Below are 112947 nucleotides of genomic sequence, written 5' to 3' on the forward strand. Positions count from 1 at the left end.
GAGGGCGCGGGCGACTGTCAAGCAGGAGGACCTCGGACCACGATGAAGATCGTCGTACTCGTCAAGCAGGTGCCGGACTCCGGCGCGGAGCGCAACCTGCGCAGTGACGACAACACCGTCGACCGCGCGTCGGCGAACAATGTGATCAACGAGATGGACGAGTACGCCATCGAGGAGGCATTGCGCCTCCAGGAGGCGCACGGCGGCGAGGTCGTCGTCCTGACCGTCGGCCCCGACCGCGCCACGGAGTCGATCCGCAAGGCGCTGTCGATGGGGCCCGACTCGGCCGTGCACGTCGTGGACGACGCGCTGCACGGCTCGTGCGCCGTCGCCACCTCGAAGGTGCTGGCCGCCGCCATCGCCCAGCAGGCCGCCGACCTGGTCATCTGCGGCGCCGAGTCGACCGACGGCCGCGTGCAGGTGCTGCCGCACATGATCGCCGAGCGGCTCGGGATCGCGGCGCTGACCGGGGCGCGCAAGCTGACGGTGGACGGGTCCAGCCTGACCGTCGAGCGGCAGACCGACGAGGGGTACGAGGTCGTCAGCGCCGCCACGCCGGCGCTGGTGAGCGTCTGGGACACGATCAACGACCCGCGGTACCCCTCGTTCAAGGGGATCATGGCCGCGAAGAAGAAGCCGCTGCAGACCCTGTCGCTCAGCGACCTGGGCGTCGCGGCGGGCGAGGTCGGGTTCGAGGGTGCGACCAGCGCGGTCGTCGAGCACAGCAAGCGCCCGCCCCGCCAGGCCGGCAACAAGGTCGAAGCCGGTGACGATGGCGGCGTGAAGCTCGTCGAGTACCTGGCCTCCGAGAAGTTCGTGTAAGGGGAGTCGCAACCATGGCTGAAGTACTGGTCGTCGTCGAGGCCTCCCCGAGCGGGGTCAAGAAGGTCACCCTCGAGATGCTCACGTTGGCCCGGTCGCTCGGGCTCGGCGACGTCGCCGCCGTCGTGCTCGGTGGCGAGGGCGCCGCCGCGGGCGTCGTGGACAAGCTGGGCGAGTACGGCGCCGCGAAGGTGTACGCGGCGGAGAGCGCCGAGCTGACCGAGTACCTGGTGGCACCCAAGGCCACCGTGCTCGCGAACCTGATCACGCAGGTGTCGCCGGCCGCCGTGCTCCTGCCGTCCTCGCAGGAGGGCAAGGAGATCGCCGGCCGGGTCGCCGTCAAGCTGGACAACGGACTGCTCACCGACGTCGTCGCCGTGGAGGCCGACGGCACCGCGACCCAGGTCGTGTTCGCGGGCTCGACGATCGTCAAGTCCAAGGTCACCAAGGGCCTGCCGATCGTGACGGTACGGCCGAACTCCCTGACCCCGGCCCCGTCCCCGGTCACCCCGGTGGTCGAGCCGGTCGCGGTCTCGGTCGAGAAGCGCGACCTGCTGGCCAAGATCGTCGAGCGCAAGGTCGAGGCCAAGGGCGCCCGCCCGGAGCTGGCCGAGGCCTCGGTCGTCGTCTCCGGTGGCCGCGGCGTCGGCAGCGCCGACAACTTCAAGCTGGTCGAGGAGCTGGCCGACCTGCTCGGCGGCGCGGTGGGCGCGTCCCGCGCGGCCGTCGACTCCGGCTTCTACCCGCACCAGTTCCAGGTCGGCCAGACCGGCAAGACGGTGTCCCCGCAGCTGTACGTCGCTCTGGGCATCTCCGGCGCCATCCAGCACCGGGCCGGCATGCAGACCTCGAAGACGATCGTGGCGGTCAACAAGGATGCCGAGGCCCCGATCTTCGAGCTGGCCGACTTCGGCGTGGTGGGCGACCTGTTCAAGGTCGTCCCGCAGGCCGCTGAGGAGATCCGCAAGCGCAAGTAGCAGGTGCACCGCAAGTGAGCGCCCCCGGCCGCCGGGGGCGCTCGCTGCGTTGGTCAGGGCAACCCCCGCGGATGCACCCTCGGAGGATTTCAGACTGCGCGCACCGGTGGGGTGGTAAGGAGCGCCCGGCCGTTAGGCTGGGGCCGATGTCGTACCTCGACCATGCCGCCACCACGCCGATGCTCCCGGAGGCGCTCGACGCCTACGTCGCCACGGCGCGCGAAGTCGGCAACGCCTCGTCGCTGCACGCCCCCGGCCGCCACGCCCGCCGTCACGTGGAGGAGTCCCGGGAGCGTATCGCCGCCGCCCTCGCAGCCCGGCCGTCCGAGGTGATTTTCACCGGTGGAGGCACAGAAAGCGACAATCTCGCCGTCAAGGGTATCTATTGGGCGCGCCGCGCCGCCGACGCCACCCGCAACCGGGTGGTGGCCAGCGCCGTCGAGCACCATGCCGTGCTCGACGCCGTCGCCTGGCTGGAGCGGCACGAGCACGCCGAGGTCACCTGGCTGCCGGTCGACCCGGCCGGCCGGGTCCGGCCCGAGGTGCTGGCCGAGGCGCTGAGCGGCGGTGACGTCGCGATGGCCACCGTCATGTGGGCCAACAACGAGGTCGGCACCGTCCAGCCGGTGGCCGCGCTGGCCGCGCTCGCGGTCGGGGCCGGGGTCCCGTTCCACACCGACGCCGTGCAGGCCGTGGGTCAGGTGCCGGTCGACTTCGCGGCGAGCGGCGCGGCGGCGCTGACCGTGAGCGGCCACAAGCTGGGCGGCCCGATCGGGGTCGGCGCGCTGCTGCTCGGCCGTGAGGTCGAGTGCACGCCGCTGGCGCACGGCGGCGGCCAGGAGCGCGACGTGCGGTCGGGGACGCTCGACGTGCCGGGGATCGTGGCGTTCGCGGTCGCGGTGGAGCTCGCGGTGAAGACCCAGCGGGAGACCGCCGAGCGCATCGGTCGGCTCCGCGACGACCTCGTCGAGCGGGTGCGGCAGGCGGTGCCCGACGCGATCCTCAACGGCGACGTCGACAGAGGCCGGCTCCCCGGCAACGCCCACTTCTCGTTCCCCGGCGCCGAGGGTGACGCCCTCCTGCTGCTGCTCGACGCCCAGGAGATCGCCTGCTCGACCGGCTCGGCCTGCTCGGCCGGGGTGGCGCAGCCGTCGCACGTGCTGCTCGCGATGGGGGCCGACGACGCCCGGGCCCGCTCCTCGCTGCGGTTCACCCTCGGGCACACCTCGCAGGTCGAGGACGTCGATGCGCTGATCGCCGCGCTGCCGGGTGCGGTCGAGCGGGCCCGCCGCGCAACGGCCAAGTCACGGTGACCGCTCGACGCGACACGCCGTCCTCCGTCGGGCCGAATCCCTCCGGGTGAAAATCCGACCGAAGCCGATGAATATCGCCAGGTGACGCGCGGAAGCAATTTGGTTACGGCGAATTTTGTGGTGATTTTCGGCCGCCCGAACACGACGTCGCTTCTATGTTTGCGCGGTGTCTGTCGAAACCCCTGCCGCTGACGATGCCACCGAGGTCATCCCTGCCGGCGACCTCGCCGCGCCCGTTTTCGTGGATGCCACCGGCCGCCGTGGACGGTGGATCCGAATGGCGTTCGGAATTGCCGGTGCAGGGACACTGGTCTATGCCGGACTGGTCGTCGCGAGTCTTTCCGGCGGCCCGCTGACACCGCAGCAGCTGTTGCCGTTCCCGGAGCTCGTGAACAACATTCCGGTCCTCGCGCCGACCCCGGAGCCCGCCGAGCCGGTCGCCACGACCACGCCGGTCGCCAACCACCCCGGCGCCGCCGCCAAGCGCCTGCCCGGCGCCGCCAAGCCGGGCGCCACCGTCACGAGCGCGGCGCCGCGACCCGGCGTGCCGAGCGCCGGCCCGACGACGACCACCGCGCCGCCCGTCGTCGAGGCGACCACGTCCGCGCCGCCCGGCCCGGTGCCGACGACGACGCAGCCGCCCCGGCCGAGCCCGGGGCCGACCGCGGGGCCGACGACGGGGCCGCCGCCGCAGCCGAGCCCGACCGGGACCGAGGGCACCGCCCTGCCGGCCGAGTCGCCGGGCGCCTCGCAGTCGGCGATCGTGCCGGTCGGTCAGCGCCCGTCGGCGAGCGGAGACGTGAGTCCGGCGTGACCCGCGGCAAACCCCGGATCACCCGGATCGTCGTCGGGGCGGTCCTGCTCAGCATGCTCGTCGGTGTGCTGCTGGTGGAGGCGTACGTCAACGCCGAGTTCCATCCCGACCACACCGGCGGACCGGGAGCGCACGCCTCGGTGCCCCGCGAGGTCACCGAGGGCGGCGCCATCATCGACACGCGGGGTGGCACGGTCCACACGTACCGCATGCCCCCCAAGACCATCGCGCTCACCTTCGACGACGGCCCGGACCCGATGTGGACCCCGCGCATCGCCGCGGTCCTGCGCAGACACGGCGTCAACGCCACCTTCTTCGTGGTCGGCACGCAGGTCACCCGCCACACCGGCATCGTCGCCGACCTGGCGGCGGAGGGTAACGAGATCGGCATCCACAGCTTCACCCACCCGCGGCTCGAGGAGTTGCCGGCGTGGCAGCGCGACCTGGAGTACTCCCAGACCCAGCTCGCCGTCGTCCGCGCCACGGGCAAGAAGTCCGCGCTGCTGCGGCTGCCGTACTCGTCGAGTGCCAACGCCATCGACGACGCCAACTGGCCGCTCATCAACGAGGCCGGCCGGCTCGGGTACCTGTCGATCATGACCGACACCGACAGCCGTGACTGGAGCCGGCCCGGCGTCGACGCCATCGTGCGCGGCGCGACGCCCGAGGGCGACGCCGGCTCGATCGTCCTCCTGCACGACGCGGGCGGCGACCGGGCGCAGACCGTGGCCGCGCTCGACAGGTTCATCCCGCTGATGCGCTCGCGCGGGTACACCTTCACCACCGTCTCGGACGCTCTCGTCAAGGTCTTCGACGGCCGGCCGGTCAGCGCCGAGACGCCGGCCACGCCCGACGACCAGCGCCGCGCGCTCGCGCTGGTCACCGCCGTCTCGGTGGCCGACTGGGTGCTCGACACCCTCGGCGTGCTGTTCCTGGTCGTGGGCCTGCTGACGATCGCCCGCACGATCGCCCTGTTCCTGCTGGCCGGCCGCCACGCGCGGCGCCGACGGGCCAGGAACTGGGCCTGGGGGCCGCCGGTCCACCTGCCCGTCTCGGTCGTCGTGCCCGCCTACAACGAGAAGGAGGGCATCGAGGCGGCCGTGCGCTCGCTGGCCGGCGGCGACCACCCCGGCGGCATCGAGGTCGTGGTCGTGGACGACGGCTCGACCGACGACACGGCCGCGCTCGTCGAGGCGATGCGGCTGCCGAACGTGCGGGTCGTGCGCATCCCCAACGGCGGCAAGCCCAACGCCCTCAACGTCGGCGTGGCGCTCGCCAAGCACGACATCATCGTGATGGTCGACGGCGACACGGTCTTCGAGCCCGACTCGGTGCGGCACCTGGTGCAGCCGTTCGCCGATCCCTCCGTCGGCGCCGTGGCCGGCAACGTGAAGGTCGGCAACCGGAACTCGATCGTCGCCCGATGGCAGCACATCGAGTACGTGATCGGCTTCAACCTCGATCGCCGGCTCTACGACATCCTGCGCTGCATGCCGACCATTCCCGGGGCGATCGGCGCGTTCCGCCGGGAGGCGTTGCAGGACATCGGCGGCATCAGCCACGACACGCTGGCCGAGGACACCGACGCCACGATGGCCCTGTGCCGCTCCGGCTGGCGGGTGGTCTACGAGGAGCGGGCGAGGGCGTGGACGGAGGCGCCGAGCACCCTGCGGCAGTTGTGGCTCCAGCGGTACCGCTGGAGCTACGGCACCATGCAGGCGATGTGGAAGCACCGGCGTTCCCTCGTCGACGGGGGGCCGTCGGGGCGCTTCGGCCGGGTCGGGCTGCCGTTCATCGCGTTCTTCGGCATCGCGCTCCCGCTGCTCGCGCCGCTCATCGACGTGCTGCTCGTCTACGGGCTGTTCTTCTCCGGCTGGATGGTCACCGCCGGCCTGTGGCTGGCGATGCTCGCCATGCAGTTCCTCACGGCCGTGGTCGCGTTCCGGCTGGACAAGGAGAAGCTGCGGCCGTTGTGGGTGCTTCCGCTGCAGCAGTTCGTGTACCGGCAGTTGATGTACCTCGTGCTCATCCAGTCGCTCGGGACGGCACTCACCGGCGCCCGGCTGCGCTGGCACAAGCTGCACCGGGCCGGCTCGGCGGGCGCGTCGGCGAACCTGCCGCCGCCGCCTCCACCGCCGCCTGTGCCCCGGGGTGTGGCGAAGGTGGGTCGCGAATGATGACCAAGCGGCGCGGGCTCGGGATCGTGATCTTCGCCGTCGTGTCGCTGGCCATGGGCGGCCTGGCGGCGAACTCGCCCGACGCGGAGGCGCCGTCGGTCCGCTCCGCCCCGGCCCGCGGCCAGGCGCCCGCCCCGGCCGCCTCGGAGCCGCCGGCGACCACGACGAAACGCTCGGTGCGGGTGACCGCCGGCCCGCGGATCCGCGGCGACCTGTCCGACCCGCAGAAGAAGGACATCGCCATGCGGCTCGTGTCCAGCGCGGAGAATTCGACGCTGGACTGGACCCTGCAGTACGGGTACATCGAGGACATCGGCGACGGGCGTGGGTACACCGGCGGGATCGTGGGGTTCTGCAGCGGTACCGGAGACATGAAGGCCGTCGTCGAACGCTATTCGGCCGCGGTACCGCGCAATCGGCTGGCTGCCTACCTGCCCGCGCTCCGTCGGGTCAACGGCAGCGACTCCCACGACGGCCTCGACCCCGGCTTCGTCGGGGCGTGGCAGGCGGCCGCCGCCGACCCGGCGTTCCGGACGGCTCAGGACGCCGAGCGGGACCGGATGTACTTCGGGCCGGCCCTCTCGCAGGCCAAGCAGGACGGGCTGCGCCCGCTCGGCCAGTTCGTCTACTACGACGCGATCGTCATGCACGGCGCCAACGCCCTGGTCAAGCTGCGCCGCACCGCCGCCGCGACGGCCCCGCCACCGGCTCGGGGCGGTGACGAGGCGGCCTACCTGGAGGCGTTCCTCGACGCCCGCCTCGCGGTCATGGCGGCGGAGGAGGCGCACGAGGACGCCAGCCGGGTCGAGGACGCCCAGCGGGTGTTCCTCCGCGAGCGCAACTTCGACCTCGACCCGCCCCTGCGCTGGAAGGTCTACGGCGACGCGTACGAGATCGAAGCCTGAGTAGGCTTGTGCTGTGAGAGTGCTAGCGGCGATGTCCGGCGGGGTCGACTCGGCGGTCGCGGCGGCCCGGGCGGTGGAAGCCGGGCACGACGTGACCGGCGTGCACCTCGCACTGGCGCGCAACCCTCAGACATACCGTACGGGCGCCCGCGGCTGCTGCACGCTGGAGGACGCCCGGGACGCGCGCCGGGCCGCGGACGTGATCGGGATCCCGTTCTACGTCTGGGACATGGCGGAGCAGTTCCACGAGGACGTCGTGGACGACTTCGTGGCGGAGTACGCGGCCGGTCGCACGCCGAATCCGTGCCTGCGGTGCAACGAGAAGATCAAGTTCGCCGCGGTGCTGGATCGGGCGGTGGCGCTGGGTTTCGACGCCGTGGTGACGGGGCATCATGCCCGGCTCGGTGCCGACGGGCTGCTGCGGCGGAGTGTGGATCTGGCCAAGGACCAGTCGTATGTGCTGGCTGTGCTCTCTGCCTCGCAGCTCTCCCGGGCCGTCTTCCCGCTGGGCCCGTCGACGAAGGCTGATGTCCGGGCCGAGGCCGCTTCGCGCGGGCTGGCCGTCGCCGACAAGCCGGACAGTCATGATATTTGCTTCATTTCGGACGGAGACACCCGTGGCTTCCTGGCTTCCCGGCTGGGATCGACGCCCGGCGACATCGTCGACGCCGTGAGTGGTTCCGTCATCGGGCAGCACGAGGGGGCCTACGCCTACACCGTCGGGCAGCGCCGGGGGCTGGACCTGCGGGTGTCGGCGCCGGACCGGAGCCCGCGGTACGTGCTGTCGATCACGCCGGTGACGAACACCGTCACCGTCGGGCCGGCCGACATGCTCGACGTGTCCACTGTGGTCGGTGAGCGTCCGGTGTGGATGATCCCCGCCACGACCGTCTCGTGCGAGGTCCAGCTGCGGGCGCACGGCGAGACGATCCCGGCGTCGGTGGAGGTCGCCGACGGGCGGCTGCTCGCCACGCTGGCGCGGCCGGCCCGCGGGATCGCCACCGGGCAGGCGGTCGTGTGCTACGAGCCGTCGGCCGACGGCGACATCGTGCTCGGTTCGGCGACGATCGCGGAGACCTCGTGAGCTTCCCCTGGCCGGCCGGGTCCGCCACCGGCATCGGGTCCATGCCCGGCACCGACATCGCCGAGGCGCAGCGGATCGTCCTCGGCGAGCTGCCCGACCTGCCCCACCTGCCGGAGCTGCCCGAGCGCGGCCCGGGCGCGGACATGATCGGGCGCGGCGGGGCGTTCCTGGTCGAGCTGCCGATCGAGCTGTATGCGGCGCGCTGGCGCGTGGCGGCCCGGCCCGGCCACGACCTGCGGGTCGCCCTCGACTACCTCGACCGCGACCTGGACACGATGACGGAGCTGGCGGGGGAGTACTCCGGCACGTTCAAGGTGCAGGTCCCCGGGCCGTGGACGCTGGCCGCGTCGATCAACCTGCCGATCGGTGGCGCCGTCCTGCGCGACCCCGGCGCCACCCGCGACCTGGCGGCGTCGCTGGCCGAGGGTGTGCGGCTGCACATCGCGTCGGTGCGGGCGCGGCTGCCGCACGCGTCGATCCTGCTGCAGGTCGACGAGCCGTCGCTGCCGGCCGTGCTGGCCGGGCGGGTGCCCACCGAGAGCGGGTTCCGGACGCTCCGCTCGGTCGACGTCAACGTCGCGCGGTCGGCGCTGACCTCGGTGGTGGAGGCGGCCGGGGTCCCGGTGGTCGTGCACTGTTGCGCGCCTTCGGTGCCGCTGTCGCTGCTGTCCTCGGCCGGCGTCGCCGGCGTGGCGCTGGACCTGTCGTTGGTCGGCGACCTGGACGCCGTGGGCGAGTTCCTCGATCTCGGGCTGGGCCTGTTCGCGGGCGTGTCGGGCCCGTCCTCGGCGGCCATGGCCTCCACCGTGCGGGATCTTTGGCGCAAGCTGGGCTTTCCGGCCACCTCGCTGGCGTCCCAGGTGGTGATCACGCCGCCGTGCGGGATGGCCCGTCCCGCGCAGCTGAAGGCGCTGCGAGACGCCGGTCGCAGGCTGTCGGAGGAGTGAGTTTTTTGTCGTACCCGGGCGGTAGGTTGCTGGCATGAGCGAACTCGAGGCCGAGCCGACCCCCGAAGCACGTCAGCGGCACACAGAGCTGGCCCGGGAGCTGGACGAGCATCAGTATCGCTACTACATCCTCCAGTCGCCGAGCGTCGACGACTCGATCTACGACCGGCTCATGCGCGAGCTGGAGGCCATCGAGGCCGAGTTCCCGGCGCTGGTGACGCCCGACTCGCCGAGCCAGCGCGTCGGCGGCACGTTCTCGACCGACTTCGCCGCCGTCACGCACGCCGAGCGGATGCTCAGCCTGGACAACGCGCTCGACGACGACGAGCTCAACGCCTGGGTCGAGCGGGTCGAGCGCGACGCCGGCTCCCAGCCGCGCTACCTGTGTGAGCTGAAGATCGACGGGCTGGCGGTCAACCTCACCTATCGCGACGGCCGGCTGATCCGGGCCGCGACCCGCGGCGACGGGCGCACCGGCGAGGACATCACGCTCAACGCGCGCACCATCCGCGACATCCCGGAGCGGCTCAAGGGCGACGACGTGCCCGCCCTGCTGGAGGTCCGCGGCGAGGTGTTCTTCACGCTCGCCGGCTTCGAGGAGGTCAACGCGGCCCAGGTCGCGGCCGGCGAGCGGCCGTTCGCCAACCCGCGCAACGCGGCCAGTGGCAGCCTCCGCCAGAAGGACCCGCGCATCACCGCGTCGCGGCCGATGCGGATGCTGGTGCACGGGTTCGGCGCCCGGGAGGGGTTCAACCCGGCCAGCCAGTCCGAGGCCTATGAGCTGATGCACGCCTGGGGGCTGCCCACCTCGGAGCGCTGGAAGGTCTTCGGGGACCTCAAGGGCGTCCGGTCCTACATCGAGGAGTATGGCGAGAAGCGCCACAAGATCGAGCACGAGATCGACGGCGTGGTCGTGAAGATCGACCAGATGTCGATCCAGCGCCGCCTCGGCTCGACCAGCAAGGCGCCGCGGTGGGCGATCGCGTTCAAGTATCCGCCCGAGGAGGCCATGACGAAGCTCCTCGACATCGAGGTCAACGTCGGCCGGACCGGGCGCGTGACCCCGTTCGCGGTGATGAAGCCGGTGTTCGTCGGCGGCGTGACCGTGGCCCAGGCGACGCTGCACAACGCCCAGGAGGTCGTCCGCAAGGGCGTCCTCATCGGCGACACGGTCGTCATCCGCCGGGCCGGCGAGGTGATCCCCGAGGTGCTCGGCCCGGTCGCCGACCGCCGCGACGGCACCGAGCGCGCGTTCGTGATGCCCACCCACTGCCCGTCCTGCAAGACGCCGCTCGCTCCGGAGAAGGAGAGCGACGTCGACATCCGCTGCCCCAACGCGCGCTACTGCCCGGGCCAGCTGCGCGAGCGCCTGTTCGGCCTGGCCCACCGCAACGCCCTCGACATCGAGGCCCTCGGCTGGAAGTCCGCCGCCGCCCTCCTCGACGGCGTGATCGTCAACGAGAGCGAGCTGTTCGACGTCACCGCCGACCGCCTGCGCGAGTCCCCGTTCTTCGTCAACCAGGACGGCTCCCTGAGCAGCAACGCCCAGCAGCTCCTGCTCAACCTGGAGGAGGTCAAGCAGCGCCCGCTGGCCCGCGTCCTGATCGCCCTGTCGATCCGCCACGTCGGCCCGACGGCGGCCGTCGCCCTGGCCAACTCCCTGGGCTCCATGGACGCCATCGCCAACGCCACCACCGAGGAGCTGGTCTCGGTCGAGGGCGTGGGCCCGACCATCGCCAAGGCCGTCCACGACTGGTTCACGGTCGACTGGCACCGCGAGTGGGTCGACCGCTGGGCCGCCGCGGGCGTCCGGATGGTCGAGGAGCGCACGGAGACCGGCCCGCGCCTCCTCGACGGCATCACGGTCGTGGTGACGGGCTCCCTGGAGAAGTATTCCCGCGACCAGGCCACCGAGGCCGTCACCTCCCGCGGCGGCAAGGTGACCGGCTCGGTCTCCAAGAAGACCCACTTCGTCGTGGTGGGCGAGTCCCCGGGCTCGAAGGCCGACAAGGCCGCCAGCCTCAAGGTCCCGATCCTCGACGAGCCGGCCTTCGACCTCCTGCTGACCGAGGGCCCGGACGCCGCCCGCGCGGCCGCCCAGATCGCCGCGGACGAGTAGCCGGCCGCAACACCGGCCCGGCGCCACGTCCAAGGCACACGTCCAGCGCCCACGTCCAGGGCGCACGACGGAGCCCGCAGCACCGACCCCGCCGCTGCCCGGGCTCCTGGCTGCCGCCCGGGCTCCTGGCTGCCGCGCGTCAGGGCTGTGGGCGCGACGAGCAGGACGGATCGAGCACGCGTTCCCGGGCTCTTGTCGCACCCGGGAGTCGCTGCTGCCGGACGGAGCCCGTGCATGATCGCGGACGTTTGTGGTTCGTTTTCGACACAGGAACGTCCGCGATCATGCGAGCGGCGCCCTCCGGGACGCGCTGATCAACGTCCTCGGTCGCGGTGGTGGCTGAGGGCGCCGCGCTCGGCCGGGCCATGATCCGGAAGCGGTTGGTGCAGCCCGGGTGGCCGAAGGTCTGCGCACCTCCATCGATCTTGGAATTCGCCCGGAGAGTGACCCCGGCCGATGTGAGGCCGTGACGCTGTGTTCGGAAACGGTTACTGCGCAACGACATTCAAGCCGATCTGTCCACTGTGGGATCGCCCGGTCGGTTGATTCATGGGCGGCTTGTGCATCGATTCCGCATCCTTCCGGCGCATTGTCCCGTGGGGGGTGCAGGCTCGCAGAGCGTGCCAGAGAGCCGGTCGGGGCAGATGGGGGGAAACGCGACGATGGAGCAGAGCGCGCTGCGGAACACCGCGCCTCCGCGGCACGCACGGCGGTTCTTTGCGTACGTTGCCTGCGTCGTGGTCGTCGCGCTCGGGATGCTCGTGGGCAGCCTGTTGGCCGGGGTGCCGGACCGGCTGCCCGCCGCGTTCTGGCTGTTCGCCGTGCTCGCGCTCGCGGCCGACACGCCCTGGTTCGCGCAGGGTGGGCGTGAGGACTCGGTTCCGGCGTTTCCCTCAATTTGTTTCACGTTCGCGATCCTGCTGCAGTTCGGGTTCGCGCCCGCGGTGCTGGTCCAGCTCGGGGCCGTGGTCGTCGCCGCGGTCTGGCTGCGGCACACCGTCTGGCGGGCCGCGTTCAACGGCGCGCAGTACCTGCTGTCGTTCGCCGCCGCCACCGCCGTGCTGCACGCGACCCTCATGCCCGCGGTGGGCTCCGACGTCGACGCGCTGTTCGCCCTGCGGTCCGCGGTGCCGTGGATCGTGGTCGCGGCGGTGGCGTGGTTCCTGGTCAACAACCTGCTCGTGTCCACCGCGATCTGGCTGCGGTTCGGGGGCGGCTGGAGCGGCGGGTTCCGCCGGGCCGTCGTGACCGACGCGCTGTCGACCGGGGCGCTGTTGCTGTCCGCGCCCGGACTGGTCGCCGCCGCGCACGTCGACATCCTGCTCGTGCCGCTCGCGCTGGTGCCGCTGTTCGCGGTACGGCGGATGGCCCGGCTGGCGCTGCAGCGGGCGCAGGCCGCCCGGCGGGACCCCCTCACCGGGCTCGCCAACCGGGAGGCGCTGGAGCGCGCGGTCGCGGCCGGGCTGCGGGAGCACGCCGAGCGGGCCGAGGGCGGTGCGGCCGACCGGCGCCTCGCCCTGCTGCTGCTCGATCTCGACGGGTTCAAGCAGGTCAACGACTCGCTCGGGCACCGGGTCGGGGACCGGCTGCTGGAGGAGGTCGCGCGGCGCCTCAGCGCAAGAGCCGGGGACAACCTCGTCGGGCGGCTCGGCGGCGACGAGTTCGCCATCGTGGTACCACATCTTCGGGACATCGCCGAGGCACGGGCGCGAGCGGCGCAGATCATGCCGGCCCTGGCCGAGCCGGTGCTGCTCGACGGGCTGCCGATCGACGTCGGCGGCTCGGTGGGCGTGGCCGTCTACCCCGAGCACGGCGGCAGCTTCGAGGAGCTGATGCAGCACGCGGACGTGGCGATGTACGACGCGAAGGCGCGCGGGGACAACCTCGCCGTGTACGCGCCCGAGTCGGACCACAACTCCCCGGCGCGGCTCAGCCTGCTCGCCGACCTCCGGCGGGCGCTGGAGTCGCCCGAGGACTCCGGGATCGAGCTGTACTACCAGCCGCAGGTCGAGCTGGCGACCGGCGCCGTCGTCGGGCTGGAGGCGCTGCTGCGCTGGCGGCACCCGCAGCGCGGGCCGGTCGACCCGGAGGAGCTCATCAAGGTCGCCGAGCACAGCGCCGTGATGCGGCTGCTGACCCTGCGGATCGTCGACGAGGCCATCGGACAGCTCGCCGCCTGGGGCCCGGCCGCCGGCGACATGCGCGTGGCCATCAACGTCAGCGTGCGCGACCTGCACACGGGTGAGATCGCCGAGCGGATCGAGGCGCGGCTGCGGGAGTTCGCCGTGGACCCCGCGCGGCTGGAGCTGGAGATCACCGAGAGTGCGCTCATGGCCGACCCGCGCCGGGTGCTGGCCACGCTGGCCCGCCTGGAGCGCCTGGGCGTGGCGATCGCGCTGGACGACTTCGGTACGGGCTACTCCTCGATGCTGCACCTGCGGAGGCTCCCGCTGGCCGAGGTCAAGATCGACCGCTCGTTCGTGCTGGGCGTGGCGACCGACCCGGACGACGCGGCGATCGTGCGGTCGATGATCGACCTCGCCCGGGCCCTCGGGCTGCGGGTGGTGGCGGAGGGCGTCGAGGACGAGCCGACCTGGCGGATGCTCGTCGAATCCGGCTGCGACCTCGCCCAGGGCTGGTACTTCGCCCGCCCGATGCCGCCCGCCCAGTTGATCGACTGGCTCACGCGACGGAATCAATCCGTGGCCGTGCACAACACATAACCGCCACGAAATAGACTCGTCGGGTTGACGACCGCATGTCACGCTGCGTCAAGACGACGACCTAAGGAGTACCGCGCGATGGCCACGATTTCCCGCGAAGAGGTGGCGCATCTCGCGCGCCTCGCGCGGCTTGCCGTCACCGAAGACGAGCTCGACACCTTTGCCGGGCAGCTCGACGTGATCCTGCAGGCCGTCGCCCAGGTGGGCGAGATCGCGGCGGTCGACGTGCCGCCGACGTCCCACTCCGTCCCGCTGACCAACGTGTTCCGTGACGATGTCGTCCAGCCGAGCCTGCTGCGCGAGGACGCGCTGGCGATGGCGCCCGACACCGCCGAGGACCGCTTCCGCGTCCCGCGGATCCTGGACGAGGAGGCCTAGTCCGATGAGTGACGTCACCAAGCTGACCGCAGCGGAGCTGGGCCGCAAGCTCGCCGCGAAGGAGGTGTCGGCCGTCGAGGTCGCCACCGCCCACCTCGACCGGATCGCCGCCGTCGAGGGCAAGGTCCACGCGTTCCTGCACGTCGACCGCGACGGTGCGCTGGCCGCCGCGAAGGCCGTCGACGACCAGCGGGCCAAGGGCGCCGAGCTCGGGCCGCTCGCCGGCGTGCCGATCGGCGTCAAGGACGTGATCACCACCAAGGGCGTGCCGACCACGGCCGGCTCGAAGATCCTCGAGGGCTGGCGCCCGCCGTACGACGCGACGATCACCAGCCGCCTGCGCGAGGCCGGCCTGGTCATGCTCGGCAAGACCAACATGGACGAGTTCGCGATGGGCTCGTCGACCGAGTACTCGGCGTACGGGCCGACGTACAACCCGTGGGACACTACCCGCATCCCCGGCGGCTCCGGCGGTGGCTCGGCCGCGGCCGTCGCCGCCTACGAGGCGCCGCTCGCGATCGGCACCGACACCGGTGGCTCGATCCGCCAGCCGGCCGCCGTGACCGGCACCGTGGGCGCGAAGCCGACCTACGGCGGCACCTCGCGGTACGGGCTGATCGCCTTCTCCTCCTCGCTCGACACCCCGGGGCCGTGCGCGCGCACGGTCGAGGACGCGGCCCTGCTCCACGCCGTCATCGGCGGGCACGACCCGCGCGACTCGACGTCGATCCCGCAGCCGGTGCCCGACGTGGTCGGCGCCGCGCGGCTGGGCGCGACCGGCGACCTCAGCGGCGTGCGGCTCGGCCTGGTGCGGGAGTTCTCCGGGGAGGGCGCCGAGCCGGGCGTCGCCGCCGCCTACCGCGAGTCGGTCGACGCGCTGGTCAAGCTGGGCGCCGAGGTCGTCGAGGTGTCGTGCCCGAGCTTCAAGTTCGCGCTGCCGGCGTACTACCTGATCGCGCCGAGCGAGTGCTCGTCCAACCTCGCCCGCTTCGACGGCGTGCGGTATGGGCTGCGCACCGGCGACGACGGCCGGCGCTCGCTGGAGGAGGTCATGTCGCTGACCCGCGACGCGGGCTTCGGCCCCGAGGTCAAGCGGCGCATCATCCTCGGCACCTACGCGCTGTCGGCCGGCTACTACGACGCCTACTACGGCCAGGCCCAGAAGGTCCGCACCCTGATCACGCGGGACTTCCAGGCGGCCTTCGAGGCGGCGGACGTACTGGTGGCGCCGACCACGCCGTTCGTGGCGTTCCCGCTGGGGTCGCGCACGTCCGATCCGTACCAGATGTACCTGGCGGACCTCTTCACGATCCCGTCGAACCTGTACGGCGGCCCGGCGATCTCGGTGCCGGCCGGCCTGTCGGAGGGGCTGCCGGTGGGCCTGCAGATCATGGCCCCGACGATGGCCGACGACCGGATGTACCGGGTCGCGGCCGCGCTGGAGTCGGCGATCCCGCCGTTGACCCCGCCCGCGCTGTAGCGAGAACGTGGGCGGCCGTCGTTCGGCGGCCGCCCTGTTCGCTCAGCCGCGGCTGCCCTGCCGCCAGGAGAACGGGCCGGGCAGGTCGACGCGGTTCTTCTTGCTCCGCGAGTTCCACGACCAGGGGCCCAGCTTGAAGCTCCACGAGGAGAACCCGTCCTGCGTGAAGTGGAAAATGAAGGGGCCGAACTTCTTGCTCTTCCGAAACTGCACAGGCATTTGTCGCTCCTCTCCAGGTTGCCAAGTGATACCCAATGCCGTGCGTGGATACACCAAGGCTGAAAGCAGGCGAAGACAATGAGCACCGTGACGCAGCTGTCGTACGAGGAGGCGGTGGCCCGGTTCGAGCCGGTCATCGGCCTGGAGACCCACGTCGAGCTGGGCACCAACACCAAGATGTTCTGCGGCTGCCCGACCGCGTTCGGCGCCGAGCCCAACACCCAGGTCTGCCCGGTCTGCCTCGGCCTGCCCGGCGCGCTGCCGGTCGCCAACCGCGCCGCGATCGAGGCGACGATCCGCATCGGCCTCGCGCTCAACTGCTCGATCGCGCCGTGGGGCCGGTTCGCGCGCAAGAACTACTTCTACCCGGACATGCCGAAGAACTTCCAGATCAGCCAGTACGACGAGCCGCTGTGCGTCGAGGGGTATCTCGACGTCGACGTGGACGGCGAGCTCGTCCGCATCGGCATCGAGCGGGTGCACCTGGAGGAGGACACCGGCAAGTCGCTGCACGTCGGCGGCGCGACCGGCCGCATCCACGGCGCCACCGAGTCCCTGGTCGACTACAACCGCGCCGGCATCCCGCTCGTCGAGATCGTCACCAAGCCGGTCCCGGGCACGGGCTCCCGCGCCCCCGAGGTCGCCCGCGCCTACGTCACCGAGCTGCGTGACGTGATCCGCTCCCTCGGCGTCTCCGACGTGCGCATGGAGCAGGGCTCGCTGCGCTGCGACGTGAACACCTCCCTGAACCGCCCCGGCGCCGATTGGGGCACCCGCACGGAGACCAAGAACGTCAACTCGCTCCGCAGCGTCGAGCGCGCCGTCCGCTCCGAGGTCATCCGGCAGGCCGGGGTCCTGGAGGCCGGCGGCACGATCACCCAGGAGACCCGGCACTTCCACGAGGACACCGGCGAGACGACGTCGGGCCGCAGCAAGGAGACGGCGACCGACTACCGCTACTTCCCCGAGCCCGACCTGGTGCCGCTGGCGCCGTCCGCCGACTGGGTCGCCTCGCTGAAGGCGTCGCTGCCGGAGCTGCCGCGCGTCCGGCGGGCCCGCCAGCAGTCCGAGTGGGGCTTCTCCGACCTGGACATGCAGTCGGTGGTCAACGCGGGCGCCGTGGAGCTGATCTCGGCCACCGTCGCGGCCGGCGCCACCCCCGCCGCGGCCCGCAAGTGGTGGCTGGGCGAGCTGGCCCGCAAGGCCAACGAGACGGAGACCGAGCTGGAGTCGCTGGGCGTGACCCCGGCGGCGGTCGCCGAGCTGCAGAGCCTGGTCGACTCGGGCAAGATCAACGACAAGCTCGCCCGCCAGGTCCTGGAGGCCGTCATCGCCGGCGAGGGAGCCCCGACGGAGATCGTCGCGGCCCGTGGCCTGGAGGTCGTCTCGGACGAGGGTGCCCTGACGGCGGCCGTGGACGAGGCGATCGCGGCGAACCCGGACATTGCCGCGAAGGTCCGCGACGGCAAGGTGGCGGCGGCGGGCGCACTCGTCGGCGCCGTGATGAAGTCGACGGGCGGCAAGGCCGACGCGAAGACGGTCCGCGAGCTGATCATCGCCCGCCTGACCTCCTGAGGGCGCCGTCCCTCGTGCTCATGATCGATGGAGATTTCCGGTCGCTATGACCGCCGGAAGTCTCCATCGATCATGTGTGGCCCTGTCGCTCGGGTCGCCGGAGCATGATCGTGGGCACCGTTCGGCTGCCGGGACAGCCGGATGCTTCCCCTGATCATGGGAGCCCCCGCCCGAGGTCAGGAGGGGGACGGCGACAGGGACGGAGACGGGGACTGGGACGGGGAGAGGGACGGGGACGGGGTCGGGGACGCCTTGGTGTCCTCGGGGACGATCCGGCGCTGGAGTGCCACCTCGGTCAGGCCCGTGCCGCCGACCTGGATGTCGTCGTAGGCGGTCAGGTGGCGGTCCTTGTCGAAGTACAGGATGGACAGCGCGAGCGGCAGGGGCTTCTCGCTCTCCAGTCCGCGCAGGCCCGCGCCGCCCGTCGAGCCCTCGACCATCAGCAGGGTGCGCTCCCGCAGCGGTGGCTGGGGCGAGGCCGACACCGACGAGGAGGGGGACAGCGACGGGGACGAGGACGGGGACGGGGATTCGGAGGGCAGGACGATGGGCGCGGCGACCGGGCCGTAGGGGTCCAGGCGGGAGATCGAGCGCTGGTGCTTGTGCCCGGCCAGGACCAGCGGCACCTTGCCGGCCAGGGGTTGGGCCGCCACCGGGTCGTGGACGAGCGCCACGTCGACCTGCTGCCCGCTGGAGCGGATCTTGTCGGCCAGCAGCTCGCCCGACGTGAGGACCTGGCGGTGCTGCTCGTCGTTGGTGGCGTCGGTCGACTTGTCCGGCGTGAACCGCGGGTCGCCGATACCGGCGAAGGTCAGGCCCTTGACCGTCTTGATCGAGTCGTCGAGGACGGTCGCGTTGGGCTGCCGGCCGACGGCGGCCGCGGTGACGGTCGAGTCGTGGTTGCCGCGGATGTAGAGGTACGGGACCTTGAGGCGGCTGATCTCGTTGACGTAGGACGCCTCGGGCTCGCTGCCCCAGTCGTTGATGTCGCCCGTGTCGACGATCACGTCGACGGCGAACTGGTCGGCCACCGACCGGACCACGCCCCACGCCGCCGGGTTGAGGTGCATGTCGGAGATGTGCAGCACCTTCGTCGTGCTCGTGTTCGGCTCGTAGACCGGCAGGGCGGAGATCGTGCCGTAGAGCTTGCTGACGTTGAACACGAGCTTCTGCAGCTGGGCGCGGTACTCCTCGTAGCGGTCGGTGATCCGCCGCGCGTCACCGATGATGGCGGGCGCGTTGACGAGCAGGCCGCGGTAGGTCGGCTCCTGGATGGCGGCCGGCTTGAACGTGTACGCGGTCGCGACGCCGGTCGAGGCGAGCACCGCGATCACCAGGAAGCCGGCGATCGCCGTCTCCCGCCGGGCGCGGAACACCAGGCCGACCAGCAGCATCGCGCCGAGGATGCCGGAGCCGGCGGTCTGCATCGCCAGCCGCCGCACGCCGAGGTTGAGCTGGTCGACCGCGTCGTGGCTGACCTGCTCCAGGTTGCCGCCCCCGGCGGCGAAGGCGCGGGTGCGCGCCTCGTCGAGCGACTCCAGCCGGATGCGCAGGTGGGCCGGGCCGTCGTGGCTGTCCAGCTCGAGCGAGCCGAGCGGCGGGATCTCGACGGACGTGTCGCCGTACCACGACGGCACCAGCGACAGCTGCGCCCGGAACGGTCCGATGTCCTGGGTGGTCGTGCCGCCCAGGGTGACCCCGATGAGCATGCCGATCATGGCCACGACCAGGACCAGCACGCCGTGCAGGATCCGGCGGGTCCGGGCGAACCGGGGGCGGGGCGGATGATGCCGCCGCCCGGCGGCCATGACGATCGCCCGGCGGCGGACCCGGGTGGCGGCAACAGCGGCTCGCCGGCGGAACGGAGACGTCAACTCTTGCCGGCCTCACCGACGTTGCTGATCACGATGCGCAGGATCTTGTCGTCGTCGGGCTTCGGGGTGCCGCGACCGTCCTTGTTCGACGTCGAGACCCACACGCTGCCGTCGGGTGAGAGGGCGGCCGCGCGCAGCCGGCCGTGGGCACCCTTCAGCAGCGCCACCGGGGCGCCGAAGAGCCCACCCGCCTGGGTGACCTGCATGACGTACAACCGCTCGCCCTTCAGGCAGGAGGTCACCAGGTAGCCGTTTGTGAAGGCCAGGCCGGAGCACGACGCCTCGGAGGTCTTCCAGACCTGGATCGGGTTGACGTACTTTGGGTCCGTGCCCTTGCCCTCGACGGCCGGCCAGCCGTAGTTCTTGCCCGCCTCGATCACGTTGATCTCGTCCCATTCGCCGGCACCGAACTCCACGGCGTAGAGCCGCTTGCTGTCGTCCCAGGCGAAGCCTTGCACGTTGCGATGTCCGTAGCTGTACACCGCGGTTCCGAACGGGTTACCGGGTGCCGGCTTGCCGTCGGCCTGGATGCGCAGGATCTTGCCGCCGAGGCTGGCGAGGTCCTGGGCGTTCTCCGGCTTGGCCCCGTCGCCGGTGGAGACGTAGAGGAACCCGTCGGGGCCGAAGTGGATCTGGCCGCCGTTGTGGATCCCGGCCTTCGGGATGCCGGTCAGGATCGGCTGCGGCGGCTGGCCGAGCACGAGCTTGGCGACCCGGTTGTCGTCCTTGGCGGTGTAGTAGACGAACACCGTCTTGTCGGTCTCGTAGTTCGGCGAGACGGCGACGCCCAGGAGGCCGCCCTCGCCGCTCGGCACCGCCTCGTCGATCTTCTGCAGCTCGGCGACCTGCAGCCCGTCGGAGGTCTGCTCCTTGCCGACCTTGAGAAGGCGCTTGGTGTCACGCTCGGTGACAAGAGCGGAACCATCCGGCAGGAACGCGATGCCCCACGGCACCGACAGGCCCCTCGCCAGGACGGTCGTGGCGACCTCGGCTTGGCCGCCGCCCTCGTCGCTGTTCGAGGCGGAAACGGATGGGTATGGCGAGAGCTTGGGCGGCGTGCCCAGCTCGTCGGGCGGCGGCGGGCCGAACGAGCAGGCGGCCAGGGTCAGCACCGCCGCCGCCGTGCAGGCGGCCGGCAGGCTGCGGCCAAGGTGTCGGTGGGTCCGGGCGCTCACCCGCCCAAGACTAGCTTCAGTCACAACCTGACGAGCCGCCTGGCGTGCTGAGCGTTCCAGTCTTCATCATCAACCCATGAAGGTGTGGATTGCCCACGAGACCGGGCGGGATCTGCTCGGCCCGCTGCCCGCCGGCGCCGTCGTCGAGGTCATGCCGGCGCCGGGCGAGCTGCCGTCGGACCCGGCCGACGTGCTCTTCTGGGTCCCGCCGTTCCTGGCCAAGCCCGACGTGGTGGCCCTGGTCGAGCGGATGCCGGCGCTGCGGGTCGTCCAGCTCATGACGGCCGGCGCCGATGCCTGGGCCGGCCGGCTGCCCGAGCGGGTGACGCTGTGCGACGCGCGCGGCGTGCACGACTCGCCGACCGCGGAGTGGGTCGTCGCCGCGATCCTGTCCTATCTGCGATGCTTTCCGGAGTTCGCTCGCGCGCAGGAGCGCGGGCACTGGGCGTACCGCCAAACCTCCGAACTCGCTGGGAAACGCGTCCTCATCGTCGGCGCGGGCTCGATCGGGCGGGCGCTGGAGGCGCGGCTGGTGCCGTTCGACGTGTCGATCACGCGGGTGGCGCGGCGGGCGCGGGCCGGGGTGCACGGGGTCGACGAGTTGCCGGCGCTGCTGCCCGAGGCCGACGTCGTGGTGTTGCTGGTCCCGCTGACGGCGGAGACGACCGGGCTTGTCGACAAGGGGTTCCTGCAGTACCTCGGGGACGGCGCGCTGCTGGTCAACGCGGCCCGCGGGCCGGTCGTGGACACCGCCGCCGTCACCGAGGAGGCGGTGAGCGGCCGGATCGGCTTCGCCGCCGACGTCACCGACCCCGAGCCGCTGCCGGCCGACCACGCGCTGTGGCGGCTGCCGAACGTCCTGATCACGCCGCACGTCGCCGGCTCGGTGCCGGGCCTGCACCGGCGTGCCTACGGGCTGGCCGGCGAGCAGTTGCGGCGCCTCGCGGCCGGCGTCGCGCTGGACAACATCGTCAGCGACGGCTACTGAGCCGTCTCCAGTTCCTTGCCGCTCGCCGTGATCAGGCGGGGCAGGTCGGCGCCGCGGACGGCGTCGAGGGTCACCAGGTGGCCGTTGGCCAGCCGCGCCTGGACGGTGCCACCCTGGCTGACCAGCCCGTCGACGACGGCCCACGGGACGCGGCGGCTGCCCAGCAGCGCGCGCACCGTGAAGCCGTCCTCGTCGACGTCGGTGCCGGCCCGCCAGGCCCACACCGTGATCGCCAGCGGGACGAACAAAATCGGGAGGAACCAGACGCTCTCGGCGAGCAGTGGCACGGCGCCGATCACGGCGATGCCGGCGGCGACGGCGATGGCGGCGCTGCGCCGGAACTTGACCTTGGCCTTGGTGCTCACCCGGCCATCCTCCCACCTTTCGTGGAACAGCTTTTTGTCGGTGGGTCGGGGCATACTGGCGCCGTGGGAACGCTTGTGATGATCGGCACAGAGAAGGGCCTGTTTCTGGCCCGCAGTGATGACGACCGCAAGACGTGGCGGCTGTCCGCACCGCACCACGCCATGAATGCGATCTACGCCGTCGCGGCCACCCGCGAGCGGCTGTTCGCGAGCGTGACCAGCTCGCACTTCGGCCCGAGCGTTGTCACCAGCGACGACCTCGGCGCGACCTGGCAGGAGCCCGACGCCGCGCCCATCGCCTTCCCCGAGGACACCGGCGTCGCGCTGGAGCGGGTCTGGCAGCTGGTCCCCGGCCCGCGGCTGTGGGCCGGCGTGCAGCCCTCCGCGCTCTTCGTCTCCGACGACGGCGGCGCGAGCTTCGAGCTGGTCCGCGGCCTGTGGGACCACCCGCACCGGCCGGAGTGGGGCGCCGGCTTCGGCGGCCAGGCGATCCACACGATCCTGCCGCACCCGACCGACCCGCAGCAGGTCGTCGTGGCGATGTCGACGGGCGGGGTCTATCGGACCGGCGACGGCGGCGCCACCTGGACGCCGGCAAACCGGGGCATCAAGGCATATTTCTTCCCCGACCCGTGGCCGGAGTTCGGACAGTGCGTGCACAAGGTCGCCCGGCACCCCGACCGGCCCGATCAGCTGTTCGCGCAGAATCATCACGGTGTGTATCGCTCTGATGACGGTGGGGCCCGGTGGACGTCGATCGCCGAGGGCCTGCCGGCCGACTTCGGCTTCCCGATCGTCGTGCACCCACACCGGCCCGGCGTGGTCTACACGTTCCCGCTGACCGCGGACGGGATGCGGTTCCCGGCGGAGGAGCGGTGCCGGGTCTATCGCAGCGCCGACGCGGGCGCGACGTGGGAGCCGCTCGCCGACGGCCTGCCCGACGGTCCGTTCTATCCGGCGGTGCTGCGCGATGCGATGTGCACCGACGACGCCGACCCCGCGGGTGTGTATTTCGGCACGCGCTCCGGCGAGGTGTTCGCGAGCGCCGACGAGGGCGACACCTGGCGGCCCGTGGCGGCGCACCTGCCCGACGTGCTGAGTGTCCGCGCGGTGACCATCCCGTGATCCAGGTGCTCGTGCCCGGAGCACTGCGCGGGGAGAGCGGTGGGGCCGGGCGGCTCTCGCTCGACACGCCGGGCGGAGTTACGCTCGGTGCCGTGTTGGACGAGATCGCCGCCCGCTGGCCGCGCCTGGAGCGACGGCTGCGTGACGAGCGGGGCGAGCTGCGGCGATACGTCAATATTTACGTCGATGGCGAAGACTGCCGGCGGCTGAGCGGCCTGACCACGCCGGTGCCGGACGGTGCCGAGATCCAGGTGCTGCCGTCGGTGGCGGGAGGCTAGGACTTTGACGACCGCAGATTCCTGGGCCGCCGGAGTCAAGAGCAGCCGCCGCGTCGGGGTGCGCCCGACCGGCGCGCTGGCCGGCGCCCTGCTCGTCCTGGCGTCGCTCGCGTCGCTCGCCGTCGCCGGCTGGGGCGTCGAGGAGTTCAGCATCCTCTGGGGCGGGCTCGCCGTCGTGGCGCTCGCCGGCGTCGTCGTGCTGACCATGCGCGGCTTCCCGCTGTTCGCGATCCTGACCGTGGCCGCCGGCGCCGTCGTGTGGGGCGTCGCCACCCGCGCCTGGCTGCCCGACAGCTGGTTCGACGTCGTGGGCGTGCTGCGGTTCATCGGCATCAACCTGGCATTCGTCGTCCCGCTCGGCGGCACCTTCCTGTCCGCGCTCATGCTCGACGCCCGCCGCCTCGCCCGCGCCGCCATCGACGAGGCGGTCAGCGGCCGCCGCTGGTGGGGGGAGCCCGACGACCACCTGCCGCGCCTCAAGGAGCTGGAGGCGCTGCCGTCCGCCCGCTTCTTCGCGCTCGGCGAGGGCGGCTGCACCCACCTGGTGGTCGCCGGCCGCCGCGTGGCCCTGTTCCTGCCCACCGTCTGGCCCAACGGCGAGTTCTCGATGGACGCCTCCGGCCAGGTCCTGCGCGGCGGCCGCCTGTTCGTCCCGGGCTCCGAGGACATCGACGGTCTGGCCGCCGAGCTGCACACCTGGCGCCGCCAGCTGGGCAAGGTCGGCGCCGTCGTCCGCGGCTACCTGGTCATCGCCCCGTCCCGCGGCGAGGCGAGCGAGAAGCTGGTCATCTCGGTCGCCCCCGGCGAGCACCTGCAGCTCGTCCACTCCGGCGAGCTGGTCGAGGCCGTGGGCCGCTGGCTCTCCGCCGAGCCGTATCGGGTGGACATCCCGGTGATGGAGCGCCTCCTGGTCCTGGCCGCGGGCAACCAGCTCCCCGAGCCGTCCCCGCTGGCCCGCACGTTCGGCCGCGACGGCTCCACCGGCCAGCAGCCGCTGGTCGCCGTGGCCGACGCGGCGTTCGCCGCGGCCCTGGGCAAGGAGCCGGAGCCCCCGGGCACCCTCCGCGACCGCCTGCGCGCCCGCACGGCCCGCACGTCCGCGTCCGGTCCGGTGCCCTTCGACCCGGCCGCCCCGGCCACAGCTTCCGGCGACTTCGACGACGACGGCTCGGTCCGTGACCGCCTGGGCCTGAGCGACGGCTTCCGCTCGGAGTCCCGCTCGGCCGCCGCCCGCTCCGCCGATTCGAGCTCGCCGATCGAGTCCAGCTCGGAGACCTCCGCGGAGTCGTGGGAGGCCCGCTCGACCCGCGAGCTGGTGGGCTCCTGGGACTCCGACTCGGCGAGCCGGCTGGCCGCGTGGGCGGCCGACGACCCGCTGGCCCCCACGGACCCGGCGCCTCGCTCCCGCTTCTCGGACGACCCGCTGTTGTCCGGGGGCCCGGAGCCCGCCCACCGGTCCCGGTTCTCGGACGACTCGCCGTCGGGGGAGACGTCGCGCATCGGCCGCCGCCGCGCCCGCGACTCCTCGGACCCGACGCCCGACCTGCCGGCGACCCCGGAGAGCACGGACCGCTGGTCCCACCTCTCGCCGACCTCGGCGCCCCCGTCGTCGTCCCCACCCGCGGACCGCTGGGACGCCTCCCCGGGCGAGTATTCGGTGCCCGTCGTCCCCGACGAGCCCTCCCGCTGGTCGAGCGCGGTGGACGGCTTCCCGGTGACATACGAGACCGATGCCACATCACCGAGCTGGGAGCCCCGCTCCGAGTCCGCCGCGTCGAGCTGGGAGCCCCGCGCCGAGCCTTCCCCGCCTTCCTCGGTGAGTTGGGAGTCCGGCCTCGAATCGTCGCCGAGCTGGGAGCCGAGTGCGGGCAGCGCCTCGGGTTCGGAGTCCTCGACCGGCGCTCCGGCATCGAGCTGGGAGCCTTCGGTGAGCCGTTACGCTCGGCTTGATCCGGCGCCTCCGTCGGCTCCTGAGCCGTCGCGCCCGGACCCCTTGACCGAGGGCTCCACCTGGCGCCCACGGGCCGAGCCGACCTCGTCGACTGCCGGCTCGTCGACCGCCGGCCCGTCCACGGCTTCGAGTCAGACACCGCCCTGGCCCCTGCCGGACCCCGTCGGCGAGCCGTCCGGCTGGCGGTCGTCCTTCGATCCGACACCGGACGCCTCCCAGCCCGAGGACTTCTCGGATCGGGCGTCGGCGGACAGCCTGGCCGACTCGGTCACCCCGGCCGGTGGTTCGTTCCTGGACCGTTGGCGAAACCGCGACCGCACGTCCCAGGACCCGATCGACGCGTCCCGCCCGGCCTCGTCAGCCCCGGCCTCCTCGGCACCGGCCTCGTCAGCGCCCGTTTCCTCCGCGCCGGTTTCGTCCGCACCCGTCTCCCCCGCGCCGGTTTCGTCTGCGCCCGTTTCCTCAGCGCCCGTTTCCTCAGCGCCCGTATCGTCCGCGCCGGTGTCCTCTGTGCCGGTTTCTCCCGCTGGGCGGTCCGGTGGGCGGCCGGCGTTCACGGGGAGCCTGTTCGACGACACCGCGCCGGAGCTCGTGGCCAAGCCGCTCGAACTGCGGCGCTCCTGGGGCTCCGAACCCGATGCCCGCTCGACCCGACGGCGCGACGCCGGCCAGCCGCCGGTCGACCGTGGCCGGGGGCCGTTGTCGGGGCGCGGGCCGTATGACGAGCCGGCTCGTCCCGCCGAGCCCCCCCGTGCCGCCGAGCCGGCCCATCCCGCTGAGCCACCCCGGCCCGCTGAGCCACCCCGGCCCGCCGAGCCGTTCCGTCCCGCCGAGCCGTTCCGTCCCGCCGAGCCGTTCCGCCTGGCTGAGTCAGGCCGTCTCGCCGAGTCCGCCGAGTCGTTCCGTTCCGACGATCCGTTTGGTCGCTCCGAGTCGGGGCGGCGTGCTGAGTCGGTTCGGACCGGTGAGTCCCGCACCGGGGCGTTCTCCGCGGAGACGTCTGCCACGGACTCCGCCTTTGCCGGCGGCTCCGACCCTGGTCCGGGGGGCGGCGACGGGCCGGCCTGGTGGGAGAGCACGCCCGCCAAGAAGGCCGAGGAGCCTGCCCCGGAGAAGCGGTCGCGGTGGGGGCGGAAGAAGAGCGGGAACACCGAGGATCGCCCGGCGGCCGTCGACACCGGCCGTCCCGCGGCGGCCCAGGGGAGTGGCGGCGGTGACGACTGGGCGAGTGGGGCCACCACCGCCTGGGATCGGCGGGAAGCGCGGAACGCCGGCGACGAGTCCGGGTCGCGCTGGGGACGCGGCCGTGACACGGCGGCGCAGGAGGACAACCGGTCGAGCCTCGGGATCGGCCGCGATGCCGCGGCGCAGGAGGATGACCGGTCGGGCTTCGGGCGTGGCCGGGACGGCGCGGCGCGGGAGGATGACCGGTCGGGCTTCGGGCGTGGCCGGGACGGCGCGGCGCGGGAGGACGACCGGTCGGGCTTCGGGCGCGGGCGGGACACGGCGGCGCGGGAGGAGGAACGGTCGGGCTTCGGGTCTGGGCGGGATGCCTCCGGTGGGCGGCCGGCCTGGGCCACCGACCCCACGTCCGACTACGTGAGTGATCCCAGTGGGGAGTTCACCTCGGAGCGGGTGGCCGCGGCTCGGGCACAGCGGCAGGAGCGGGACGAGCGCGCCGACGGGGACCGGGCCGTCGTGCCTGAGCAGCGGCAGCGGCGGGCGGACTTCTCGCGGCTCGACGATGACGTCAAGCCGCTCGAGTTGAACCTTGACGAGGAGCCTCGGGGCACCGAGGGCCGCTCTCGGCGGTTCCTGCGGCGCAAGTAAGCGGCCCGCGCTCCGCGCAGGCCACGGCGCCGGGACGGAGCGAGGGCGGCCCCGAGAAGGCAGCTGTGCCCGGCAAGCGGGCTACCGCCGTCCGGGCACACGCCCAGCAGGTGGGCGCGCCTCAGCAGGTGGGCGCGCCTCCAGCAAACGGGCGCGGTCAGGAAACCGGGCAGCGGCCGGGCTGACACGGGCTAACAGCAGCATCCGAGCGTCGCTTGGAGCCGCGACCGCCGCCAGCCGCGACCGCCGCCAGCCGCGACCGCCGCCAGCCGCGACCGCCGCCAGCCGCGACCGCTGCCGGCCCCGACCGCTGCACGCCGCGACCGGTGCCAGGCGTGGGCTACTTCCAGCCGGGCATCGGGTAGCTCTTCAGGAGGTCGCGGACCTCGCCGGCGATGGTGTCCAGGGACTGCTCGTCGTCCTTGATGGCGGCGTCCACCGCGCGGGAGATCCACTCGGCCACCTGGGGCATCTCGGCCTCGGTCAGGCCGCGCGTGGTCAGGGCGGGGGTGCCCAGGCGGACGCCGCTCGGGTCGAAGGGCTTGCGGGTGTCGTACGGGACCGTGTTGTAGTTCGTTTCGATGCCCGCGCGGTCCAGCGCCCGCGCCGCCGGCTTGCCGCCGATGTTCTTGGTCGTCAGGTCCAGCAGGATCAGGTGGTTGTCGGTGCCGCCCGAGACCAGGTCGAAGCCGCGGTCGGTCAGGGCCGCCGCCAGGGCCTTGGCGTTGGCCACGATCTGGTGGGCGTACGCGCTGAAGGACGGGGTCGACGCCTCGGCCAACGCCACCGCGATGCCCGCCGTGGTGTGGTTGTGGGGGCCGCCCTGCAGGCCCGGGAAGACCGCCTTGTCCAGGGCCTTCGCGTGCTGCTCGTCGGACATGAGCATCGCGCCGCGAGGGCCGCGCAGCGTCTTGTGGGTCGTCGTCGAGATGATCTCCGCGTGGCCCACCGGGGAGGGGTGGGCGCCGCCGGCGATCAGGCCGGCGATGTGGGCGATGTCGGCCACCAGGACGGCGCCGACCTCGCGGGCGATCTCGGCGAAGCGCGGGAAGTCGATCGTGCGGGGGATGGCGGTACCGCCGGAGAAAATGATCTTCGGGCGTTCGCGCAGGGCGATGTCGCGGACCTCGTCGAAGTCGATGCGACCGTCCGACTGGCGGACCGTGTACCGCACGGGGCGGAACCAGGCGCCCGTGGCCGACACCGACCAGCCGTGGGTCAGGTGGCCGCCCATCGGCAGCGCCATGCCCATGACGGTGTCGCCCGGCTTGGCCAGCGCCATGTACACGGCGAGGTTGGCGGGTGAGCCCGAGTACGGCTGGACGTTGGCGTGGTCGACGCCGAACAGGGCGCGAGCGCGGGCGACCGCCAGCTCCTCGATCGGGTCGATGAAGCGCTGGCCCTCGTAGTACCGCTTGCCGGCGTAGCCCTCGGAGTACTTGTTCGTGAGGACGGTGCCGGTCGCCTCGAGGACGGCCTGGGAGACGTAGTTCTCCGAGGCGATCATCCGCAGGGTGTCGTGCTGCCGCCCGGCCTCACCCTCGATGAGGGCGGCCAGCTCGGGATCGGCCTGGGTGAGGGCATTGAGCGCGGGAACGTGCATGGGCCACCTCCTGGCATACGCCGATCGAGGCACCCAGGCGCGCGGTGCCAGCGATGCTAGGAAGCTCCCCGGTGGTCGGTTCCACCTTGAAATGCGCCAGTCGCAATACCGAGGACCATCTTAGTGACCTCCGGCGTGGACGCGCGAACCCTTCCGCGTCGGGGTGGTCACACCGGCGTCAGGAGCCGCCCGAACTGACCAGACGAAGGGTCCGGGACACGGTGCGGTCCCGGACCCACGATCGTCAAGACCCGTCACGGCACCTTGCGGTAGGCGCCATCGCTGGCCGAGGTGGCCATCGACGCGTACGCGCGCAGGGCCGCGGACACCGGGCGGTCGCGGTCGGCCGGGGTGTACGGCCGCTCGCGCTTGTCCTGCGCGACCCGGCGGGCCTGCAGCTCCTCGTCGGACACCCGCAGCTCGATCGAGCGGTTGGGGATGTCGATGTCGATGATGTCCCCCTCCTCGACGAGGGCGATCAGCCCGCCCCCGGCGGCCTCGGGCGAGATGTGGCCGATGGAGAGTCCAGAGGTACCGCCGGAGAAGCGCCCGTCGGTGATCAGCGCACACGCCCGGCCCAGGCCCCGGCCCTTGAGGAACGAGGTCGGGTACAGCATCTCCTGCATGCCGGGGCCGCCGCGCGGCCCCTCGTAGCGGATCACGACGACGTCGCCGGCGGTCACCACCTTGCCGAGGATGCCGTCGACGGCCGCGTCCTGCGACTCGAAGACGCGGGCCGGACCGCTGAACGTGAGGTTCTCGGCCGGCACGCCGGCGGTCTTGACCACGCAGCCGTCCGGCGCGATGTTGCCGAACAGGATCGCGAGGCCGCCGTCGGCCGTGTAGGCGTGATCGACCGAGCGGATGCAGCCCTCGGCGCCGTCGGTGTCGAGGGAGTTCCACCGGTTCGTCGTCGAGAACGGCTCGGTGGTGCGCACCCCGCCCGGAGCGGCGTGGAACAGCTCGATCGCGGCGTCCGAGGCATTGCCGCCCCGGATGTCCCATTCCGCCAGCCACGCGTCGAGCGTCGGGGTGTGGACGCTGGACACGTCGCGGTTGAGCAGGCCGCCCCGGTCGAGCTCGCCCATGATGGCGGGGATGCCGCCCGCCCGGTGGACGTCTTCCATGTGGTACTTCTGGGTGTTCGGCGCCACCTTGGCCAGACACGGCACGCGGCGCGAGATGCCGTCGATGTCCGCGACGGAGAAGTCCACCTCGGCCTCGCGGGCGGCGGCGAGCAGGTGCAGGACGGTGTTGGTCGAGCCGCCCATCGCGACGTCGAGCGCGACCGCGTTCTCGAACGCCGCGCGGGACGCGATCGCGCGGGGGAGCACCCCGGCGTCGTCCTGCTCGTAGTAGCGCTTGCAGAGGTCGACGATCAGGGTCCCGGCCCGCTCGAAGAGCGCGCGGCGCGCGGCGTGGGTGGCCAGCGCGGAGCCGTTGCCGGGCAGGGCGAGGCCGATGGCCTCGGTGAGGCAGTTCATCGAGTTGGCGGTGAACATGCCGGAGCAGGAGCCGCACGTCGGGCAGGCGGAGCGCTCGATCTGGCCGAGCTGCTCGTCCGTGACGGCTTCGTTGGCCGACGCGATCATGGCGTCGATGAGGTCGAGTTTCGCGTCCTTCTCGTGGACCACGCCCTCGATCGCGATCGTCTTGCCGGCCTCCATGGGGCCGCCGGAGACGAACACGGTGGGGATGTTGAGGCGGAGCGCGGCGAGCAGCATGCCGGGCGTGATCTTGTCGCAGTTGGAGATGCACACGAGGGCATCGGCGCAGTGGGCCTGCACCATGTACTCGACGGCGTCGGCGATGAGCTCGCGGCTGGGCAGCGAGTAGAGCATCCCGCCGTGGCCCATCGCGATGCCGTCGTCGACGGCGATGGTGTTGAACTCCTTGGCGACCCCACCCGCCTCGGCGACCGTCTCAGCGACGATCATCCCGAGATTGCGCAGGTGGACATGGCCCGGCACGAACTGCGTGAAACTGTTGGCGATGGCGACGATCGGCTTGCCGAAGTCGTCGTCGGTCATGCCGGTGGCGCGCCAGAGGGCGCGGGCACCGGCCATGTTGCGACCAGAAGTGGAGGTCCTAGACCGCAGCTCGGGCATACCTGTCAGCATGCCACGGTCCGGATCGTGGGATCGGTTGACTCAGGCCGTGAGATGGGGCAGCATGACGAGCATGTCGTCGAGGTCGCTCCGAGTACTTATCATCTAGCGCGCCGACGCCTGCCGTCAGCGCGCTAGCCCCTCGTGCATCGCACGTGGGGTTTTTTCATGTCCGGGGCCGATAACCAAGACACCTTCGAGCGAAAGTGCGAACTGCGATGACGAGACCCACGCCTGAAGTCCTCGCCCACCGAGCACATCCGACGCCACCGGCTTCCCCGTCCGGTGCCCAGACGCCCGCCACCGGGGCCGCCGAGAAGGCCGCCAAGCCGGTAGCCCGTCCGGCGGAGGAGCTGCTCACCGGCGCCCAGATCCTTGTGCGCTCGCTCGAACAGCTCGGCGCGGACGTGGTCTTCGGCATCCCGGGCGGTGCGATCCTTCCGGCGTACGACCCGCTGTTCGACTCGGAGGCCGTCCGCCACATCCTGGTCCGGCACGAGCAGGGCGCCGGCCACGCGGCGACCGGCTACGCGCAGGCGACCGGCAAGGTCGGCGTCTGCATGGCGACCTCCGGCCCGGGCGCGACCAACCTGGTCACCCCGATCGCCGACGCCTACATGGACTCGGTCGCCATGGTCGCGATCACCGGGCAGGTCGCCTCGGGTTCGATCGGGACGGACGCCTTCCAGGAGGCGGACATCGCCGGCATCACGCTGCCGATCACGAAGCACAACTACCTGGTGAAGTCGGGCGAGGAGCTGCCCCGCGTCCTGATGGAGGCCTTCCACCTGGCCTCCACCGGCCGGCCGGGCCCGGTCCTCGTCGACATCCCCAAGGACGTGCTGCAGAAGAAGGCGACGTTCAAGTGGCCGCCGACGATGGAGCTGCCGGGGTACCACCCGACGATGCACCCGCACGGGAAGCAGATCCGCGAGGCGGCGCGGTTGATCGTCAACGCCAAGCGGCCGGTTCTCTACGTCGGCGGCGGCGTCATCAAGGCCGGCGCCTCGGAGGTGCTGCGGAAGCTGGCCGAGCTGACCGGCGCCCCCGTGGTCACCACGCTGATGGCGCGCGGCGCGTTCCCCGACTCGCACCCGCAGCACCTGGGCATGCCGGGCATGCACGGCTCGGTCGGCGCCGTCTACGCGCTGCAGAAGTCGGACCTGCTCATCGCCCTGGGTGCGCGGTTCGACGACCGGGTCACCGGCGAGCTGTCCACGTTCGCGCCGAACGCGCAGGTCATCCACGCCGACATCGACCCGGCGGAGATCGGCAAGAACCGGACCGCCGACGTGCCGATCGTCGGCGACGCCAAGCATGTCATCGAGGAGCTGATCGCGGCCGTCTCGGCGGAGAACAACGCCGGGCACAAGCCGAGCCTGACCGACTGGTGGGCGACCCTCGACGACATCCGCCAGCGCTACCCGCTGGGCTACGAGGAGCCGGCCGACGGGACGCTCTCCCCGCAGTACGTGATCGAACGCATCGGCGCGATCGTCGGACCGGACGCGATCTACACCGCCGGCGTCGGGCAGCACCAGATGTGGGCCGCCCAGTTCGTGAAGTACGAGCACCCGGCCACCTGGCTGAACTCGGGCGGTCTCGGGACCATGGGCTACGCGGTCCCGGCCGCGATGGGCGCCAAGGTCGGCATGCCGGACACGGTCGTGTGGGCGATCGACGGCGACGGCTGCTTCCAGATGACCAATCAGGAGCTGGCCACCTGCGCGCTGGAGGGCATCCCGATCAAGGTCGCCGTCATCAACAACGGTAACCTGGGCATGGTCCGGCAGTGGCAGACGCTGTTCTACGACGAGCGGTACTCCAACACCGAGCTCGGCACCCACAAGCACCGGATCCCCGACTTCGTGAAGCTGGCCGACGCGCTCGGCTGCGTCGGCCTGCGCTGCGAGAACAAGCAGGACGTCGACGCCACGATCGAGGCCGCGATGCGGGTGACCGACCAGCCGGTCGTCATCGACTTCGTGGTCGGCAAGGATGCCATGGTGTGGCCGATGGTCGCCGCCGGCACGAGCAACGACGAGATCATGTTCGCGCGCGGCGTCGCGCCCACGTTCGACAAGGACGACGTCTGATGACCAAGCACACCCTTTCGGTTCTCGTGGAGAACAAGCCGGGCATACTGGCCCGGGTCGCCGGGTTGTTCGCCCGGCGTGGCTTCAACATCGACTCCCTGGCCGTCGGCGAGACCGAGCACCCCGAGGTCTCCCGGATGACGATCGTGGTCAACGCGGAAGACTCCCCGCTGGAGCAGGTCACCAAGCAGCTCAACAAGCTGGTGCAGGTCCTGAAGATCGTCGAGCTCGACACCAACGCGAGCGTGCAGCGCGAGCTGCTGCTGGTGAAGGTGCGCGCGGAGCGACCGGTGCGCTCGCAGGTCATGGAGACCGTGCAGCTGTTCCGCGCCCGCGTGGTCGACGTCTCCCCGGACGCGCTCACGATCGAGGCCACGGGAACGTCGGAAAAGCTGGACGCGCTGCTTCGTGACCTGGAGCCGTTCGGTATCAAGGAAATGGTCCAGTCCGGCGTCGTGGCCATCGGCCGCGGCTCCCGCTCCATCACGACCGGTCCGGCGCTGCGCGCCGCATCCTGAAGCGAAAACCATTGAAAGGACAAGCAATGCCCGCCGAGGTGTACTACGACGACGACGCCGACCTGTCGTTGATCCAGGGCCGTAAGGTCGCGGTGCTCGGCTACGGCAGCCAGGGCCACGCCCACGCGCTGTCGCTGCGCGACTCCGGCGTCGACGTCCGCGTCGGCCTGCCCGAGGGGTCGAAGAGCCGCGCGAAGGCCGAGGAGCAGGGGCTGCGCGTGCTGACGCCGGCCGAGGCCTCCGCCGAGGCGGACGTGATCATGATCCTGGCGCCGGACACCGCCCAGCGGTCGCTCTACGCCGAGTCGGTCGCCCCGCACCTGACCGCCGGCAAGGCGCTCTTCTTCGGCCACGGACTGAACATCCGGTACGGCTTCATCACCCCGCCGGCGGACGTCGACGTGGCGATGGTCGCGCCGAAGGGCCCGGGCCACCTGGTCCGCCGTCAGTTCGTCGACGGCAAGGGCGTGCCCTGCCTGGTCGCCGTCGAGCAGGACGCCAGCGGCAACGCGTTCGCCCTCGCGCTCGCCTACGCGGCGGGCATCGGCGGCACGCGCGCCGGCGCGATCAGGACCACGTTCAAGGAGGAGACCGAGACCGACCTGTTCGGCGAGCAGGCGGTGCTCTGCGGCGGCGCCTCGGCGCTGGTGCAGACCGGCTTCGAGGTGCTCACCGAGGCGGGCTACGCCCCCGAGGTCGCGTACTTCGAGTGCCTCCACGAGCTGAAGCTGATCGTCGACCTCATGTACGAGGGCGGCATCGCCCGCATGCGGTACAGCGTCTCCGACACCGCCGAGTACGGCGACTACACCCGCGGCCCGCGCGTCGTCGACGCCCGGACCAAGGAGGAGATGAAGCGCATCCTCGCCGAGATCCAGTCGGGCGAGTTCGCCCGCGAGTGGATCGCCGAGGACGACGCCGGCCGTCCGAACTTCACGAAGTACCGCGAGCAGGGTGCCAACCACCCGATCGAGGAGACCGGCAAGAAGCTGCGCTCGATGATGAGCTGGGTCGACCGGCCCATCACCGAGACGGCCTGAGTTTTCCGGCCGAGGCCCCCGCGGTGTCGCCGCGGGGGCCTTGACTCTCCAGCGGCTGGAGACTCCAAGCTCGTAGGCATGACAACGAACCTGACGCCGGACGAGCAGCGCGAGGTCTTCGGGGACTTCGACCCGGGCCAGTACGCCGACGAGGCCGAGCAGCGGTGGGGCCAGACCGAGGCCTACCAGGAGTCGGCGCGGCGGACCGCGCAGTACACGAAGCAGGACTGGGAGCGGATCAAGGCCGAGGCGGCGGCGAACACCGCAGGCTTCGCCGCCGCGTTCACGGGCGGCGTCCCGGCCGACAGCGAGCAGGCCCGCGCGTTGGCCGAGGAGCACCGGCAGCACATCGGCCGGTGGTTCTACGACTGCCCCTACGAGGTCCAGCGCGGCCTGGGTGACATGTACGTGGCGGACCCGCGGTTCACCGCCAACTACGACACCGACCACCCGGGTCTCGCGCAGTACATCCGGGACGCGATCCACGCCAACGCGGACCGCGCCTAGCAACTCCGACGGGCACGGCCCCGGACGTGGGGGGAGTCCACGTCCGGGGCCGTCGCCATGTGCGGATGGGGTGGTGTCGATGCCCGGAGACGCGGCCCGGATCGGGTGTGCGACCGCGGTACCCGTCCGAGTGCTGTGACGGCGGTCACGTCCGCGCGGGGGCGAGCCGGTTGGTCCGCCGGGCCTACGATCGCCCGAAGAGGCCGTCCGCCCGGCCCCGTCGCCGTTCTTCCCCCCGCGTGGCGTGCAGTGCCGCGCTCCACGCGCCGACGCCAGCCGCTCAGCAGAGAGTCGAGGACCGCGCATGACCCTCCCTCCTGACCGCCCGGTGGTGCTCATCGCCGAGGAGCTCGCCCCCGCCGCCCTGGAAGTGCTCGCCGACGACTACGAGGTCAGTCACATCGACGGCACCGACCGACCCGCGCTCCTGAAGGCCCTGGCCGACGCCAGCGCCGTGATCGTCCGCAGTGCCACCCAGATCGACGCCGAGGCGGTCGCCGCCGCGCCGCGGCTGAAGGTCGTCGCCCGCGCCGGCGTCGGCCTGGACAACGTCGACGTGCCGGCCGCCACCGCCCGTGGCGTCATGGTCGTCAATGCCCCGACGTCCAACATCGTCTCCGCCGCCGAGCAGGCCGTCGCGCTGCTGCTCGCCGTGGCCCGCAACACCGCCGCGGCCTCGTCCGCGCTCAAGGCCGGCGAGTGGAAGCGCTCGAAGTACACCGGCGTCGAACTCTCGGGGAAGACCGTCGGGGTCGTCGGGCTCGGCCGCATCGGCGTCCTGTTCGCCCAGCGCATGGCCGCGTTCGGGGTGCGGCTGGTCGCCTACGACCCCTACCTCCAGCCCGCGCGGGCCGCCTCGCTGGGCGTGCGCCTGCTCGGGCTCGACGAGCTGCTGCGCGAGAGCGACTTCATCTCGATCCACCTGCCGAAGACGCCGGAGACCGTCGGAATCATCGGCGCACGCGAGCTGACGCTGGTCAAGCCCGGCGTGCGGATCATCAACGCGGCCCGCGGCGGCCTGGTGGACGAGCAGGCGCTCGCGGACGCGCTGGCCGACGGCCGGGTGGCCGGGGCCGGCATCGACGTCTTCGCGAAGGAGCCGTGCGTCGCCTCGCCGCTGTTCGCGTTCGACAACGTGGTGGCGACCCCGCACCTGGGGGCCTCCACGGTCGAGGCGCAGGACAAGGCGGGGCTGGCCGTCGCGCGCAGCGTGAAACTGGCCCTCGACGGCGAGTTCGTCCCCGATGCCGTGAATGTCCAGGTCGGTGGCGTGGTGGCCGAAGAGGTACGTCCACTGCTCCCGCTGGCGGAGAAGCTGGGCCGGGTGTTCACCGCGGTCGCCGGCGGGATCGCCTCGTCGGTCACCGTGGAGGTGCACGGCGAGGTGGCCAACAACGATGTGTCGGTGCTCCGGCTGGCGGCCACAAAGGGCCTGTTCAGCAGCGTTGTCGCCGACCAGGTCACCTATGTGAACGCTCCGCATCTGGCCGCCGACCGGGGCGTCGAGGTGGCCCTCGCGCTGTTCACCGAGTCGACCGATCACACAAACCTGGTGACCGTGCGCGGAGCGCTGCCGGACGGCCGGGTAGCCTCGGTATCCGGCACCTACGTCGCCGGCCCGCGCGAGGCGCTGAAGCTGACCGAGATCGACGGCTTCAGCCTGGAGCTCGCGGCCGAAGGCGTGTTGTTGTTCTTCCGCTATGCGGACCGGCCCGGCGTGGTCGGGACGGTCGGGTCGATCCTCGGCAAGGCGGGCGTCAACATCGCGGCGATGCAGGTGGCCCGGCGCGAGGCCGGCGGGGAGGCGCTCATGACGCTGACCGTCGACAACGCGGTGGAGGCAGACCTGCTCAACGACGCGGCGGCGTCCATCGGCGCGACAGCGGCGAGCACGGTCGACCTTTCGGGCGAATAGTCGTTCCTCTCACGAGGGCGGGGAGCGTGGCGGCGCTCCCCGCCCTCTCATCTTTCGGGACAACCGTCCAATCCGTAGGACAAGCGCGTACCGTAAGCGGGTCCGAGGAAAGGGGCGAGTGGTGGCGAAGATCGCGGTCGTGGCCGGCGACGGTATCGGAACCGAGGTGGTGGCGCAGGCGCTGAAGGTGCTGCGCGTCGTGCTTCCGGGCGTCGAGACCAACGACTACGACCTCGGCGCGGCCCGCTACAACCGCACCGGCGAGGTGCTGCCCGACAGCGTCCGCGACGAGTTGCGCGGCCACGACGCCATCCTCCTGGGCGCGGTCGGCGACCCGAGCGTCCCGCCGGGTGTGCTGGAGCGCGGGCTGCTGCTGAAGCTGCGCTTCGACTTCGACCAGTACGTGAACCTGCGCCCGTCCCGGCTCTGGCCCGGCACGACCAGCCCGCTGGCCGGCCTGAAGCCCGGCGAGATCGACCTCGTCGTGGTCCGCGAGGGCACCGAGGGCCTCTACGTCGGCGCGGGCGGCAACCTGCACCCGGGCACCGCCGCCGAGGTCGCGACCGAGGAGAGCCTCAACACCCGGCACGGCGTCGAGCGGGTCATCCGCGACGCCTTCGCCCGCGCGCAGAAGCGCGAGCGGCGCAAGGTCACGCTGGTGCACAAGACCAACGTCCTGACCCACGCCGGCGGCCTGTGGGCCCGCACGTTCAACGCGGTGAAGGCCGAGTTCCCGGACATCGAGACCGAGTATCAGCACGTGGACGCGGCGGCGATGTTCCTGGTGACCAACCCGCAGCGCTACGACGTGGTCGTCACGGACAACCTCTTCGGCGACATCCTCACCGACATCGCCGCCGCGGTCACCGGCGGCATCGGGCTCGCCGCCAGCGGTTCGATCAACCCGGAGCGCGCCTTCCCGTCCATGTTCGAGCCGGTCCACGGCTCGGCGCCGGACATCGCCGGCAAGGGCGTGGCCGACCCGGCGGCCGCCGTGCTCTCCACGGCGCTGCTGCTCGACCACCTCGGCCACCCCGAGGCCGCCGCGCGAGTATCCGAGGCGGTCGGCGCCGAGGTCGCCGCGCGGACGCCCGGTTCCGCGCTGTCGACCGACGCGGTCGGTGACCGCCTGGCCGCCGCGGTGGCGTAACACGCTCGCCGTTGCGCGCGCTGGCTGCGATTGAACGTCCGTTCGGGTAAGTTGCAGGCACGGCGCGTGGGCTCTCGCGTGCCGACATCTGTTGGAGGTACGCATGAGCGGTGGTGAAACTCTCGACTTCGAGATCCGACCGAACCCGGCGCCGGTAGCCGCCGCGGAGCGATCCGCGCTGCTGGCCAACCCGGGCTTCGGACGGATCTTCACCGACCACATGGTCACCATCCGCTATGCGGACGGGAAGGGCTGGTATGACGCCCGCGTCGAGGCCCGCGCTCCGATCCCGATGGACCCGGCCACCGCGGTCCTGCACTACGCGCAGGAGATCTTCGAGGGGCTGAAGGCCTACCGGTCGGCGGACGGCGGCGTGACCATGTTCCGCCCCGACGCCAACGCCGCCCGCTTCCGCGCCTCGGCGCAGCGGATGGCCATGGCGCCGGTGCCGGAGCGGCTGTTCCTCGACGCGCTCGACGCGCTCATCCGCACCGACCGCGACTGGGTCCCCGACGACCCGGAGGGCAGCCTCTACCTGCGGCCGTTCCAGTACGCGAGCGAGGTCTTCCTCGGCGTCAAGCCGTCGTCGGAGTACCTCTTCGTGATCATCGCGTCGCCGGTCGGCAGCTACTTCAAGGGTGGCGTCCAGCCGGTCAACGTCTGGGTCTCCCGCGACTACAGCCGCGCCGCCAACGGCGGCACCGGCGCCGCGAAGTGCGGCGGCAACTACGCCGCCAGCCTGGTGGCGCAGGCGGAGGCGATCGAGCACGGCTGCGACCAGGTCGTGTTCCTGGACGCCTCCGAGCAGCGTTACGTCGAGGAACTCGGCGGCATGAACGTCTTCTACGTGTTCGACGACGGCTCGCTCACCACCCCGCCGCTCACCGGCACGATCCTGCCGGGCATCACGCGCGAGTCGGTGATCCGCCTGGCTCGCGACCGCGGCCTGACGGTGCGGGAGGAGCTCTACTCGTACGAGCAGTGGCAGGCCGACGCCCGCAGCGGCCGGCTCCGCGAGGCGTTCGCCTGCGGCACGGCGGCCGTGATCACTCCGATCGGCACGGTCCGCGACCGCGACGGCGAGTTCACGGTGGCCGACGGCAAGGCGGGCGAGGTGACGATGTCGCTGCGCGACACGCTGGTGGGCATTCAGCGCGGTGTGACCGCGGACCCGCACGGGTGGGTCCACCGGGTTCTGTAACGTTCGTCACGAAGAGGGCGCCCCCGGAGCGGAGGCGCCCTTTTCCGCGCCCGGTCCGCCGCGGGCGCTTCATGATCGTTGGCGAGATTCGGCTGTCATGGCGACCAGAAGTCGCCACCGATCATGGGTCCGCGGCCCCGAAACCACGCAGACGCGTGCCGCGGTCCAGCCCGCGGACCGGTGGGTGTCAGGCGGACCAGCGGCCCAGGTTCGACGAGCGGCCCAGGCCCGGGCGGGACGTTCGCGGCGACGGCCGGTCGTAGGCCAGCTGCAGCGCCTCCTCCGCGAGCTGCGCATCCGGGCACGGCCAGAACGCGCGGCACTCGCAGAAGTTGTCCGGGCGCGGGCGGTGGGCCTGGTGCAGCGCCCGGGCGACGCGCCACAGCAGCGGATCGGCGCAGCCCAGCGGCGGTTCGAGTGGCGGCTCGCCGGACTCGGCCGGAGTGTCGTCCATCATTGTGCCCCCAGGGGTCGGTGCCACCGCTCTGACCGACAACCGTATCCGGCCGCCGGACCACGACGCAGACACGCTGTGCGCAAGTTGCACGCAAGAGGTGGAGAGACCCCGGATATGCGTACGGGTGCCGGAGCCGCCACTCCGACACCCGTACAAAAGAGGAAAGCTCCTTAGTCGAGAGCCGCCTCTGTTTCGAGGGTTACCGCCACCGAGTGGATCACTGCGGCGACGCGCAACACCTCGTCGATCACTTCGCGGGACACCCCTGCACCACGAAGTGATCTTTCGTGCGATTCCAGGCACACCCCGCACCCGGTGATCGCGGATACTGCTACGGACCACAGCTCGGTGTCCACCATGGGGACGCCCGGCGTGGAGGTCACCTGGCGGCGCAGGCGCGCCGGCAGGTGCTGGTAGGCCTCGTCACCGATGAGGTGCTTGGCCCGGAAGTAGACGTTGTGGATCGCCATCCGCGACGCGACGGCCTTGGCGGCCTCGGCGGTCTCGGGCTTCACTTGCAGAGCGGCCCAGCGGATCGTCGGAGCGCTGCGGGTCGTCATCGCGCATGCGAGCGCGGCGCCCCACAGCTGCTGCTCGGTCAGGAGGTCGCCGTCGAGGACGGAGCGGAGGTTCAGCTCGAGGTCGCGCGCGTAGGGCGGCAGAGCCGGAACGGACATCGAACGAGCACCTCCTCACCAACCGTGATCGGAACCCCGCGAGCGGGACTGACAACAACCTTGCCCGGCCCTCGTTACAGCTACGTGACGAACAGGGTGAATCGTGAAGCAGATCACCTCCGATCTCAGAATCCGGAATCACCTGTCACGGGTGGCACGTGCGTGGCAAGCTACCCAACGTGACTCGGCTCATTATTGGCCCCTAGCGCGCCCAGCAACCATCCGCTGGACGCGCAGACCTCTCGCATTCGCGAGGGGTCTTTTTGTTGGCCCAGGTAAAGCCGACCCAAGACTTCCGCCAGGACGCCGGTCAGAGGAGACGACCATGCAGGTGTACGACACGACGCTGCGCGATGGGGCTCAGCGTGAGGCGATCAGCTACTCGGTGGTCGACAAGCTGGCCGTCGCCCGGCTGCTGGACGAGTTCGGCGTCGGGTTCATCGAGGGCGGGTGGCCGGGGGCCATGCCGAAGGACACCGAGTTCTTCCGCAGGGCGCGCACCGAGCTCGACCTCAAGCACGCCGTCTTCGTCGCGTTCGGCTCGACGCGCAAGGCCGGCGTCCGGGTGCAGGACGACCCGCAGGTCCGCGCCCTGCTGGAGGCCGAGACGCCCGCCGTGACCCTGGTCGCCAAGTCCGACCTGCGCCACGTCGAGCGGGCGCTGCGCACCACCGCCGAGGAGAACCTGGCGATGGTCCGCGACACGGTGGCGTACTTCGTGTCCGAGGGCCGCCGCGTCTTCCTCGACTGCGAGCACTTCTTCGACGGCTACCGCTTCGACCCCGACTACACCGCCGGCGTCGCTGCGGCCGCCCTCGAGGCCGGCGCCGAGGCCGCCGTGATGTGCGACACCAACGGCGGGATGCTGCCGTCGCTGATCACCCGCACGGTCGGCGAGGTCCGCGAGCGGCTCGCGGTGGCGCTCGGCGTCACGCCCGAGGAGGCCGTCGCCCGGCTCGGCATCCACTGCCAGAACGACACGTCCTGCGCCGTCGCCAACACCGTCGCCGCCGTCGAGGCCGGCGTGCCGCACTTCCAGTGCACCGCCAACGGCTACGGCGAGCGCCCGGGCAACGCCGACCTCTTCGCCGTGGTCGGCAACCTGCAGCTCAAGCTCGGCATGCCGGTCCTACCGGACGGCTGCATCGAGCAGATGGTGCGCGTCTCGCACTCCATCGCCGAGATCGCCAACATCGCACCCGACACCCACCAGGCCTACGTCGGGTCGTCAGCGTTCGCTCACAAGGCGGGCCTGCACGCGAGCGCGATCAAAGTGGATCCCGTGCTGTACAACCACATCGACCCCGTCGTCGTGGGCAACGACATGCGGATCCTGGTCACCGAGATGGCCGGCCGGGCCAGCATCGAGCTCAAGGCTCGCGAGCTCGGCGTCGACCTGGCCGGCCATCCGGAGGCGCTGACCCGGGTCACCAACCGGGTCAAGGAGCTGGAGGCCCGCGGCTGGTCGTTCGAGGCCGCCGACGCCTCGTTCGAGCTGCTCGCCCGGGCCGAGCTCGCCGAGGGCGCGCTGCCCCGGCCGTTCGCGCTCGAGTCGTACCGCGTGATCGTCGAGCACCGCGAGGACGGCGCGGTCGTCTCCGAGGCCACCGTGAAGGTCCGCGTGCGCGGCGAGCGCGTCATCGCCACCGCCGAGGGCAACGGCCCGGTCAACGCCCTCGACGAGGCGCTGCGGGTCGCGCTGGCCAGGCACTACCCCGAGCTGGCCCGCTTCGAGCTGGCCGACTACAAGGTCCGCATCCTGGAGGGCAGCCACGGCACCGGCGCCATCACGCGGGTGCTGGTCGAGACCCGGTCGACCGGGGAGGACTGGACGACCGTCGGCGTCCACGAGAACGTGGTGGAGGCCAGCTGGCAGGCGCTCGTCGACGCGCTCAGCTACGGCATAGCGCACCAGGTGCGGGTCTGAGCAGAACGAAGGGCCGCCCCGAACCCGGGGCGGCCCGTCAACGCCCGGCTACGGGCACTTGTTCTGTTTGTAGGCCGCCAACGACGCCCCGTCCGGCTCGAACCGCCACGCCCCGTTCTGGTAGCGCACCGTGCTCGTGCCGGTCTGCGCCGTGGTCGAGCCGGTCGGGGTGTGCGACCACTTGATGGTGGCCGTCGAGTCGTCGACCGGCGTCACCCCGGTCACCATATACTCGCCCTGCTGCGCCGTGCACGTCGCGACCAGGTCGATATAAGCATCCTTGCCGATCGCCGTCTTGGCGGCGTCGGTCCAGAGGTCGTAGGCGCCCGCCCAGTCGCCATCGCTGAGGTTGTCGAACAACTGCTCGGCGGTGACCTGGGCGGAGGCGGCGTCCTGGGGTTGCGCCGTCACCTCAACCGTCGGACGGTCGCTCGCCGACTCGTCGCTCGCGCCGTCCGACTTGTCCGAGCCGCATGCCGCGACGCCCAGCACAAGCGGGATGACGAAGGCGACCGCGAGGCCGCGGAAGGTTCGTGTCACCCATCTGCTCCAACGTGGTCCATGTCCGGGCGCTCCGCCCGATCCGTACGTGAAGGTACTCCCGGCCAACGAACCGCGTATAGGCGGAGGTACGCCGAAGTGATCTCTTCGGTCCGATTTCGGCCCGATCGGCGGGTTGGTCCTAGGCTTTCGGCAGCACGAGTTCCGCGTAAACGGCCTTGTGGTCGCTGCCGGCGACCTGGTGCACCGACACCTTGCGCACGCCGACCCGCTTGTCCGCCACCACGTGGTCGAGCTGGACGCCCGGGATGAACCAGCGGTCGTCGTACGGCCACGAGCCGACACATCCGGCGCCCACCACGTCGGCGGCGTCGCGATACCCCTTGGCGAGCACCTCGCGGAAGGCCTCATGGTCGATCGTCGCGTTGAAGTCGCCCAGGAGGATGTTGACCGTGGGGCCCTCGGGGGTGGCGGCCGGCTGCGCCGCGAGGTTGGCGACCCAGCACTCGTCGCGGGCCGAGCTCGGCGCCGGCGCGCACGGGTGGACCGACTCGACGTGCAGTTCCTTGGCCCCGGGGACGTTCACGCGGGCCTGCGCCTGCCCGAAGTCGACGTCGAACTGGCGATACCCCTGGTTGGTCAGCCCGAACCGGCTGTAGATCGCCGAGCCGGCCACGCCGGGCTTCGAGAACGACACCGCGTTGGGCAGCAGCCCCGACATGCCGGCGTCGATCAACGCGTCCTCGCCCTCCGGCGTGAACTCCTGGAACGCCACCAGGTCGACCTTGTGCTCCCGGATCAGGTGCACGATCCGGACCGGGTCGGCCCGGCCCATGAGCATGTTGACGGTCATGACCCGCAGCGACGGCCCGTCCTCGGTGCCGGGGTCGCTGTCGGCGATCATGCGTGGCAGCACGCAGGCGGCCAGCGCGATCGTGGCGACCGCGACGACCACGGCCGGCCAGATGCGCTTGGTGAGGATCGCGATGGCCAGCGGGACGAGCGACGCGACCGCGACATACGGGGTGAACGCGATCAGCTGGACCGTGGGAAAGCCGCTCTCGAGGCCCAGCAGGCGGGCGGCCGTCCAGATCACGAACGGCACGACCATCAGCCACAGCAGGACCGTCAGCCACCGATGCCGGCGCCGGGGGGCCGTCGGGGGAGCGAGCGGCAGCGTTTCCTCCGTGCTGACCATCCCGTCAGGGTAGACGCCCGCCGCCACAGCTCCTACCTTCAGGCGACGTCTGCCGCCACGGCCACCGCGCTCGGCTCGGCTCGCCGCTGTCGCTTGGACGCCTTTCCAACGATTCCACGGGACCGACACATTAGGCTCGGCAGCCGTGCACCCGGTGATCGCTCGGTTCGGTCCGGTGGCGATCCTGACCCACGACGTGTTCGTGGCCCTCGGCATCGGGGTCGCCGCCCTGGTCTTCCTGTGGGAGGTCCGCCGGCGGCAGGCGCAGGACGAGCGGCTCTGGTACGTGCTGGCCGGCGCGCTCGCCGGCGGCGCCCTGTTCGCCCGGCTCGGCACGTGGGCGCAGCACCTCGACCCGCGGGACAACGCGTCGCTGCTCGAACAGTGGGCGTACGGCAACCGCAGCATCCTCTCCGGGCTCGTCGGCACCTACGTGGGCGCGCTGGTGGCGAAGCGGATCGCCGGATACCCGCACAAGACCGGCGACCTCTTCGCGCCCGCCGTCGCCCTCGGCATGGCGGTGGGGCGCCTGGGCTGCTTCTTCGCCGAGCCGCCGGGCACCCCCACCGGCCTGCCCTGGGGCGTCACGCTCGACGCCGAGCAGGCCGCCGCGATGCATGTTCCCCCAGGTGTACCGCTGCATCCGTCGTTCGCCTACGAGATCGTCTTCCACGTCGCCGCGTTCGTCGCGCTGCTCGCGCTGCGCAAACGGATCACCACGCCGGGCCGCCTGTTCACGCTGTACCTCGCCGGATACGCCGCGTTCCGGTTCGGCGTCGAGTTCGTGCGCGGCAACGAGGTCGTCTGGGCGGGCCTGACCCGCTCGCAACTGTTCCTGCTGGCCTGCCTGCCGCTGCTCGCGGCCCGGCTGGCCTGGCGCTCCCATCGCGCGGAAGGTGTGACCACATGAGCGACTGGACCGTCCCGCCGCCACCGCCGCCGCCCGGCCCCGAGCGGCCGATCCGCGGCAGGAAGGTGTTCGCCGGCATCGGCCTGGCCGCGCTCGGTCAGGTGCTGGTCATCGGGCTCGGCGTGCTGCTCACGTTCCTGTTCGCGATGTCCGACAAGAGCGAGAACGCCCTGTTCGGCATCTACGCCGAGATCCTGCTGCAGATTCTGCTCTTCCTCGCCTGCCTGATCGTCGGCATCATCTGGATCGCGCAGAAGGACCGGGGGATCGGGCTCGGCATCATCATCGGATGGGCGGTCAGCGTGCTGGTCTTCCCGATCGCCGGGATCGGGGTCTGCATCGCCATCGTCAACAGCCAGACGGGAACGACATGAGCACCGACACGGGCATGCCGCTGCGCGGGGACCGCATCCACCGGTACGTCAACGCCTTCTGCCCGAACTGCCACGACGAGCGGCCGGACCGTCCACTCGAGACGGTCCAGCGGCTGTCGGGCTGGCTGGCCGAGCGCGACGGGCGGATCTGGCTCGAGCGCGGCTGCCCGGCGCACGGGCTCGTCCGCACGCTGTACGACGAGGAGCCGGAGATCCTGCGGTACCTCGAGCAGTGGACCGCGCCGACGAAGACGCACGTGCCCGACCTGGCCGGCAACTTCGCGCCCGTCCCGTCGGCGTACCTCGACGGCCTGCCGGAGATGCAGACCCAGCACACCTGCATCCTGCTGGCCGACCTGACCGACAGCTGCAACCTGAAGTGCCCGACCTGCTTCACGGACTCCTCGCCCGCGATCGAAGGTGTGGTACCGCTGGCGGACGTGCTGGCGAGCGTCGACACCAAGCTGTCCCGGGAGAACGGCCGCATCGACGTGCTGATGCTCTCCGGCGGGGAGCCCACGCTGTACCCCCACCTCCCCGAACTCCTGCACGAGGTCTCGAGGCGCAACGTCGTGCGGGTCCTGGTCAACTCCAACGGGGTGCGGATCGCGCGCGACGACGCGCTGCTCGACCTGCTCACCGAGCACCGGGAGCGGGTGGAGGTCTACCTGCAGTACGACGGCGTGACCGAGCGTGCGTCGCGCCACCACCGGGGCGCCGACCTGCGGCGGCTGAAGGAGCAGGCGATCGACCGGCTCTCCGCCCGGGGCATCTTCACCACGCTCACCATGACGTGCGCGCTTGGCGTCAACGACGACGAGATCGGCGCGGTGGTGAAGCGGGCGCTGGACACGCCGTACGTCGGCGGGGTCTCGCTGCAGCCGCAGTTCGGCTCGGGTCGTTCGGGTCCGATCGACCCGGTCGACCGGCTGACCCACACCGGGGTGCTGGCCCGGCTCGGCCCGCAGACCGGCGACCTGGTCACCTGGCGCGACCTGACGGCGCTGCCGTGCTCGCACCCGCACTGCTGCTCGGTGGGGTACCTCCTGCGCGACGACGCCGGCCAGTGGCAGTCGATGACCGAGCTCATCGGCCACGACCGGCTGCTGTCGTTCCTCGACCTGGCGCCGGAGCTGGTGGCCAACCGGATCGCCGACGTCCAGCTGCCGGCCGCGCTGCGCGCCGCGGTCAAGGACTCGCTGCTGGGGCTGCTGTCGGAGCAGTCGTCGCTGTCCCACCCCGACGTCGGCCGCCTGTGGCGGGACATCTGCGAGAACTGCGACCTCGGCATCTCGACGCTGACCACGCTCGTGTCCTCGTCGATGCCGGGCGGGCGGAACCGGCTGCGCAAGATGCTCGGCGAGCGCGTCAAGCGCATCACGGTGAAGCCGTTCATGGACATGCACACGATGATCGAGGAGCGGCTCCTGCAGTGCTGCGTGCACGTGGCCACGCGCAATGCCGCCGGGCAGGATCAGTGCGCGCCCTTCTGTGCGGTACAGGCGTGGCCCCTGCTGTCGATCCAGCGCCTCCCGCGCCGTGGCTGACCCGCAGCCGTACGACCCGCTGCGCCTGTGCGTCTACGCGACGATCGCGGCGCTGGCCTGGCTCCTCGGGCCGCTCGCGGTGCTGGGGTTCGCGGTGCTGGGCTTCGCCGGGTATCTGCGGGCCCGCCGGCAGGGCCTGACCCGCTCCAAGTGCGTGCTGCGCGACACCCGCCTGGTGCTGACGTATCTCGCGGCCCTGGCCGTGGCCGGCCTGGCGGGCGTGGGCTGGCACGTCTACGGTTGGCTGGCGTGAGCGACCTACCGCCCCCGTTGCAACGAGGCAGCGACCGGCCGGCACAGCTCCCCGGCTGGCTGCGCCGCACCGAGGCCGAGCAGCGCTGGCCGGCCGCGCTGGCCATCGCCGCGGCGATCGCCATCCACATGGTCCTCCCGCCGGACCTGGCCCCGCGACCGCGCTGGCTGCTGCCGGGCCTGGAGTCGCTGCTCCTGCTGACCGTGGTGGCCGTGAACCCGCTGCGCATCAACCGCGAGACCCGCGTGCTGCGCCCGCTGAGCATCGGCCTGGTGGCGGTCCTGACCCTGGTGACGGCCTGGTCGGTAGCGCTGCTGGTGCGGGCCCTGTTCCGCCACGGCGGCCCGCCGCCGGAGCACCTGCTCCTGTGGGGCGGCGCGATCTGGCTGACGAACGTCATCGTCTTCGCCCTGTGGTTCTGGGAGGGCGACCGCGGCGGCCCGGGAGCGCGCGCCGACGGCAGCGCACCGCACCCGGACTTCGTGTTCACCCAGATGCAGGTCCCGGACCTGGCGAGCCGCGACTGGGAGCCGACGTTCGTGGACTACCTGTACCTGTCGTTCACGAACGCGACCGCCTTCAGCCCGACGGACACCCTGCCGATGTCCACGTGGGCCAAGCTGCTGATGCTGAGCGAGTCGCTGCTCTCGTTGGTGACGGTCCTCCTGGTGGTGGCGCGGGCGGTCAACGTCATCGGCGCCTGACCGCCCATGATCGATGGCGAGTTCTGGTTGTGATGGCAGCCAGAACTCGCCATCATGAGCCGGCGTCATGAGCCGGCCGCCGTCAGCCCTTCACGCCGGACTGGGCCACGCCGCGCACGAAGAAGCGTTGGAACACGATGAAGACGATCGCCACCGGGATGATCGTCAGGATCGATCCCGCCATCATCACCGGGTAGTCGTACGACTGGCCGCCCGCGCCGCCGCGGCCGAGCGTCGACAGGCCGAACGGCAGCGTCCAGTGGTCCGGGCTGGCCCGCACGACGATCAAGGGCATCAGGAACTCGTTCCAGACGCCCTGGAACGAGAGGATCGTCAGCGTCAGCAGCGCCGGGCGGGCCAACGGCAGCACCACGTGCCAGTAGGCCTGGAAGATCGACGCGCCGTCGATGCGGGCCGCCTCCTCCAGTTCCCGCGGCAGTTCGGCGAAGAACTGCCGCATCAGGAAGATGCCCATCGCGTCCACGGCCAAGGGCAGGATCAGGCCCGTGTACGAGTTGAGGAGGCTCATCTCCTTCAGCACCAGGAAGCGCGGAACGGTCAGGACGATCGGCGGCACCGCCAGGACCGAGACGACGCCCGCGAACACCAGGTTCCGGCCGCGCCAGTTCAGGCGGGCCAGCGAGTAGCCCGCCAGCGAGTCCAGGAACACGCGGCCCAGCGTCGCCAGCACCGTCACGAGGATCGAGTTGAACGTCCACAGCGGGAAGTCGCTGTGCAGCAGCACGTCGGCCCAGGCGCGGGTGTCGAACGACTGCGGCCACGGGATCACCGGGTCGGACGCCACCTCGGGGCGGGACTTGAAGGAGGTGGCGAACGACAGGATGAACGGGTAGATGAAGATCACGGCGAAGAAGATGAGGATGCCGTACCGCACCGCGCGCCGCATGTCAGCGCTCCTTCCGCAGCACCAGGCGCTGCACGGCGGTGAAGACCAGGATGATGACGAAGACGACGAAGGCGATCGCCGCCGCGCGGCCCATCGCACTGTTCTGGAAGCCCTCGCGGTACACCAGGTAGGCGGGCGTGAGCGTGGTCTTCTGCGGGCCGCCGGCCGTCATCGCGTACACCTGGTCGAAGACCTGCCACGTGCCGATGATGCCCAGCGTCAGCACCAGGAACAGGGTCGGCTTCAGCAGCGGGAGCGTGATGGCGAAGAAGCGCTGGCGGGGCGTGGCCCCGTCGATGGACGCCGCCTCCTCCAGCTCCTCCGGGACGTTCTGCAGGCCGGCCAGGAACATCAGCATGAACGTGCCCGTGGTGGTCCAGGTGGCCAGGATCATCACCGCGGAGAGGGCGACGCTCGGGCCGGACAGCCAGTCCCACCACGACAGGTCCATGAACTCGCCGCGCAGGGCGGCCGGCGGATGGTCCACGCCCACGGTCCGCAGCAGCAGGTGCAGCAGGCCGTCCGAGTCGTCCAGCCAGACGAGGTCCACCTTTCCCGGCAGTACCGCGGACAGCACGGTGTTCACCACGCCCGCCGGACTGAACAGGAACACGAAGATGAAGGCGACGGCGATCGAGCTCGTCACCGACGGGAAGTAGAACGCGGTGCGGAAGAACGTGCGGCCCTTCAACAGCCGGGCGTTGACGACGAGCGCGAGCAGGAACGCCAGGATCGTCTGGGCGGGGACGACGCCGAGCACGTAGTACAGGTTGTTGCGCAGGCTCTTGGCGAAGTCGCCGCGCACGACGCCGGGGTCGGTGAGCAGGTCGGCGTAGTTGCCGGCGCCGGCGTTGGTGGAGTCGGCGAGCGGGGTGAGGCCGCTCCAGTCGCGGAACGACACCCACAGCGCCAGCACGATCGGCGCGACCATGAACGCGCCCAGCCCGACGAGGGCGGGGGTGACGAACAGCCAGCCGGCGAGGCTCTGCCGGCCGTGGATGCGCGACTTTGGGCGGGGGCCGGTGGGTGCGGCCGGCGGGGCCTCAGCGGTGGCGGTCATTTTCGGGGGTACCTCCGGAAGGGGCCGCCGCCACGGGGGAGGCGGCGGCCCCGGTCAAACGGGTCAGCCGAGGATGTCGGTCCCGGCCTTCTGGGTGCTGGAGACGACCTCGTCCACCTGCTTGTTGCCCTTGGCGAGGCCCTGGATACCGTCGTTGAACGTGTCGATCGCGGTCGAGAAGCCGGGGACGAACACCGACTTCTTCGCGTAGTCACCGCCGGCGACGAACGCCTTGAGCTCCGGCTTGTCGGCCAGCCACTTGTCGGCCAGCGACTTGCGCGACGGCATCACCGGGAACTCCTTGGTGACCGCGAACTGCTCGTCGGGCGAGGTGAGCCACTTGACGAAGTCGGTCGCGGCGGCCTTGTTCTTCGACGCCTTGGCCACGCCGTAGCAGACCGAGAAGGACATCGTGCCCTTGCCCTTCGGGCCGGCCGGCAGCTCGGCGACCGCGTACTTCACGTTGGGGAAGTCGTTCTTCATCGCCCCGACGATCCAGTTGCCCTCGATGGTCATCGACGTCAGGCCCTTGCCGAACGCCTCGCCGCCCCATCCGGCGCCGACCGACGCCGGCGTGCCGAAGTTCCCGTTCTTGTGGTTGTCGGCCACGTACTGCAGGGCCGTCTTCATCTCGGGCGTGTCCATCGTCATCTTGGTGATGTCGTCGTTGGTCGGCCACGCGCCGGCCTGCGCCATGAACACACCCCAGCGGTAGAACTCGGGACCGAACACCAGCCCGGGGTGACCCGGCTTGGTCAGCGCCTTCGCGGCGGCGGCCAGCTCGTCCCAGGTCTTGGGCGGCTGGACGCCGGCGGCGGTGAAGTCGGCGGTGTTGTACACCAACTGCAGCGTGGAGAAGTCCTTCGGCGCGCAGTAGTACGTCCCCTTGTAGGTGAACGACTGCTTGAGCGTGTCGTAGAAGTCGCCCGGGTTCTCGACCTTGTCGCCGATCGGCTCGAGCGCGCCGTTCTTACCCAGGTCGGGCAGCTTGTTGTCGTTGACGTAGAACACGTCCGGCGGCTCGCCGCCGGCCAGCGCCGTCGTGAGCGCGGTGTCGTACTCCGGCAGCACCTTCAGCTCGACGGTGTTGCGGCCGAGCTTGTTGTAGTCCTCGACGGCCTTGCGCAGTACCGCATCCTCGGCCGGGGACGAGGAGAACGCGAACATCGTCAGTTTGGCGCCGGTGTCGGTGCCCTCGGTGCCGGAGCCGTCGTCGCCGCAGGCGGCGAGCCCGAGCAGCAGCAGCGCGGCGGCGAGGAGGCGGGGTGTGCGTTTCATGGTGTCGCTCCCAGGGGGTCGGGGTTCAATTGCGGTGCGCTGGACGCCCGGACGATCAGTTCGGGCGGCAGCAACTGGGCGGTGGGTTCGGTTCCACCGCCGAGAAGGGCGCGGATCATGGCGTGTCCGACCGCCTCGATGGGCTGGCGGACGCTCGACAGGTCGAGCGCGGCGGCGGTCGGGGTGTCGTCGAAGCCGACGACCGCGAGGCGCGCGCCGCGGCGCTGCACGACGCGCAGCACCCCCGCGGCGAGCGTGTCGGTGGCGGCGACGACGGCGGTGGGCGGGGTGGGGTGGTCCAGGAGGGCCTCGCCGAGCCACGCTCCGGTGGCGAGCGAGTCCTCGCCGCGCAGGTCGAGGTGGCGGGAGCCGGCGAGCAGGCCGTGCCGGTCGAGGCCGGTGCGCCAGCCCTCGGCCCGCCGGTCGCCGACCGCCGCGGCGCCCTCGGGGTAGCCGACGAACGCGATCCGCCGGTGACCGCCGGCCACCAGGTGGTCGACGGCGGCGGCGGTGCCCGCGGCGTTGTCGATGTCGACCCACGAGTGGGCCGAGTCGGCTCCCGTGCGGCCGAACGCGGCGAACGGGATGCGCAGCTGCCGCAGCCCGGGCGGGCGCGGGTCGGCGGTCGAGATGCCGTAGAGGATGACGCCGTCGATCGCGCCGGCCCGGTGCAGGGCCTGCACGTTGGCGACCTCGTCCTCGGGGTCGTTGGCGGTGAACAGCAGGAGGTGGTGGTCCGCGGCCCGGCCGGCCTCGGCCAGCGCGTGCAGGAACCGGTCGTGGATGCTGGAGAGGGACTGGGGGTGCATCGGTTCGATGCGGTAGCCGATCATGCGGGAGGTGGATGCGCGCAGCGACTGCGCGACCCGGTTGGGCCGGTAGCCGAGCTGGTCGATGGCCGCCTCGACCCGCTGCCGGGTCTCCGGGCGCACGCGCTCGGGCGCGTTGAGCACGTTGGACACGGTCTGCCGGGAGACCCCGGCGGCCCTCGCCACGTCCTCGACGGTCGGCGGGTGCACATTCCCTCCCAAATGCCGTAAGGTGCCGAGTTGAACGTTCAAAACCTTGCGATGGCATTAGCCGTTTTGAACGTTCAACATGGATGACCGGACAGTCTCACCCGCCCACCGGCTTGTCAAGAGGAACCGAAGATGGCACAGCCCTACCTGCATGAGCACGTGACGTGTGTCGCCGCCCCGGCCACCTGGCTGTCGGGGCCGTCCGGGCAGCTCACCGGCGGCGCCGACGGCCTGTACGTCAACGACCGCAGGGTGCTCTCCCGGCTGGTCGTGACGGTCGACGGGCGCTCACCCGTGCCGGTGACCGTGCGGCGGACGGGCGCCGCGTCGGCGGTGTTCGCGTCGGTGCTGCGGGAGCTCGGCGACGACGGCCCCGACCCGACGGTCACGCTGTCCCGGCGGCGCCTCGCCGAGCCGAACGGCGGCACCGAAACGATCACCCTGACCAACGACTCGCACCAGACGCTGAGCGTCGAGGTGGCGGTCGAGGCGTCGACCGACTACGCGAGCATGAGCGCGGTCAAGGACGGCGTGGCGGCCGCGGTGTCCGCGGACGGCATGTCGGTCGAGTACTCGGCCAGCCCGCCCGCGGAGGACTTCCGCTGGCAGGTCACCATCCCGCCGCGGGAGAGCTGGACCGTCGAGCTGCGCTTCACGCGCACCGACGGGCCGCCGGTCGCGCGTAGCAAGCGGTTCAGCACGCTGCGGGTCACCGCCGACGACCGGCGCCTCGACGCCCTCGTGCGGGCCGGCGTCCAGGATCTCGACGCGCTGCGCAGCGCCGACGGCGAGGACGTGTACTACACCGCGGGCAGCCCGTGGTACCTGACCCTCTTCGGCCGCGACTCGCTCTGGTCGGCCCGCCTCGGCCTGCCGGTCGGCCACGAGGTCGCGGCCGGCACGCTGCGGGCGCTCGCGAAGCGGCAGGGCGTCCGGCACGACCCGGACACCGACGAGGAGCCCGGCAAGATCCTGCACGAGGTGCGCCCGCCCGACGCCGCCTACTACCTGCCGCCGGTGTACTACGGCACCGTCGACGCGACCGCGCTGTTCGTCAGCACCCTCGCCGAAGCGTACCGCTGGGGCATGCCCCGCGCCGCCGTCGAGCCGCTGCTCGCGAACGTCGAGCGGGCGATGGAGTGGCTCGCCGGGCACGACGGCTTCATCGCCTACCAGTCGAGCGCCAAGGGGCTGACCAACCACGGCTGGAAGGACTCCGGCGACGGCGTGCAGCACGCCGACGGGCGGCTGGCGACCGGTCCGCTCGCGCTGAGCGAGGTCCAGGCCTACGCGCATCAGGCCGCGCTCGACGCCGCCTGGCTGCTGGAGTCGTTCGGCCGCGAAGGGTCCGGGCGCTGGCGCGGATGGGCGGCCGACCTCGCCGAGCGGTTCCGGGCCGCGTTCTGGTGCGAGGGCGGCTATCCGGCCATCGCGCTCGACGGCGCCGGGCAGCGGGTCGACAGCATCGCCTCGAACATGGGGCACCTGCTGGGCACCGGGCTGCTGACCGCGCCCGAGAGCGCCGCCGTCGCCGCGCGGCTGGCCGAGCTGCGCTCGCCGTTCGGGATCCGGACCGTCGCGCCGTCGTCGGCCGGGTACAACCCGATCTCGTACCATCTCGGCTCGGTCTGGCCGCACGACACCGCGATCGCGCTGCTCGGCCTCGTGCGGGACGGCCACGCGGGCGAGGCGTCGGCGGTCATCCGCGCCCTGCTCGACGCCGGCGAGCGCTTCGATTTCCGGCTGCCCGAGCTGTTCGGCGGCGACGACCTGCCGACCCCGTACCCGGCCTCGTGCCGCCCGCAGGCCTGGGCCGCGGCGGCGGGGCCGGCGATCCTCACGGCACTGCTGGGGCTGGACGCCGACGTGCCGGGCGGGCGGATCACGTTCGCCCCGCTGGCGCCGTCGCCGGTCGGGGCGTTCCGGGTGCGCGGCCTGAAGATCGGCGAGGGCGAGCTGGACGTCAGCGTGACCGCGGCCGGCACCCTGACGGTCCACAATGGACCCGTCGGCGTCGAGTTCCTGATGGCCGACGGGTCGCCGGCGGTCATCTCGGCGGCGTGAGGCGGTAGACGGTGCCGCTGCCGTCATCGCTGACGAAGAGGGAGCCGTCCGGGTCGACCGCGGCGTCGACCGGGCGGCCCCACCACTTGCCGTCCGGCTCGACGAACCCGGTCGCCAGGTCGGTCGCGGCGGTCGGGCTGCCGTTGCTGAAGGGGACGTACTGCACCTTGTAGCCGACCGGCTTCGTGCTGTTCCACGAGCCGTGCAGCGGCACGACCGCCCCGTCCTTGTAGAACGTCAGACCCAGCGGCGCGCTGTGCGCGGCGAAGCCGAAGGCGATCGGGTCGGCCTTGGCGCAGTCGGCGCGCCGGCCGTCGCGGTTGAGCTCGTAGTCGCGGTCGAAGCCGCCCTTGTCGTTCGGGTTGCAGAACGGCCAGCCGTAGAAGCCGCCGTCGCGCACCTTGATGAACGGCTCGACCGGGTAGTCGTCGACGAACTGGGCCATCTTCTTGCCCTTGTCGGACTTGCCGTCGCCGTCGACGTCGCGGTCGTCGGGCACCAGGGTGTTGTCGCGGTTGTTGACGACGGCCCACAGCTCGTCGGTGCCGGGCCGGAACGCGAGGCCCTCCGCGTTGCGGATGCCGGTGGCCAGCAGCTTGCGCTCGGCGTTGGTGCCCGCGGCGGCGTACGTGTAGATGGCCGCACGCCGCGGGTCGCTCTCCGTGTCGGCGACGCAGGCGTTGCAGGTGGAGGCGATCGAGAGGTACAGCCGGTCGCCGCGGACGGCGATGTTCTTCAGCTGGTGCGCATACGCGCCGCGCAGCTCGGGCGTGCTCCGGTCGGGCAGGCCGTCGACGACCACCTGGCCGGTCTGGACCTTGAGGTCGCCGTTCGCGTACGGGTAGCGCATCACCCGGTGCGACTCGGCGACGAACAGGTACATCTGGTTGCTCAGCTCGGCGAACACCATGTCGTGGGGCTGGCGCAGGCCGCTCGCGAACTCGGTGACCCTGCCGTCGCGGACGACGTGGATCCGGCCGGCCGACGGCTGCGACACGAGCAGGTCGCCGCTGGGCGTCCGGGCCAGGAAGCGGGCCTTGTCGATGCGGGCGTAGACGGCCACGGTCCAGCCGGCGGGGACGTCGAGGTACCGCGCCTTGTCGAACGGCGCGGTGTTCATGCCCGCCGGCACCTGCACCTGCGTCCTGGTCAACGGGCTCGTGCCCGCGGACGGCGCCGCCGAGCCCGGCTGGCCGGTCGCCCGGTTCTGATCGTCGTTGGTGCAGGCGGTGAGCGCGATCGTGCCGGCGAGGGCGGCGGCCCAGAGCTTGCGCATGCTGCTGACGCTACCCCGGGCCCCTAGACTTGCCCCCGTGTCGTCGACCGCGGACCTCGCCCGGGCCACGTGGGCGGCCCGCCGGGTCGCGCACGAGGCCCGGGTCGACGCCTGGATCGAGCCGCACCTGGCCCGCCGGCGTCGTGGCGAGAAGCATCCCGTCGAGGACTTCCTGTTCACCTACTACTCGTATCGGCCGGCCCAGCTGCGCCGCTGGTTTCCCGGCACCCCGGACCCCGCCGAGCTGTCGCGGCGGCGGCCCGCCGTGGAGTGGATCCGGGACCTGCTGGCCGCCACCGCCTCCCGCCCGCCGCACCTCGGCTGCTTCGGGCTGCACGAGTGGGCCATGGTCTACCGGCAGACCCAGGAGCAGGTGCGGCACAACGCCTGGCCGCTGCGGCTCGGCGCCGCCGGCACCGACGCCGTCGTCGCCGGTTCCCGCATCCGCTGCAGCCACTTCGACGCGTTCCGCTTCTACACCGAGCCCGCCCGGCCGCTGAACCTGCTGCAGCCGACCCGGGAGGCCCAGCACGCGCTGGAGCAGCCGGGCTGCCTGCACGCGAACATGGATCTCTACAAGCACGCGTACAAACTGGCCCCGCTCGTGCCGGCCGAGCTGATCGCCGACTGCTTCGAGCTGGCCCGCGACATCCGCACGCTCGACATGCGCGCCTCGCCGTACGATCTGGCCGCCCTCGGCTACGAGCCGGTGCGGATCGAGACGCCGGAGGGCCGGGTCCGCTACGTCGAGGCCCAGCGCGCCTTCGCCGAGCGCGCGGCGCCGCTGCGGGCCCGCCTGTTGGCGGAGTGCGAACGCTTGCTCGCCAGCCCTTGACACACCCGGTCGGCCTAGGATCTTGTCGACCCCTGAACCCTGCTGAACGGAGGCGGACGGGATGAGCGAGGTTCGGCGGCGGCTGCGGCCGCTGCTGGGGTTGTGGGACGTCGAGACGACCGTCGGCGGCGTGGTGACCAGCAAGGGCTGGACCAGCTTCGCGTGGGCCGACGACGGCGAGTTCCTCATCCAGCGCGCCGACGGAGGCCCACCCGGCGAGGACGTGCCGCAGGAGTGGCTGGACAACACCCCGTTCCCGACGGTGTCGATGATCGGCTACGACGACTCCACTGACCAGTTCACCCAGCTCTACTCGGACGCCCGCGGCGTCTTCCGCGTCTACAACATGACGCTGACCGAGCGGGAGTGGCGCATCTGGCGGTCGGCGGAGGGCTTCCACCAGCGCTTCGCCGGCACGATCAGCCCGAACGGCTACCGGATCGTCGCCCATTGGGAGAAGTCGAAGGACGGCCGCACCTGGCTGCGTGACTTCGACATGACCTACGAACGGCCCCGCTGAGCCGCGTCACAGCTTCTCTCACCGCCGTCACAGGACGGCGGCCCTACCTTCCCTGGAGATACCACCAAGGGGAAGGACCAGTCATGATCGAGGCTGTCGGCCTCACCAAACGGTATGGCGACCGGGTCGCCGTCGACCGGCTCTCGTTCACGGTGCGGCCGGGTCAGGTCACCGGGTTCCTCGGTCCGAACGGCGCGGGCAAGTCCACGACCATGCGCATGATCGTCGGCCTGGACACCCCGACCGCCGGCCGGGTCACGGTCAACGGCCGGCCGTTCGCGGCCCTGGACAACCCGATGCGGGAGCTCGGCGCGCTGCTCGACGCCAAGGCGATCCACGGCGGGCGCAGCGCGTACCACCACCTGCTCTGCCTCGCGCAGAGCAACAACCTGCCGAAGCGCCGGGTCGACGAGGTGCTGGAGAAGGTCGGGCTCACGCAGGTCGCGCGCAAGCGGTCCAAGGGCTTCTCGCTGGGCATGGGCCAGCGGCTCGGCATCGCGGCCGCCCTGCTCGGCGACCCGCGCATCCTGATGTTCGACGAGCCGGTCAACGGGCTCGACCCCGAGGGCATCCTGTGGATCCGCAACCTCATGAAGGCCCTCGCGGCCGAGGGCCGCACCGTGCTCGTCTCCAGCCACCTCATGTCGGAGATGGAGCACACCGCCGACCACCTGCTCGTCATCGGCCGGGGCCGGATGATCGCCGACTGCACGGTCCGGGAGTTCATCGAGCGCAACTCGGCGCTGGCCCTGCGGGTCCGCTCGTCGTCGCCGTCCGAACTGGCCGCCGTCGTGGCCCGCGCGGGCGGGAAGACGGCGCCGGCGTCGGACGGGGCGCTGCTCGTGACCGAGCTGCCCGCCGAGCGGATCGGGGACCTGGCGTTCGAGCACGGGATCCGGCTGTACGAGCTGTCGCCGCTGCAGGCCTCGCTGGAGCAGGCCTTCATGGAACTGACCCGCGACAGCGTCGAGTACCAGGCCGCACCACTGAGGGAGTCGTCATGAGCATGGTGTTGCCGCGGGCCGGCCTGGGCGGCATGGTCCGCTCGGAGTGGACCAAGCTGCGCACGGTCCGCTCGACCGTCTGGTCGCTGGTGGCGATGGCCGCCATCTCGTTGGGCCTGATGTCGGTCATCGCCTGGAGCGTCATGCGCCAGTGGGACACCGCCGACCCGGGCACGCAGGAGATCCTGCGGCAGTACCCGCTGGAGCTGGTGATCGCCCGCCCGGTGTACATCAGCCAGCTCGTGATCGCGGTGCTGGGCGTGCTGGTGATCTCGGCCGAGTACACCACCGGCATGATCCGCTCCACCCTGCAGTCCCAGCCCCGCCGCCTGACCGTCCTGGCCGCCAAGGTGGGCGTGTTCACCGCCCTGATGCTCGTGGTCGGCGAGCTTCTGGCCTTCGCCGCCTTCTTCCTGGGCCAGGCGATCCTCTCGCCCCACGTCGAGCTCTCGCTGGACGGTCCGGGCATCCTCCGCTCGGTGATCGGCGCCGGCCTCTTCATGGCGGTGCTGGGCCTGTTCTCGCTGGCGGTGGGCGCGATCATCCGCTACACGGCGGGCGCGATCACGGCCGTCCTGGGCCTGATCCTGATCGTGTCGAACCTGACAAGCCTGCTGCCGGGCTCGTGGGGCGCCCACGTGAACGCCTGGATGCCGACGAACGCCGGCCAGCTGATCTTCCAGCCGACGGTGGACCCGGGCGCACTGTTGACCCCGTGGCAGGGCCTGGCCGTCTTCGGAGGCTGGACTGTGCTGCTCCTGGGAGTGGCGGCCTACCTCTTCAAACACCGGGACGCCTGACACCTGCTCGCGATCGCGGACGTCGGGCGCCTGGGAACGGCACCCGGACGTCCGCGGTCACGTCGCGGCCGGCGGCGGGACTCGGCGGCGGGTCCGCGCCGGGGTCGAGCCGACCGAGCGCTCGTGGGTCAGGCTGCACGGGTCCGGCGGGTCAGGCTGCGCGGGTTGGGTGGGTCAGGCTGCGCGGGGTTGGGTGGGTCAGGCTGCGCGGGTCCGGCGGGGCAGGCTGCGCGGGTTGGGTGCAGCAGGCTGCGCGGGTTCGGTGGGGCAGGTTCCGCTCGGGACGGTGGACGCCGGCTCAAAGCCCGACGCCGAAGCGGCCCGGCCTCTCCGCCACGGTTGCCCGGCGCGGGCGGCACCCCCGGTGGCGCACAGTCCGCTCGCCGGGTCTGCTGGTCAGGTTCCGGCTTGGACCATGGGCACCGAGTCCGAGCCTGAACAGCAAACAGGCCGCGCGCTCGGGAACGAGCGGCGCGGCCTGAACCGTGGTAGCCCCGACCGGATTCGAACCGGCGCTACCGCCTTGAGAGGGCGGCGTCCTGGGCCGCTAGACGACGGGGCCCCAGCACTTCCTTGTGTTGCTGTCGTGCGGTGAACACTACAGCACCGCGATCTTGCTGCGGCGCTGGGGTACCAGGACTCGAACCTAGACTAACTGAACCAGAATCAGTTGGGCTGCCAATTACCCCATACCCCATTGGCGCCTTGCGGCGCCGGAAGAGAACTTTACCGGAGACCCCGTTCCCCGCCAAATCGGTTGTCGCGAAGCCGCCTAATCCAGGGTCAGGACGCGGTTGGTGAGGGTGCCGATGCCCTCGATCGAGACCTCCACCGTGTCGCCGGCGGCCAGGGGGCCGACGCCCGCCGGGGTGCCGGTGAGGATCACGTCGCCCGGGAGGAGGGTCATGACGTGTGACACATACGACACCAGGGTGGGGATGTCGAAGACCATGTCCTTGGTCCGGCCGAGCTGGCGGACCTCCTCGTTGACCTCGCAGCGGACCTCGACGTCGCCGACGTCGACGCCCGTGACGATCCAGGGGCCGATGGGGCAGAAGGAGTCGAAGCCCTTCGCGCGCGTGAACTGCACGTCCTTGCGCTGCAGGTCGCGGGCGGTGACGTCGTTGGCGCAGGTGTAGCCGAAGATGGCGGCCGCGGCGCCGGCCCGGTCGACCCGGCGCGCGCCCGTGACGCCGATCACGACGGCCAGCTCGGCCTCGTGCTCGACCTGCTGCGACTGCGTGGGCAGCCGGATCGCGTCGTTGGGGCCGATGATCGAGGTGGACGGCTTCAGGAAGAGCAGCGGCTCCTTCGGCACGTCGTTGCCGAGCTCGGCGGCGTGGTCGGCGTAGTTGCGCCCCACGCAGACGACCTTGCTGGGCAGGATCGGCGAGAGCAGCCGGACGTCGGCGACCGCCCAGCGCTGGCCGGTGAACCGGATCTCCCCGAACGGGTGGCCGTCGATCTCGGCGACGGTCAGCCCGGACAGCCCGGCCGCCGGCTCACCCTCGACGACCCCGAACGACATGCCACTGCTGTGGGCAAAACGAGCGATACGCACGGTCGGAACCCTACTCCCCGAACAGATGACGTCGCACGAACGCGTTGCGGAACTTGCCATCCGGGTCGAGCCGCGCGGCGAGGGCCCGGAAGTCGCCCACCCGCTCGTAATCCGGAGCCGTGTGGAACACCTTCCCCCAGTGCGGCCGCGCTCCGAACGGCGCCAGCTCGGCCTCCAGCGCCGCCACGGCCGGCCGCACCGCCTCGGTGTCGGGCACCCAGGTGAAGTGCAGCGCCACGCTGCCGCGCCGATAGTGCGGGCTGAGCCACAGGTCGTCGGCGGCGACCACGCGCACCTCGGAGATCTGCAGCACGGGCGTCACCAGGTGGCGGACCCGCTCGACGGCGGCGAACGCGGCGACGGCGTCCTCCCGGGCCACGAAGAACTCCGACTGCAGCTCCTCGCCGCTGCTCGGGGTGAACTCCAGCCGGAAGTGCGGCAGCCGCGTGTGCCACGGCCCGGGCACGTCGCCCTGCTCGGTGCAGCTGACCGGCGACACCCCCGAGATCGGGTGCCGCGGCCCGCCGGCCGGCCGCGCTCCGAACAGCTCGGCCGGCGCCGCCTCGCCGTCGTCGAGCCGCTTGAGCCAGACCTGGTTGACGGTGTCGCCGGACCAGTCGGTGAAGAGGCTCACGCTGTAGGCACTCGTGGCGAGCTCCGTCCAGTGCGCGTCCACCTCGGCCCGCGCCAGGTGCTCGTAGACCGTCTGGCGCACCTGGAACCGCGGGACGATGTCGAGCTCCACCCGGACCACCACGCCCAGCGCACCCAGGGCGACCACCGCACCCGCGAACTCCGGGTCGCCGCGGCGCAGCTCGACCAGCTCGCCGTCGGCGGTGACGAGCTGCATCCCGGCGACCGCGGTCGCCAGGTTGCCCAGGCCCGCGCCCGACCCGTGCGTGCCCGTCGCGACCGCCCCGGCGATCGAGATGTGCGGCAGCGACCCCAGGTTGTGCAGCGCATAGCCCTCGGCGTCGAGCCGGGCGGCCAGCTCGCCGTAACGCACGCCGCCCGCGACGCTCACCGTGCCCCGCTCGGCGTCGATGCGCACGCCGGCCGGCAGCCCGGCGACGCTGACGAGATCCGCGGGCGTGTCGGCGATCCGGTTGAACGAGTGGCCGGACCCGAGGACCCGCACCTGCTCGGCGCCGGAGACGACCTCCTGCACCTGCTCGACCGAGGTGGGTCGATGCACTCGTGCGGCCTCGAACGTGACGTTTCCGGCCCAGTTCTTCCAGTCCTCCGACATGCGGCCGAGTTTACGAGCCCGCGCCGGCAACCAGCACCGTTGCGCCGACGACCACGGCGCCCGCACCGGCCGCCGCGGCGTCCGACGTGGACGGTGCGGGCGGCGGCGGCGACGGGCCGGTGCACGTCGAGGGCCCGATCACGGTCATCGGTCCGGACGTGTACAGGCTCGACGCCGACAAGGACGGCGTCGCTTGTGAGTGACTAGCTGTCGAGGTACCGGAGCATCTGCTGGATCTCGGCGGTCCTCGACTGGTCGATGCGCTTGGCCAGGTCGAGGGCCCCGGGGTTGATCCCGGACCCGGTCTCCATCCGCGCGATCTCGACCGCGTTGTGCTGGTGCGCCACGAGCATCGTGAGGAACTTCCGCTCGAACTCGGGGCCGTCCAGCGCCCCGAGGGCCGCGATGTCGGCCGGGTCGGTGCCGTGCGCGCCGCCGTGGCCGGCGTGGGCCGACGGGTCGGCGGTCGGCGGCTGGCCCCAGCTCTCCAGCCAGACCTGCATGGTCTTGAGCTCGTCGGCCTCGGTCACGTCGATCGCCGCGGCAAGCGTGCGCACGTCCTCACGGACCGCCTTGGTGCGGGCCAGCCGCACCAGCTCCAGGCACTGGCCGTGGTGGGCCACCATCATCTGGCTGAACATCACGTCGGTGTCGTTGTAGTACTTCGACGCCGTGCCCCCGGGGGCGGGCTGCGCCGGGGCGGCGGCGCAGCCCGCCAGGAGGAAAGCGGTGAGCACGACGAGCAGGCGCTTCACGATGCCTCCTGGAGGAAGTGGCGCCCCTCGACGAGCAAGGGGCGCCACACAATGGGTCAGACCTGCTGCCACAGGGCCGGGACGTTGGGCGGCTCCCAGCCGGCGATCGCGGTGTGCGCCTGGCGGCACTGGTAGGTGACGCCGCCGTAGGTGACGCGGTCACCCACCTTGTACGCGGTGCCGGCCGCCCAGGTGCCACCCGGGTTCGTCGGCGGCGTCGTGGTCGTCGTCGGCGACGGGGTCGGGTTGGTGGGGGACGGGGTGGGCTGCGTGGGCGTCGGGGTCGGGTTGCCGCCGCCGACCTGCAGGTCGACGCACGCGTAGAACGCCATGGCCGTGTCGGCGACGTTCCAGCGGGCCAGGACCTTGATCCGGCCCGTGCGGCCGCCGAGGCTCACGTTGTGGGAGACGGTCGCGGCGGGCTGGCGACCGCCGTCGTCGAAGACCGCGATGCGCGTGCTGCCGACGAAGTACTCCCACGTGCTCGTCGAGTGACGGGCGGTCAGCACCCAGTTGAACGTGACGTTGTTGCCGACGGACGTGGCCGGCCAGTTCTTGCTCTCGTCGTTGAGCACGGCGAACCGGCTGCCGCCGCCGTTGCACTGCATCGAGCCCTTGGGAGCCTCGACGCTCTGCGGCTCGTAGATGATGTCGCCGCAGTTGGCGACGCGGCCCTGGGCACACATCGCCTGGCGGCTCGGGGGTGAGGAGATGTACCCGTGTGCGGCCGCCGGCGACGCCGTCACCAGCAGAGACGCCACGAGGGCGCCGAGCACCAGGGGTACCAGCGCGAATGCTCTTCGCATCCAATCGCTCCCTTCCAGCGGTGGGGGTGATGCAGCCACGGTAAGGGAAAGATTGTTAACAGTAAATAACCTTTATGGAACTCGCTCGATGGAGCGCTCTCACTTAAGGTACGCTTCACCGCCCTTTGAGCGTTTAACTCCGCGTAGTGCGGTCAGAACCCCGGCCATGCCTTTCATCGCCACGCCCGACGGCACCGAGATCTTCTACAAGGACTGGGGATCCGGGCAGCCCGTCGTCTTCAGCCACGGCTGGCCGCTCAGCTCGGATGCCTGGGACACCCAGCTCAAGCTGCTGGCCGACCACGGCTTCCGGGCGATCGCCCACGACCGGCGGGGCCACGGACGGTCGACCCAGACGTGGGACGGCAACACGATGGACCAGTACGCCGACGATCTCGGCACGCTGATCGACCGGCTGAACCTGCGCGACGCGATCCTCGTCGGGCACTCCACCGGCGGGGGTGAGGTCACGCGGTACATGGGGCGCCACGGCACCTCGCGGGTGGCCAAGGCGGTGCTCGTCGGCGCGGTCCCGCCGCTCATGCTCAAGACCGACGCCAACCCGGAGGGCACGCCGAAGGAGGCGTTCGACGCGATCCGCGCCGGGCTGGCGGCCGACCGGTCGCAGTTCTACCGCGACCTGAGCGCGCCCTTCTACGGCGCCAACCGCCCCGGCAGCACCGTCTCGCACGGCCTCCGCGACCAGTTCTGGCGGCTGGGCATGCAGGTCAGCCTGAAGGCGGCCTACGACTGCGTGGCGCAGTTCTCGGAGACGGACTTCACCGAGGATCTCAAGCGGATCGACGTGCCGGTGCTGGTCGCCCAGGGCGACGACGACCAGATCGTGCCGATCAGGGCCGCTGCCTACAAGAGCGTCCAACTGCTCAAGGACGCGGGGTTGAAGGTGTACCCCGGAGCATCGCACGGCATCCACGGCGCCTACGAGCGCGAGTTCGACGCCGACCTGCTCGCGTTCTGCCGGGCCTAGTCTGGGGGAATGGCCGACGCCGACGTCATTGTCCTGGGAACCGGGGTCTGCGGGCTGACCAGCGCGATCCGGCTCCTGGAGGCCGGCGCGCGGGTCACCGTCGTGGCCGCGGACCCGCCCGGGCGCACGGTGTCGAGCCTCGCGGCCGCCGTGTGGTATCCGACCCGCACCGCCGCCGATCCGTTCGTCCTGGCGTGGGCGCGCTCGACGTACGACGAGCTCTCCCGGCAGGCGTCCGCCGGTGTCCCCGGCGTGGTGCCGCGCCCGACCCGCATGCTGCTGCGCCGCCCCGCCGATCGCCCGTGGTGGGCCGACGCCGTGCCGGACTTCACGGCCGCGCCCGGCGAGTGGCGGTTCACGGTGCCGGCGACGGAGATGGAGGTGTACCTCCAGTGGCTCGCCGAGCGGGCCCGCGCGCTCGGCGGGTCGTTCGTCACCGAACGGGTCGGCGCGCTCGGCGATCTCGACGGCCGCGCGCCCGTCGTGGTGAACGCCACCGGCCTCGCCGCCCGCGAGCTGGCCGCCGACCCGGCCGTCCATCCGGCCCGCGGCCAGGTCGTCGCGGTCGCCAACCCCGGCCTCGTCACGTCGGTGCGCGACGAGGACCATCCGGAGGGGATGACGTACATCCACCCGCGCAGCCGCGACGTCGTGCTGGGCGGCACGTTCGAGCGCGACGACTGGAGCACGACCCCGGACCCGGCGGTGTCCGCCGCGATCCTGCGCCGCTGCGTGGGGCTGGTGCCGGAGCTGGCCGGCGCGCCCGTCCTGCGGGAGGCGGCCGGCCTGCGCCCGGCCCGGCACGGCGGCCCACGGGTGGCGGCCGGCCCGGAGCCGCTGCCGAGCGGCACCCGGGTCGTCCACAACTACGGTCACGGCGGGGCCGGGGTGACCCTCGCCTGGGGCTGCGCCGACGAAGTGGTCCGGCTGGCTATCGGGTGACCAGCCGGGCGAACAGCACGGTGTCCGCCCCGTCGCGGCCCGCGGTGAGGCCGATCGCCTTGACCGGCTCGTCGCCGGCGTCGAAGTACACGGCGGTGGACGGCTTCGCCACGCCGCCGGCCATCGCCTGCCTGAACAGCTCGACGTCGGCCAGCTTGCCCGTGCCGGGGGCGTAGCTCTTCGCCTTCAGCACCACGTGCTCGCCGCTCACCTCGCACGTCGCCGAGGTGAGCTGCGTCAGCGCGGCCAGGTCGGTGTGCAGCTGCTTGGCCGCCGCCGCGTCGGGCATCCGCAGGTCCACCATCAGCGGCACGCCACCGGCCTTGTCGCCCCCGCTCACGACGCTGAAGCTGAGGGCCGTGGCCTTCGTGACACCGGCGCCGAACGCGTCGGCCGCCTTCTGCGGGTCCAGCATCTCCACGGACTTCAGTTCGCCGGGGTCCACGAAGGTGAACGAGCCGCTGCCTCCTTCGAGCACCTCCGGGTGTTCTTCCAGGTACTTCTGGATCGCCTCTGGATCGCCGCCGCCGGGCCCGATCGCGCCGCCGGGCAGGACCGCGATCGGGCCGCCGCCGCCCGCGACGTCGAACGAGCTGAAGAGCGTGAGCGGCAGCCAGCCCAGCTCCTCGCCGAGCACGCCCTCGATCCCGTCGAACGGGCCCGACACGACGCCCGACGCCAGCGTGCCGGACGGCATCCCGCCCAGGGCCTGGACGGCGTCGACGGCCGGCTGCGCGGTCGACACCTGGGTCCCGCCGATGAGCCGCCCGCGGACCTCGATGCTGTCGGCGGCGGCCTGAGCGCCGATGACGAGGGTGCCGGTGACATCGGGCACGGCGCTCGGCCCGGCCGCGCTGCCTCCGCTCTCGCCTTCGCCTCCGCTGTCGCCCTCGCTTCCGCTCTCGCCGAGCCCGCCGAACGGTCCCAGCTCGGCCGTCAGCCTGCCCATGGCCAGCTTCTCGGCCAGCTTCGTGGCCCGGCCGAGGTCGGCCCAGCCGAGCAGGGGCTGGTCGGCCGGGAGCGTCCCGACGGCGCTGCGGAAGTCGGCGGCCTGGGCCAGCTTCGGCTGCTTCGCCGCCGCCGACACGGCGCCCTGGGAGTCCTTCTCGCCGAAGGCCAGCAGCGCGTACCCGTCGGCGACCTGGAACCCCAGCCGGTCGGTGCCGGCCTTGCGCTGGGCCGCGTCGAGCGTCGAGCGGGCCTTGTCCGCGTCCTTGGCCGCGGCGGCGACCAGGGTCACCGGAGCGTCGGGGTGCGCGGGATCGGCCCACAGCGCGACGCCGAGGCGGCCGTCGAACCAGGGGGCGACGTCGTCGTACGAGATCGGCGCGCCGTCGAACACGGCCTTCTCGAGCGCGTGCTCGCCGTTGCCGTCGCTGCCCGCGAACAGCGTCCCGAACTTCAGGCGCTGACTCAGCCCGGGCGTCAGGTTGATCCGGGCGAACGCGGCAGCCGACGCCGGCAGGATCTCCTCGGGCATGCGCCCGACGCTGTCCTGCCACAGCCGCGCCACGGCGAACGCTCCGCCGGCCGCGACGACGGCGAGCGCGACGCCGGCGGCGGACAGCACGCCGACCAGCCGCCTCCGCGACCGCCGCGGAGGTGCGCCGGGCTCGGGCTCCAGCCCGGCGACCGGTTCCGGCTCCGGCTCGGCGGCCGATTCCGATGCCAGCTGGATCGTCGGTTCGGGCGCCGGGACGGGCGCCGCGGCCGCGTCCTCGGCCGCTTCCGGTTCGTCGTTCGCAGCGCCCGGCGGGCGGTCTTCTCCGCTCATGATGTCGTTCCTCCCCCATGAATGTGATCGAGATCGTAGCGGGGGAGCGCCACCGGCGCGCTCAACCGAAACGGCGCTCTCCGATGTCCGGAGAGCGCCGTTGTTCGATGTCGCGGGCCTACAACTGCGTGGCGATGCCCAGCAGCGCCGCGATGAACACGAACAGCCCGATCATCGCGGTCATGCAGCCCCCGCGCCCGCCACCGGTCGAAGCCGATCCCGGCGCCGTGGGCGCCGCCGGGGGCGGGGTAGGAGCGTCCGGCCCGTCGGGCCGCGCGGTCGGCGAGGCCGGCGTACCGTCGGTGGGCGCGGGGCTGACCCCGCCGGAGCCGTCGTCGTCCGGCCCGGGCGAGGCAGGGGTGGTATCGGGCACTGGCATTCCTTCCAGCCGAGAAAGGCGTCCGCCTGCGCGCCGCAGGCGCACCCGCCGATGGTAGGCCCCGGCCCGCCCGCCCGCCTCCACCGTTAGGCGATCTGCCGCAGGTCGTTGGCGCAGTCGAAGCGACGCCAGTTCCATGATCGTGGGAAACGTCCGGCTGGGCGACCAGAAGCTTCCCGCGATCATGGAACGTGGGGCGGCGAGAACGGACGGCGGCTACAGGCCGGAGAGGCGTTGGCCGGCTCGCACCACCGCCATGGCGTGGCGGTCGCCGGGGCGGCGGCCCAGGCGCTCGATCGGGCCCGACACCGAGATCGCGGCGATCACGCGGCCCGTGCGGTCGCGGATCGGGGCCGAGACGCTCGCCACGCCCGCCTCGCGCTCGGCCACGCTCTGGGCCCAGCCGCGGCGGCGGACCTCGGCCAGCGTGCGGCCGGTGAACTTGCAGCGCGGCAGGAGGGGCATCACGGCCTCGGGCGGCTCCCACGCGAGGAGGACCTGCGCCGCGGAGCCGGCCGTCATCGGCAGCACCGCGCCGATCGGCACCGTGTCGCGCAGGCCGCTCGCGCGCTCCGCCGCGGCCACGCACAGCCGCTCGTCGGCGCGCCGCAGGTACAGTTGCGCGCTCTCGCCCGTGGCGTCGCGCAGCGCCGTCAGCATCGGCTCGGCCGCGGTCAGCAACACGTCGGGAGCCGCGTTCGCGAGCTCGCCCAGGCGCGGGCCCGGGCGCCAGCGCCCCTGCGCGTCGCGGACGAGCAATCGGTGGATCTCCAGGGCCTGTGCGAGCCGGTGCGCCGTTGCCCGGGGAAGCTTGGTCCGGTCCACCAGTTCGGCAAGGCTGGCACCGTCGACACAGGCGGCCAGGATGACCACCGCCTTGTCGAGCACGCCCACACCGCTCATACTGTGTCCCACAGACCGAAACATACCTCCCAGATTTTAGGATGTCCAGATGGTGGGAGAAGCACAACCACGGACGCTCGCCGAGAAGGTGTGGGACGCGCACGTCGTGCGTTCCGCTGCCGGTGAGCCCGATCTGCTCTACATCGACCTGCACCTGGTGCACGAGGTCACCAGCCCGCAGGCGTTCGACGGCCTGCGCGTGGCGGGGCGCCCGGTCCGCCGGCCCGATCTCACGATCGCGACCGAGGACCACAACACGCCGACCGACAACGTCCTCACGATCAGCGACCCGGTTTCCCGCACGCAGATCGAGACGCTGCGCAAGAACGCGAGCGAGTTCGGGGTCCGCATCCACTCGCTCGGCGACGACCAGCAGGGCGTGGTCCACGTCATGGGACCGCAGCTCGGCCTCAGCCAGCCCGGCATGACCATCGTGTGCGGCGACTCGCACACCTCGACGCACGGCGCGTTCGGCGCGCTCGCGTTCGGCATCGGCACGAGCGAGGTCGAGCACGTCCTCGCGACCCAGACCCTGCCGCAGGCGCGGCCGCGCACCATGGCGGTCAACGTCGTCGGCGAGCTCGGCCCCGGCGTGACCGCCAAGGACCTGGTCCTGGCGCTCATCTCGCAGGTGGGCACCGGCGGCGGCCGCGGGCACGTCGTGGAGTACCGCGGGCCGGCCATCGAGCAGTTGTCGATGGAGGGCCGCATGACCATCTCCAACATGTCCATCGAGTGGGGCGCCAAGGCCGGCATGATCGCGCCGGACGAGACGACCTTCGCCTACATCGAGGGCCGGCAGTATGCGCCGAAGGGTGAGGACTGGGAGAAGGCCAAGGCGCACTGGACGAGCCTGCGAACCGACGAGGGCGCCAAGTTCGACACCGAGGTGACGCTGGACATCTCGCAGCTCACCCCGTTCGTCACCTGGGGCACCAACCCGGGCCAGGGCGCGCCGCTCGGCGGCTCGGTGCCGAGCCCGGAGGACTTCGCCGAGAGCGCCGAGCGGGTCGCCGCCGAGAAGGCGCTGGAGTACATGGCTCTCACCCCGGGCACCCCGCTGCGGGAGGTCGCCGTCGACGTGGTGTTCCTCGGCTCGTGCACCAACGGCCGCCTCGAGGACCTGCGCGCTGCGGCCGAGGTGCTGCGCGGCCGCAAGGTCGCCGACAGCGTCCGGATGCTCGTCGTGCCCGGCTCCGCGTCGGTGCGGGCGGCGGCCGAGCAGGAGGGCCTCGACAAGGTCTTCACCGAGGCCGGAGCGGAGTGGCGGTTCGCCGGCTGCTCCATGTGCCTGGGCATGAACCCCGACACGCTCAAGCCCGGGGAGCGCTCGGCGTCGACGTCGAACCGCAACTTCGAGGGCCGCCAGGGCCGCGGCGGGCGCACGCACCTCGTGTCGCCGCCGGTCGCCGCCGCCACCGCCGTCGTGGGCCGCCTCGCCGCGCCCGCCGATCTTCACTGACGCCCGCCGACCGAAGCACGTCGACTGAAAAAGTAGGACTGGACATGGAGAAGTTCACCGTCCACACCGGCACGGCCGTCCCGCTGCGCCGTTCCAACGTGGACACCGACCAGATCATCCCGGCCGTGTACCTCAAGCGCGTCACCCGCACCGGGTTCGCCGACGGCCTCTTCAACGCCTGGCGGTCCGACCCGGCATTCGTGCTGAACAATCCCGTCTACGAGGGTGCGTCGATCCTGGTCGCCGGCCCCGAGTTCGGCACCGGCTCGTCGCGCGAGCACGCCGTCTGGGCGCTGCAGGACTACGGCTTCAAGGTGGTCGTCGCGCCCCGGTTCGGGGACATCTTCCGGGGCAACGCGCTCAAGGCGGGGCTGCTGCCGGTCGAGCTCGACCTGAAACTCGTGGAAATTTTGTGGGCCGCCGTCGAGGCGGATCCCCAGCTTCCGGTAACGGTCGACCTGGAGGGTCGCCAGTTGCGTGCCGACGGCCACGAATGGGAGTTCCCGCTGGACGATTTCAGCCGTTGGCGCCTGCTGGAGGGCCTGGACGACATCGGTCTCACCCTTCGTCACGCGGACGCTATCGACGCGTTCGAACAACGCCGTCCGGAGTGGACACCCGTCGTTCGCTAGGCCCACGCTGGGCGTCTCGGGGAGCCGTCGGTCAAATCCGTTACTCCACAACGATTTCTTTTCCGTCATATGTTTGTATCCTGTGTGCGTTGGGATACCTTGCCCACAGGGACTTCATTTCTGGTACGGGAGGAAACGTGAACAAGGCCGAGCTCATCGAGGCGCTCAGCGCTCGCCTGGGCGACAAGAAGTCGGCAAACGCGGCGCTGGACGCGGTTCTGGCCGAGATCCAGGCCGCGGTGACCAAGGGCGACAAGGTCGCCATCACCGGGTTCGGGGTCTTCGAGAAGCGCATCCGTGGTGCGAGAACGGCCCGCAACCCGCGCACCGGTGAAGCGGTGAAGGTGAAGAAGACGTCGGTGCCCGCGTTCCGGGCCGGCGCCAGCTTCCGCGAGATGGTCGCCAGCGGCAAGGTGCCGAAGGCCGCCCCGGCCAAGAAGGCCGTCGCGACGAAGACGACCGCCGCGAAGGCCACCACCGCCGCAAAGGCCACCACGGCGAAGGCGACGGCCAAGGCCGCTCCGGCGAAGGCCGCCACCAAGACGGCCCCGGCGAAGGCCGCGACCAAGACGGCGCCGGCCAAGAAGGCCGCCGCCAAGACGACCCGCGCCGCCGCCGCGACCACGGCTCGCAAGACCACCACCGCCACCGCGGCCGCGAAGACCACGACGGCCGCCAAGAAGGCGCCGGCCAAGAAGGCCGCCGCCAAGTAGGACACCACAACGAAAGAAAAGGGCGGCGCCGCGAAAACGGCGCCGCCCTTTCACGTGCGCGGGACGGGAGCGTCGGCGGGGGAAGACGGGCCGGGGCGGCCCGCGGAAGGGCGGACCACGGGCGGCGGCGACCGCTCGTGAAAGCGGCCGGTCTGCGCAAAGCTCGGAGGAAAGAAAATGAGCCGGAGCGGCCCGCGGGAACGGGCCGCCCGCCCGATCAGAGCTCGCCGGAAACCGTCAGCGGCGCCAGCCGGTCGTGGCCGACGACCCGCGACCCGGCCAGCCCCAGGAGCCAGCCCGCGCCTTTCCGCGTGTGGAAGTTGACGTCCGCCCGCCGGGTCGCCTCCGTGAGCATCGGCGGCATGAGTTTGCCCTGGCTGCACACCACCGTCGTGCCGCCGAGGCGGGCCAGCTCCGCCAGCGCCGCGGCGGCCTCGGTCGGAGAGCCGAGCTCGTCGAACCGGGCGTCGAGGGTCAGCGGCTGCCCCAGCGGCTCCATCGTCTCCCGGCACCGCGCGGGGGTGGCCGACACCACCCGGTCCGGCCGCAAGAGCCCCAGAAGAGCGCACAGGCCCGCCGCATCGCGCCTTCCGCCGTCGTCCAGCGGCCGGTCGGCATCGTCGCCGGACCAGTCGCGGCGCTTGCCGGCCTTCGCGTGCCGGACCACCGCGACGACCGACGTCACGGGCGGGAGCGACAGGAAGGCCTTCACGACGCCGCGGTCGTGCGCGTACGAGAGCATCCGCTGCGCCTCACCCGCCGGGACCCACCGCGCCTCCTCGATCTCGTGGTCGGCCGGCCGGTCCTGCCACTCGACGGCCCGCATCGACCAGAAGTCGACGTGCTTCTCGACGCCGGGCTCGCCCGTGAGGTACCGGATGGACGGCAGCCGCACCTGCGGCACCGCCCGCACGAAGCTCTCCTCGTGGACCTCGCGCACCGCGGCCTCGAGCGGATGCTCGCCCGGGTCGAGCTTGCCCTTGGGCAGCGACCAGTCGTTGTACCGGGGGCGGTGCACCAGCACGATCTCGCCGCCGGTCCGCCACACCACGCCGCCCGCCGCGCGGACGACCGAGTTCACCTCAGCCATGCGATGTTCTTTTCCTCGATGACGGCCGCCCACACGGCCGGGAACGCGGCCCGGGAGCGGGTCACCGCCGCCCGCTCCCGCTCGGCGAGCCGGCCGGCGGTCACCGCCATGGCGTGGTCGTCGAGGTCGGCGGCGGCGATGTCGAGCCAGGTGTCGGCGGCGATGGCCGCGTCCTGGTGCTCGCCGAGCACGCCCTGGGCCCGCGCGATCGCCTTCGCCAGCAGTACCGCATCCTCACCCACGACCCCCGAGACCGCGTCGGCGGCGTAGCGGGCGCGCTTGGCCCGCTTGCGGACCTCGTGCCACTCGTCGTCGGGCAGGTCCGGGGTGAGCTCGCCCGCCCCGGGCGCCGCGCCGCCGCCGACCACCAGCCGCCGCCACGGCCGCCGGACGATCCCGGGCAGCACGTCGGCCGCCCGCTCGGCCGCCAGCGCCGTGAACCGGGGCGTGGCGGCCGCCTCGACCAGGGCGTCGAGCAGGAGGACGTACCGCGGGTCGTGCAGCGCCCCGTCCAGTACCGCCAGAGCCTCCTCGTGCCGCTCGGCGAGGGCCGCGTCGATCCGCTCCACCGCCGCCTCGTCGAGGGGCGCCAGCGGGTCGCTCGCGGCGGTGCGGCGCAGCCGGTCGCGGAGCACCTCGACGTCGCGGGCCCCGCCCAGCGCCTCGGCCAGCCAGCTCAGCTCGCCGCGCAGCCCGGCGGTCCACACCGGGTCGAGCAGCGCCTGAAACGTCTGCAGGTCGCTGCGCAGCCGCCGGGTGCCGACCCGCATCTGGTGCACGGGGGTGTCGCCGTTGGGCATCGTCTCGCGCAGCCGGGCGAAGGCGTCGTGGTCGACGATCCGCGCCACGCCCCGCCGGATCGCCTCGGTCACCACCTCGCCCGCGCGGGCCTTGGGCGGGAGCGCCGCCGGCCGCACGAGCGGCGCCGGCTGCAGCGGGCCCAGCGCGCGCACGTGCTCGGGCACGCCGTCGTCGACCGTGGCGCCGGCGTCGAGCAGCGCCTCCTCCAGGCGGCGCAGCTGCTTGGGCCGGTCCTCGCGGGGCACGACCTCGATCTCGTGGAAGCGCGACACCACCCGCCGGCCGTCGAGGACGCTGACGTCGTCGTGGACGACCTCGGCGAAACCGAGCTTGTGGACGGTGCGCCGGGTCCGCAGCGTGACGGCCGCGGCCAGGCCGGCGCTGCGCCGGTGCGCGGTCACCAGGTCGAGCAGCTCCGGCGGGATGACCCCGGCGCCGGTCACCGGGAGGGAGTAGTCGTACTCCAGGCCGGACTTCGGCGCCGGGAGCCGGACGGTCCAGTCCTCGCCGCTGCGGTACCGCAGCGACACCCCGGACCTGGCCAGCCAGCGGTCCGGGGTGTCGTAGTAGATCGAGCGGACGGTGGCCGGTGGGCCGGCCTGGGACAGGTCCGGCACGGCGAAGTCGCCGTCGGCCACAAACCTCAGCATCCGGCCACCCTAGCCCTCGACGCGGTCGACGATCCTTCGCAGCAGGGCCTCCTGGGGGTTCTTGCCCGGCCGGCGGTGCCACTGGCCGTTGCCGGACAGCTCGAACGCGCCGGTGTCCTCGCTCATCATGAGCGTGAGCACGCGGTGCAGCTCCTCCTGGCCCGCCGGGTCGGTCACCTGCACCAGCGCCTCGACCCGCCGGTCGAGGTTGCGGTGCATGAGGTCCGCCGACCCGATCCAGTACTCGGCGCGCGCGCCGCGGCCGAACCGGAAGACCCGCGAGTGCTCCAGGAACCGGCCGAGCACCGAGCGGACGTGGATGTTCTCCGACAGGTCCGGCACGCCCGGGCGCAGCGCGCAGATGCCGCGCACGATCAGGTCGACCCGCACCCCGGACTGGCTGGCCCGGTACAGCGAGTCGATGACCTCCTCGTCGACCAGCGAGTTCACCTTGAGCTGCACGAGGCCCTCGGTGCCGAGCGCGACCTCCCGGTCGATCCGCTCGATGATGCCGCGGCGCACCCCGTGCGGCGCGACGAGCAGCCGCCGGTACGAGGTCTGCCGGCTGTAGCCGGTCAGCACGTTGAACAGGTCGGTCAGGTCGGCACCGACCTCCGGGTCGGCCGTGAGCAGGCCGTAGTCCTCGTACAGCCGGGCCGTCTTCGGGTGGTAGTTGCCGGTGCCGACGTGGCAGTACCGGCGGATGTGGTTGCCCTCCTGCCGGACGACCAGTGCCGTCTTGGTGTGCGTCTTGAGGCCGACCAGGCCGTACACCACGTGGCAGCCGGCCCGCTCCAGCGTCCGGGCCCAGCCGATGTTGGCCTTCTCGTCGAAGCGCGCCTTCACCTCGACCAGCACCACCACCTGCTTGCCGGCCTCGGCCGCGTCGACCAGCGCGTCGACGATCGGGGAGTCGCCGCTGGTGCGGTACAGCGTGAGCTTGATCGCCAGCACGTTCGGGTCGGCGGCGGCCTGCTCGATGAAGCGCTGCACGCTCGTCGAGAACGAGTGGTAGGGGTGGTGCACCAGGATGTCGTGGTCGCGCAGGCGGGCGAACACGCTGCGCGGCGTCTCGCCCTCGGCGAAGTGCGGGTGGGTGGCCGGCACGAACGGCGGGTCCTTGAGGTCGGGCCGGTCGACGCCGTTGTAGATCTCCCACAGCGCGGTCAGGTCGAGCAGGCCGGGCACCCGCAGCACGTCGTGCGAGTCCATGTCCAGCTCGCGGACCAGCAGCTCCAGCACGTGGTCGGAGATCGACGCGGCGACCTCCAGCCGCACCGGCGGGCCGAACCGGCGCCGGGCCAGCTCCCGCTCCAGCGCCTGCAGCAGGTCCTCGTCGCGGTCCTCGTCGAGCTCGACCTCGGCGTTGCGGGTCACCCGGAACAGGTGGTGCTCGGCGACCTGCATGCCCGGGAAGAGCTGGCCCAGGTGGGCCGCGATGAGCTCCTCGACCGGCAGGAAGCGCATGTTCCGGGCGCCGTCGCGGGTGACCCGGTCGAGCGCGAAGAACCGCGGCACGTTGTTGGGGACCTTGATCCGGGCGAACAGCTCCGGGCCGCCGTCCTTCTCGCGGACCACGACCGCGAGGTTCAGCGAGAGGCCGGAGATGTACGGGAAGGGGTGCGCCGGGTCGACCGCGAGCGGCGTGAGCACCGGGAAGATCTGCTCGCGGAACGACGCCCGCATGCGCTCCCGCTCGGCCGGGTCGAGCTCGCTCCACCTCACGATCCGGATGTGCTCGTCGGCCAGCGCCGGCACGATCTCCTCGGCGAAGACGCGCGACTGGCGGGACATGAGCGCCGACGTGCGCTCGGCGATCTGCTCCAGCTGCTCCGTCGGCGGCAGGAAGCCGGGGCGGCGCACGGGCAGGCCGGTCTGCAGGCGCCGCTTCAGGCCGGCGACGCGCACCATGTAGAACTCGTCGAGGTTGCTGGCGAAGATGGCGAGGAACTTGGCCCGCTCCAGCAGGGGCGTCGACTTGTCCTCGGCGAGGGTGAGGACCCGCGCGTTGAAGTCGAGCCAGGACAGCTCGCGGTTGAGATACCGGTCCTCGGGGAGCGGTTTCCTCTCCGGTACCTCCGGTGCCGCTGCTTCCGGCGCCGTGACCTCCTCGCCGGCGACGGCCGGCGGGTCCTCGGCGGGTTTCTCGACCGGCTTCTCGGCCGGCTCCGCGGCCGCGGGCGGCTTCGCCGTCGTGGCCGCCGGCTTGGTGGTCTCGGGCCGGCTGGCAGGTGGCTTCGCCGCCTGCGTGGGGGGCTTCGGCTGGGTCGGCACCCGCTCGGCCGGAGCAGCCTGCTCGGTATTGGCCTCGTTGACCGTGATGTCGTTCACCGTGACCTCGCTCGCCGTGGCTTTGGCAACCCTGGTGGCCCGCCGAGCCCGCGCCGGCGCTCCGGAATCCGCCGACCGCGTCGTCTTGGGAGGTGCGCTCGCCGGCTCCGGCCGCTGGGCGGCGTTGCGCGGGCGACTGCGACCGGTCGAGCTCTCGTCCACCGGATCATCATGACCTGTTTGTGCCGGTCTCAACATGAACTTCTCGCTGCTCGGTGCGTCACGGGAGCGTCGGGAGCGTGACCTTGATGACAGTGCCCACGTCGTCGTGGTCGAGCCGCACCCGCTGCCCCAGTCGCAGGTGCCGCAGGCCGGAGGCGTCGAAGGCGGCCGCCGGGAAGGTCACCTCGACGCCGTCGTCGAGCAGCACCGTGCCGGTGCGGGTCGTCTCGTCGAACGTCGCCACCGTGCCCTGCATGCGATCACGCTACCGTGCAGATGACCTGTCCGGTATGGGCGCCGACGCCCAGACTTGTCGCAGCGTCCAGATCGGCGGCCGTGTCGACGTCGCGGCGCAGGCTCGGCCAGGTGCCGTCCAGCCTGGTCGCGCCGGAGCGCAGGTGTGCGGCGGCCGAGCCCGGGCCGAAGTGCGGGGCGAGGGGGACGCCGGGCGGGGTCGCCAGCAGCACCGTGCCGCTGCCCTCCTGGTCGGGGACGAACGCCCGCCGGCCGGCCCGCTCGGCCGCGGCCAGCGCCGACTCCAGGTCGGTCGCCCGGAGCGCGGGCAGGTCGGCGGTCAGTGCCACCACCGGGCCGTCGGCGCCGCGCGCGCCGAACGCCAGCGCCGCGTTGAGGCCGGCCGCCGGGGTGTCGGGCACGCAGGTCGCGCCCAGCCGGGTCAGCTCCGCGCGCACCGCCGGGTCGTCGCAGACGACCACCACGCGAGCCACCGAGCGGCAGGCCAGCACCGCGGCGACGGTGTCGCGCGCCATCGCCAGCACCAGGTCGGGGTGGACCGCCGCCGGGACCGCGCCGCGCAGCCGCGTCTTGGCCGACCGCAGCGGCTTCACCGGGACCACGGCGACCCACGAGGCCGGTCGGTGGCTGAGCATGCCCCATCCTGACACGACGCTCCGGCGCCCGGCAGTGGCATGATTCGCAGCAGAACACTGAGGGGAGGGTGAGATGGCGCGCCGGAGGCTGGGCTTTTGGCGGCGTTTCGCCGTCATGACCGTGAAGCCCTTGATCGGGGCGCTGACCCGCCGCACCTGGAAGGGGATGGAGCACATCCCGGCCGAGGGCGGGGTGATCATCGTCGTCAACCACATCTCCCACGCCGACCCGCTCGCCGTCGCGCACTACATCTACGACGCCGGCCGCTGGCCGTCGTTCCTGGCCAAGTCCAGCCTGTTCGAGGTGCCGGTGCTCGGCTACCTGCTCAAGGCGGTGCACCAGATCCCGGTCCGCCGCGGCACCACCGACGCCGTCAAGGCGCTGGAGGCCGCCCGCGTCGGGGTCAAGGGCGGCGAGTGCGTGGTCATCTACCCGGAGGGGACCACGTCGCGCGAGCCCGACCTGTGGCCGATGCGTGGCAAGACCGGCGCGGCGCGGCTCTGGCTCGACACCGGCGCCCCGGTCGTCCCGATCGCGATGTGGGGGCCGGAGCGGATCTACGACCCGCGCACCAAGAAGATCGACGTCTTCCCGCGGAAGATGATGCAGATCACCACCGGGCCGGCGCTCGACCTGTCGGCCTGGGCCGGTGCGCAGCCCACCGCGCAGATCCTCGGCGAGATCACCGACCACGTCATGCTGCACCTGCGGGACATGGTGGCCGAGCTGCGCGGCGGCACCCCGCCGCCGCTGTACGGCACGACCAAGCGGGCCAGCCAGTCCGAAGAGCACACCGCATGAGCGCGATCAAGCGGGTCGCCGTCCTCGGCTCGGGCTCGTGGGGCACCGCGTTCGCGAAGGTGCTGGCCGACGCCGGCACGCCCGAGGTCACCGTCTGGGCGCGGCGGCCCGAGCTGGCGGCCGCGATTCGCGAGCGGCGGGTCAACCCGGAGTACCTGCCGTCCACGCCGCTGCCGCGCGCGGTCACGGCGACCGCCGACGCGGCCGAGGCGCTCGACGGCGCCGACCTGGTCGTCCTCGCGGTGCCGTCGCAGACGCTGCGGCAGAACCTCGCCGCCTGGGCCGGCCTCATCGGCCCGGACGCGACGCTGGCCAGCCTCATGAAGGGCATCGAGCTCGGCACGCTCAAGCGGATGAGCGAGGTGATCGTCGAGGTCGCCGGGGTCGAGCCGGAGCGGGTGACCGTGGTCACCGGCCCCAACCTGGCGCCGGAGATCGCCGCCGAGCAGGTCGCCGGCACGGTCGTGGCGGGCCGCGACATCCGCCGGGCCGAGCTGGTGCAGCGGGCGATCAGCACGCGGTACCTCCGTCCGTACACGAACGACGACGTCGTCGGCTGCGAGCTCGGCGGCGCCGTGAAGAACGTGATCGCGCTCGCCTACGGCATGGCCGCCGCCCTCGGGTTCGGCGACAACACCCGGGCCACGCTCATCACCCGCGGCCTGGCCGAGACCGCCCGGCTGGGCGCGGCCTTCGGCGCCAACCCGATGACGTTCGCCGGGCTGGCCGGCCTGGGCGATCTCATCGCGACCTGCTCGTCGCCGCTCTCGCGCAACCGCACGTTCGGCGAGCGGCTGGGGCGCGGGGAGACGCTGGAGCAGGCCCAGGCGGCGACCCGGCAGACCGCCGAGGGCGTCAAGAGCTGCCTGTCGATCCGTGACCTGGCCCGCAGCGTGGGCGTCGAGATGCCGATCACCGAGCAGGTCGAGCTGGTCTGCCACGAGGGGCTCGACCCGCTCAAGGCGACGACCGCCCTGATGGCCCGCGAGACCAAGCCGGAGCGCCCGGGCATGCCCTCGACCGGCCAGTAGGGTTGCCGCATGCCTCTCGGTGACGGCACGCGCGCCGTGCACGCCGGCCTGCCCGCCCCGGTGCCGGGCCGCCCGTTCCTGCCCGGCCCGGTGCCCGCTGCGCCCTACCACCTCGACCCGGTCGCCGGCCCGCAGCCGGGCGTCGACGGCTACGGGCGCACCGACAACAGCACCTACCGGGCGCTGGAGACGGCGATCGGCCAGCTCGAGGGCGGCGAGTGCGTGGTGTTCGCGAGCGGGATGGCGGCCGTCACCGCGGTCCTGCTCACCACGCTGCGCAGCGGCGACACCGTCGTGCTGCCCAGCGACGGTTACTACCTGACCCGCGTCTTCGCCGCCGAGCACCTGCCCGAGCGGGGCGTGACGGTGCTGACCGCGCCCACCAGCGGGCCGTATCCGGCCTTCGACGACGTCCGCCTCCTGCTGCTGGAGACGCCGTCGAACCCGGGGCTCGACGTCTGCGACCTGGCCGGGCTGGCGGCGGCCGTGCACGCGCGCGGCGGCCTGGTCGCCGTCGACAACACCACCCCGACGCCACTGGGCCAGCGGCCGCTCGACCACGGCGCCGACGTGTCGGTCGCGTCGGGCACCAAGGCGCTCACCGGCCACTCCGACCTGCTGCTCGGGTACGTCTGCACCCGCGATCCGCAGCTCGCCGCCACGATCCGCACCTGGCGGGCCCGGACGGGCGCGGTGCCGGGTCCCTTCGAGGCGTGGCTGGCCCACCGCTCGCTCGGCACGCTCGACCTGCGGCTGTCCCGGCAGAGCGCCAACGCCTCCGCGGTGTCCGACGTGCTGGCGGGACATCCGGCGGTGCGGTCGGTGCGCTGGCCCGGCCGGCCGGAGGACCCCGCCTACGGGCTGGCCCGCCGGCAGATGCGGCGGGTGCCGGGGGTCGTGACGTTCACGCTCGCCGACAAGGCGGCCGTCGACCGCTTCCTCGACGCGTCCGAGCTGGTCTTCGCCGCCACCTCGTTCGGCGGGCTGCACACGTCGGCCGACCGCCGTGCGCAGTGGGGCGACAACGCCCCGGAGGGGCTGGTGCGCTTCTCCTGCGGCATCGAGGACACCGCCGACCTGGTGGCGGACCTGCGTCGGGCATTGGACGCGGCACGCGCCTAAAGATCCCGCTAGGGTCGGCGGCGTGGATACGCCAGAGAAGACCCGGGTCGCCGTCGTGTTCGGCGGGGGCAGCACGGAGCACGCCATCAGCAGCGTCGGCGCGGCCGAAATCCTGTCGGCCCTCGACGCCGACGACGAGTTCGAGATCGTGCCGGTCGGCGTGACCCGCGAGGGGCAGTGGGTGCTGCCCGGGGCCGCCGCCTCCGGCGCCTCGACCGACCTGGTGCCCACCGGCGCCGACGTGGCGGTCGTCGACGCCCGCGCCGGCGTCGCCCGGCTGGCCGGCATCGACGTGGTCTTCCCGGTGCTGCGCGGCGCGTTCGGCCACGAGGGCACGATCCAGGGCCTGCTGGAGATGGCCGACCTGCCCTACGTCGGGTCCGGGGTCTTCGCCTCCTCGGCCGCGCTCGACCGCGACCACCTGCGCAAGCTCGCGGTGGCCGCCGGCCTGCCGGTGGCGCCCTACGCCGTCCTGCGCGGCGGCACGCCCCTCGACGAGGCCGGCCGTTCCCGGTTGACGCTTCCGGTGGCGGTACTGCCGGCGCGCGGCCACGGCGGCGAGACGCTGGTCGGCGACTGGGCGGACCTGGACGCGGCCGTCGCCGCCGCGCGGGAGGTCGACGGCAAGGTCGTCGTCGCGAGCGTCCCGGCGGGCCGGCGCGTGACGGTCGGCGTGCTCGACGCGGGTGGCGCCGGCGCCGGCGGGGCGCCCGAGGCCAGCGTCCCCGGCGAGCTCACGGAGGACGGGGTCACCGCGCCGGCCGAGCTGCCCCGCGACGTCGAGCGCGCGGTGCGCGACCTGGCCGTGCAGGCGTTCGTGGCCCTCGACTGCGCCGGGCTGGCCCGCGTCGACCTCACCGTGACCCCGGCGGGCGAGGTCACGCTCGACGCGATCGACACGATGCCGGCGTTCGAGCCCGGCGCACCGTTTCCTTCGGTCTGGAGTGCGAGCGGGGTGCGGTACGACACCCTCGTCTCACGGCTGATCCGCGCCGCCGTGCGCCGGGGGACCGGCCTGCACTAGAGGTCCTTGCCGAACGACCGGACGTCCGGGTAGCCCTTGTAGTGCCCGAAGTCCTCGATGCGCGCGTAGCCGGACCGTTCGTACAGGCCGATCGCCTCCGGCTGCGCGGTGCCCGTCTCCAGCCAGATCCGCTTGCGGCCGGCCCGGCGGGCGTCGTCCTCGACCGCGGTGAGCAGCGCCTTGGCGACGCCGAGGCCGCGGTGCTCCGGCGCGACGTACATCCGCTTGAGCTCCGCGGTCTCGAACTGATCGTCCTCGGTCAGCGTGCGCCAGCCCACGCACCCGGCGGGCGCGCCGGCCACGTAGGCGACGAGGAAGCCGCCCTCCGGCGGGTCGAACTCGCCGGGCTCGATCGGCGTGCTGTCGCCGTCGCCGCCGTAGCGCTCGGCCAGCTCGGCCAGCGCGGCGGCGGTCAGGGTGGCGGCGATCCGCGAGCCGTAGCGGGTCAGTCGGATGTTGATCTCTGTCACGAGGGTAAAGGGTATAGTCCCTTTTGCGCCTTACAGCATCGGCGGTGAGTCGTTACCGAAAGTGATCCCAGCCCGGTGCCCCGCCCGCGTAACGTCGCCCGTCGACCGTCACACCGTCACCCGCTGTGAACAAACTGGACGCGACGACGCTGCCGACGACGAGCCAGTCGGACGACAGCCGGGTGTCCGAGGGAAAGGTGGCCGCCAATGCGTGGTCATCGCCGCCGGTCAGTATCCAGCCGTACGGGTCGACGCCCAGCGCGGTCGCGGCGTCGCGCATCGGCTCCGGCACCGTGAACGCGTCGCGCCGCACGTCGATCCCGACGCCACTGGCCGCCGCGATGTGCCCCAGGTCGGCCAGCAGGCCGTCGGAGACGTCGATCATGGCCGTGGCGCCGAGCCGCGCGGCGACCGGGCCGAGGTGGTAGGGGACCTCGGGCCGGCGGAACGCCTCGACCAGCAGCTTCGGCGAGCGGAAGCCGCGGGAGAGGATGGTGTACCCCGCGGCGGCGTGCCCGATCCGCCCCGCGACCGCGACGACGTCGCCCGGCTGCGCCCCGCTGCGCAGCACCGGCGACTCGCCGCCCAGGTCGCCGAGCGCGGTCACGGAGATCGTCAGCGTCGGGCTGGCCGAGGTGTCGCCCCCGACGACCACGGCGCCCGTCTTGCCGGCCTCGGCCGCCAGCCCGTCGGCGAGCTCCTCGGCCCACGAAATTTGCAGGTTCGCCGGGGCGCACAACGCCACCAGCAAGGCGGTCGGCCGGGCGCCCATCGCGGCGATGTCGGCCAGGTTGGCGGCGGCAGCACGGTGGCCGACGTCACGCGCGCTCGACCAGTCGCGGCGGAAGTGCCGGCCCTCGACCAGCACGTCGGTGCTCGCGACGACCCGGCCGTCGGGCGCCGCGACCAGCGCGGCGTCGTCCCCGGGGCCGAGCAGCACGTAGGGCGACTCCGCCCCGAGCCGGGCCGTCACCCGCGAGATCAGCCCGAACTCCCCGGCGGTTGCTACGGTCACCCGTCCTCCATCTTGGTGCTCGTTATTGTTGTCTACCCAGCGTGTCGTGGCATGATCACGCACGGCGGTGGATTGCTGACTCTCATGTTGCGGTAGGTTCACGCCTGATCAGCGCTCGCGCGGCGCAGGAAGGGGTCGTGTCGTGGTACAGGCATACATCCTGATCCAAACAGAGGTCGGCAAGGCGCGTGATGTGGCGACGGCCATCCAGGAACTCGCCGGGGTGGTGCGGGTCGACGCGGTCACGGGTCCGTACGACGTGGTGGTCCTCACCGAGGCCCGCAGCGTCGACGAGCTGGGCAAACTGATTGTCAGCAAGGTCCAGATGGTGCCGGGGATCACCCGCACCCTCACCTGCTCGGTGGTGCACTTATAGATGGCGTCTCCGTCCCGCATCGCCACCCTGGCGGCGCTGCCCCTCGCGCTGCTGGCCGGCCTGGGGGTGTTCTGGGCGCTCGGCGGGTTCCCGTCGGCACCGTCGACGTCGGCGGTGTCGGCGACGGCGGCCCCGCTCGACCAGGACACCGCCGCGGTCTGCCGTGCCCTCGTGGCGCGGCTGCCGACGTCGCTGGGCGGCCTTGACCGCCGCCCGGTGACCGCGGGCGGCGAGCAGAACGCGGCCTTCGGCGACCCGCCGATCGTGCTGTCCTGCGGCGTGCCGGTCCGCTCGATCCCGCAGAACGCCCAGCTCCTGGCGCTGTCCAACGTATGTTGGTATCCGGAGGAGCGCTCCACCGAGACCGTCTGGCAGTCGGTCGACCGCAAGGTCTCACTGCAGGTGGTGGTCCCGAAGAAGGCGGAGGGCTCCTGGGTGGTCAACCTGTCCGCCCCGATCGTGGCGACGGTGCCGCAGACCGCGTCCCCCGGCCCGGTGCACTGCTGAGTTCTGCCTTCCTCAGCGCGGCCAACGGCTTCGGGCTGTTCCAATTACACCGGAATGGGAAAATTTGCTCGATGCTGCGCGGCCGCAATGTGTCATCGGCATGGTGGTGGGCTTCGTGGTGATCCTGTTCCTGCCGGAGCTCCAGCTGCGCTCGCTCGCGGGCACGGCAAGCTGCACTCGCTCGCGGGCACGGCAAAAGGCCCCGCGAGTGGCTCGCGGGGCCTTTTTCTGCTTGGCTGGATCAGCCGCGGACGACCTTGCCGGCCTTCAAGCAGGAGGTGCAGACCTGCACCTTCCGCGTGGTGCCGCCACCGGCCGGGGTGCGCACCGTCTGAATGTTGGGGTTCCAACGGCGGTTGGTCCGCCGGTGCGAGTGGGACACGTTGTGGCCGAAGCCCGGTCCCTTGCCGCAGACGTCGCACACGCTAGCCACGGGGATCTCCTGGGATTGATTGCGTCTCGGGCTGGAACCGTCGCCGCGACCGCGGACCGGATTCCAGGTGCCATCCGCCGGGCAACCGGCAGACAACCCAGCAAGGTTACCTGATCCCGCCCCGCCACACCCAATCGGGCCCGGTCGGGGCGGCTTCGGTGGGAACTGTCGGTGGTCGCCGTTAGGCTCTGGCCCGTGCCCGACAGTGTGGACGCCGCCGCCGTCCGCCGGTGGTGTGCCACCGGCCTCGGTGGCCTGCGCCGGCACGAGGCCGAGATCAATGCCCTCAATGTCTATCCGGTGCCCGACGGCGACACCGGCACCAACATGATGCTGACCCTGGCCGCCGCGGTCGAGGCCGCCGGCTTTGCCGGGAGCACCGACGGGGACGAGTCGCTGGGGGGAGTGCTCCGGCGGGTGGCCCGCGGCGCGCTGCTCGGCGCCCGGGGCAACTCGGGCATCATCCTGGCCCAGGTCTTCAAGGGGCTGGCCGAGTCGCTGGCCGACGCCGAGACGGTCGACGGCGCCGCGCTGGCGCGGGCGCTGGATCACGCGGCGAAGACGGCGTATCAGGCCGTGGCCGCCCCGGTCGAGGGCACGGTCCTGACCGTGGGGGTCGCCGCCGCCAAGGCCGCGCTGACCGCCGCCGAGAGCGTCGACGGAGCGGAGCGGGCGGACGGGCGGCGTGGCGGCGGGATCCGGGCCGTCGTCCGGGCCGCCGCGCACGGGGCGCGCATCGCGCTCGCACACACGCCCGAGCAGCTGCCGGCGCTCGCCCGGGCCGGCGTGGTCGACGCGGGCGGGCGGGGGTTCGTCGTGCTGCTCGACGCGCTGGTCGAGACCGTCACCGGGGAGCGGATGCCCGAGCTGGACAGCGCGGCCGGGCTGCCCGGTGCCCGGGGCCACCGCACCGTCGTCGAGATGGAGCGGGAGGCGGGGTCCGACGAGTTCGCCTACGAGGTGCAATACCTGCTGGAGGCGCCCGCCGACGCCGTGCGGGAGCTCAAGCACAGGCTCGCGCCGCTCGGGGACTCGCTCGTCGTGGTCGGGGACGACCGCACCTGGCACGTCCACGTGCACGTCAACGACATCGGGGCGGCGGTCGAGGCCGGGGTCGAGGCGGGGCGGCCCAGCCGGATCTCGGTGACGCGGTTCGCCGACCAGGTGCGGGTGCGGCAGAGCGAGGTCGCGCACGGGCCGCGCGGGGTCGTGGTCGTGTGCAGCGGTGCCGGGCTGGGGGAGCTGCTGGCCGGGGAGGGTGCGACCGTCGTCGGCGGCACGCCGTCGACCGGGGAGCTGCTCGAGGCGATCCGGCGGGCCGGCACCGAGCGCGTGGTCGTGCTGCCCAACGACCCCAACGTGCTGGCGGTGGCCACGGCCGCGGCCGCGGAGGCGCGGGCGGCCGGGATCCGGGCCGGGGTCGTGCCGACGCGGTCACCGGTGCAGGCGTTGGCGGCGCTGGCGGTCCGAGACGCGCAACGGCGGTTCGAGGACGACGTCATCGCCATGGCGGAGGCCGCGGCCCGCTGCCGGTCGGCCGAGCTGACCGTGGCGAGCCGGGAGGCGCTCACCGTCGCCGGGCGATGCCAGCCGGGGGACGTGCTGGCCATCGTCGACGGCGAGGTCAACCTCATCGGCGACGACCTGCCGGGGACCGGGCAGCGGCTGCTCGACCGCATGCTGTCGGGCGGCGGCGAGCTGGTCACGCTCATCGCCGGGCAGGGGGCGCCCGAGGGGCTGGCCGACGCGCTGCGCGACCACGTCGCCGGGGCGTGGCCGTTCGTGGAAGTGCAGTGCTTCGAGGGCGGGCAGCCGCACTACCCGCTGCTCGTGGGGGTGGAGTGAACCGGTGACCGAGATCGACCTGTCGACGCCGCTGCCGAAGGTGGTCGGGGGCGCCGGCGCCAAGCTGCTCGGCGAGAGCCTCGGCCTGCAGACGGTCGGCGACCTGGTGTATCACTTTCCGCGCCGTTACGAGGAGCGCGGCGAGCACACCGACATCCGCTCCCTGGAGATCGACACCGACGTCACCGTGTTCGGCCAGGTCAAGCGGGTCAACGCGCGGCAGTTCACCCAGCAGCGCGGCGCCACGCGGGGCAAGCGGGGGTCGCTCGTCGAGGCCGTGATCGGCGACGACAGCGGCGGTGAGATCAGCGTCACGTTCTTCAACCAGCCGTGGCGGGAGAACCAGCTGCGACCCGGCCGCTGGGGGCTGTTCTCCGGCAAGGTCGGCCGGTTCAACCAGAAGCTCCAGCTCAACCAGCCCGACTACCTGCTGCTCGACGCCGGCGAGGGCGAGGAGGCCGTCGAGGAGTTCGCCGGGGCGATCATCCCGGTGTATCCGGCGTCGGCCAAGGTCCCGACCTGGCGGATCGCCGCGGCCGTGCGCACCGTGCTCGACGTGCTGCCGCCGACGCCCGACCCGGTCCCGGCGACGATCCGGGCCGAGCGCAACCTCTCGGCGCTCGACAAGGCCCTGCGCGAGATCCACCGGCCCGAGTCACAGGCCTCGCTGGCCAAGGCCCGGCGGCGGCTGAAGTGGGACGAGGCGTTCGCCCTCCAGCTGACGCTGGTCCAGCGCAAGAAGCGGGCCGAGGACTGGCCGGCCAAGCCGCGGCCGCGCCGCGACGACGGCCTGCTCACGGCGTTCGACGCGAGCCTGCCCTACGAGCTGACGCGGGGCCAGCGCGACGTGGGCGACGAGATCGCCGCCGACCTGTCCCGCGCCCACCCCATGCACCGCCTGCTGCAGGGCGAGGTCGGCTCCGGCAAGACGCTCTGCGCGCTGCGGGCCATGCTCCAGGTGGTCGACGCCGGCGGCCAGGCGGCGATGCTCGCCCCGACCGAGGTGCTCGCCGCCCAGCACCACCGCAACGTGGTCGACCTGCTCGGCGCCATGGCCCGGGCCGGCGAGCTCGACGCGGCCGAGCAGGCCACCCGGGTCGCGCTGCTCACCGGCTCACTGGGCGCCGCCGCCCGGCGCCGGGTCCAGGAGGAGCTGCGCAGCGGCGCCGCGGGGATCGTCGTCGGCACGCACGCCCTGCTCTACGAGGGGGTCGACTTCGCCGACCTCGGGCTGATCGTGGTCGACGAGCAGCACCGCTTCGGCGTCGAGCAGCGCGACGCCCTGCGCGCCAAGGCCGACCAGCCGCCCCACGTCCTGGTGATGACCGCCACACCGATCCCGCGCACGGTCGCCATGACCGTGTTCGGCGACCTGGAGACGTCGGTGCTGAGCCAGCTGCCGAAGGGCCGCTCGCCGATCGCCTCCCACGTCGTGCCGGTCGCGGAGAAGCCGGCCTTCCTCGACCGGGCCTGGCGCCGCCTGCGCGAGGAGGTGGCCAAGGGCCACCAGGCCTACGTGGTGTGCCCGCGCATCGGCGACGCCAAGTCCGAGGGCGAGGACGCCCCCGGCGGCGACGACGGGCGCCGGCCCCCGCTGGCCGTGCTCGACGTCGCGCCCGCCCTCGATGAGGGCCCGCTGCACGGGCTGCGGATCGGGATCCTGCACGGCCGGCTGCCGGCCGACGAGAAGGACGCGGTGATGCGCTCCTTCGCCGCCGGTGACCTCGACGTGCTGGTCGCGACCACGGTGATCGAGGTGGGCGTCGACGTCCCCAACTCGACGATGATGGTGATCATGGATGCCGACCGGTTCGGCGTCTCCCAGCTGCACCAGCTGCGCGGCCGGGTCGGCCGGGGCAGCGCGCCCGGCCTCTGCCTGCTCGTCTCCGAGGCCGGCGAGGGCACGCCGGCCCGGGCCCGGCTCGACGCGGTGGCCTCGACGACCGACGGGTTCAAGCTGGCCGAGCTCGACCTGGAGCAGCGCCGCGAGGGCGACGTGCTCGGCGCGGCCCAGTCCGGGCACCGCTCCCACCTGCGCCTGCTGTCCCTGCAGCGCGACGCCGACCTGATCGGCGAGGCGCGGCTGCAGGCGACCGAGCTGATCAGCGAGGACCGGGAGCTGGAGCGGCACCCCGGGCTCGCCGCCACGATCGCCCGGCTCGTCGACGAGGAGCGCGCCGAATACCTGGAGAAGGGCTGATGACGCGCATCGTCGCCGGCACGCTCGGCGGGCGGCGGCTCGTCGTGCCGGCCGGCCAGGGCACCCGCCCCACCTCCGACCGGGTCCGCGAGGCCCTGTTCAGCACCCTGGACCACATCGCCGACCTCGACGGCGCCCGCTTCGCCGACCTCTTCGCCGGCTCGGGCGCGGTCGGGCTGGAGGCGTGCTCGCGCGGCGCCGCCCACGTCCTGCTGGCCGAGGCCGACGCCAGGGCGGCCCGGATCGCCCAGGGCAACATCGCGTCGCTCGGCGTCGGCCAGCGGGTCCGGCTGGTCGCCGACAAGGTCGAGCGGCTGCTGGCCGGCGCCCCGGAGGAGCCCTACGACGTGGTGTTCCTCGACCCGCCGTATGCGATGGCGGACGCGCGGGTGCACGAGATCCTGCGGGCGCTCGTCGAGCGGTGGCTCGCCGGCGACGCCGTCGTGGTGGTCGAGCGGTCCAGCCGGGGCGCTCCGACGGCCTGGCCGGAGGGCCTCCGGCAGCACGCGGAGCGGCGATACGGCGAGACGACGCTGTGGTATGCCCGACGCGACCAGGAAGGCTGACGCAAACCTTTAGAGAGCCTTTGGTACGGTCCCCGCTCATGAGGCTTGGGCTGGTGCAATGAGGCGCGCGGTCTGTCCGGGTTCGTTCGATCCGGTCACGAACGGGCACCTTGACATCGTCGGACGCGCATCGAAGATGTTCGACGAAGTCGTCGTCGCGGTGCTGATCAACCAGAGCAAGGCGGGGCTGTTCACCGTCGAAGAGCGGCTGGAGATGCTCGCCGAGGTGGTCGCCCCCTATCCGAACGTCCGGGTCGACGCCTTCCAGGGCCTGCTGGTCGACTTCTGCCACGCCAACGAGGTCGGCGCGATCGTCAAAGGCGTGCGGGTGGCCAGCGACTTCGACTACGAGCTGCAGATGGCCCAGATGAACCTGGGGCTCGGCGGCATCGAGACGCTGTTCATGCCGACCAACCCGAAGTTCTCATTCGTCTCGTCGAGCCTGATCAAAGAGGTCGCCAAGTGGGGCGGCGACATTTCGCCGCATGTACCCGATCTGGTGGCGAATCGCCTGCGTGAACGCTTCGCCTCGGCGGGGCAACCGTCACGAAACTGAGGCTCAAAAACCCGAGTGGCGATAAAGCGGCACGGTGGGTCGGGCCGCATGATGGTTACGTCGTTCGACGTTGGGACAGGAGTGACCGCAGGTGGATCCGCTCGAGAGCATCGACCAGATCATCACGCTGGTTGAGCAGGCCCGGTCGGCGCCGATGTCACGGAGCAACTTCGTGTTCGACCGGGCCGAGATGATCAACCTTCTCGACCAGTTGCGCGCCGACCTGCCGGGGGAGCTTCGGCGGGCCTCGGCCCTGCTCGACGAGCGCGACAAGATCGTCGACGCCGGCCGGCGCGAGGCCGAGCGGATCATCTCGGAGGCCGAGGCCGAGCACACCCGGCTCGTGTCGATCAACGAGATCGTCGTCTCGGCCGAGCACGAGGCGTCCCGCATGATCAACGAGGCCCGGGCCGAGACCCAGCGGCTGCGCGACGAGGTCGACGACTACGTCGACACCGCCCTGGCCAACTTCGAGCAGTTCCTCACCCGGTCGCTCGCCTCGATCGAGCGCGGGCGGGACAAGATGCACGCGCTGCGGGAGATCGGCTCGTTCACGCCCTCCGGCGAGGATGACCGGCCGCTTCCCTTCTGAGCCCCCGCTGATCCCCGGATGGCCCCGCGCTAAGGTTGGGGGCGATTCGACGGAAGATCTGCCGCTCAGGTAGCCTAGTCCGTCGGCCCTGCCTGGCCGGAGTCTGAAGATGCCACACCAACCGCACCCGCACCTGGATCCCCGGTCGCCGCTGGTCCTCGAGACGAGAGACCTCCCACGCCGACCGGGCGCTCTGCATGCGGTCTCCCGGAAGGTGCCGGCGCCCGGGGACCTCGGTCTGGAGCTGATCGGCGTGCCCCAGGGCGCCGAGCTCGACCTCCAGCTGCGCATGGAGTCGGTGTCCGAAGGCGTTCTCGTCTCCGGCACCGTCACCGGCCCGCTGGTGGGCGAGTGCGGACGCTGCCTACGTCCGATCAGTGACACGCTGGACGTCCCGATCCAAGAGTTCTATGCCTACGAGCACAGCACGACGGACGAGACGACCGACGAGGACGAGGTCGGACGGCTGCAGGGCGATCTGATCGACCTGGAGCCGGCGTTGCGGGACTCGGTGGTGCTCTCCCTGGCCGCCAACCCCGTTTGCCGCGAAGACTGCCCAGGGCTGTGCCCCGACTGCGGGGTGCCGCTCGACGAGTTGCCCGAAGGCCACAACCACGAGCAGCTCGACCCGCGCTGGGCCGCCCTGTCCCAGATCAAGACGTCAGAGGAGTAAGACCCGTGGCCGTTCCCAAGCGGAAGATGTCGCGCAGCAACACCCGGGCCCGCCGGAGCCAGTGGAAGGCCGTCGCGGTCTCCACGCAGCCGTGCCCGCAGTGCCGCTCGCCGAAGCTGCCCCACGCTGCCTGCTCGGTCTGCGGCATGTACAACGGCCGCCAGGTCATCGAGGTCTGACCACCGGATTCGGGTGACGCGATCCGACCGATCGCCGCACGGCGGGAAGCCCCCGTCCGGCGTCGCGCGGATCGCCGTCGACCTCCTCGGCGGGGATGGGGCTCCCGCCGTCGTGGTTGACGGCGCTCTGCGCGCATGCAGCGCCGATCCAGACCTCCACCTCGTCCTCGTCGGGCCGCAGTCCGCGGCCGACGAGGTCATCGGCGCGCTCGCGGTCCACGACCGCGAGCGCGTCAGCGTCATCGTCGTCGAGAGCCGCGTCGGCATGGCCGACTCCCCGCTGCGCAACATCCGGCGGGAGTCGACGGTCCGGGCGTCCGCCGAGGCGGTCTTCGCCGGCCGGGCCTACGGCATGGTCTCCGCCGGCTCCAGCGGCGCCGCCGTCGCCGCCTCCGCCCACGTCCTGGGCCGCCTCAGCGGCGTCCGCCGCCCGGGACTGGCCGCCGCCCTGCCCACCCCGAACGGTCCGGTGCTGCTCGCCGACGTCGGGGTCACCCTCGACGCGACCATGCTGGAGCTCGTCCAGCACGCCGTGCTCGGCGCCGCCTACGCGGCCGTCGCGCTCGGCATCCCCGGCCCGCGCGTCGGCCTGCTGTCGATCGGCAGCGAGCCCGGCAAGGGCGACCGGCTGCGCCGCGCGGTCTCCATCGCCCTCTCCGACATCCCCCTGCCCGCCGGCAGCCGGTATGTCGGGCTGGTCGAGGGCCACGACGTGGCCCAGGGCGGCCGGGCCGACGTCGTCATCACCGACGGGTTCACCGGCAACGTCCTGCTCAAGGGCATCGAGGGCGCCCTGCGGGGCACCCGCACCCACGAGGCGGCGGCAGTGCTGCTCGGCGTCGTCGGCGACGTCGTGGTCTGCCACGGTGCCGCCGACGGCTCCGACATCGCCGACGGCATCGCCCTCGCCACCCGACTGCACCGCGACGGCATCATCCCCGCCGTCGGGGAGCTCGCCGACGATCTGCTGACCGAACTCTCCTCGGCCGGCGGCCTCACCATCCGTGACCAGCTGGGAGAGCGCACGTGAAGAAACCGAGCCAGCTCGAGGCCGCCTTCGGTCTCGAATTCGACCCCGACATGCTGCGGCGCGCGCTGACCCACCGCTCCTACGCCTACGAGAACGGCGGCCTGCCCACCAACGAGCGCCTGGAGTTCCTCGGCGACGCGGTGCTGGGCGTGGTGATCACCACCGCCCTGTTCCACAACCATCCCGACCTGGCCGAGGGCCAGCTGGCCAAGCTGCGCGCGAGCGTGGTCAACATGCGGGCGCTGGCGGACGTCGCCCGGCGGCTCGGTCCCGACGGCATCGGGCCGTACCTGCTGCTCGGCCGGGGCGAGGAGGCGACCGGCGGCCGCGACAAGGCCAGCATCCTCGCCGACACGCTCGAGGCGCTGATCGGCGCGATCTACCTGCAGTACGGCCTGGACGCCACCGCCCAGGTGATCCACAAGCTGTTCGACGCGCTGATGGCCGAGGCCGCCCTCCGCGGCGCCGGCCTCGACTGGAAGACCAGCCTGCAGGAGCTGACCGCCGGCCGCGGCCTCGGCGTCCCGGAGTACCGCATCGACGAGGAGGGCCCCGACCACGCCAAGCGGTTCACCGCCTGGGTGATCGTGGCGAAGCGGCGGTACGGCGGGTCCCAGGGTGGCAGCAAGAAGGAGGCCGAGCAGCGGGCCGCCGAGGCCGCGTGGCGCGAGCTGTCCTCCGACGACGGCACCCGGGAAGCCGGCGATGACGCCGACCACTGAGGTGCTCGAGCGAAGGCGAAACGCGTCGATCCTGCTGGCGTACCCCCTCGGCCTGTACGCGCTGAGCCGCCTCGTGCAGCTGTGCCTCGTGTGGTGGATGGCCGACGACGGCAAGGTCCGCGACCGGCTGCTGGCCTGGGACGGCGGGCACTTCGTGCGGGTGGCCGAGGAGGGATACCCGACCGGGTACACCTACAACGCCGACGGCGTGCTCGTCGGCAACGGCCTGGCGTTCTTCCCGGGCTACCCTATGCTCGTGCGCCTGACGCACTTCGTCACGCGGCTCGACTACCCGACGGCGGCGATCACCGTCTCGTGGATCGCGGGCGGCGCCGCGGCCGTGCTGCTGTGCGCGCTCGGCACCCGGCTCTACGACCAGCGGGCCGGCCTCGCCCTGACCGCGCTGTTCTGCATGCAGCCGATGTCGATGGCGCTGTCCATGGCGTACTCCGAGGCGCTGTTCACGGCGCTGGTCGCCGGCATGCTGCTGTTCGCGCACCGGGGCGACTGGCTGCTCGCCGGCGCGCTCGGGCTGGGCGCGGCGCTGACCCGGCCGACCGGCGCCGCGGCCGCGATCGCGCTCGCCGTCGCCGCCGGGATCACGGTGTACCGCGGGCGCGGCACCCTCGGTACCGCCGCATGGAAACCCATCGCGGCAGCCCTGGTGGCGCTGGCCGGCGTCCCCGCCTACCTGCTGTGGGTCGGCATGCGGGTCGGCGACCTCCACGCCTGGTTCGACATCCAGACGGCCGGGTGGGGCACGACGTTCGACTACGGCACCTCCAGCCTCAAGTTCGTGCGCGACTCCCTGCGGGCCGGCGACGGCTGGGTCCAGGTGAGCATCGCGTGGATGGTCATCGGCGTCGTGATCCTCGCCGCGGCGGCCGTCGCGATGCGCGTCTGGCCGCCGCTCACCGTCTACGGCCTGCTCGTGCTCGTGCTGGTCCTCGGCCAGGGCGGCTACTACCACTCGAAGCCGCGGCTGCTCGTGCCGGCGCTGCTCATCCTGGTCCCGCCGGCGGTCGCACTGGCTCGGGCGAGGCCGCGCACGGCGGCGCTAGTCTTGGCGGGCTTCGGTGCGTTCGGGCTGTGGTACGGCTCGTATCTCATCACCGCCTGGCACTACGCGATCTGAGGACTCACATGCCCGAGCTTCCCGAAGTCGAGACCGTCCGCCGTGGGCTCGACAAGTGGGTCTCCGGCCGGCGCATCGCCACCGTCGAGGTGCTGCACCCGCGGGCCGTGCGCCGGCACCTGCCCGGCGCCGAGCACTTCGCCGGCCTGCTCGCCGGCCGGCGGGTGGGGGCGGTGATGCGCCGCGGGAAGTACCTCTGGCTCCCCCTCGACGACGAGGACGCCCTCGTCGGCCACCTCGGCATGTCGGGCCAGCTGCTCATGCAGCCCGCCGACGCCCCGGACGAGACGCACCTGCGGGTCCGCTTCCGGTTCGACGACGACGGCCCGGAGCTGCGCTTTATCGACCAGCGCACGTTCGGCGGGCTGGCCGTGTCGCCCGGCGGCGCGGTCCTGCCGGCCGAGCTGGCGCACATCGCCCTCGACCCGGTCGACCCCCTCTTCGTCGACGAGCTCTTCGTCGCGGCCATGCGCAGGCGGCGTACCGAGGTCAAGCGCGCCCTGCTGGACCAGACCCTGATCTCGGGCGTCGGCAACATCTACGCCGACGAGGCCCTGTGGCGCGCTTCGCTGCACGGCGGCCGCGACACGTCGCTGCTGACCCGCCCGGCGGTCCGCCGCCTGCTCGGCCACGTCCGGGACGTGCTGTACGAGGCGATCGGCCAGGGCGGCACGAGCTTCGACGCCCTGTACGTGAACGTCAACGGGGAGAGCGGCTACTTCGAGCGGTCGCTGAACGCCTACGGGCGCGAGGGCCTGCCGTGCAACCGGTGCGGCGCGGCGATCCGCCGTGAGGCGTTCATGAACCGCTCGTCGTTCTCCTGCCCGCGCTGCCAGCCCCGCCCGCGGCCGGCCACCCGCCCAGCCTGACCCGCTCTCCGCGCTGCCCGCGCGCTCTCCGCGCTGCCCGCCCTCCGCGCGCTGCCCCGGCGAGCGAGCCGGGACGCCCCGCGCGCCGCGATCTTGGGTTGTGGTCCCCGACTTGTCGGACATGGGGGATTTTTTCGGGACCACAAACTCCAAGATCGCGGCGGGTGGCGAGCCGCGGTCGGGAAGCGCTCCGGTCGCGGGGCGCGGTCGGGTTGCGGCGGGTCACGGTCGGGTCGCGCGGGCGGTCGGGTCGCGGGCCGCCACGGTCGAATTGTGGGCCACGGTCGGGCCGAGGTCGGGAACTGGGCGGGCCCTGGTCGGGTTGCGGGCCGCAGCTGGGTCGCGGCCGTGGTCGGTCGCGGGCATTAGGGCGGCGGGCAATCGGTCGGCGTACAGGTGGTGGGTGTGGCGGAGCCAGCTTGTAGACGTTGGTCGATCTACCCTCGCGACCTCGGGGGATTGTGAGGGTAGATCGACCAACGTCTAAGCAAAGCCGGCAGTCAGGCGCCCGGGGCCGGGGACGGCACCGCGTGCAGGTGGCGGAACGGGCGGGGGCGGCGCGGGGCCGGGGTCGCCCGGCTCAGCTCGCCCAGCGACGGGCTCAGGCCGCACCACGCGGGCAGGTCCGCGTACGGGTCCGGGGCGCCCAGGTCGGTCACCAGGCCGAAGCCCGCCCCCCGCTCCACCTGCAACTGCGCCGCCTGGTCGAGCTCCCACGGCGGCACCGCGTGGACCAGGTGGCCGTCGCCCGGGCGGGCGCCCTCGCACGACCACCGGCGGTAGTCGCGCCAGTTGCCGTCGAACACGCAGACCGGCAGGCCCAGGTCGCGGTAGGCGTCGTCCGGCGGCTCGCCCGGGTTCAGCACCACCTCCGGCAGGCCGGCGCGGGTGGCGGCCTGGGCGGTGACGGCGACGGGGCCGATCGCGTACGGGCTCACGGGGGTACGGTCGAGGAAGACGCCGCGGACCGGGTAGCCGGCCCAGCGGTACACGTCGGCGCGGATCTGGGTGATCGGGCGCGTCCCGTAGTCGAGGTCGACGTAGCCGAGCAGTCGTGTGCCCGCCGCGTCGAGCCGGTTCATGGCCGCGGTCCACAGCGGATCGCGGCCACTGCCGGGTCCGTATGCGACGTCGACGACGACGCTGAACGCCGGACCGTGTCCCGCGATGATCTCCCATGCGTGTGGCCGGGCGAGCGGATGCGCCCGCAGTGGCAGGAGCGTCGGAACCCGGTCCACGACCGGACTAACGATGCTGGGCCCCCTCAAGCACGCCCGGTGTCCACGGTCCAGTAGGCCGTGCGACCGCGCATGGCGGCGCCGACACCGATCGATGTGATGTCGCAGTTGACCAGCACGTCGCGGCTGTTGTCGTCGCGCAGCCAGCGCTTGACCACGTCGCCCGCGTCGCCGCCCTTGGCGACGAGCTCGTTCTGGAAGCCGGAGAACCCGGCCCGCTGCGCGCGCTCGGAGGGGTTGCTGCCGTCGCTGCCCTTGGTGCCGGTGAAGTCACCGGCCGCCATGTCGGCGCTGTGCGCGCGGGCCGCGGTGCGCAGCTTGGCGTCCATCCGCACCGGCTCGCACTTCTCCTTGCGCCGCTCGTTGTTGACGAGCTGCACGACGCGATCTTCGTAGGAGTTGTTGAAGTTCGCGGCGACCAGCGTGGCGGCGGCGGACGCCGGCTTCGCGCTGGTGGGAGCGGCCGAGGACGGCGGGGCGGCGACGGAGGGAACGGCGGAAGAGGGAGGTGCATCGTCGAGGGCGGCCTCCGACGCGATGCCGGGCGCGGGCCCGTTCCCCGTCAGCGCCGGCACGATCAGGAACCCCAGCCCGGCGAGGACCAGCACGGCGGTGACGGCCGCGGCCACGCCGACCGGGCCGAGCCGGTCCACCAACCGCGGCACCATCGCGTGTGTCTCCCGGGTCTGCTCGGCTGGTGGGGGAGGAAGAATTTCCGGTGAAGACGCTACTTTGCAGTGGCGCCGCGGGGCAACCGGTGGCACACTGCCACGATCGGCGCGGCGGTGCGGATCACGCACCCGGGTGAGTGAGAACACGAGAACACCCTGGCCAGGACGTTTGGCGTGCCGGTCGGCTTGACTAAGTCGCGACCCCGGCGGAACATAGAGGGGTCGCCAGTCGCGCCCATTTATGCCCTTGTGCTTCGGTCGCGGGTGCTGGGCGCGCGTTTGCCGGAGTCGACCGGCTGCGCTTATCAAGGAGACGATATGGCTAAGGCCCTCTTCGGCCACGTAGGCAGCGCGCCCGATCGGCGCCTTGTCGACGAGGTCACCCAACTGCGTGCCAAGGTTCGGGCGCTCGAATTCGAGATCGTTCGATTGCGTGCCGAAAACGACCGGCTTGCTGCGGCGGCTTCGGAGGCGGACCAGCTGTCCCGCCTCGTCGAGCCGGCAATGGCCTGACGTTTCACGGAAAGCACGACCCACACGCAGAACTGAACAGCAAACCCGCGCGCCGACATCCCAGGGGTCTCGGCGCGCAGTCATGTTCGCTGGTGGTAACGACGCGGACGTCCGGTTGGTTGCGCGAGTGGCCCGAGTGGCCGGTGTGCCCACGACACGCGCATTATGGTGTGCGGCGCTGCCGGGTTGGGTACTCTCCCGGCGGTACCCTGCCGGGTAAGAGACGTCGACCAGTGGAGATCCGTGCACCTCAAGAGCCTGACGGTCAAGGGCTTCAAGTCCTTCGCCTCAGCGACCACGCTGAGGCTCGAACCGGGCATCACCTGCGTCGTCGGGCCGAACGGCTCGGGCAAGTCCAACGTGGTCGACGCGATTTCCTGGGTGCTCGGCGAGCAGGGCGCCAAGGCGCTGCGCGGCGGCAAGATGGAGGACGTGATCTTCGCGGGGACCGCCGGCCGGGCCCCGCTGGGACGCGCCGAGGTCACCCTCACAATCGACAACACCGACGGTGCGCTGCCGATCGACTACACCGAGGTGTCCATCACCCGCCGGATGTTCCGCTCCGGCGAGAGTGAGTACGAGATCAACGGCAACCAGTGCCGCCTGCTCGACATCCAGGAGCTGCTCTCCGACTCCGGCATCGGCCGCGAGATGCACGTGATCGTCGGCCAGGGCCGGCTCGACGGCGTGCTGCACGCCCGCCCGGAGGACCGCCGCTCGTTCGTCGAGGAGGCCGCCGGCGTCCTCAAGCACCGCAAGCGCAAAGAGAAGGCCATCCGCAAGCTCGAGGCGATGCAGGCCAACCTCAACCGCCTCGGTGACCTCACCACCGAGCTGCGCCGCCAGCTCAAGCCGCTGGGCCGGCAGGCCGAGGTGGCCCGCCGCGCCGCCGGCATCCAGGCCGACCTGCGCGACGCCCGGCTCCGGCTGCTCGCCGACGACCTGGCCACGCTGCGCCGCACCCTCGACAAGGAGATCGCCGACGAGACCGCCCTGCGCGCCCGGCGTGAGGAGGTCGAGGCCGAGGTCGAGACGATCAACGAGCGGCTCGCCGCGCTGGAGGCCCAGCACGCGGCCGACGCGCCGGTCCTGGCCGAGGCGCAGGACACGTGGTATCAGCTGTCGAACCTCCAGGAGCGGTACCGCTCGCTGCACCAGCTGGCGGGGGAGCGCTACCGCAACCTGTCCGCCGCGCCGGTCGACGAGCGCCCCGGCCGCGACCCCGACCAGCTCACCGCCGAGGCGGAGAAGGTCCGCGAGCAGGAGGAGGAGCTGCGCGCCGCGCTGGAGGCGAGCCAGGAGCGCATGGCCGAGGCCGTCGAGCGCCGGCAGGACCTGGAGCGCCGGCTCGCGTTCGCCGAGAAGGCCATCGTCGCGGCCCACAAGGCCATCGCCGACCGCCGCGAGGGTCTGGCCAAGCTGACCGGCCAGGTCGAGTCGGCCCGCAGCCGCGCGACGGCCGCCGCCGACGAGATCGAGCGGCTGGCGGTCCAGCTGGCCGAGGCCGAGACCCGCGCCGAGCACGCCCAGGGGCTGTTCGAGGAGGCCAGCGCGGGCGCGTCCGTCGCCGATCGGGACAACGCCGACCTGGAGCTGCGTCACCAGGAGGCGACGCGCGAGCTGGAGACGATCAACGGCGAGGTCCGCACCCACAGCGACGCCGAGCGGGCGGCCGAGAAGGACGCCGCCCAGTGGAAGGCGCGCGAGGAGGCCCTCGCCATGGGCCTGCGCCGCAAGGACGGCGCGGGCACGCTGCTGGCCAGCGCCGACCGGGTGCCGGGCATGCTCGGCAGCGTCGCCGCGCTGCTGTCGGTCGAATCCGGGCACGAGGCCGCGCTGGCCGCCGCGCTCGGCGCGCTCGCCGACGCCGTGGCGGTGTCCGGTGTCGAGGCGGCCGTCGCCTCGGTCGAGCTGCTCAAGCACGACGACGCCGGCCGGGCCGCGCTGCTCATCGCGTCGGCGCCGATGCTGGACGCGCCGGTGGTCGAGCGGGTGCCGCTCCCGCCGGGCGCGCACTGGGCGATCGACCTGGTCCGCGTGCCCGACGAGCTGCGCCCGGCGCTGGAGCGGGCGCTCGGCGACGTCGTGTTCGCCCCCGACCTGGCCGTGGCGAAGCGGATCGTGTCGTACGCGCCGGGCCTGCGGGCGGTCACCCCCGAGGGTGACGTGCTCGGCGCCTACGCCGCGGCCGGCGGCTCCGGCAAGCAGCACAGCTTCATCGAGGTGCAGGCCGCCGTCGAGGAGGCCCGCCAGCGGAAGGTCGACGCCGAGCGGCGCGTCGCCGAGGCCCGCGAGCTGCTCGCGCTGGCCCGCAACGCCGCCGGGGTCGCCAAGCAGCAGGTCGCCGAGGCCGCCGCCGCCAAGAAGGAGGCCGACAGCCAGCGCAACGCCGCGGCCCGGCGGCTCGCCGAGTTCGGCGCCGCGGCCAAGTCGGCCAAGGCCGAGGTCGAGCGGCACGCGGCCGCGAAGGGCAAGGCGGAGGCGGCCCGCGAGTCCGGCCTGGCCAGCCTGGCCGAGCTGGAGGAGCGCCTGGCGGCGGCCGAGGAGACGCCCATCGACGAGGACCCGTCGACGATGGAGCGCGACGACCTCGCGGAGCAGGTGCCGGGCGCGCGCCAGCACGAGATGGAGGTCCGGCTCGCGGTACGCACCGCGGAGGAGCGGGTCGGCGCGCTGGCCGGCCGGGCCGACGCGCTGCTGCGCCAGGCCGCGGCCGAGCGGCAGGCCCGCGAGCGGGCGGCGGCGCGCAAGGCCACCCGAGCCCGCGGCGCCAAGGTCGCCGAGACCGTGATGTCCGGGGCCGCGTTCGCGCTGGAGCAGCTCGCCGGGTCGATCGCCGAGGCCGCCGAGACCCGCGACACGCTCGCCGCGACCCGGGCCGAGCGCGAGTCCGAGCTCGCGGAGGTCCGCGGCCGGGCCAAGCAGTTCACCGCCGAGCTGGAGCGGCTCACCAGCGCCGTCCACCGGGACGAGGTCGCCCGGGCCGAGCAGCGGCTGCGCATCGAGCAGCTGGAGGCCCGCTCGGCCGAGGAGTTCGGCCTCGACGCCGACACGCTCGTGGCCGAGTACGGGCCGGAGGTCGAGGTGCCGCCGACCGCGCCGGAGATCGCCGCGGCGGAGGCCGACGGGCGCCCGGCGCCCGAGCCGGTGCCGTTCGACCGGGCCACGCAGGAGAAGCGGGCCGCCAAGGCCGAGCGCGAGCTCAACCTCCTCGGCAAGGTCAACCCGCTGGCCCTGGAGGAGTTCGCGGCGATGGAGGAGCGCTACAAGTTCCTCTCCGACCAGCTCGAGGACCTCAAGGCGACCCGGCGTGACCTGCTCACCGTGGTCAAGGACGTGGACGACCGGATCCTCGAGGTCTTCACGAGTGCGTACCACGACACGGCCCGCGAGTTCGAGCAGGTCTTCTCGGTGCTCTTCCCGGGCGGCGAGGGCCGGCTCGTGCTCACCGACCCCGACGACATGCTCACCACCGGCATCGAGGTCGAGGCCCGCCCGCCGGGCAAGAAGATCAAGCGGCTGTCGCTGCTCTCCGGCGGCGAGCGCTCGCTGACCGCGGTCGCCCTGCTCTGCGCCATCTTCCGGGCCCGACCCAGCCCGTTCTACATCATGGACGAGGTGGAGGCGGCGCTCGACGACGTCAACCTCGGCCGGCTCATCACGCTCTTCGAGCAGTTGCGCGAGCGCAGCCAGCTGATCATCATCACGCACCAGAAGCGGACGATGGAGGTCGCGGACGCGCTCTACGGCGTGACCATGCGCTCCGGCGTCACCGAGGTCATCTCCCAGCGACTGCGAACGGAAGAGGCGGCATAACGTGGTTGAGAAGCCGACGGCGTTGCTGATCGACTTCGACGGGGTGCTGCGCACGTTCGACGTGTCCGTGAACGCGGTGATCGAGCAGCGCTACGGCCTGGAGCCCGGCACGGTGCTCGACACCGCCCTGGAGTGGGACCGGCTGCTCCCGGCGATCACCGGCCGGATCACGCGCGACCAGTGGCTGGCGACCGTCGCCGAGGCGCTGCAGGAGCGCCTCGGCAGCCCCGACCAGGCGGCCGCGCTCATGAAGGAGTGGGTCGTCTACCCCGGGCACATCCGCCCGGAGGTGCTGGCGTTCGTGCGCGACGTCCGAGCCGCCGGCCTGCCGGTGTGCCTGGCCACCAACGCGACCGACGACCTCGTCAACGTGCTCGCGACGTTCAACCTCGCCGGCGAGTTCGACGCGGTCGCGAACTCCTCGGAGATCGGCATCCACAAGCCGACCAAGGAGTACTTCGCGGCGGCGTGCGCGCTCGTCGACACCCCGCCGGCCCGGTGCCTGCTCGTCGACGACACCGACCGGATGATCCGCGGGGCGCGGGCGGCCGGCCTGACCGCGTACCGCTACAGCGACGGTGACGACCTGACCTACCCGCGCCGGGCGTTCGGGATCTAGCCTGAAACAGGCCTCAAGGGCTAGAGCGCGCCCTCGACGGCCTGCACGACCTCGTCCGCCTTCGGCTGGGTCCGCGGGCCGAAGCGGGCCGCGACGGCACCGTCCTTGCCGACCAGGAACTTCTCGAAGTTCCACCGGATGTCGCCGGTGTGGCCCTCGCCGTCGGCGGCAGGGGTCAGCAGGTCGTAGAGCGAGTGCCGCCCGGAACCGTTGACCTCGACCTTTTCCGTCATCGGGAACGTGACGCCGTAGGTCGTGCTGCAGAACTCGGCGATCTCCTCGGCCGTCCCCGGCTCCTGCCCGGCGAACTGGTTGCACGGCACGCCCAGCACGGAGAAGCCGCGGTCCTCGTAGGTCCGCTGCAGTTCCTCCAGCTCCGCATACTGCGGGGTCAGCCCGCACCGCGACGCGACGTTGACGACCAGCACCGGGCGTCCGCGGAACTGCCCCAGGTCGAGCGGCTTGCCCTGCAGGTCCGCGATCTCGATGTCGTAGAAGCTCATGCTCTTGATCGTAGGCCGCGCGCTTGACTTCACCAGTTCGGCAGGTAAATTAACAAAGACCGATACAGCGGCCCACCCTCACCGCTGACCCTCGAAACATCTCGCCGGACGGCGCCGGCGGACCTGCCCTGCCCGGCAGCAGGGCGCGCCCGCGCAAGCACCGAGAGAGCTTCGAGGAGGGGCAGCCGCATGCCCGTGTTCACCGTGCGCAATCCCGGGACCGGGGAACCGCTGGGCGAGGTGCCCGCCCACGACGCCACCCAGGTCGCCGCGATCGTCGACGCCGCCCAGGAGGGCCAGCGCGCGATGGCCGCGCTGCCCGCCCACGAGCGCGAGGCGCTCCTGCGCCGGGTCGCCGACCTCGTCGAGGCCGAGCAGGAGAGCCTGGCCCGGCTGCTGGCGGCCGAGAACGGCAAGCCGATCACGCAGACCCGCGGCGAGGTCCAGGCCGCCGTGCGCATCTTCCGCGGCTACGCGGGCGAGGCGACCCGGCTCTTCGGCCGCCAGATCCCGCTGGACGCGATGCCGGGGCTGGAGCGTCATCTCGCCGTCACCATGCGTGAGCCGCTCGGCGTCGTCGCCGCCCTCGTGCCGTTCAACTATCCCGTCGAGCTCTACGCCCACAAGGCGGCCGCCGCCCTGGCCGCCGGCAACGCGGTCGTGGTGCAGCCGCCGGCCAAGTGTCCGCTCGCGGTCCTGCGGGTGGCCCAGCTCGTCGAGCAGGCCGGGGCGCCGCCGCACGCGCACCAGACCGTGGTCGGCGACGCGGCCGTCTCGCTGCGGCTCGCCGGGAGCGCCGGGGTCGCGGCGATCAGCCTCACCGGCAGTACCGCAGCCGGAAGGGCGATCGCGAAAGCGGCCGGCCTGAAGAAGGTGTACCTCGAGCTCGGCGGCAACGACGCGCTCATCGTGTGCGACGACGCGGACGTCGAGGAGGCGGCGCGGGCCGTCGTGCTGGGGCGGCTGGCCCGCGGCAACGGGCAGATCTGCTGCGCGGTGAAGCGGGTGTACGTCCAGCGGCGCGTCCACGACGCGTTCGTGGACGCCCTGGTCGCCCAGGCGACGAAGCTCACCGTCGGCGACCAGCTGTTGGAGCCGACCGATGTCGGGCCGTTGATCACCGAGGATGCCGCCGAGCGCGTCGAACAGGCTGTACAGGCGCTGGTGCACGACGGCGCCCGCCTGCTCGTCGGCGGCACCGCACAGGGCGCCTTCGTCGACCCGGCCGTGCTCGTCGACGTGCCGTCGGACAGCCCGGCGTTCGCCGAGGAGATCTTCGGCCCGGTCGCCCCGGTCGCCCGGTTCGACGACCCGGACGAGGCGGTGAGGATGGCCAACGCCTCGCCGTACGGGCTGCAGGCCGCCGTGTTCACCCGGGACGTCTCGCGGGCGCTGAGCATCGCGCGGCGCCTCGACGTCGGGGGCGTGGTCGTGAACGGCTCCACCGCCCTGCGCGCGGAGAACCTGCCGTTCGGCGGCACCAAGGACACCGGCGGGTACCGCGAGGGCATCCACGACACGGTCCTGGACTTCACGCGGCAGAAGACCGTCGTGGTGATGGACGCGTTCAAGTGATGCTCGAGCTGCGGGACGTCCGCAAGCGGTACGGCGGGGTCGAGGTGCTGCACGGGGTGAGCCTGTCGGCGTCCGGCGGGTCGGTGCTGGCGCTCGTCGGGGCCAACGGCGCCGGCAAGTCGACCCTGATCCGCATCCTGTCCGGCGCGGTCGGGATGGACGGGGGCGAGGTCCTCCTCGACGGGGCGCCGGCCGACCTCTCGTCGCCGCATCACGCGCATGCGCTCGGGATTCGCACGGTGTACCAGGAGCTGTCGCTCGTCCCGCAGCTCAGCGTGACCGAGAACCTGTTGCTCGGCCGCTTTCCCCGGCGGTACCGGATGATCGACTGGACGGCGGCCCACCGGCGCGCGCAGGAACTGCTGGACCGGGCCGGCTTCGGCATGATCGACCCGCGCGAACCGGCCGGCCGGCTGCCCGTGGCGCGCCAGCAGATGGTCGAGATCGCGAAGGCGCTGGCCGACGAGCCGAGGGTGCTCATCCTCGACGAGCCCTCGGCGGTACTGGCGGGCAGCGACCTCGACGCCCTGTTCCGCCTGGTGCGCGAGCTGCGCCGGCGGGGTGTCCTGGTGGTGTACGTGTCGCACCGGCTGGCCGAGGTGCTCGACCTGGCGACCGGCATCGCGGTGCTCAAGGACGGGCAGGTGGTCGAGACCACCGAGCCGGCCCGCACGTCCGAGGCCGAGCTGATCCGGCTGATGGCCGGTCGCCGGCCGGAGCGGATCTACCCGCCGCGCCGTTCGTCGCCGGGTGCCTCCCCCGGCGAGGTGCGGCTGCGGGTCGAGGGCCTCACCCGCCCCGGCGAGTTCACCGGCGTCTCGTTCGAGCTGCGCGCCGGCGAGATCGTCGGCCTGTTCGGCCTGGTCGGCTCCGGACGCAGCGAGCTGGCGGCGTGCGTGTTCGGCGCGTCGCGGCCGTCCTCCGGGACCGGCGCGTACGGGAACCCGGCCGACGCGATCCGGCACGGCGTCGCCATGGTCACCGAGGACCGGGCCGGCAGCGGCCTCGTGCTCGGCCTGGCCGTGCGGGACAACATCGGCCTCACCACCTGGCACGGCCTGTGGATCGACCAGGCCCGCCAGCGCCGCGACGTGGCCTCGATGATCGAGCGGCTGGACATCCGGCCGCCCGGCTGCGCCGCGATGCCCGTCGCGCGGCTCAGCGGCGGCAACCAGCAGAAGGCCGTCCTCGCCAAGTGGCTGCTCGTCGGCCCGAAGGTGCTGATCCTCGACGAGCCGACCCGCGGCGTCGACATGGCGACCCGCGTGGAGATCTACCGGATGGTCGACGGCCTGGCCCGCGAGGGGCTCGCCGTCCTGCTCATCTCCTCCGACCTCACCGAGGTGCTCGGCGCCACCGACCGGGTCCTGGTCATGAACCAGGGCCGGATCACGGGCGAACTGCCGTCGGAGGGCACGACCGAGGACCAGGTGCTGGAAAGGGCGATCGAAGCATGACCACGTTGGCGGTGCGGGTGCGGGGCCGGGACGTCACGGCGGAGCTCGCGTTCGCGGTGCTCGTCGTGGCGCTCGTGGCGGTGGCCGCGAGCACGTCGGAGAGCTTCCTGACCCAGACCAACCTCACCAACCTGCTCAAGCAGATGGTGACCACCGGGCTGCTCGCGTTCGGCATGCTCGTGGTCATCCTCACCGGCGGCATCGACCTGTCGGTGGGCTCGGTGGTCGCGTTCGCCGGCATCGTCACCGCCGGCCTCGCGGCCGACCTGCCGATCCCGCTGGCGATGGCGGTCGGGATCGCCGGCGGCGTCGCGTTCGGCTCGCTCAACGGGCTGCTCGTGGCCCGGTTCGAGCTGGCGCCGTTCGTGGTCACGCTGGCGTCGCTGACGACGATCCGCGGGCTCGCGTTCGTCTACTCCGAGGTGCCGATCTCCCCGGCGGATCCGGGGTTCCTCTGGCTCGGCTCGGCGATGGCCGGGCCGATCCCGCTGATCACGATCGTCATGCTGGCCGTCTTCGGCGTCGGGGGCGTCTTCCTGGCGCGGACGCCGGCCGGGCGCTCCATCGTCGCCATCGGCGGCAACGCCGAGACGGTCCGGCTGGCCGGCATCGGCGTGCGCCGGCACCTGGTGCTGGCGTACACGATCAGCGGCTTCTGTGCCGGCCTGGCCGGGGTCATCCTGACCAGCCGGGTCGGCATCGCACAACCGAGCGTCGGGGTCGCCTTCGAGCTCGACGCGATCGCGGCCTGCGTCATCGGTGGCGCAAGCCTGTCCGGCGGCCGGGGTTCGGCGAAGGGCGCCTTCGGCGGGGTGCTCGTCCTGGTCCTGATCAACAACCTGCTCAACCTGTACGGCGTGCAGAGCTTCTGGCAGCAGGTGCTCAAGGGACTGATCATCGTCGCGGTCATCCTCGTGCAGCGCACGCGGCGGCCGCGCTCCGCTCGATGAAGGGACGGCACATGAAGAAGTTATGGGCGGGCCTGCTGGTCGTGGGGCTGGCTCTGGCCGGTTGCTCCGACGACCCCGCGGACACATCGGACTCATACACCGTGGGTGTCGCGAACTTCCTGCTCAGCGGCCCGTACTTCAGCGGCATGGACGCCGCCATCGCCGCGCAGGCCAAGACCAAGGGCAACGTGAAGACCATCAGCACCGACGCCGGGGGCGACGCCGCCAAGCTCGCCGCCAACGTCGAGGACCTGCTGAGCAAGAACGTCGACGCGATCATCATCTCCGGCGGCCCGCTGGAGTCGGCGCCCGCCGCGCTGAACGCGATCAAGGCGGCCGGCAAGCCGGTCGTGCTCGTCGACCGCAAGTTCGCCGTCGGCGAGTACACCAGCTGGATCGGCCCCGACAACGAGGCCATCGGCAAGCAGGACGGCGAGTACCTGACCAAGACGCTGACCAACGGCGGCAAGGTCGCGATCATCAAGGGCGGCCCGGCGGACAACTCGATCGGGCTGGCGCGCACCAACGGCCTCAAGTCGGTGCTGTCCGGCAACTCGAAGTTCACGCTGGTCGAGGCGCCCGACTTCGGCAACTGGGGCTCCGACGGCGGCCTGACCGTCATGGAGGGGCTGCTCGCCAAGCACGCCGACCTGGTCGCCGTCTTCTGCGAGAACGACGCGATGTGCCTCGGCGCGCAGCGGGCGATCGCCTCGGCCGGCAAGAGCGGCCAGATCGTGCTGGCCGGCGTCGACGGCCAGGCCGAGGCGCTCAAGGCCATCCTCGACGGCACCAACTACGTGGTGACCGGCCTGAACAGCCCGAACGTCATCGGCAAGCTCGCGCTCGACCGGACGGTCGAGGTGCTCGGTGGCGCCAAGGTCGAGAAGGACACCGTGGTCCCGTCGCCGCAGATCACCAAGGACAACGCCGCGCAGTACCTCAACACCTGAGGAGGCTCGTAGTGAAACCCCGTGCTCTGCTGGCGGCCTCGTTGCTTGCCGGCTCGCTCGTCGCTCTTCCGTCCGCGTCCGCGTCGGCCGCGGTGACCTGGCGGCTGCTGTACTCGGAGAACTTCAGCCAGCCGATCAACAGCAACAACGTGGCGTGGGTGCGCGACACCTATGCCAACCCGTTCGACACCATCACCGACGACCCCGGCCAGTGGTACCGCAACGACTACGGCCCGGCCTGGACGACCCAGCTGAACTCCTTCTACACGTACCGCAAGGAGTTCACGCTCGGCCAGAACGGATGGCTGACCGCGTCGCTGTCGGCCCGCGACTTCAACAAGGACGGCGTCATCGAGTCGCCGCCGTCGATCACCACCCAGGCCCTCGGCGGGTCGAACGTCGCCGTCATGAACGTGCCGGAGAGCACCGGCGGCGCGATCTTCCGGCCCACCAACCGGCTTCCCGATCAGTACCGCGTGGAGTACAAGCTCAAGACGCTGAACTTCGGCGGCAAGCGCAACGGCACGATCAACTACGACGGCAAGATCAACGGATACTCGCCGACCGGCTGCAAGACCCAGCACCCGTGGGGCGAGGGCTCCAACAGCCCCGGCTGGAGCGGCGACGCCTCCGTCCCGTACTGCGAGTGGCAGGACGTGCGGGCCGGGCCGTACGGGTACAACGGCTTCCACTTCCTGTCGATCGTCGACTTCGCCAATCCGGCGCCGCGCAACAACCACTTCTGGCACTACCACCGCAAGGTGCTGATGGACCAGTTCGCCCAGCACCCGGACCGGGTCGGCAGCGGCACCGGCGGGCGCGTGTGCAACTCGAACACCAACACCTACTACAACTACCGTGACGGCAACTTCAACACCGTCAACATGTGGATCAGCGGGATGCCGAACTGGAACCCCGGCCCGGGCGGCCTGCCTGGCAACTCCCAGTGGTTCATGACGAGCTGCTCCGGCGGCGCGGCCGAGAACCAGCTCTCCAGCGCGGCCGAGCTGCAGCCCGAGCTGATGCCCAACGAGTACTACACGTTCGCGATCGAGCGCGACGCGACGGGCTACACGCTGGAGGCGAGCGGCAACTTCGCCCGCGTCGGCGTGAAGACCCTGCGCTTCTACCGCCCGTTCGTCGTCAACGGCGTGCCGATCTGGCACTACAACACGCAGGCGTCGGAGTACAACGGCCAGTTCAACGGCACGCTCACCCAGAACGACGACTTCGGCAGCGCGTCGTGGCCGAACCAGTGGCCGGCCGGCTCCTCGTACCCGGACTGGTTCGTGATCGGCGACCTCTACACCAACGTCTACGAGGGCAGCGCCTCCGTGACCGACATCAAGCTGTTCGTGCCCGAGACGGCCCCGGCGCCGAACCTGGCCCTGAACAAGCCGGCCACGGCCTCGAACCAGTGTGCCGCCTCGGAGGCCCCGGCGAAGGCGGTCAACGGTAGCTGGACGGGCGGGCTGTCCGACAAGTGGTGCGCGCTCGGCTCGGGGAAGTGGCTGCGGGTCGACCTCCAGTCGTCCCAGTCGGTCGGCCGGGTCGTCCTGCGCCACTCCGGTGCGGGCGGCGAGAAGCCAACGTGGAACACACGGGACTTCGATGTGCAGACATCGGTTGACGGCAATACGTGGACGACGGTGGCAACGGTACGCGGCAACACGGCGGACGTGACGACGCACACGTTCACCCCGCGGCAGGCCCGATATCTGCGCCTGAACGTGATCACCCCGACGAGCGACTCCGACACGGCCGCGCGGATCTTCGAACTGGAGGCGTACGCGAGCTGACCGTCCTGCTATGACGTTGGTCGATCTACCCTCATGCGGGCGAGGGCGGATCGACCAACGTCTCCGCGTGCCGCGCCGCACCGCGCCGCACCGCGCCGCACCGCACCGCACCGCGCTCGTCCGGGCCGGCCGTGCCGCGCCGTGCCGTGCCGTGCTCGTCCGGGCCGGCCGTGCCGTGCCGTGCCGCGCCGCGCTGCCGTGCCGCGCCGCGCTGCCGCGCCGCGCCGTGCCGTGCCGTGCCGCGCTCGTCCGAGCCGTGCTGTTCCGGGCCGTGCTGTGACCACCTCCGCCGGACGACCCGTTCCCGGCTCGCAGCCCGCCCTGGCTTCATGATCGATGGCGAGTTCTGGTCGCCATGGCAGCCAGAACTCGCCATCGATCATGAAGCCAGCGGCCGGAAGGGCGCGGGAGGTGCGCGGGGCGCGGGCGGGAGGGGCGCGGGCGGCGGCCGGCAGCGGCGTGGGCGGCTGGGAGGGCGTGGGCGGCGGCCGGAAGGGCGCGGGAGGTGCGCGGGGCGCGGGCGGGAGGGGCGCGGCGGCGGGCGGGAGGGTGCGGGAGGGGCGGAGGCGGCGGCCAGGAAGGCGCGGGAGGTGTGCGAGGGCGCGGAAGGCGGGCGGGAGGGGCGCGGGCGGCTTACCGTTGCACGGTGGCGGACGTGCAGGTCGCGGTCGGGGCCGTCGTCAGGCGCGGCAAGGACATCCTGCTCGTCCGCGACGGCGACGACTGGGCCCTGCCAGGAGGCGCCGTCGCGGACGGGGAGCCGCTGCTCGACCGGGTGGCCGCCGAGGCCGGGTACGCCGGCGTCATCGCCGAACGCCTCCTGTGGGTCGCCAGGTATCGGGCGGGTGGCCGGCGGTACGAGATGATCGGGTTCGAGGTGACCGGCGTCGGGCCGCATCGCGGCGGCGGTGAGTGGGTCGAGGTCGGGGAGGCCGCGCGGCGGCTCGCCGCCATGTGGTTCGCCCCCATCCGGGAGCCGGCCGTCGCCTATCTCACCGGCCGGGCCCGGGTCGCCACCCTCTGGTCCTGGCCCGACCTGGGCGGCGAGCCCGACACCGTCCCGTCTGTCAGTGCAGCGTGAGCGCGGCCACCTCGCCCAGCGTCTTGTCCGGCCGCGTCCCCTGGAAGTTGACGTGCGCCGATCGCCCCTGCAGCACCAGCAGGCCGACGGCGTTGCCGAAGTGCGGGCCGGCCAGCTTCTTCCAGCGCACCACCGGCTTGCGCACGCCGAACATGCGTGCCGCCCAGCGCATCATCCGGGCCGCCGGAGGATTCCAGCCGAACTTCATCGCCGGGCGGATCAGCTTGGGCATGTCGTTGTGGACCGGTGAGCAGGTCAGCTGGTACACCGGCGTCGCCACCTCCGGGCCCAGGCGCGCCTTTGCCGCGTAGGAGTGGTGAACGTCACCCGACAGCACGCTGATCGTCGCCGGGGGTGGCGCCACGCCGCCCTGGCCCGCCCCGATCTGGCTCAGCAGGGCCGACAAGGCGTCGAACGAGCGGCCGAACGCGGCCCAGTGTTCCAGGTCGACGGCCTGGCGGAGCTTCTCGCCCAGGCGGCCGACCCAGGGGCGCGGCGACTCCGCCAGCTTCTCGGTCGTCGCCTCCAGGTGGTGGATGGCCGGCGGCAGCAGCCACGGCAGGGACGAGCCGATCAACAGGTGGTCGTAGTCGCCCGGCAGCTGCTTGGCGAACCAGGCCCACTCGCTGTCCAGCAGCATCGCCCGCTTGCCCTGCTCCAGCTCGCGGGCGGCCCGGTTGTCGACCATCACCAGGCGGGTGCGGTCGATGTCGACGGTGTAGCTCCAGCGGTACGAGCCGCGGTCGCGGTCGGCGCGCGAGCCGAACTCGTCGAGGATCTCCGTCGCGTCGCCCGCCGAGACGACCGCCGCGTAGATCGGGCACTCCGCCAGCGCGCCGGGTGAGAGGTTGCCCAGGTGCTGGTACACCCAGTACGACGCCAGGCCGGCCTGGATGCGCTGCGGCCACCAGCTGAGCTGCTCCATCTGCTCGCGCCAGCGCTGCGAGGTGTTCCAGTCGTCGATGATCTCGTGGTCGTCGAAGATCATCACACTCGGTACCGTGGAAAGCAGCCAGCGGATCTCCGGATCGGTCCACGAGTCGAGGTACAGCTTCGTGTACTCGTGGAAGTCCACGACCTGGGTCGAGGGCGCGTCGGCGCGGCGGCTGGACCGGCGGTTCCTCAGCCAGCGCTGGATCTTCTCCGGGGTCTCGTCGGCGTACACCTGGTCGCCGAGCAGGACCAGCAGGTCGGGCCACTCGGTGGGGGCCGCGGAGCGGATCGACTCGATGAGCCGCCCCGAGTAGGCGTCGAGGGCGTCCGGGGGATAGCGGGTGACGCTCAGCGGGCTCGCCTCCCGGCAGGAGCCGAACACGAGCCGCACCGGCGCGCCCGGGGGACGGGTGCGGATGACCGGGGGCGGCGCCGGGTCGTCCGGCCGGGGCCAGACCTGGACCCCGTCGATCTTCACGGTGTACTGCGTGACCGCCGCCTCGGGCAGCCCCGAGACCACGACGAGGGCGTAGTGGTGACCGTGGACCGAGAAGGTCCGGGCGGCCCCGCCGGCGGGCGCGGCGTCGACCTCGACCGTCGCGGGGCGGGCGGTCTCCACCCAGATCGTCGCCTTGTCGTCCTCGACTCGCCGGAGGACCGGGCCGAGGACGAGGACACCCTGGTCGGCGTCGAGATCGGCTTCGGGCATGGTTCGGGGACCTCCCGGGGTGGTGCGGGCGGGGTGCCTTCGAATGATCCTGCCCGGATCGTCTCGGCGCCACCGCAAGCCGGTTGCCGCAGCGTCTGGGAGGATTCGTGACATGGAGTCGTACATCGTCTTCGGCCTGGTGCTGCTCGTCGTCGTGATCGGGGCCACGCTCGCGCTCATCGCACCCCGGTATCGCAAGCCCCCGACCCTGCCTCCGACCGAGGAGAAGCCGGCGGCACCCACGAAGCAGGCTCCGCCTGTCGTATCGGCACCCCCGGCTCCTCCGGAGGTGGCCCAGGCTCCTCCGGAGGTGGCCCAGGCTCCTCCGGAGGCGGCCCAGGCGCCCCCGGAGGTGGTCGAGGCGCCGCCGCCCGTGGTCGAGGCACCTCCGCCGGTCGTGGAGGCGCCGCCGCCCGTCATCGAGAAGCCGGAGCCGACCGCCGGCCGCCTGGTGCGGCTGCGGGCCCGCCTCTCGCGCTCGCAGAACGTCTTCGGCAAGGGCCTGCTCGCCCTGCTCTCCCGCGACAAGCTCGACGACGACACCTGGGACGAGGTGGAGGAGACCCTGATCGGCGCCGACGTCGGCGTCGCCGCCACCACCGAGATCGTCGGCAAGCTCCGCGAGCGGGCCCGCATCCACGGCACCGCGAGCGCCACCGAGCTGCGGTCGATGCTGGCCGCCGAGCTGGTTGCCGCGCTGGACCCGCAGATGGACCGCAGTCTCGCCGCCACGCCGCGTGACGGGCGCCCGGCTGTGCTGCTCGTCGTCGGGGTCAACGGCGCCGGCAAGACCACGACCTGCGGCAAGATCGCCCGCGTGCTCGTCGCCGACGGTCACACGGTCGTGCTGGGCGCGGCCGACACGTTCCGCGCCGCCGCCGCCGAGCAGCTCGCGACCTGGGCCGGCCGGGTGGGCGCCGACGTCGTCCGGGGACCCGAGGGGGCGGATCCGGCCTCGGTCGCGTTCGACGCGGTCAAACGGGGTATTGACGCGGGTGTGGACACGGTGCTCATCGACACCGCCGGGCGGTTGCAGAACAAGATCGGCCTCATGGACGAGCTGGGCAAGGTCAAGCGGGTGATCGAGAAGCACGGACCGGTCGACGAGACGCTGCTCATCCTCGACGCCACCACCGGCCAGAACGGTCTTGAGCAGGCCAGGGTGTTCACCGAGGTGGTGGACGTCACCGGCGTGGTGCTGACGAAACTGGACGGCACCGCGAAGGGTGGCATCGTCATCGCGGTACAGCGCAAACTGGGCATTCCGGTGAAGCTCGTCGGTTTGGGGGAGGGGCCCGACGACCTCGCTCCGTTCGATGCCCGACAGTTCGTCGACGCGCTCGTTGGCACGGACGCGTAACCTCGGACGGTACCTTGGGACCGTAAGTCCCCCCGGTCTGGTCAACGAAGGACGATCACGTGACGCAGCAGGAGATCCCGCTCCACGGCGGGAACACCTCCGTCGTGGTGCGCTCGGGCGACACGGTGCGCCGCAACGCGGGCCCATGGACCCCCGCGGTGCACGCCCTGCTGCGCCACCTGGAGTACGTCGGGTTCACCGGCGCGCCGCGGGCCTTCGGCATCGACGAGCGGGGCCGTGAGGTGCTCTCGTATCTCGAAGGGGAGTGCGGGGAGTATCCGTTGGCCCCGCACTGGGTGACCGACGAGGCGATGGTCACCGTGGCCACCATGCTGCGGATGTTCCACGACGCCCAGGCCGGGTTCCGGCCGCCGCCCAACGCGGTCTGGCGCTCGTTCGGCCCCCCGCCGCCCGACACCGAGGTCATCTGCCACCACGACGCCGCGCCGCACAACGTCATCTGGCGGCCCGACGGCACGCTGTCGCTGATCGACTTCGACCTGGCCTCGCCCGGCGCCCGGATCTACGACGTGGCCTACGCGGCGTGGACGTGGGTGCCGCTGTTCTCCGACCGCGACTCCTACACGCTCGGCTGGAAGCGGCCCAACCGGCCGCGGCGGCTGCGGATGTTCGCCGACGCCTATGGCCTGACCCCGCGCGACCGGCACCGCCTCGTGCGGGTGATTCGCAAGCGGATCGTCGACCACATCGAGGGCATTCGTCGTATGGCGGCCGCCGGAGACCCCGCTTTCGTGCGGATCGTGCACAAGGGGCATCTCCGCCGTCCTGTGCGCGACCTGCGACTTATCGACTACGAGCGCCACACGCTGGAGTACGCACTTCGATAGAGCGTGAGCGTTTCTTCACACGCTGGAAACATGACGTGACGCGGTAGAAACCGCGCGGCGCCGGTGCGCGAAACGTGCGACATGAAAGCTCTCGCGCAACCGGCTGAAGGGCGATGCTGCTC

General features: G+C 72.2%; 104 protein-coding genes, 2 tRNA genes and 1 riboswitch. Of the genes, 69 read left to right on the forward strand and 37 right to left on the reverse strand.

What is annotated here, in order from left to right:
• The first annotated feature begins 42 nt into the window (after nt 1-42).
• The 12 genes from IEZ31_RS10285 (at nt 43) to gatA (ending at nt 15739) form a co-directional block, all read left to right on the forward strand.
• Nucleotides 43-822 (forward strand): electron transfer flavoprotein subunit beta/FixA family protein, encoded by a 780-nt coding sequence (locus tag IEZ31_RS10285; protein ID WP_190249550.1) that lies wholly within the window; start codon nt 43-45, stop codon nt 820-822.
• 14 nt (nt 823-836) lie between these two features.
• Entirely contained in the window at nt 837-1799 is a 963-nt protein-coding gene (locus IEZ31_RS10290) for an electron transfer flavoprotein subunit alpha/FixB family protein (RefSeq protein ID WP_190249551.1), read from the forward strand.
• A gap of 146 nt (nt 1800-1945) precedes the next feature.
• The gene (locus IEZ31_RS10295; RefSeq protein ID WP_190249552.1) at nt 1946-3112 is read left to right on the forward strand and encodes a cysteine desulfurase family protein; all 1167 of its coding nucleotides are present in this window, start codon (nt 1946-1948) and stop codon (nt 3110-3112) included.
• A 277-nt stretch (nt 3113-3389) separates the two neighbouring features.
• Nucleotides 3390-3926: a hypothetical protein gene (locus IEZ31_RS10300; RefSeq protein WP_190249553.1), complete on the forward strand. Its 537-nt coding sequence runs from the start codon at nt 3390-3392 to the stop codon at nt 3924-3926.
• On the forward strand, nt 3923-6103 hold the full coding sequence (locus tag IEZ31_RS10305; RefSeq protein WP_505661124.1) for a bifunctional polysaccharide deacetylase/glycosyltransferase family 2 protein: 2181 nt from the start codon (nt 3923-3925) through the stop codon (nt 6101-6103). Before IEZ31_RS10300 ends, IEZ31_RS10305 begins: the two co-directional genes overlap by 4 nt.
• The gene (locus IEZ31_RS10310) at nt 6100-7008 is read left to right on the forward strand and encodes a chitosanase (RefSeq protein ID WP_308429372.1); all 909 of its coding nucleotides are present in this window, start codon (nt 6100-6102) and stop codon (nt 7006-7008) included. The genes IEZ31_RS10305 and IEZ31_RS10310 overlap by 4 nt, the downstream gene beginning before the upstream one ends.
• Nucleotides 7009-7021: 13 nt before the next feature.
• Nucleotides 7022-8092, forward strand: a complete 1071-nt coding sequence (gene mnmA / locus IEZ31_RS10315; RefSeq protein ID WP_190249554.1) for a tRNA 2-thiouridine(34) synthase MnmA — start codon at nt 7022-7024, stop codon at nt 8090-8092.
• Between the two features lie 41 nt (nt 8093-8133).
• Entirely contained in the window at nt 8134-9039 is a 906-nt protein-coding gene (locus IEZ31_RS10320) for a uroporphyrinogen decarboxylase/cobalamine-independent methonine synthase family protein (RefSeq protein ID WP_190249668.1), read from the forward strand.
• 34 nt (nt 9040-9073) lie between these two features.
• The gene (gene ligA, locus IEZ31_RS10325) at nt 9074-11158 is read left to right on the forward strand and encodes an NAD-dependent DNA ligase LigA (RefSeq protein ID WP_190249555.1); all 2085 of its coding nucleotides are present in this window, start codon (nt 9074-9076) and stop codon (nt 11156-11158) included.
• Between the two features lie 662 nt (nt 11159-11820).
• On the forward strand, nt 11821-13881 hold the full coding sequence (locus tag IEZ31_RS10330; RefSeq protein WP_190249556.1) for a putative bifunctional diguanylate cyclase/phosphodiesterase: 2061 nt from the start codon (nt 11821-11823) through the stop codon (nt 13879-13881).
• Between the two features lie 78 nt (nt 13882-13959).
• A complete protein-coding gene (gene gatC / locus IEZ31_RS10335) occupies nt 13960-14259 on the forward strand; it encodes an Asp-tRNA(Asn)/Glu-tRNA(Gln) amidotransferase subunit GatC (protein ID WP_190249557.1) in 300 nt (99 codons plus the stop codon).
• Between the two features lie 4 nt (nt 14260-14263).
• Nucleotides 14264-15739: an Asp-tRNA(Asn)/Glu-tRNA(Gln) amidotransferase subunit GatA gene (gatA, locus tag IEZ31_RS10340; RefSeq protein ID WP_190249558.1), complete on the forward strand. Its 1476-nt coding sequence runs from the start codon at nt 14264-14266 to the stop codon at nt 15737-15739.
• Nucleotides 15740-15781: 42 nt separating this feature from the next.
• On the opposite strand, the gene IEZ31_RS10345 is transcribed toward gatA, so the two are convergent.
• Nucleotides 15782-15958, reverse strand: a complete 177-nt coding sequence (locus IEZ31_RS10345; protein WP_081971544.1) for a DUF4236 domain-containing protein — start codon at nt 15956-15958, stop codon at nt 15782-15784.
• Nucleotides 15959-16036: 78 nt separating this feature from the next.
• Here IEZ31_RS10345 and gatB point away from each other — a divergent pair, with 78 nt between their 5' ends.
• Complete coding sequence (gene gatB / locus IEZ31_RS10350) at nt 16037-17533, forward strand: Asp-tRNA(Asn)/Glu-tRNA(Gln) amidotransferase subunit GatB (RefSeq protein ID WP_190249559.1); 1497 nt, start codon at nt 16037-16039, stop codon at nt 17531-17533.
• A gap of 176 nt (nt 17534-17709) precedes the next feature.
• On the opposite strand, the gene IEZ31_RS10355 is transcribed toward gatB, so the two are convergent.
• Nucleotides 17710-19341 (reverse strand): metallophosphoesterase family protein, encoded by a 1632-nt coding sequence (locus tag IEZ31_RS10355; RefSeq protein WP_444542469.1) that lies wholly within the window; start codon nt 19339-19341, stop codon nt 17710-17712.
• A 62-nt stretch (nt 19342-19403) separates the two neighbouring features.
• Nucleotides 19404-20606, reverse strand: a complete 1203-nt coding sequence (locus IEZ31_RS10360; protein ID WP_373294553.1) for a PQQ-dependent sugar dehydrogenase — start codon at nt 20604-20606, stop codon at nt 19404-19406.
• Nucleotides 20607-20658: 52 nt separating this feature from the next.
• On the opposite strand from IEZ31_RS10360, the gene IEZ31_RS10365 reads away from it, so the two are divergent.
• Entirely contained in the window at nt 20659-21570 is a 912-nt protein-coding gene (locus tag IEZ31_RS10365) for a 2-hydroxyacid dehydrogenase (RefSeq protein ID WP_190249561.1), read from the forward strand.
• On the opposite strand, the gene IEZ31_RS10370 is transcribed toward IEZ31_RS10365, so the two are convergent.
• Complete coding sequence (locus tag IEZ31_RS10370; protein ID WP_190249562.1) at nt 21564-21935, reverse strand: PH domain-containing protein; 372 nt, start codon at nt 21933-21935, stop codon at nt 21564-21566. The genes IEZ31_RS10365 and IEZ31_RS10370 overlap by 7 nt on opposite strands.
• Before the next feature lie 63 nt (nt 21936-21998).
• Between IEZ31_RS10370 and IEZ31_RS10375 the strand changes: the two genes are divergently transcribed.
• From IEZ31_RS10375 to IEZ31_RS10385, 3 genes are read left to right on the forward strand one after another with little or no spacing between them, the layout of a single operon-like run.
• Entirely contained in the window at nt 21999-23060 is a 1062-nt protein-coding gene (locus tag IEZ31_RS10375; protein ID WP_190249563.1) for a WD40/YVTN/BNR-like repeat-containing protein, read from the forward strand.
• Entirely contained in the window at nt 23057-23338 is a 282-nt protein-coding gene (locus tag IEZ31_RS10380; protein WP_190249564.1) for a ubiquitin-like small modifier protein 1, read from the forward strand. Before IEZ31_RS10375 ends, IEZ31_RS10380 begins: the two co-directional genes overlap by 4 nt.
• A gap of 4 nt (nt 23339-23342) precedes the next feature.
• Nucleotides 23343-27119, forward strand: a complete 3777-nt coding sequence (locus IEZ31_RS10385) for a hypothetical protein (protein WP_190249565.1) — start codon at nt 23343-23345, stop codon at nt 27117-27119.
• A 340-nt stretch (nt 27120-27459) separates the two neighbouring features.
• Here IEZ31_RS10385 and glyA read toward each other — a convergent pair whose 3' ends face one another.
• Together glyA and ilvD are read right to left on the reverse strand one after the other, a co-directional pair.
• On the reverse strand, nt 27460-28722 hold the full coding sequence (glyA, locus tag IEZ31_RS10390) for a serine hydroxymethyltransferase (protein WP_190249566.1): 1263 nt from the start codon (nt 28720-28722) through the stop codon (nt 27460-27462).
• Between the two features lie 24 nt (nt 28723-28746).
• Nucleotides 28747-28836: riboswitch (ZMP/ZTP riboswitch) on the reverse strand.
• 140 nt (nt 28837-28976) lie between these two features.
• Nucleotides 28977-30830, reverse strand: a complete 1854-nt coding sequence (ilvD, locus tag IEZ31_RS10395; protein WP_190249567.1) for a dihydroxy-acid dehydratase — start codon at nt 30828-30830, stop codon at nt 28977-28979.
• Between the two features lie 218 nt (nt 30831-31048).
• Between ilvD and IEZ31_RS10400 the strand changes: the two genes are divergently transcribed.
• From IEZ31_RS10400 to IEZ31_RS10430, 7 genes are all read left to right on the forward strand, one after another.
• Entirely contained in the window at nt 31049-32926 is a 1878-nt protein-coding gene (locus IEZ31_RS10400) for an acetolactate synthase large subunit (RefSeq protein WP_190249568.1), read from the forward strand.
• The gene (gene ilvN / locus IEZ31_RS10405) at nt 32926-33444 is read left to right on the forward strand and encodes an acetolactate synthase small subunit (RefSeq protein ID WP_190249569.1); all 519 of its coding nucleotides are present in this window, start codon (nt 32926-32928) and stop codon (nt 33442-33444) included. The genes IEZ31_RS10400 and ilvN overlap by 1 nt, the downstream gene beginning before the upstream one ends.
• Nucleotides 33445-33470: 26 nt before the next feature.
• Nucleotides 33471-34484, forward strand: a complete 1014-nt coding sequence (ilvC, locus tag IEZ31_RS10410) for a ketol-acid reductoisomerase (protein WP_190249570.1) — start codon at nt 33471-33473, stop codon at nt 34482-34484.
• 78 nt (nt 34485-34562) lie between these two features.
• Nucleotides 34563-34991: a TipAS antibiotic-recognition domain-containing protein gene (locus tag IEZ31_RS10415; protein WP_190249571.1), complete on the forward strand. Its 429-nt coding sequence runs from the start codon at nt 34563-34565 to the stop codon at nt 34989-34991.
• Between the two features lie 304 nt (nt 34992-35295).
• Nucleotides 35296-36906, forward strand: coding sequence for a phosphoglycerate dehydrogenase (gene serA / locus IEZ31_RS10420; RefSeq protein ID WP_190249572.1), 1611 nt, complete (start codon nt 35296-35298; stop codon nt 36904-36906).
• A gap of 121 nt (nt 36907-37027) precedes the next feature.
• Entirely contained in the window at nt 37028-38056 is a 1029-nt protein-coding gene (locus IEZ31_RS10425; RefSeq protein ID WP_190249573.1) for a 3-isopropylmalate dehydrogenase, read from the forward strand.
• A gap of 103 nt (nt 38057-38159) precedes the next feature.
• Nucleotides 38160-39257: a branched-chain amino acid aminotransferase gene (locus IEZ31_RS10430; RefSeq protein WP_190249574.1), complete on the forward strand. Its 1098-nt coding sequence runs from the start codon at nt 38160-38162 to the stop codon at nt 39255-39257.
• A gap of 187 nt (nt 39258-39444) precedes the next feature.
• Here the strand turns inward: IEZ31_RS10430 and IEZ31_RS10435 are convergent, their stop codons facing one another.
• Together IEZ31_RS10435 and IEZ31_RS10440 are read right to left on the reverse strand one after the other, a co-directional pair.
• Nucleotides 39445-39714, reverse strand: coding sequence for a hypothetical protein (locus tag IEZ31_RS10435; protein WP_190249575.1), 270 nt, complete (start codon nt 39712-39714; stop codon nt 39445-39447).
• A 170-nt stretch (nt 39715-39884) separates the two neighbouring features.
• A complete protein-coding gene (locus tag IEZ31_RS10440; RefSeq protein WP_190249576.1) occupies nt 39885-40391 on the reverse strand; it encodes a carboxymuconolactone decarboxylase family protein in 507 nt (168 codons plus the stop codon).
• A 325-nt stretch (nt 40392-40716) separates the two neighbouring features.
• Here IEZ31_RS10440 and cimA point away from each other — a divergent pair, with 325 nt between their 5' ends.
• Nucleotides 40717-42318 (forward strand): citramalate synthase, encoded by a 1602-nt coding sequence (gene cimA, locus IEZ31_RS10445; protein ID WP_190249577.1) that lies wholly within the window; start codon nt 40717-40719, stop codon nt 42316-42318.
• A gap of 48 nt (nt 42319-42366) precedes the next feature.
• Here cimA and IEZ31_RS10450 read toward each other — a convergent pair whose 3' ends face one another.
• Nucleotides 42367-42858 carry a nuclear transport factor 2 family protein gene (locus IEZ31_RS10450; protein WP_190249578.1) on the reverse strand — a complete coding sequence of 164 codons (492 nt, stop codon included), beginning with the start codon at nt 42856-42858 and terminating at the stop codon, nt 42367-42369.
• A gap of 142 nt (nt 42859-43000) precedes the next feature.
• The gene (locus IEZ31_RS10455; RefSeq protein WP_190249579.1) at nt 43001-44017 is read right to left on the reverse strand and encodes an endonuclease/exonuclease/phosphatase family protein; all 1017 of its coding nucleotides are present in this window, start codon (nt 44015-44017) and stop codon (nt 43001-43003) included.
• Between the two features lie 154 nt (nt 44018-44171).
• On the opposite strand from IEZ31_RS10455, the gene IEZ31_RS10460 reads away from it, so the two are divergent.
• Genes IEZ31_RS10460 through IEZ31_RS10480 form a run of 5 tightly spaced genes read left to right on the forward strand, consistent with a single transcriptional unit; the run spans nt 44172 to nt 47805 of the window.
• Nucleotides 44172-44927 (forward strand): prolipoprotein diacylglyceryl transferase, encoded by a 756-nt coding sequence (locus tag IEZ31_RS10460; RefSeq protein WP_190249580.1) that lies wholly within the window; start codon nt 44172-44174, stop codon nt 44925-44927.
• Complete coding sequence (locus IEZ31_RS10465) at nt 44924-45301, forward strand: hypothetical protein (RefSeq protein ID WP_190249581.1); 378 nt, start codon at nt 44924-44926, stop codon at nt 45299-45301. Before IEZ31_RS10460 ends, IEZ31_RS10465 begins: the two co-directional genes overlap by 4 nt.
• A complete protein-coding gene (locus tag IEZ31_RS10470; RefSeq protein ID WP_229834638.1) occupies nt 45298-46848 on the forward strand; it encodes a radical SAM protein in 1551 nt (516 codons plus the stop codon). Before IEZ31_RS10465 ends, IEZ31_RS10470 begins: the two co-directional genes overlap by 4 nt.
• Nucleotides 46841-47101 carry a hypothetical protein gene (locus tag IEZ31_RS10475; RefSeq protein ID WP_190249582.1) on the forward strand — a complete coding sequence of 87 codons (261 nt, stop codon included), beginning with the start codon at nt 46841-46843 and terminating at the stop codon, nt 47099-47101. The genes IEZ31_RS10470 and IEZ31_RS10475 overlap by 8 nt, the downstream gene beginning before the upstream one ends.
• Entirely contained in the window at nt 47098-47805 is a 708-nt protein-coding gene (locus IEZ31_RS10480) for a DUF1345 domain-containing protein (protein WP_229834641.1), read from the forward strand. Before IEZ31_RS10475 ends, IEZ31_RS10480 begins: the two co-directional genes overlap by 4 nt.
• 82 nt (nt 47806-47887) lie before the next feature.
• On the opposite strand, the gene IEZ31_RS10485 is transcribed toward IEZ31_RS10480, so the two are convergent.
• The 4 genes from IEZ31_RS10485 to IEZ31_RS10500 form a co-directional block, all read right to left on the reverse strand.
• The gene (locus IEZ31_RS10485; protein ID WP_190249583.1) at nt 47888-48712 is read right to left on the reverse strand and encodes a carbohydrate ABC transporter permease; all 825 of its coding nucleotides are present in this window, start codon (nt 48710-48712) and stop codon (nt 47888-47890) included.
• 1 nt (nt 48713) lies between these two features.
• Nucleotides 48714-49772 (reverse strand): carbohydrate ABC transporter permease, encoded by a 1059-nt coding sequence (locus tag IEZ31_RS10490; protein ID WP_190249584.1) that lies wholly within the window; start codon nt 49770-49772, stop codon nt 48714-48716.
• 63 nt (nt 49773-49835) lie between these two features.
• A complete protein-coding gene (locus IEZ31_RS10495; protein WP_190249585.1) occupies nt 49836-51050 on the reverse strand; it encodes a sugar ABC transporter substrate-binding protein in 1215 nt (404 codons plus the stop codon).
• Nucleotides 51047-52069, reverse strand: coding sequence for a LacI family DNA-binding transcriptional regulator (locus tag IEZ31_RS10500; protein ID WP_190249586.1), 1023 nt, complete (start codon nt 52067-52069; stop codon nt 51047-51049). Before IEZ31_RS10500 ends, IEZ31_RS10495 begins: the two co-directional genes overlap by 4 nt.
• Nucleotides 52070-52201: 132 nt before the next feature.
• On the opposite strand from IEZ31_RS10500, the gene IEZ31_RS10505 reads away from it, so the two are divergent.
• The gene (locus IEZ31_RS10505) at nt 52202-54133 is read left to right on the forward strand and encodes a glycogen debranching N-terminal domain-containing protein (RefSeq protein ID WP_190249587.1); all 1932 of its coding nucleotides are present in this window, start codon (nt 52202-52204) and stop codon (nt 54131-54133) included.
• On the opposite strand, the gene IEZ31_RS10510 is transcribed toward IEZ31_RS10505, so the two are convergent.
• Nucleotides 54117-55409, reverse strand: a complete 1293-nt coding sequence (locus IEZ31_RS10510) for a PQQ-dependent sugar dehydrogenase (protein ID WP_190249588.1) — start codon at nt 55407-55409, stop codon at nt 54117-54119. The genes IEZ31_RS10505 and IEZ31_RS10510 overlap by 17 nt on opposite strands.
• Here IEZ31_RS10510 and IEZ31_RS10515 point away from each other — a divergent pair.
• The 4 genes from IEZ31_RS10515 to IEZ31_RS10530 all read left to right on the forward strand — a co-directional run bounded on the left by IEZ31_RS10515 (nt 55408) and on the right by IEZ31_RS10530 (nt 58568).
• Nucleotides 55408-56244, forward strand: a complete 837-nt coding sequence (locus tag IEZ31_RS10515; RefSeq protein WP_373294559.1) for a 3-methyladenine DNA glycosylase — start codon at nt 55408-55410, stop codon at nt 56242-56244. The two genes, IEZ31_RS10510 and IEZ31_RS10515, sit on opposite strands and share 2 nt — an antisense overlap.
• Before the next feature lie 61 nt (nt 56245-56305).
• Nucleotides 56306-56764 carry a hypothetical protein gene (locus IEZ31_RS10520; RefSeq protein WP_190249590.1) on the forward strand — a complete coding sequence of 153 codons (459 nt, stop codon included), beginning with the start codon at nt 56306-56308 and terminating at the stop codon, nt 56762-56764.
• Between the two features lie 83 nt (nt 56765-56847).
• Entirely contained in the window at nt 56848-57768 is a 921-nt protein-coding gene (locus IEZ31_RS10525; RefSeq protein WP_190249591.1) for an ABC transporter ATP-binding protein, read from the forward strand.
• The gene (locus tag IEZ31_RS10530) at nt 57765-58568 is read left to right on the forward strand and encodes an ABC-2 transporter permease family protein (protein ID WP_190249592.1); all 804 of its coding nucleotides are present in this window, start codon (nt 57765-57767) and stop codon (nt 58566-58568) included. Before IEZ31_RS10525 ends, IEZ31_RS10530 begins: the two co-directional genes overlap by 4 nt.
• A 486-nt stretch (nt 58569-59054) precedes the next feature.
• Here the strand turns inward: IEZ31_RS10530 and IEZ31_RS10535 are convergent.
• The 7 genes from IEZ31_RS10535 to IEZ31_RS10565 form a co-directional block, all read right to left on the reverse strand.
• Nucleotides 59055-59130 (reverse strand) — tRNA-Glu (locus IEZ31_RS10535).
• A 63-nt stretch (nt 59131-59193) separates the two neighbouring features.
• Nucleotides 59194-59265, reverse strand: a tRNA-Gln gene (locus IEZ31_RS10540).
• A 75-nt stretch (nt 59266-59340) separates the two neighbouring features.
• The gene (locus IEZ31_RS10545; protein WP_190249593.1) at nt 59341-60129 is read right to left on the reverse strand and encodes a fumarylacetoacetate hydrolase family protein; all 789 of its coding nucleotides are present in this window, start codon (nt 60127-60129) and stop codon (nt 59341-59343) included.
• A 10-nt stretch (nt 60130-60139) separates the two neighbouring features.
• Nucleotides 60140-61378 carry an FAD-binding protein gene (locus IEZ31_RS10550; RefSeq protein ID WP_190249594.1) on the reverse strand — a complete coding sequence of 413 codons (1239 nt, stop codon included), beginning with the start codon at nt 61376-61378 and terminating at the stop codon, nt 60140-60142.
• A 10-nt stretch (nt 61379-61388) separates the two neighbouring features.
• Nucleotides 61389-61526: a hypothetical protein gene (locus IEZ31_RS10555; protein ID WP_190249595.1), complete on the reverse strand. Its 138-nt coding sequence runs from the start codon at nt 61524-61526 to the stop codon at nt 61389-61391.
• A 55-nt stretch (nt 61527-61581) separates the two neighbouring features.
• Nucleotides 61582-62133: a DUF305 domain-containing protein gene (locus tag IEZ31_RS10560; RefSeq protein WP_190249596.1), complete on the reverse strand. Its 552-nt coding sequence runs from the start codon at nt 62131-62133 to the stop codon at nt 61582-61584.
• A gap of 56 nt (nt 62134-62189) precedes the next feature.
• On the reverse strand, nt 62190-62939 hold the full coding sequence (locus IEZ31_RS10565; protein WP_190249597.1) for a lytic polysaccharide monooxygenase: 750 nt from the start codon (nt 62937-62939) through the stop codon (nt 62190-62192).
• Between the two features lie 166 nt (nt 62940-63105).
• Here IEZ31_RS10565 and IEZ31_RS10570 point away from each other — a divergent pair, with 166 nt between their 5' ends.
• On the forward strand, nt 63106-63927 hold the full coding sequence (locus IEZ31_RS10570) for an alpha/beta fold hydrolase (RefSeq protein WP_190249598.1): 822 nt from the start codon (nt 63106-63108) through the stop codon (nt 63925-63927).
• A gap of 9 nt (nt 63928-63936) precedes the next feature.
• Complete coding sequence (locus tag IEZ31_RS10575) at nt 63937-64869, forward strand: FAD-dependent oxidoreductase (protein ID WP_190249599.1); 933 nt, start codon at nt 63937-63939, stop codon at nt 64867-64869.
• Here the strand turns inward: IEZ31_RS10575 and IEZ31_RS10580 are convergent.
• The 3 genes from IEZ31_RS10580 to IEZ31_RS10590 all read right to left on the reverse strand — a co-directional run bounded on the left by IEZ31_RS10580 (nt 64859) and on the right by IEZ31_RS10590 (nt 67925).
• Nucleotides 64859-66643, reverse strand: a complete 1785-nt coding sequence (locus IEZ31_RS10580; protein WP_190249600.1) for a hypothetical protein — start codon at nt 66641-66643, stop codon at nt 64859-64861. The two genes, IEZ31_RS10575 and IEZ31_RS10580, sit on opposite strands and share 11 nt — an antisense overlap.
• Before the next feature lie 118 nt (nt 66644-66761).
• Nucleotides 66762-67016 carry a hypothetical protein gene (locus tag IEZ31_RS10585; protein WP_190249601.1) on the reverse strand — a complete coding sequence of 85 codons (255 nt, stop codon included), beginning with the start codon at nt 67014-67016 and terminating at the stop codon, nt 66762-66764.
• A gap of 222 nt (nt 67017-67238) precedes the next feature.
• Nucleotides 67239-67925: an IclR family transcriptional regulator gene (locus tag IEZ31_RS10590; RefSeq protein ID WP_190249672.1), complete on the reverse strand. Its 687-nt coding sequence runs from the start codon at nt 67923-67925 to the stop codon at nt 67239-67241.
• A gap of 49 nt (nt 67926-67974) precedes the next feature.
• Between IEZ31_RS10590 and leuC the strand changes: the two genes are divergently transcribed.
• The 3 genes from leuC (at nt 67975) to IEZ31_RS10605 (ending at nt 70732) form a co-directional block, all read left to right on the forward strand.
• Nucleotides 67975-69387, forward strand: coding sequence for a 3-isopropylmalate dehydratase large subunit (gene leuC / locus IEZ31_RS10595; protein WP_190249602.1), 1413 nt, complete (start codon nt 67975-67977; stop codon nt 69385-69387).
• 44 nt (nt 69388-69431) lie between these two features.
• The gene (gene leuD / locus IEZ31_RS10600) at nt 69432-70019 is read left to right on the forward strand and encodes a 3-isopropylmalate dehydratase small subunit (protein WP_190249603.1); all 588 of its coding nucleotides are present in this window, start codon (nt 69432-69434) and stop codon (nt 70017-70019) included.
• Between the two features lie 137 nt (nt 70020-70156).
• A complete protein-coding gene (locus IEZ31_RS10605; protein ID WP_190249604.1) occupies nt 70157-70732 on the forward strand; it encodes an HU family DNA-binding protein in 576 nt (191 codons plus the stop codon).
• 217 nt (nt 70733-70949) lie between these two features.
• On the opposite strand, the gene IEZ31_RS10610 is transcribed toward IEZ31_RS10605, so the two are convergent.
• The 5 genes from IEZ31_RS10610 to cofC form a co-directional block, all read right to left on the reverse strand.
• Nucleotides 70950-71822 carry an NUDIX domain-containing protein gene (locus tag IEZ31_RS10610; protein ID WP_190249605.1) on the reverse strand — a complete coding sequence of 291 codons (873 nt, stop codon included), beginning with the start codon at nt 71820-71822 and terminating at the stop codon, nt 70950-70952.
• Entirely contained in the window at nt 71810-73273 is a 1464-nt protein-coding gene (locus IEZ31_RS10615; RefSeq protein ID WP_190249606.1) for a CYTH and CHAD domain-containing protein, read from the reverse strand. Before IEZ31_RS10615 ends, IEZ31_RS10610 begins: the two co-directional genes overlap by 13 nt.
• 9 nt (nt 73274-73282) lie before the next feature.
• Complete coding sequence (locus IEZ31_RS10620) at nt 73283-75604, reverse strand: RNA degradosome polyphosphate kinase (protein ID WP_229834646.1); 2322 nt, start codon at nt 75602-75604, stop codon at nt 73283-73285.
• A 220-nt stretch (nt 75605-75824) separates the two neighbouring features.
• Nucleotides 75825-76022 carry a cold-shock protein gene (locus IEZ31_RS10625; protein WP_190249608.1) on the reverse strand — a complete coding sequence of 66 codons (198 nt, stop codon included), beginning with the start codon at nt 76020-76022 and terminating at the stop codon, nt 75825-75827.
• 4 nt (nt 76023-76026) lie between these two features.
• On the reverse strand, nt 76027-76656 hold the full coding sequence (gene cofC / locus IEZ31_RS10630; protein WP_190249609.1) for a 2-phospho-L-lactate guanylyltransferase: 630 nt from the start codon (nt 76654-76656) through the stop codon (nt 76027-76029).
• A gap of 73 nt (nt 76657-76729) precedes the next feature.
• Between cofC and IEZ31_RS10635 the strand changes: the two genes are divergently transcribed.
• Genes IEZ31_RS10635 through IEZ31_RS10650 form a run of 4 tightly spaced genes read left to right on the forward strand, consistent with a single transcriptional unit; the run spans nt 76730 to nt 80635 of the window.
• Nucleotides 76730-77458, forward strand: a complete 729-nt coding sequence (locus IEZ31_RS10635) for a lysophospholipid acyltransferase family protein (protein ID WP_190249610.1) — start codon at nt 76730-76732, stop codon at nt 77456-77458.
• Nucleotides 77455-78489, forward strand: coding sequence for an NAD(P)H-dependent glycerol-3-phosphate dehydrogenase (locus IEZ31_RS10640; protein WP_190249611.1), 1035 nt, complete (start codon nt 77455-77457; stop codon nt 78487-78489). The genes IEZ31_RS10635 and IEZ31_RS10640 overlap by 4 nt, the downstream gene beginning before the upstream one ends.
• A gap of 9 nt (nt 78490-78498) precedes the next feature.
• Nucleotides 78499-79611: a cystathionine gamma-lyase gene (locus tag IEZ31_RS10645; protein WP_190249612.1), complete on the forward strand. Its 1113-nt coding sequence runs from the start codon at nt 78499-78501 to the stop codon at nt 79609-79611.
• Between the two features lie 22 nt (nt 79612-79633).
• Nucleotides 79634-80635, forward strand: coding sequence for a D-alanine--D-alanine ligase (locus IEZ31_RS10650; RefSeq protein ID WP_190249613.1), 1002 nt, complete (start codon nt 79634-79636; stop codon nt 80633-80635).
• Here IEZ31_RS10650 and IEZ31_RS10655 read toward each other — a convergent pair.
• Nucleotides 80632-81105 carry a GNAT family N-acetyltransferase gene (locus IEZ31_RS10655; RefSeq protein ID WP_190249614.1) on the reverse strand — a complete coding sequence of 158 codons (474 nt, stop codon included), beginning with the start codon at nt 81103-81105 and terminating at the stop codon, nt 80632-80634. The two genes, IEZ31_RS10650 and IEZ31_RS10655, sit on opposite strands and share 4 nt — an antisense overlap.
• Before the next feature lie 52 nt (nt 81106-81157).
• Complete coding sequence (locus tag IEZ31_RS10660; RefSeq protein ID WP_190249615.1) at nt 81158-82120, reverse strand: thiamine-phosphate kinase; 963 nt, start codon at nt 82118-82120, stop codon at nt 81158-81160.
• 142 nt (nt 82121-82262) lie between these two features.
• Here IEZ31_RS10660 and IEZ31_RS10665 point away from each other — a divergent pair, with 142 nt between their 5' ends.
• Nucleotides 82263-82496, forward strand: coding sequence for an Lrp/AsnC ligand binding domain-containing protein (locus IEZ31_RS10665; RefSeq protein WP_190249616.1), 234 nt, complete (start codon nt 82263-82265; stop codon nt 82494-82496).
• Nucleotides 82497-83003 (forward strand): DUF3515 family protein, encoded by a 507-nt coding sequence (locus tag IEZ31_RS10670; protein ID WP_190249617.1) that lies wholly within the window; start codon nt 82497-82499, stop codon nt 83001-83003.
• A 241-nt stretch (nt 83004-83244) separates the two neighbouring features.
• Here IEZ31_RS10670 and rpmB read toward each other — a convergent pair whose 3' ends face one another.
• Entirely contained in the window at nt 83245-83436 is a 192-nt protein-coding gene (gene rpmB / locus IEZ31_RS10675; protein WP_190249618.1) for a 50S ribosomal protein L28, read from the reverse strand.
• A gap of 195 nt (nt 83437-83631) precedes the next feature.
• Between rpmB and fakA the strand changes: the two genes are divergently transcribed.
• The 11 genes from fakA (at nt 83632) to mutM (ending at nt 93803) form a co-directional block, all read left to right on the forward strand.
• Nucleotides 83632-85281, forward strand: coding sequence for a DAK2 domain-containing protein (gene fakA / locus IEZ31_RS10680; RefSeq protein WP_190249619.1), 1650 nt, complete (start codon nt 83632-83634; stop codon nt 85279-85281).
• 4 nt (nt 85282-85285) lie between these two features.
• Nucleotides 85286-87481 (forward strand): ATP-dependent DNA helicase RecG, encoded by a 2196-nt coding sequence (gene recG / locus IEZ31_RS10685; protein WP_190249620.1) that lies wholly within the window; start codon nt 85286-85288, stop codon nt 87479-87481.
• Nucleotides 87481-88047, forward strand: a complete 567-nt coding sequence (gene rsmD, locus IEZ31_RS10690; RefSeq protein WP_190249621.1) for a 16S rRNA (guanine(966)-N(2))-methyltransferase RsmD — start codon at nt 87481-87483, stop codon at nt 88045-88047. The genes recG and rsmD overlap by 1 nt, the downstream gene beginning before the upstream one ends.
• 58 nt (nt 88048-88105) lie before the next feature.
• A complete protein-coding gene (gene coaD, locus IEZ31_RS10695; protein WP_190249622.1) occupies nt 88106-88603 on the forward strand; it encodes a pantetheine-phosphate adenylyltransferase in 498 nt (165 codons plus the stop codon).
• Nucleotides 88604-88694: 91 nt separating this feature from the next.
• Nucleotides 88695-89195: an ATP synthase subunit B family protein gene (locus tag IEZ31_RS10700; RefSeq protein WP_190249623.1), complete on the forward strand. Its 501-nt coding sequence runs from the start codon at nt 88695-88697 to the stop codon at nt 89193-89195.
• A gap of 109 nt (nt 89196-89304) precedes the next feature.
• On the forward strand, nt 89305-89868 hold the full coding sequence (locus IEZ31_RS10705) for a YceD family protein (RefSeq protein ID WP_190249624.1): 564 nt from the start codon (nt 89305-89307) through the stop codon (nt 89866-89868).
• Between the two features lie 5 nt (nt 89869-89873).
• Nucleotides 89874-90047 carry a 50S ribosomal protein L32 gene (gene rpmF / locus IEZ31_RS10710; RefSeq protein ID WP_190249625.1) on the forward strand — a complete coding sequence of 58 codons (174 nt, stop codon included), beginning with the start codon at nt 89874-89876 and terminating at the stop codon, nt 90045-90047.
• A 13-nt stretch (nt 90048-90060) separates the two neighbouring features.
• Nucleotides 90061-91077 (forward strand): phosphate acyltransferase PlsX, encoded by a 1017-nt coding sequence (locus tag IEZ31_RS10715; RefSeq protein ID WP_190249626.1) that lies wholly within the window; start codon nt 90061-90063, stop codon nt 91075-91077.
• Nucleotides 91074-91799 carry a ribonuclease III gene (rnc, locus tag IEZ31_RS10720; RefSeq protein ID WP_190249627.1) on the forward strand — a complete coding sequence of 242 codons (726 nt, stop codon included), beginning with the start codon at nt 91074-91076 and terminating at the stop codon, nt 91797-91799. The genes IEZ31_RS10715 and rnc overlap by 4 nt, the downstream gene beginning before the upstream one ends.
• Entirely contained in the window at nt 91783-92934 is a 1152-nt protein-coding gene (locus IEZ31_RS10725; RefSeq protein WP_190249628.1) for a mannosyltransferase family protein, read from the forward strand. Before rnc ends, IEZ31_RS10725 begins: the two co-directional genes overlap by 17 nt.
• Nucleotides 92935-92942: 8 nt before the next feature.
• Nucleotides 92943-93803, forward strand: coding sequence for a bifunctional DNA-formamidopyrimidine glycosylase/DNA-(apurinic or apyrimidinic site) lyase (mutM, locus tag IEZ31_RS10730; protein ID WP_190249629.1), 861 nt, complete (start codon nt 92943-92945; stop codon nt 93801-93803).
• Between the two features lie 500 nt (nt 93804-94303).
• Here the strand turns inward: mutM and IEZ31_RS10735 are convergent, their stop codons facing one another.
• Both IEZ31_RS10735 and IEZ31_RS10740 read right to left on the reverse strand, forming a co-directional pair.
• Nucleotides 94304-95041, reverse strand: a complete 738-nt coding sequence (locus tag IEZ31_RS10735; RefSeq protein ID WP_190249630.1) for a spherulation-specific family 4 protein — start codon at nt 95039-95041, stop codon at nt 94304-94306.
• 26 nt (nt 95042-95067) lie between these two features.
• Complete coding sequence (locus IEZ31_RS10740) at nt 95068-95709, reverse strand: CAP domain-containing protein (protein ID WP_190249631.1); 642 nt, start codon at nt 95707-95709, stop codon at nt 95068-95070.
• A gap of 321 nt (nt 95710-96030) precedes the next feature.
• Here IEZ31_RS10740 and IEZ31_RS10745 point away from each other — a divergent pair, with 321 nt between their 5' ends.
• The 3 genes from IEZ31_RS10745 to IEZ31_RS10755 all read left to right on the forward strand — a co-directional run bounded on the left by IEZ31_RS10745 (nt 96031) and on the right by IEZ31_RS10755 (nt 100660).
• Nucleotides 96031-96225: a hypothetical protein gene (locus IEZ31_RS10745; protein ID WP_190249632.1), complete on the forward strand. Its 195-nt coding sequence runs from the start codon at nt 96031-96033 to the stop codon at nt 96223-96225.
• Between the two features lie 243 nt (nt 96226-96468).
• Nucleotides 96469-100041 carry a chromosome segregation protein SMC gene (gene smc, locus IEZ31_RS10750; protein WP_190249633.1) on the forward strand — a complete coding sequence of 1191 codons (3573 nt, stop codon included), beginning with the start codon at nt 96469-96471 and terminating at the stop codon, nt 100039-100041.
• Between the two features lies 1 nt (nt 100042).
• Nucleotides 100043-100660 (forward strand): HAD family hydrolase, encoded by a 618-nt coding sequence (locus IEZ31_RS10755; protein ID WP_190249634.1) that lies wholly within the window; start codon nt 100043-100045, stop codon nt 100658-100660.
• 20 nt (nt 100661-100680) lie between these two features.
• On the opposite strand, the gene IEZ31_RS10760 is transcribed toward IEZ31_RS10755, so the two are convergent.
• A complete protein-coding gene (locus IEZ31_RS10760) occupies nt 100681-101163 on the reverse strand; it encodes a glutathione peroxidase (protein WP_190249635.1) in 483 nt (160 codons plus the stop codon).
• 189 nt (nt 101164-101352) lie between these two features.
• Here IEZ31_RS10760 and IEZ31_RS10765 point away from each other — a divergent pair, with 189 nt between their 5' ends.
• The 7 genes from IEZ31_RS10765 (at nt 101353) to IEZ31_RS10795 (ending at nt 108975) form a co-directional block, all read left to right on the forward strand.
• A complete protein-coding gene (locus tag IEZ31_RS10765; RefSeq protein ID WP_190249636.1) occupies nt 101353-102738 on the forward strand; it encodes an aldehyde dehydrogenase family protein in 1386 nt (461 codons plus the stop codon).
• Nucleotides 102738-104195: a sugar ABC transporter ATP-binding protein gene (locus tag IEZ31_RS10770; protein ID WP_190249673.1), complete on the forward strand. Its 1458-nt coding sequence runs from the start codon at nt 102738-102740 to the stop codon at nt 104193-104195. Before IEZ31_RS10765 ends, IEZ31_RS10770 begins: the two co-directional genes overlap by 1 nt.
• Entirely contained in the window at nt 104192-105145 is a 954-nt protein-coding gene (locus IEZ31_RS10775; protein ID WP_190249637.1) for an ABC transporter permease, read from the forward strand. The genes IEZ31_RS10770 and IEZ31_RS10775 overlap by 4 nt, the downstream gene beginning before the upstream one ends.
• An 11-nt stretch (nt 105146-105156) precedes the next feature.
• The gene (locus IEZ31_RS10780) at nt 105157-106095 is read left to right on the forward strand and encodes a substrate-binding domain-containing protein (RefSeq protein ID WP_229834649.1); all 939 of its coding nucleotides are present in this window, start codon (nt 105157-105159) and stop codon (nt 106093-106095) included.
• Nucleotides 106096-106106: 11 nt separating this feature from the next.
• Nucleotides 106107-107894: a discoidin domain-containing protein gene (locus tag IEZ31_RS10785; protein ID WP_229834651.1), complete on the forward strand. Its 1788-nt coding sequence runs from the start codon at nt 106107-106109 to the stop codon at nt 107892-107894.
• A 67-nt stretch (nt 107895-107961) separates the two neighbouring features.
• The gene (locus IEZ31_RS10790; protein WP_190249639.1) at nt 107962-108174 is read left to right on the forward strand and encodes a hypothetical protein; all 213 of its coding nucleotides are present in this window, start codon (nt 107962-107964) and stop codon (nt 108172-108174) included.
• A 366-nt stretch (nt 108175-108540) separates the two neighbouring features.
• A complete protein-coding gene (locus IEZ31_RS10795; RefSeq protein ID WP_190249640.1) occupies nt 108541-108975 on the forward strand; it encodes an NUDIX hydrolase in 435 nt (144 codons plus the stop codon).
• On the opposite strand, the gene IEZ31_RS10800 is transcribed toward IEZ31_RS10795, so the two are convergent.
• Nucleotides 108962-110617 carry an alkaline phosphatase D family protein gene (locus IEZ31_RS10800; protein ID WP_190249641.1) on the reverse strand — a complete coding sequence of 552 codons (1656 nt, stop codon included), beginning with the start codon at nt 110615-110617 and terminating at the stop codon, nt 108962-108964. The genes IEZ31_RS10795 and IEZ31_RS10800 overlap by 14 nt on opposite strands.
• A gap of 112 nt (nt 110618-110729) precedes the next feature.
• On the opposite strand from IEZ31_RS10800, the gene ftsY reads away from it, so the two are divergent.
• Entirely contained in the window at nt 110730-111977 is a 1248-nt protein-coding gene (ftsY, locus tag IEZ31_RS10805) for a signal recognition particle-docking protein FtsY (protein WP_190249642.1), read from the forward strand.
• A 59-nt stretch (nt 111978-112036) separates the two neighbouring features.
• On the forward strand, nt 112037-112825 hold the full coding sequence (locus IEZ31_RS10810) for a phosphotransferase enzyme family protein (RefSeq protein ID WP_190249643.1): 789 nt from the start codon (nt 112037-112039) through the stop codon (nt 112823-112825).
• Nucleotides 112826-112947 lie beyond the last annotated feature (122 nt).

It is taken from the genome of Dactylosporangium sucinum (genome assembly GCF_014647515.1).
In the GTDB taxonomy this organism is placed as follows: domain Bacteria; phylum Actinomycetota; class Actinomycetes; order Mycobacteriales; family Micromonosporaceae; genus Dactylosporangium; species Dactylosporangium sucinum.

What these genes read in the sequence shown, in the direction of transcription:
- IEZ31_RS10285 (WP_190249550.1), top strand. Translation starts at nt 43, where the DNA reads ATGAAGATCGTCGTACTCGTCAAGCAGGTGCCGGACTCCGGCGCGGAG.
- IEZ31_RS10290 (WP_190249551.1), top strand. Translation starts at nt 837, where the DNA reads ATGGCTGAAGTACTGGTCGTCGTCGAGGCCTCCCCGAGCGGGGTCAAG.
- IEZ31_RS10295 (WP_190249552.1), top strand. Translation starts at nt 1,946, where the DNA reads ATGTCGTACCTCGACCATGCCGCCACCACGCCGATGCTCCCGGAGGCG.
- IEZ31_RS10300 (WP_190249553.1), top strand. Translation starts at nt 3,390, where the DNA reads ATGGCGTTCGGAATTGCCGGTGCAGGGACACTGGTCTATGCCGGACTG.
- IEZ31_RS10310 (WP_308429372.1), top strand. Translation starts at nt 6,100, where the DNA reads ATGATGACCAAGCGGCGCGGGCTCGGGATCGTGATCTTCGCCGTCGTG.
- IEZ31_RS10320 (WP_190249668.1), top strand. Translation starts at nt 8,134, where the DNA reads ATGCCCGGCACCGACATCGCCGAGGCGCAGCGGATCGTCCTCGGCGAG.
- ligA (WP_190249555.1), top strand. Translation starts at nt 9,074, where the DNA reads ATGAGCGAACTCGAGGCCGAGCCGACCCCCGAAGCACGTCAGCGGCAC.
- IEZ31_RS10330 (WP_190249556.1), top strand. Translation starts at nt 11,821, where the DNA reads ATGGAGCAGAGCGCGCTGCGGAACACCGCGCCTCCGCGGCACGCACGG.
- gatC (WP_190249557.1), top strand. Translation starts at nt 13,960, where the DNA reads ATGGCCACGATTTCCCGCGAAGAGGTGGCGCATCTCGCGCGCCTCGCG.
- gatA (WP_190249558.1), top strand. Translation starts at nt 14,264, where the DNA reads ATGAGTGACGTCACCAAGCTGACCGCAGCGGAGCTGGGCCGCAAGCTC.
- IEZ31_RS10345 (WP_081971544.1), bottom strand. Translation starts at nt 15,958, where the DNA reads ATGCCTGTGCAGTTTCGGAAGAGCAAGAAGTTCGGCCCCTTCATTTTC.
- gatB (WP_190249559.1), top strand. Translation starts at nt 16,037, where the DNA reads ATGAGCACCGTGACGCAGCTGTCGTACGAGGAGGCGGTGGCCCGGTTC.
- IEZ31_RS10355 (WP_444542469.1), bottom strand. Translation starts at nt 19,341, where the DNA reads ATGGCCGCCGGGCGGCGGCATCATCCGCCCCGCCCCCGGTTCGCCCGG.
- IEZ31_RS10365 (WP_190249561.1), top strand. Translation starts at nt 20,659, where the DNA reads ATGAAGGTGTGGATTGCCCACGAGACCGGGCGGGATCTGCTCGGCCCG.
- glyA (WP_190249566.1), bottom strand. Translation starts at nt 28,722, where the DNA reads ATGCACGTTCCCGCGCTCAATGCCCTCACCCAGGCCGATCCCGAGCTG.
- ilvD (WP_190249567.1), bottom strand. Translation starts at nt 30,830, where the DNA reads ATGCCCGAGCTGCGGTCTAGGACCTCCACTTCTGGTCGCAACATGGCC.
- IEZ31_RS10400 (WP_190249568.1), top strand. Translation starts at nt 31,049, where the DNA reads ATGACGAGACCCACGCCTGAAGTCCTCGCCCACCGAGCACATCCGACG.
- ilvN (WP_190249569.1), top strand. Translation starts at nt 32,926, where the DNA reads ATGACCAAGCACACCCTTTCGGTTCTCGTGGAGAACAAGCCGGGCATA.
- ilvC (WP_190249570.1), top strand. Translation starts at nt 33,471, where the DNA reads ATGCCCGCCGAGGTGTACTACGACGACGACGCCGACCTGTCGTTGATC.
- IEZ31_RS10415 (WP_190249571.1), top strand. Translation starts at nt 34,563, where the DNA reads ATGACAACGAACCTGACGCCGGACGAGCAGCGCGAGGTCTTCGGGGAC.
- serA (WP_190249572.1), top strand. Translation starts at nt 35,296, where the DNA reads ATGACCCTCCCTCCTGACCGCCCGGTGGTGCTCATCGCCGAGGAGCTC.
- IEZ31_RS10430 (WP_190249574.1), top strand. Translation starts at nt 38,160, where the DNA reads ATGAGCGGTGGTGAAACTCTCGACTTCGAGATCCGACCGAACCCGGCG.
- IEZ31_RS10435 (WP_190249575.1), bottom strand. Translation starts at nt 39,714, where the DNA reads ATGATGGACGACACTCCGGCCGAGTCCGGCGAGCCGCCACTCGAACCG.
- IEZ31_RS10440 (WP_190249576.1), bottom strand. Translation starts at nt 40,391, where the DNA reads ATGTCCGTTCCGGCTCTGCCGCCCTACGCGCGCGACCTCGAGCTGAAC.
- cimA (WP_190249577.1), top strand. Translation starts at nt 40,717, where the DNA reads ATGCAGGTGTACGACACGACGCTGCGCGATGGGGCTCAGCGTGAGGCG.
- IEZ31_RS10455 (WP_190249579.1), bottom strand. Translation starts at nt 44,017, where the DNA reads ATGGTCAGCACGGAGGAAACGCTGCCGCTCGCTCCCCCGACGGCCCCC.
- IEZ31_RS10465 (WP_190249581.1), top strand. Translation starts at nt 44,924, where the DNA reads ATGAGCGACTGGACCGTCCCGCCGCCACCGCCGCCGCCCGGCCCCGAG.
- IEZ31_RS10470 (WP_229834638.1), top strand. Translation starts at nt 45,298, where the DNA reads ATGAGCACCGACACGGGCATGCCGCTGCGCGGGGACCGCATCCACCGG.
- IEZ31_RS10485 (WP_190249583.1), bottom strand. Translation starts at nt 48,712, where the DNA reads ATGCGGCGCGCGGTGCGGTACGGCATCCTCATCTTCTTCGCCGTGATC.
- IEZ31_RS10490 (WP_190249584.1), bottom strand. Translation starts at nt 49,772, where the DNA reads ATGACCGCCACCGCTGAGGCCCCGCCGGCCGCACCCACCGGCCCCCGC.
- IEZ31_RS10495 (WP_190249585.1), bottom strand. Translation starts at nt 51,050, where the DNA reads ATGAAACGCACACCCCGCCTCCTCGCCGCCGCGCTGCTGCTGCTCGGG.
- IEZ31_RS10505 (WP_190249587.1), top strand. Translation starts at nt 52,202, where the DNA reads ATGGCACAGCCCTACCTGCATGAGCACGTGACGTGTGTCGCCGCCCCG.
- IEZ31_RS10515 (WP_373294559.1), top strand. Translation starts at nt 55,408, where the DNA reads ATGCTGCTGACGCTACCCCGGGCCCCTAGACTTGCCCCCGTGTCGTCG.
- IEZ31_RS10510 (WP_190249588.1), bottom strand. Translation starts at nt 55,409, where the DNA reads ATGCGCAAGCTCTGGGCCGCCGCCCTCGCCGGCACGATCGCGCTCACC.
- IEZ31_RS10520 (WP_190249590.1), top strand. Translation starts at nt 56,306, where the DNA reads ATGAGCGAGGTTCGGCGGCGGCTGCGGCCGCTGCTGGGGTTGTGGGAC.
- IEZ31_RS10525 (WP_190249591.1), top strand. Translation starts at nt 56,848, where the DNA reads ATGATCGAGGCTGTCGGCCTCACCAAACGGTATGGCGACCGGGTCGCC.
- IEZ31_RS10530 (WP_190249592.1), top strand. Translation starts at nt 57,765, where the DNA reads ATGAGCATGGTGTTGCCGCGGGCCGGCCTGGGCGGCATGGTCCGCTCG.
- IEZ31_RS10550 (WP_190249594.1), bottom strand. Translation starts at nt 61,378, where the DNA reads ATGTCGGAGGACTGGAAGAACTGGGCCGGAAACGTCACGTTCGAGGCC.
- IEZ31_RS10555 (WP_190249595.1), bottom strand. Translation starts at nt 61,526, where the DNA reads ATGACCGTGATCGGGCCCTCGACGTGCACCGGCCCGTCGCCGCCGCCG.
- IEZ31_RS10565 (WP_190249597.1), bottom strand. Translation starts at nt 62,939, where the DNA reads ATGCGAAGAGCATTCGCGCTGGTACCCCTGGTGCTCGGCGCCCTCGTG.
- IEZ31_RS10570 (WP_190249598.1), top strand. Translation starts at nt 63,106, where the DNA reads ATGCCTTTCATCGCCACGCCCGACGGCACCGAGATCTTCTACAAGGAC.
- IEZ31_RS10575 (WP_190249599.1), top strand. Translation starts at nt 63,937, where the DNA reads ATGGCCGACGCCGACGTCATTGTCCTGGGAACCGGGGTCTGCGGGCTG.
- IEZ31_RS10580 (WP_190249600.1), bottom strand. Translation starts at nt 66,643, where the DNA reads ATGAGCGGAGAAGACCGCCCGCCGGGCGCTGCGAACGACGAACCGGAA.
- IEZ31_RS10590 (WP_190249672.1), bottom strand. Translation starts at nt 67,925, where the DNA reads ATGAGCGGTGTGGGCGTGCTCGACAAGGCGGTGGTCATCCTGGCCGCC.
- leuC (WP_190249602.1), top strand. Translation starts at nt 67,975, where the DNA reads ATGGTGGGAGAAGCACAACCACGGACGCTCGCCGAGAAGGTGTGGGAC.
- leuD (WP_190249603.1), top strand. Translation starts at nt 69,432, where the DNA reads ATGGAGAAGTTCACCGTCCACACCGGCACGGCCGTCCCGCTGCGCCGT.
- IEZ31_RS10610 (WP_190249605.1), bottom strand. Translation starts at nt 71,822, where the DNA reads ATGGCTGAGGTGAACTCGGTCGTCCGCGCGGCGGGCGGCGTGGTGTGG.
- IEZ31_RS10615 (WP_190249606.1), bottom strand. Translation starts at nt 73,273, where the DNA reads ATGCTGAGGTTTGTGGCCGACGGCGACTTCGCCGTGCCGGACCTGTCC.
- IEZ31_RS10625 (WP_190249608.1), bottom strand. Translation starts at nt 76,022, where the DNA reads ATGCAGGGCACGGTGGCGACGTTCGACGAGACGACCCGCACCGGCACG.
- cofC (WP_190249609.1), bottom strand. Translation starts at nt 76,656, where the DNA reads ATGCTCAGCCACCGACCGGCCTCGTGGGTCGCCGTGGTCCCGGTGAAG.
- IEZ31_RS10635 (WP_190249610.1), top strand. Translation starts at nt 76,730, where the DNA reads ATGGCGCGCCGGAGGCTGGGCTTTTGGCGGCGTTTCGCCGTCATGACC.
- IEZ31_RS10640 (WP_190249611.1), top strand. Translation starts at nt 77,455, where the DNA reads ATGAGCGCGATCAAGCGGGTCGCCGTCCTCGGCTCGGGCTCGTGGGGC.
- IEZ31_RS10645 (WP_190249612.1), top strand. Translation starts at nt 78,499, where the DNA reads ATGCCTCTCGGTGACGGCACGCGCGCCGTGCACGCCGGCCTGCCCGCC.
- IEZ31_RS10670 (WP_190249617.1), top strand. Translation starts at nt 82,497, where the DNA reads ATGGCGTCTCCGTCCCGCATCGCCACCCTGGCGGCGCTGCCCCTCGCG.
- rsmD (WP_190249621.1), top strand. Translation starts at nt 87,481, where the DNA reads ATGACGCGCATCGTCGCCGGCACGCTCGGCGGGCGGCGGCTCGTCGTG.
- coaD (WP_190249622.1), top strand. Translation starts at nt 88,106, where the DNA reads ATGAGGCGCGCGGTCTGTCCGGGTTCGTTCGATCCGGTCACGAACGGG.
- IEZ31_RS10705 (WP_190249624.1), top strand. Translation starts at nt 89,305, where the DNA reads ATGCCACACCAACCGCACCCGCACCTGGATCCCCGGTCGCCGCTGGTC.
- IEZ31_RS10725 (WP_190249628.1), top strand. Translation starts at nt 91,783, where the DNA reads ATGACGCCGACCACTGAGGTGCTCGAGCGAAGGCGAAACGCGTCGATC.
- mutM (WP_190249629.1), top strand. Translation starts at nt 92,943, where the DNA reads ATGCCCGAGCTTCCCGAAGTCGAGACCGTCCGCCGTGGGCTCGACAAG.
- IEZ31_RS10740 (WP_190249631.1), bottom strand. Translation starts at nt 95,709, where the DNA reads ATGGTGCCGCGGTTGGTGGACCGGCTCGGCCCGGTCGGCGTGGCCGCG.
- IEZ31_RS10745 (WP_190249632.1), top strand. Translation starts at nt 96,031, where the DNA reads ATGGCTAAGGCCCTCTTCGGCCACGTAGGCAGCGCGCCCGATCGGCGC.
- IEZ31_RS10760 (WP_190249635.1), bottom strand. Translation starts at nt 101,163, where the DNA reads ATGAGCTTCTACGACATCGAGATCGCGGACCTGCAGGGCAAGCCGCTC.
- IEZ31_RS10765 (WP_190249636.1), top strand. Translation starts at nt 101,353, where the DNA reads ATGCCCGTGTTCACCGTGCGCAATCCCGGGACCGGGGAACCGCTGGGC.
- IEZ31_RS10770 (WP_190249673.1), top strand. Translation starts at nt 102,738, where the DNA reads ATGCTCGAGCTGCGGGACGTCCGCAAGCGGTACGGCGGGGTCGAGGTG.
- IEZ31_RS10775 (WP_190249637.1), top strand. Translation starts at nt 104,192, where the DNA reads ATGACCACGTTGGCGGTGCGGGTGCGGGGCCGGGACGTCACGGCGGAG.
- IEZ31_RS10780 (WP_229834649.1), top strand. Translation starts at nt 105,157, where the DNA reads ATGAAGAAGTTATGGGCGGGCCTGCTGGTCGTGGGGCTGGCTCTGGCC.
- IEZ31_RS10800 (WP_190249641.1), bottom strand. Translation starts at nt 110,617, where the DNA reads ATGCCCGAAGCCGATCTCGACGCCGACCAGGGTGTCCTCGTCCTCGGC.
- ftsY (WP_190249642.1), top strand. Translation starts at nt 110,730, where the DNA reads ATGGAGTCGTACATCGTCTTCGGCCTGGTGCTGCTCGTCGTCGTGATC.